The 113,766-nt window shown below is 62.6% G+C and carries 103 protein-coding genes and 1 pseudogene (2 of these 104 cut by a window edge); 56 read left to right on the top strand and 48 right to left on the bottom strand.

Going from position 1 to position 113,766, the window contains the following annotated elements; all coding sequences use genetic code 11:
• A protein-coding gene (locus tag E0D86_RS16610; protein WP_131651151.1) for an alpha/beta hydrolase crosses the window boundary here: on the top strand, positions 1-198 show its 3' end. Its footprint begins 729 nt before the window's first position; 198 of the gene's 927 nt are visible here — the last part of the coding sequence; the start codon falls outside the window, past its left edge; its stop codon occupies positions 196-198.
• Here E0D86_RS16610 and E0D86_RS16605 read toward each other — a convergent pair.
• Positions 195-1,145, bottom strand: a complete 951-nt coding sequence (locus E0D86_RS16605) for an alpha/beta fold hydrolase (protein ID WP_131651150.1) — start codon at positions 1,143-1,145, stop codon at positions 195-197. The genes E0D86_RS16610 and E0D86_RS16605 overlap by 4 nt on opposite strands.
• Positions 1,146-1,593: 448 nt before the next feature.
• On the opposite strand from E0D86_RS16605, the gene E0D86_RS16600 reads away from it, so the two are divergent.
• Positions 1,594-2,022, top strand: a complete 429-nt coding sequence (locus E0D86_RS16600; RefSeq protein ID WP_131651149.1) for a response regulator — start codon at positions 1,594-1,596, stop codon at positions 2,020-2,022.
• Between the two features lie 11 nt (positions 2,023-2,033).
• Positions 2,034-3,032: a sensor histidine kinase gene (locus tag E0D86_RS16595; protein WP_131651148.1), complete on the top strand. Its 999-nt coding sequence runs from the start codon at positions 2,034-2,036 to the stop codon at positions 3,030-3,032.
• A gap of 122 nt (positions 3,033-3,154) precedes the next feature.
• On the opposite strand, the gene E0D86_RS16590 is transcribed toward E0D86_RS16595, so the two are convergent.
• The 4 genes from E0D86_RS16590 to E0D86_RS21430 form a co-directional block, all read right to left on the bottom strand.
• Complete coding sequence (locus tag E0D86_RS16590) at positions 3,155-4,141, bottom strand: alpha/beta fold hydrolase (protein WP_371924089.1); 987 nt, start codon at positions 4,139-4,141, stop codon at positions 3,155-3,157.
• A gap of 239 nt (positions 4,142-4,380) precedes the next feature.
• Positions 4,381-4,809, bottom strand: coding sequence for a 3-isopropylmalate dehydratase (locus E0D86_RS16585; protein WP_131651146.1), 429 nt, complete (start codon positions 4,807-4,809; stop codon positions 4,381-4,383).
• Positions 4,810-4,926: 117 nt separating this feature from the next.
• Positions 4,927-5,148: a hypothetical protein gene (locus tag E0D86_RS16580; RefSeq protein ID WP_131651145.1), complete on the bottom strand. Its 222-nt coding sequence runs from the start codon at positions 5,146-5,148 to the stop codon at positions 4,927-4,929.
• A 50-nt stretch (positions 5,149-5,198) separates the two neighbouring features.
• Positions 5,199-5,348, bottom strand: a complete 150-nt coding sequence (locus tag E0D86_RS21430; protein WP_165914255.1) for a hypothetical protein — start codon at positions 5,346-5,348, stop codon at positions 5,199-5,201.
• A gap of 198 nt (positions 5,349-5,546) precedes the next feature.
• Here E0D86_RS21430 and E0D86_RS16575 point away from each other — a divergent pair, with 198 nt between their 5' ends.
• Together E0D86_RS16575 and E0D86_RS16570 are read left to right on the top strand one after the other, a co-directional pair.
• Positions 5,547-5,939: a hypothetical protein gene (locus tag E0D86_RS16575; RefSeq protein WP_131651144.1), complete on the top strand. Its 393-nt coding sequence runs from the start codon at positions 5,547-5,549 to the stop codon at positions 5,937-5,939.
• 141 nt (positions 5,940-6,080) lie between these two features.
• On the top strand, positions 6,081-7,346 hold the full coding sequence (locus E0D86_RS16570; RefSeq protein ID WP_131651143.1) for a DUF445 domain-containing protein: 1,266 nt from the start codon (positions 6,081-6,083) through the stop codon (positions 7,344-7,346).
• A 229-nt stretch (positions 7,347-7,575) separates the two neighbouring features.
• On the opposite strand, the gene E0D86_RS16565 is transcribed toward E0D86_RS16570, so the two are convergent.
• Positions 7,576-8,019 carry an HIT family protein gene (locus E0D86_RS16565; protein WP_131651267.1) on the bottom strand — a complete coding sequence of 148 codons (444 nt, stop codon included), beginning with the start codon at positions 8,017-8,019 and terminating at the stop codon, positions 7,576-7,578.
• 273 nt (positions 8,020-8,292) lie between these two features.
• A complete protein-coding gene (locus E0D86_RS16560) occupies positions 8,293-8,730 on the bottom strand; it encodes a DUF6306 domain-containing protein (protein WP_131651142.1) in 438 nt (145 codons plus the stop codon).
• 361 nt (positions 8,731-9,091) lie between these two features.
• On the opposite strand from E0D86_RS16560, the gene ccoN reads away from it, so the two are divergent.
• From ccoN to E0D86_RS16540, 4 genes are all read left to right on the top strand, one after another.
• Positions 9,092-10,540 carry a cytochrome-c oxidase, cbb3-type subunit I gene (gene ccoN / locus E0D86_RS16555; protein WP_131651141.1) on the top strand — a complete coding sequence of 483 codons (1,449 nt, stop codon included), beginning with the start codon at positions 9,092-9,094 and terminating at the stop codon, positions 10,538-10,540.
• Positions 10,541-10,543: 3 nt separating this feature from the next.
• The gene (locus tag E0D86_RS16550) at positions 10,544-10,759 is read left to right on the top strand and encodes a hypothetical protein (RefSeq protein WP_131651140.1); all 216 of its coding nucleotides are present in this window, start codon (positions 10,544-10,546) and stop codon (positions 10,757-10,759) included.
• Between the two features lie 81 nt (positions 10,760-10,840).
• Positions 10,841-11,536 carry an MOSC domain-containing protein gene (locus E0D86_RS16545; protein ID WP_131651139.1) on the top strand — a complete coding sequence of 232 codons (696 nt, stop codon included), beginning with the start codon at positions 10,841-10,843 and terminating at the stop codon, positions 11,534-11,536.
• A gap of 92 nt (positions 11,537-11,628) precedes the next feature.
• Complete coding sequence (locus tag E0D86_RS16540) at positions 11,629-12,876, top strand: M20/M25/M40 family metallo-hydrolase (RefSeq protein ID WP_131651138.1); 1,248 nt, start codon at positions 11,629-11,631, stop codon at positions 12,874-12,876.
• A 73-nt stretch (positions 12,877-12,949) separates the two neighbouring features.
• Here the strand turns inward: E0D86_RS16540 and E0D86_RS16535 are convergent, their stop codons facing one another.
• Positions 12,950-14,317 carry a GntP family permease gene (locus E0D86_RS16535; RefSeq protein ID WP_131651137.1) on the bottom strand — a complete coding sequence of 456 codons (1,368 nt, stop codon included), beginning with the start codon at positions 14,315-14,317 and terminating at the stop codon, positions 12,950-12,952.
• Between the two features lie 168 nt (positions 14,318-14,485).
• Between E0D86_RS16535 and E0D86_RS16530 the strand changes: the two genes are divergently transcribed.
• Positions 14,486-15,190: a glutathione S-transferase N-terminal domain-containing protein gene (locus tag E0D86_RS16530; RefSeq protein ID WP_131651136.1), complete on the top strand. Its 705-nt coding sequence runs from the start codon at positions 14,486-14,488 to the stop codon at positions 15,188-15,190.
• Positions 15,191-15,358: 168 nt separating this feature from the next.
• Here the strand turns inward: E0D86_RS16530 and E0D86_RS16525 are convergent, their stop codons facing one another.
• From E0D86_RS16525 to E0D86_RS16515, 3 genes are all read right to left on the bottom strand, one after another.
• On the bottom strand, positions 15,359-16,081 hold the full coding sequence (locus tag E0D86_RS16525; protein ID WP_131651135.1) for an anti-sigma factor domain-containing protein: 723 nt from the start codon (positions 16,079-16,081) through the stop codon (positions 15,359-15,361).
• Positions 16,078-16,695: a sigma-70 family RNA polymerase sigma factor gene (locus E0D86_RS16520; RefSeq protein ID WP_131651266.1), complete on the bottom strand. Its 618-nt coding sequence runs from the start codon at positions 16,693-16,695 to the stop codon at positions 16,078-16,080. The genes E0D86_RS16525 and E0D86_RS16520 overlap by 4 nt, the downstream gene beginning before the upstream one ends.
• Positions 16,696-16,756: 61 nt before the next feature.
• Positions 16,757-17,287, bottom strand: coding sequence for a DUF3455 domain-containing protein (locus E0D86_RS16515; RefSeq protein ID WP_131651134.1), 531 nt, complete (start codon positions 17,285-17,287; stop codon positions 16,757-16,759).
• 281 nt (positions 17,288-17,568) lie between these two features.
• Here E0D86_RS16515 and E0D86_RS16510 point away from each other — a divergent pair, with 281 nt between their 5' ends.
• Both E0D86_RS16510 and E0D86_RS16505 read left to right on the top strand, forming a co-directional pair.
• Positions 17,569-17,988 (top strand): YciI family protein, encoded by a 420-nt coding sequence (locus E0D86_RS16510; RefSeq protein ID WP_131651133.1) that lies wholly within the window; start codon positions 17,569-17,571, stop codon positions 17,986-17,988.
• A 19-nt stretch (positions 17,989-18,007) separates the two neighbouring features.
• On the top strand, positions 18,008-18,436 hold the full coding sequence (locus E0D86_RS16505) for a VOC family protein (RefSeq protein WP_131651132.1): 429 nt from the start codon (positions 18,008-18,010) through the stop codon (positions 18,434-18,436).
• Positions 18,437-18,459: 23 nt separating this feature from the next.
• Here the strand turns inward: E0D86_RS16505 and E0D86_RS16500 are convergent, their stop codons facing one another.
• Together E0D86_RS16500 and E0D86_RS16495 are read right to left on the bottom strand one after the other, a co-directional pair.
• On the bottom strand, positions 18,460-19,242 hold the full coding sequence (locus E0D86_RS16500) for a sulfite exporter TauE/SafE family protein (RefSeq protein WP_131651131.1): 783 nt from the start codon (positions 19,240-19,242) through the stop codon (positions 18,460-18,462).
• A gap of 136 nt (positions 19,243-19,378) precedes the next feature.
• Positions 19,379-20,692 carry a CitMHS family transporter gene (locus tag E0D86_RS16495; RefSeq protein ID WP_131651130.1) on the bottom strand — a complete coding sequence of 438 codons (1,314 nt, stop codon included), beginning with the start codon at positions 20,690-20,692 and terminating at the stop codon, positions 19,379-19,381.
• A 215-nt stretch (positions 20,693-20,907) separates the two neighbouring features.
• On the opposite strand from E0D86_RS16495, the gene E0D86_RS16490 reads away from it, so the two are divergent.
• The 3 genes from E0D86_RS16490 to E0D86_RS16480 all read left to right on the top strand — a co-directional run bounded on the left by E0D86_RS16490 (position 20,908) and on the right by E0D86_RS16480 (position 26,131).
• Positions 20,908-21,897: a ribonuclease Z gene (locus E0D86_RS16490; RefSeq protein ID WP_131651129.1), complete on the top strand. Its 990-nt coding sequence runs from the start codon at positions 20,908-20,910 to the stop codon at positions 21,895-21,897.
• 279 nt (positions 21,898-22,176) lie between these two features.
• The gene (locus E0D86_RS16485) at positions 22,177-24,546 is read left to right on the top strand and encodes a TonB-dependent siderophore receptor (protein ID WP_256681250.1); all 2,370 of its coding nucleotides are present in this window, start codon (positions 22,177-22,179) and stop codon (positions 24,544-24,546) included.
• Between the two features lie 166 nt (positions 24,547-24,712).
• Positions 24,713-26,131, top strand: a complete 1,419-nt coding sequence (locus E0D86_RS16480) for an FAD-dependent oxidoreductase (protein WP_131651127.1) — start codon at positions 24,713-24,715, stop codon at positions 26,129-26,131.
• A gap of 4 nt (positions 26,132-26,135) precedes the next feature.
• On the opposite strand, the gene E0D86_RS16475 is transcribed toward E0D86_RS16480, so the two are convergent.
• Both E0D86_RS16475 and E0D86_RS16470 read right to left on the bottom strand, forming a co-directional pair.
• A complete protein-coding gene (locus E0D86_RS16475) occupies positions 26,136-26,777 on the bottom strand; it encodes an acetoacetate decarboxylase family protein (RefSeq protein WP_131651126.1) in 642 nt (213 codons plus the stop codon).
• Positions 26,778-27,139: 362 nt separating this feature from the next.
• Positions 27,140-28,546 (bottom strand): PLP-dependent aminotransferase family protein, encoded by a 1,407-nt coding sequence (locus E0D86_RS16470; protein ID WP_131651125.1) that lies wholly within the window; start codon positions 28,544-28,546, stop codon positions 27,140-27,142.
• Positions 28,547-28,708: 162 nt separating this feature from the next.
• On the opposite strand from E0D86_RS16470, the gene E0D86_RS16465 reads away from it, so the two are divergent.
• The 3 genes from E0D86_RS16465 (at position 28,709) to E0D86_RS16455 (ending at position 32,541) form a co-directional block, all read left to right on the top strand.
• Positions 28,709-29,755, top strand: coding sequence for a TlpA disulfide reductase family protein (locus E0D86_RS16465; RefSeq protein ID WP_256681249.1), 1,047 nt, complete (start codon positions 28,709-28,711; stop codon positions 29,753-29,755).
• A gap of 160 nt (positions 29,756-29,915) precedes the next feature.
• Entirely contained in the window at positions 29,916-31,880 is a 1,965-nt protein-coding gene (locus E0D86_RS16460; protein ID WP_218568030.1) for a protein-disulfide reductase DsbD, read from the top strand.
• Positions 31,881-31,911: 31 nt separating this feature from the next.
• Entirely contained in the window at positions 31,912-32,541 is a 630-nt protein-coding gene (locus tag E0D86_RS16455) for an FMN-dependent NADH-azoreductase (RefSeq protein WP_131651123.1), read from the top strand.
• A gap of 165 nt (positions 32,542-32,706) precedes the next feature.
• On the opposite strand, the gene E0D86_RS16450 is transcribed toward E0D86_RS16455, so the two are convergent.
• The 3 genes from E0D86_RS16450 to E0D86_RS16440 form a co-directional block, all read right to left on the bottom strand.
• Entirely contained in the window at positions 32,707-33,180 is a 474-nt protein-coding gene (locus tag E0D86_RS16450) for a DUF2214 domain-containing protein (protein WP_131651122.1), read from the bottom strand.
• A 10-nt stretch (positions 33,181-33,190) separates the two neighbouring features.
• Positions 33,191-33,628 carry a DUF6152 family protein gene (locus E0D86_RS16445; protein ID WP_218568029.1) on the bottom strand — a complete coding sequence of 146 codons (438 nt, stop codon included), beginning with the start codon at positions 33,626-33,628 and terminating at the stop codon, positions 33,191-33,193.
• Positions 33,629-33,820: 192 nt separating this feature from the next.
• Positions 33,821-34,690, bottom strand: a complete 870-nt coding sequence (locus tag E0D86_RS16440; protein WP_131651121.1) for a LysR substrate-binding domain-containing protein — start codon at positions 34,688-34,690, stop codon at positions 33,821-33,823.
• 131 nt (positions 34,691-34,821) lie between these two features.
• Between E0D86_RS16440 and E0D86_RS16435 the strand changes: the two genes are divergently transcribed.
• A complete protein-coding gene (locus E0D86_RS16435; RefSeq protein ID WP_371924088.1) occupies positions 34,822-35,472 on the top strand; it encodes a DUF998 domain-containing protein in 651 nt (216 codons plus the stop codon).
• 226 nt (positions 35,473-35,698) lie between these two features.
• A complete protein-coding gene (locus E0D86_RS16430) occupies positions 35,699-36,028 on the top strand; it encodes a DHCW motif cupin fold protein (RefSeq protein WP_131651120.1) in 330 nt (109 codons plus the stop codon).
• Positions 36,029-36,109: 81 nt separating this feature from the next.
• Here the strand turns inward: E0D86_RS16430 and rarD are convergent, their stop codons facing one another.
• The 5 genes from rarD to fadD2 all read right to left on the bottom strand — a co-directional run bounded on the left by rarD (position 36,110) and on the right by fadD2 (position 46,973).
• Positions 36,110-37,000 carry an EamA family transporter RarD gene (rarD, locus tag E0D86_RS16425; RefSeq protein WP_131651119.1) on the bottom strand — a complete coding sequence of 297 codons (891 nt, stop codon included), beginning with the start codon at positions 36,998-37,000 and terminating at the stop codon, positions 36,110-36,112.
• A gap of 226 nt (positions 37,001-37,226) precedes the next feature.
• Positions 37,227-41,264 carry an ATP-dependent RNA helicase HrpA gene (gene hrpA / locus E0D86_RS16420; protein WP_131651118.1) on the bottom strand — a complete coding sequence of 1,346 codons (4,038 nt, stop codon included), beginning with the start codon at positions 41,262-41,264 and terminating at the stop codon, positions 37,227-37,229.
• A gap of 129 nt (positions 41,265-41,393) precedes the next feature.
• Entirely contained in the window at positions 41,394-42,998 is a 1,605-nt protein-coding gene (locus tag E0D86_RS16415) for a M28 family metallopeptidase (RefSeq protein ID WP_131651117.1), read from the bottom strand.
• A 390-nt stretch (positions 42,999-43,388) separates the two neighbouring features.
• Positions 43,389-45,077, bottom strand: a complete 1,689-nt coding sequence (fadD1, locus tag E0D86_RS16410) for a long-chain-fatty-acid--CoA ligase FadD1 (protein ID WP_131651116.1) — start codon at positions 45,075-45,077, stop codon at positions 43,389-43,391.
• A gap of 207 nt (positions 45,078-45,284) precedes the next feature.
• Positions 45,285-46,973 (bottom strand): long-chain-fatty-acid--CoA ligase FadD2, encoded by a 1,689-nt coding sequence (gene fadD2, locus E0D86_RS16405; protein WP_131651115.1) that lies wholly within the window; start codon positions 46,971-46,973, stop codon positions 45,285-45,287.
• Positions 46,974-47,313: 340 nt separating this feature from the next.
• On the opposite strand from fadD2, the gene E0D86_RS16400 reads away from it, so the two are divergent.
• Positions 47,314-47,784 (top strand): MaoC family dehydratase, encoded by a 471-nt coding sequence (locus tag E0D86_RS16400; protein ID WP_131651114.1) that lies wholly within the window; start codon positions 47,314-47,316, stop codon positions 47,782-47,784.
• Between the two features lie 473 nt (positions 47,785-48,257).
• Complete coding sequence (gene pulA, locus E0D86_RS16395; RefSeq protein ID WP_131651113.1) at positions 48,258-51,377, top strand: pullulanase-type alpha-1,6-glucosidase; 3,120 nt, start codon at positions 48,258-48,260, stop codon at positions 51,375-51,377.
• A 68-nt stretch (positions 51,378-51,445) separates the two neighbouring features.
• On the opposite strand, the gene ccoM is transcribed toward pulA, so the two are convergent.
• The 4 genes from ccoM to E0D86_RS16385 all read right to left on the bottom strand — a co-directional run bounded on the left by ccoM (position 51,446) and on the right by E0D86_RS16385 (position 52,843).
• A complete protein-coding gene (gene ccoM, locus E0D86_RS21780) occupies positions 51,446-51,556 on the bottom strand; it encodes a cytochrome c oxidase subunit CcoM (protein ID WP_305955872.1) in 111 nt (36 codons plus the stop codon).
• Positions 51,557-51,777: 221 nt separating this feature from the next.
• Entirely contained in the window at positions 51,778-51,939 is a 162-nt protein-coding gene (locus E0D86_RS21425) for a hypothetical protein (protein ID WP_165914254.1), read from the bottom strand.
• Entirely contained in the window at positions 51,936-52,523 is a 588-nt protein-coding gene (locus tag E0D86_RS16390; protein WP_131651262.1) for an alpha-ketoglutarate-dependent dioxygenase AlkB, read from the bottom strand. Before E0D86_RS16390 ends, E0D86_RS21425 begins: the two co-directional genes overlap by 4 nt.
• 23 nt (positions 52,524-52,546) lie before the next feature.
• Positions 52,547-52,843 carry an aspartate-semialdehyde dehydrogenase gene (locus tag E0D86_RS16385; RefSeq protein WP_131651112.1) on the bottom strand — a complete coding sequence of 99 codons (297 nt, stop codon included), beginning with the start codon at positions 52,841-52,843 and terminating at the stop codon, positions 52,547-52,549.
• Between the two features lie 182 nt (positions 52,844-53,025).
• Here E0D86_RS16385 and rapA point away from each other — a divergent pair, with 182 nt between their 5' ends.
• Positions 53,026-55,875, top strand: a complete 2,850-nt coding sequence (gene rapA / locus E0D86_RS16380) for an RNA polymerase-associated protein RapA (RefSeq protein ID WP_131651111.1) — start codon at positions 53,026-53,028, stop codon at positions 55,873-55,875.
• A gap of 264 nt (positions 55,876-56,139) precedes the next feature.
• On the opposite strand, the gene E0D86_RS21675 is transcribed toward rapA, so the two are convergent.
• Positions 56,140-60,897, bottom strand: a complete 4,758-nt coding sequence (locus E0D86_RS21675; protein WP_131651110.1) for a DEAD/DEAH box helicase — start codon at positions 60,895-60,897, stop codon at positions 56,140-56,142.
• A 391-nt stretch (positions 60,898-61,288) separates the two neighbouring features.
• Between E0D86_RS21675 and E0D86_RS16370 the strand changes: the two genes are divergently transcribed.
• From E0D86_RS16370 to E0D86_RS16345, 6 genes are all read left to right on the top strand, one after another.
• Positions 61,289-61,600, top strand: coding sequence for a hypothetical protein (locus E0D86_RS16370; RefSeq protein ID WP_131651109.1), 312 nt, complete (start codon positions 61,289-61,291; stop codon positions 61,598-61,600).
• Between the two features lie 14 nt (positions 61,601-61,614).
• On the top strand, positions 61,615-62,310 hold the full coding sequence (locus E0D86_RS16365; RefSeq protein WP_131651108.1) for an SDR family oxidoreductase: 696 nt from the start codon (positions 61,615-61,617) through the stop codon (positions 62,308-62,310).
• A gap of 301 nt (positions 62,311-62,611) precedes the next feature.
• Positions 62,612-63,907 (top strand): ergothioneine biosynthesis protein EgtB, encoded by a 1,296-nt coding sequence (egtB, locus tag E0D86_RS16360; RefSeq protein ID WP_131651107.1) that lies wholly within the window; start codon positions 62,612-62,614, stop codon positions 63,905-63,907.
• Between the two features lie 2 nt (positions 63,908-63,909).
• Positions 63,910-64,875 carry an L-histidine N(alpha)-methyltransferase gene (gene egtD, locus E0D86_RS16355; RefSeq protein WP_131651106.1) on the top strand — a complete coding sequence of 322 codons (966 nt, stop codon included), beginning with the start codon at positions 63,910-63,912 and terminating at the stop codon, positions 64,873-64,875.
• A gap of 32 nt (positions 64,876-64,907) precedes the next feature.
• Complete coding sequence (locus E0D86_RS16350; protein WP_256681254.1) at positions 64,908-66,629, top strand: S8/S53 family peptidase; 1,722 nt, start codon at positions 64,908-64,910, stop codon at positions 66,627-66,629.
• Between the two features lie 588 nt (positions 66,630-67,217).
• Positions 67,218-69,338 carry a glycoside hydrolase family 5 protein gene (locus tag E0D86_RS16345; protein WP_131651104.1) on the top strand — a complete coding sequence of 707 codons (2,121 nt, stop codon included), beginning with the start codon at positions 67,218-67,220 and terminating at the stop codon, positions 69,336-69,338.
• Between the two features lie 50 nt (positions 69,339-69,388).
• Here the strand turns inward: E0D86_RS16345 and E0D86_RS16340 are convergent, their stop codons facing one another.
• Positions 69,389-69,766, bottom strand: a complete 378-nt coding sequence (locus tag E0D86_RS16340; protein WP_131651103.1) for a transcriptional regulator — start codon at positions 69,764-69,766, stop codon at positions 69,389-69,391.
• A gap of 152 nt (positions 69,767-69,918) precedes the next feature.
• Between E0D86_RS16340 and E0D86_RS16335 the strand changes: the two genes are divergently transcribed.
• The gene (locus E0D86_RS16335; RefSeq protein WP_131651102.1) at positions 69,919-70,212 is read left to right on the top strand and encodes a hypothetical protein; all 294 of its coding nucleotides are present in this window, start codon (positions 69,919-69,921) and stop codon (positions 70,210-70,212) included.
• Positions 70,213-70,260: 48 nt separating this feature from the next.
• Here the strand turns inward: E0D86_RS16335 and E0D86_RS16330 are convergent, their stop codons facing one another.
• Positions 70,261-71,607, bottom strand: a complete 1,347-nt coding sequence (locus E0D86_RS16330) for a DEAD/DEAH box helicase (RefSeq protein WP_131651101.1) — start codon at positions 71,605-71,607, stop codon at positions 70,261-70,263.
• 215 nt (positions 71,608-71,822) lie between these two features.
• Entirely contained in the window at positions 71,823-72,152 is a 330-nt protein-coding gene (locus E0D86_RS16325) for a 3-phosphoglycerate kinase (RefSeq protein WP_131651100.1), read from the bottom strand.
• A gap of 64 nt (positions 72,153-72,216) precedes the next feature.
• Here E0D86_RS16325 and E0D86_RS16320 point away from each other — a divergent pair, with 64 nt between their 5' ends.
• Both E0D86_RS16320 and E0D86_RS16315 read left to right on the top strand, forming a co-directional pair.
• On the top strand, positions 72,217-73,161 hold the full coding sequence (locus E0D86_RS16320; RefSeq protein ID WP_131651099.1) for a LysR family transcriptional regulator: 945 nt from the start codon (positions 72,217-72,219) through the stop codon (positions 73,159-73,161).
• Positions 73,158-73,709: a peptidylprolyl isomerase gene (locus E0D86_RS16315; RefSeq protein ID WP_131651098.1), complete on the top strand. Its 552-nt coding sequence runs from the start codon at positions 73,158-73,160 to the stop codon at positions 73,707-73,709. Before E0D86_RS16320 ends, E0D86_RS16315 begins: the two co-directional genes overlap by 4 nt.
• 48 nt (positions 73,710-73,757) lie before the next feature.
• On the opposite strand, the gene E0D86_RS16310 is transcribed toward E0D86_RS16315, so the two are convergent.
• From E0D86_RS16310 to E0D86_RS16275, 8 genes are all read right to left on the bottom strand, one after another.
• Positions 73,758-74,654, bottom strand: a complete 897-nt coding sequence (locus tag E0D86_RS16310) for a CHAD domain-containing protein (RefSeq protein WP_131651097.1) — start codon at positions 74,652-74,654, stop codon at positions 73,758-73,760.
• Positions 74,655-74,706: 52 nt separating this feature from the next.
• Entirely contained in the window at positions 74,707-75,972 is a 1,266-nt protein-coding gene (locus E0D86_RS16305; RefSeq protein ID WP_131651096.1) for an Hsp70 family protein, read from the bottom strand.
• Between the two features lie 148 nt (positions 75,973-76,120).
• Positions 76,121-77,467, bottom strand: a complete 1,347-nt coding sequence (locus E0D86_RS16300) for an MFS transporter (protein ID WP_131651095.1) — start codon at positions 77,465-77,467, stop codon at positions 76,121-76,123.
• A gap of 125 nt (positions 77,468-77,592) precedes the next feature.
• On the bottom strand, positions 77,593-78,375 hold the full coding sequence (locus tag E0D86_RS16295) for a hydroxypyruvate isomerase family protein (RefSeq protein WP_131651094.1): 783 nt from the start codon (positions 78,373-78,375) through the stop codon (positions 77,593-77,595).
• A complete protein-coding gene (locus E0D86_RS16290; protein ID WP_131651093.1) occupies positions 78,372-79,259 on the bottom strand; it encodes an NAD(P)-dependent oxidoreductase in 888 nt (295 codons plus the stop codon). The genes E0D86_RS16295 and E0D86_RS16290 overlap by 4 nt, the downstream gene beginning before the upstream one ends.
• Before the next feature lie 54 nt (positions 79,260-79,313).
• Complete coding sequence (locus tag E0D86_RS16285) at positions 79,314-79,637, bottom strand: protealysin inhibitor emfourin (protein WP_131651092.1); 324 nt, start codon at positions 79,635-79,637, stop codon at positions 79,314-79,316.
• A 14-nt stretch (positions 79,638-79,651) separates the two neighbouring features.
• Positions 79,652-80,707 (bottom strand): M4 family metallopeptidase, encoded by a 1,056-nt coding sequence (locus E0D86_RS16280; protein WP_131651091.1) that lies wholly within the window; start codon positions 80,705-80,707, stop codon positions 79,652-79,654.
• 99 nt (positions 80,708-80,806) lie between these two features.
• Positions 80,807-81,124, bottom strand: coding sequence for a hypothetical protein (locus E0D86_RS16275; RefSeq protein WP_131651090.1), 318 nt, complete (start codon positions 81,122-81,124; stop codon positions 80,807-80,809).
• A gap of 210 nt (positions 81,125-81,334) precedes the next feature.
• On the opposite strand from E0D86_RS16275, the gene E0D86_RS16270 reads away from it, so the two are divergent.
• The 4 genes from E0D86_RS16270 (at position 81,335) to phnE (E0D86_RS16255) (ending at position 84,702) form a co-directional block, all read left to right on the top strand.
• Positions 81,335-82,186: a putative selenate ABC transporter substrate-binding protein gene (locus E0D86_RS16270; RefSeq protein WP_131651089.1), complete on the top strand. Its 852-nt coding sequence runs from the start codon at positions 81,335-81,337 to the stop codon at positions 82,184-82,186.
• Positions 82,187-82,250: 64 nt separating this feature from the next.
• Positions 82,251-83,111 (top strand): phosphonate ABC transporter ATP-binding protein, encoded by an 861-nt coding sequence (locus E0D86_RS16265; RefSeq protein WP_131651088.1) that lies wholly within the window; start codon positions 82,251-82,253, stop codon positions 83,109-83,111.
• The gene (phnE, locus tag E0D86_RS16260) at positions 83,105-83,938 is read left to right on the top strand and encodes a phosphonate ABC transporter, permease protein PhnE (RefSeq protein WP_131651087.1); all 834 of its coding nucleotides are present in this window, start codon (positions 83,105-83,107) and stop codon (positions 83,936-83,938) included. The genes E0D86_RS16265 and phnE (E0D86_RS16260) overlap by 7 nt, the downstream gene beginning before the upstream one ends.
• Positions 83,935-84,702: a phosphonate ABC transporter, permease protein PhnE gene (phnE, locus tag E0D86_RS16255; RefSeq protein ID WP_131651086.1), complete on the top strand. Its 768-nt coding sequence runs from the start codon at positions 83,935-83,937 to the stop codon at positions 84,700-84,702. Before phnE (E0D86_RS16260) ends, phnE (E0D86_RS16255) begins: the two co-directional genes overlap by 4 nt.
• 63 nt (positions 84,703-84,765) lie before the next feature.
• On the opposite strand, the gene E0D86_RS16250 is transcribed toward phnE (E0D86_RS16255), so the two are convergent.
• Positions 84,766-85,083 carry a DUF2288 domain-containing protein gene (locus E0D86_RS16250; RefSeq protein ID WP_131651085.1) on the bottom strand — a complete coding sequence of 106 codons (318 nt, stop codon included), beginning with the start codon at positions 85,081-85,083 and terminating at the stop codon, positions 84,766-84,768.
• 199 nt (positions 85,084-85,282) lie between these two features.
• Between E0D86_RS16250 and E0D86_RS16245 the strand changes: the two genes are divergently transcribed.
• The 7 genes from E0D86_RS16245 (at position 85,283) to E0D86_RS16215 (ending at position 93,071) form a co-directional block, all read left to right on the top strand.
• Entirely contained in the window at positions 85,283-86,401 is a 1,119-nt protein-coding gene (locus E0D86_RS16245; RefSeq protein WP_131651084.1) for a branched-chain amino acid ABC transporter substrate-binding protein, read from the top strand.
• Between the two features lie 255 nt (positions 86,402-86,656).
• Positions 86,657-87,580 carry a high-affinity branched-chain amino acid ABC transporter permease LivH gene (gene livH, locus E0D86_RS16240; protein WP_131651083.1) on the top strand — a complete coding sequence of 308 codons (924 nt, stop codon included), beginning with the start codon at positions 86,657-86,659 and terminating at the stop codon, positions 87,578-87,580.
• Entirely contained in the window at positions 87,577-88,833 is a 1,257-nt protein-coding gene (locus E0D86_RS16235) for a high-affinity branched-chain amino acid ABC transporter permease LivM (protein ID WP_131651082.1), read from the top strand. Before livH ends, E0D86_RS16235 begins: the two co-directional genes overlap by 4 nt.
• Positions 88,830-89,597 carry a high-affinity branched-chain amino acid ABC transporter ATP-binding protein LivG gene (livG, locus tag E0D86_RS16230; RefSeq protein ID WP_131651081.1) on the top strand — a complete coding sequence of 256 codons (768 nt, stop codon included), beginning with the start codon at positions 88,830-88,832 and terminating at the stop codon, positions 89,595-89,597. Before E0D86_RS16235 ends, livG begins: the two co-directional genes overlap by 4 nt.
• Positions 89,598-89,599: 2 nt before the next feature.
• Positions 89,600-90,301, top strand: coding sequence for an ABC transporter ATP-binding protein (locus tag E0D86_RS16225; RefSeq protein ID WP_131651080.1), 702 nt, complete (start codon positions 89,600-89,602; stop codon positions 90,299-90,301).
• A 337-nt stretch (positions 90,302-90,638) separates the two neighbouring features.
• A complete protein-coding gene (locus E0D86_RS16220) occupies positions 90,639-91,994 on the top strand; it encodes an 8-oxoguanine deaminase (protein ID WP_131651079.1) in 1,356 nt (451 codons plus the stop codon).
• A gap of 261 nt (positions 91,995-92,255) precedes the next feature.
• Entirely contained in the window at positions 92,256-93,071 is an 816-nt protein-coding gene (locus E0D86_RS16215; RefSeq protein ID WP_131651078.1) for an outer membrane protein OmpK, read from the top strand.
• Positions 93,072-93,146: 75 nt separating this feature from the next.
• Here E0D86_RS16215 and E0D86_RS16210 read toward each other — a convergent pair whose 3' ends face one another.
• From E0D86_RS16210 to E0D86_RS16175, 8 genes are all read right to left on the bottom strand, one after another.
• Positions 93,147-94,094, bottom strand: a complete 948-nt coding sequence (locus E0D86_RS16210) for a PDR/VanB family oxidoreductase (RefSeq protein ID WP_131651077.1) — start codon at positions 94,092-94,094, stop codon at positions 93,147-93,149.
• Entirely contained in the window at positions 94,091-95,527 is a 1,437-nt protein-coding gene (locus E0D86_RS16205; RefSeq protein WP_131651076.1) for an amidohydrolase family protein, read from the bottom strand. Before E0D86_RS16205 ends, E0D86_RS16210 begins: the two co-directional genes overlap by 4 nt.
• A 252-nt stretch (positions 95,528-95,779) precedes the next feature.
• Positions 95,780-96,508: an ABC transporter permease gene (locus E0D86_RS16200; RefSeq protein ID WP_177493064.1), complete on the bottom strand. Its 729-nt coding sequence runs from the start codon at positions 96,506-96,508 to the stop codon at positions 95,780-95,782.
• A gap of 85 nt (positions 96,509-96,593) precedes the next feature.
• A complete protein-coding gene (locus tag E0D86_RS16195; protein WP_131651074.1) occupies positions 96,594-97,433 on the bottom strand; it encodes an ABC transporter ATP-binding protein in 840 nt (279 codons plus the stop codon).
• On the bottom strand, positions 97,427-98,449 hold the full coding sequence (locus tag E0D86_RS16190) for an isopenicillin N synthase family oxygenase (RefSeq protein ID WP_131651073.1): 1,023 nt from the start codon (positions 98,447-98,449) through the stop codon (positions 97,427-97,429). The genes E0D86_RS16195 and E0D86_RS16190 overlap by 7 nt, the downstream gene beginning before the upstream one ends.
• Position 98,450: 1 nt before the next feature.
• A complete protein-coding gene (locus E0D86_RS16185) occupies positions 98,451-99,476 on the bottom strand; it encodes an ABC transporter substrate-binding protein (protein ID WP_131651072.1) in 1,026 nt (341 codons plus the stop codon).
• Positions 99,477-99,582: 106 nt separating this feature from the next.
• Positions 99,583-100,608: an aromatic ring-hydroxylating dioxygenase subunit alpha gene (locus E0D86_RS16180; RefSeq protein ID WP_131651071.1), complete on the bottom strand. Its 1,026-nt coding sequence runs from the start codon at positions 100,606-100,608 to the stop codon at positions 99,583-99,585.
• A 74-nt stretch (positions 100,609-100,682) separates the two neighbouring features.
• Complete coding sequence (locus tag E0D86_RS16175) at positions 100,683-101,705, bottom strand: ABC transporter substrate-binding protein (protein WP_131651070.1); 1,023 nt, start codon at positions 101,703-101,705, stop codon at positions 100,683-100,685.
• 703 nt (positions 101,706-102,408) lie between these two features.
• On the opposite strand from E0D86_RS16175, the pseudogene E0D86_RS21670 reads away from it, so the two are divergent.
• The 13 genes and pseudogenes from E0D86_RS21670 to E0D86_RS16110 all read left to right on the top strand — a co-directional run.
• Positions 102,409-102,525, top strand: a pseudogene (locus E0D86_RS21670) (hypothetical protein); the annotation flags it as partial.
• Between the two features lie 120 nt (positions 102,526-102,645).
• Complete coding sequence (locus E0D86_RS16165) at positions 102,646-103,347, top strand: TetR/AcrR family transcriptional regulator (RefSeq protein WP_131651068.1); 702 nt, start codon at positions 102,646-102,648, stop codon at positions 103,345-103,347.
• Between the two features lie 3 nt (positions 103,348-103,350).
• Entirely contained in the window at positions 103,351-104,280 is a 930-nt protein-coding gene (locus tag E0D86_RS16160) for a LysR family transcriptional regulator (RefSeq protein ID WP_131651067.1), read from the top strand.
• A gap of 114 nt (positions 104,281-104,394) precedes the next feature.
• Positions 104,395-105,351, top strand: coding sequence for an isopenicillin N synthase family oxygenase (locus E0D86_RS16155; RefSeq protein WP_131651066.1), 957 nt, complete (start codon positions 104,395-104,397; stop codon positions 105,349-105,351).
• A complete protein-coding gene (locus E0D86_RS16150) occupies positions 105,344-106,093 on the top strand; it encodes an alpha/beta fold hydrolase (protein WP_131651065.1) in 750 nt (249 codons plus the stop codon). The genes E0D86_RS16155 and E0D86_RS16150 overlap by 8 nt, the downstream gene beginning before the upstream one ends.
• 47 nt (positions 106,094-106,140) lie before the next feature.
• Positions 106,141-107,118, top strand: a complete 978-nt coding sequence (locus tag E0D86_RS16145; protein WP_131651064.1) for an ABC transporter substrate-binding protein — start codon at positions 106,141-106,143, stop codon at positions 107,116-107,118.
• A gap of 4 nt (positions 107,119-107,122) precedes the next feature.
• Positions 107,123-107,926, top strand: coding sequence for an ABC transporter ATP-binding protein (locus tag E0D86_RS16140; protein ID WP_131651063.1), 804 nt, complete (start codon positions 107,123-107,125; stop codon positions 107,924-107,926).
• Positions 107,913-108,713 (top strand): ABC transporter permease, encoded by an 801-nt coding sequence (locus tag E0D86_RS16135; RefSeq protein ID WP_131651261.1) that lies wholly within the window; start codon positions 107,913-107,915, stop codon positions 108,711-108,713. The genes E0D86_RS16140 and E0D86_RS16135 overlap by 14 nt, the downstream gene beginning before the upstream one ends.
• 126 nt (positions 108,714-108,839) lie before the next feature.
• On the top strand, positions 108,840-109,310 hold the full coding sequence (locus tag E0D86_RS16130) for a nucleoside deaminase (RefSeq protein WP_131651062.1): 471 nt from the start codon (positions 108,840-108,842) through the stop codon (positions 109,308-109,310).
• Between the two features lie 203 nt (positions 109,311-109,513).
• On the top strand, positions 109,514-111,064 hold the full coding sequence (locus tag E0D86_RS16125; RefSeq protein ID WP_131651061.1) for an ABC transporter ATP-binding protein: 1,551 nt from the start codon (positions 109,514-109,516) through the stop codon (positions 111,062-111,064).
• Positions 111,065-111,076: 12 nt separating this feature from the next.
• Positions 111,077-112,180, top strand: coding sequence for an ABC transporter permease (locus E0D86_RS16120; protein ID WP_131651060.1), 1,104 nt, complete (start codon positions 111,077-111,079; stop codon positions 112,178-112,180).
• Positions 112,181-112,239: 59 nt separating this feature from the next.
• Positions 112,240-113,166 (top strand): ABC transporter permease, encoded by a 927-nt coding sequence (locus E0D86_RS16115; protein WP_131651059.1) that lies wholly within the window; start codon positions 112,240-112,242, stop codon positions 113,164-113,166.
• A 184-nt stretch (positions 113,167-113,350) separates the two neighbouring features.
• Positions 113,351-113,766, top strand: partial view of a BMP family ABC transporter substrate-binding protein gene (locus E0D86_RS16110; RefSeq protein ID WP_131651058.1) — the 5' portion only. It continues 667 nt past the right edge of the window; only the first 416 of its 1,083 coding nucleotides appear in the window; the start codon lies at positions 113,351-113,353; its stop codon lies beyond the right edge, outside the window.

The raw sequence follows: 113,766 nt of genomic DNA, 5'->3' as shown, positions 1-113,766 counted from the left end.
GTGCCGGCACGCTTCAGCAAAGAACTCTATGACGCCGCTCAGCAGCCCAAACGCCTGCTGCTGATCGAGGGCGGCACCCACAACAACAGCATGCGGCTTGGCCGGCAGTCCTATCGCAGGGCGCTGGACGAGTTGCTCAGTGGCAGCGGCAATAAGCCAGGCGATACGGCGACGCGCGCACCAGGCGCGGCGGGCTAAAGCGCCGCGGCATCGTCAACCGGACGGTTGGCAACCAGCTCGACCGTGGCAGGTGCTTCAGGCGCAAGGGCTTCGAACAGCGGCCAGGGATTGTGGCCCGTGCCGATCCACTCCAGCGTCGATTGCCAGAAGCCGTCGCGGTGCCGCTCACGGAACAGATCGAAGTGCCCGACCTTCTGCATGCCCAACGCCTCCGGGCTGAGCTGGACGTGCTGCCTGTGGCTGTTGCGGTAGTAATCAAGGCCACGGCGAAGGGCCGGAGGGGTTCCGTACTCGTCGTCAGTCACGCTGACCGCCAGTATCGGCGCACGAATCGCCGCAAAGCGCTGCAGTACTTCGTCGCGCTCGTTTAATGGATAGCTGGCCTCCAACCGGGCCCGGCGAAACGCCCATTCGTGGGCGACACCCGCGGGCAGGTCTTCCAGCCAGCCCAGCCGCCGTCCGGGAAAATAACCGTACAGCGCGGTCACAGCTGGCATGAACAGATGCCATCTGGCGAACATCTGCCAGCGCTGCGCGGGAGCATAATCACGCCAGTAAGCATATTGCGCACCGACGCTGAGAAAGCGATCGACCTCGGTCGCGGCCCTGGCAAAACCCGGCATGAAGCCGCCAATACTGTGCCCCACCGCAACCAGCAGACCGTCCGGGTCGCGCTGGCGCATCCAGCGCACGGCCGCATCGAAATCGTAATCGCCCCAGTCGCGCCAGCGGATGCCTGCGCCGCGCAAATTCGTCGGCCGAGAACCACCGATGCCGCGGTAGTCATAGGTCAGCACTGTGTAGCCCTGCTCGCGCAGGAAGCCGGCGTACCGGGCGTAATAGCGCGCCAGCACGCCGGTCGCGCTACTGACGATCACCGAGCCGCGCGCCTCGCCCGGCGGTAGCCAGAGTTGCGCGGCGAGCTGATAACCATCGCGGCACGGCAGAAGGATGTGCTTGGGCATAGCTGATCGTCGCTCCGTGGGCCTCATGCAACCTTGCCCGCTCGGACGGATTTTGGCCAGCACAGCCGTAGAACCTGTTGGGACGACAGCCGCCTCTCACCGCACCGGCCGCTACAAGATGGCGAGATAGAGATTCTGGTGGGCTAAGCAAGGCGCTGCCCGGCCCACCATAGCAAGCAAAGCATGGCCTGGGCCTCAGGCACAGAACGCGGCTATAAAAGGCTGTCGAAGGACGCCGACGAACTTCCAAATCCGCGCACACGGCAAACATCACCAGCTAGCGAACCTTCACGGAACTGGTGCCATCATTCGCCCTCTAAGTGGCCACCATCGCACAGCCAGCGGTCACGTCCGGCGCGCTGTCGTTGCTACACTTCGCGCCCTGCCGTCTGCCAGTACATGAGGCCACAGGACGGTTGCACTCTCCTTCGATATCGAAAAGGAAGCCATGCGTATCCTGTTGGTTGAAGACGATCCCATTCTCGCGCTGATAGCCGCCTCAGCGTTGGAGGACGAGGGTCACCAGATTGTCGGTCCTGCCTATGACGACGAGCAAGCCATGGCCCTTGCCGAAACCCAGAGCGCCGACATTGCACTCGTCGATATCAACCTTGCAGGACATGATGAAGGCATATCGCTCGCCCGTAGCCTGCTGAAGCTGCACGGTATCGCCTCGGTGTTCGTCAGTGGTCAGCTCGAGGCGGCGCGCAGTAACGCCGATGCCGCGCTAGGCTTGTTGCGTAAGCCGTACGAGCCAGGCGACCTGGCGCTCAGCGTAAGCATCGCGCAGGCGATGCTCAATGGCGGCCCGGTGTTGCCGATACGCGTGCCGGCTTCACTGGAAATCTTTTCCCCTAGCCGCGCCAGCGATTGTTAAGGACCCGGAACATGAACCAAACGGACAGCATTGCGAGCGGGCAGATCGATGGCATGGGTGAGCGCGAGTTTCGCGAACTGGCGGACAACGCCCCTGTGATGATCTGGCGATCACGCACAGACAAGCTCTGCGACTGGTTCAACAAACCCTGGCAGGATTTTTCCGGCAAGACTCAAGAACAACTGTTCGGCTATGGCTGGACGGACGACGTCCATCCAGAGGATTTCGACCGCTGCGTGGCAACCTATACGAATGCCTTCGATGCCCGTGAGTCCTTCACCATGCCCTACCGGCTGCGCCGTAGCGATGGCGTTTACCGCTGGTTTCTGGACAACGGCGCGCCCTTCTTTCGCAATGGCGAATTCGCTGGTTATTTCGGCAGCTGTATCGATATCACCGAGCAGCGCGACCTTGAGGAGCACCAGCGGGTATTGCTGGCAGAGCTCAACCATCGGGTCAAAAACAACCTGCAGCTGATCATTTCCTTCCTGCAGTTATCCAAGAACCGCGCCCGCGGGGATGAAGCGAAGACCCTGCTACAGGGTGCGATCAGCCGCATTCACGGTGTCGGCGCGGTGCAGAACGAGTTGCACAAATACAGCAGCGGTACGGTGGACCTCGCCGAATACCTGCCCAATCTGGCACGCAATGTTTTGAGCATCGAGAGCGGCGAAAGCGCCACACTGGTGACCGAGGCGCAGACCGTTAAGGTCCCGTTCCAGACCGCTTCCAACCTCGGTCTGATCGTCAATGAGCTGATGATCAATGCCATCAAGCACGGCGGAGTGGATCGCGTGTTTCTCACCGTCAAGCAGACCGGGCCGGGAATGGCTGAAATCTGCGTCGCCGATCAAGGCCGTGGTTTCAGCGAAGAAGCCCTCGCCGACGACGTCCCACGCGGCGGAGCCAAGGGCATGGAGCTGATCGGGGCGCTGGCGCGAAGCTTCAAGGCGACCGTCACCCGGCGCAACCAGAACGGCGCGCAGGTCACCATCAGCTTTCCCTACTGAGCGCCGGGCGCGGGACGACAGCGTAGCGGTTACTCATTAAGGCAGTTGACCCAGGCACAGTTGCGATGGCCGCAACGTTCGCCAGTGCTGGCAGCACGACGCGCTGCCAGCGCAACAATCAATCAGCGCGCCCGGAGCCCATTCAGCAACGCCTTGTGAAACACCTGCGGCGCCTCGACCTGCGGTGAATGGCCAAGCTCGGGGAATGGGACCAGCGTGGCATCGGGAATCAGTGCGGCGGCCTGCCGGCCCAGCTCCGGGTAGTTGCCAAGGCCTTGCGCCACTTCCTCGGGCGCGCGGTTGGCGCCGGGTGCGGTGCGGTCCTTGCCACCAATGAGCAACAGCGTCGGCATGCTGATCTTCTCGAACTCATGGATGACCGGCTGGGTGAAGAGCATTTCTGACGTCTGCGCCTGGTTCCAGGCAACGATCTCCTTGCCCTCCCCGGCATACATGCCCGCCAGCATGTTCACCCAACGGTCGTACTCGGGCTTCCAGTTGCCGTTGTAGTAGAACTTCTTTTGATAGGCCCTGATCTTGTCGAAGTCGGTTTTCAGCTCGCCCTGGTACAGCTGATCGATCGGCGCGTAAGGCACGCCCTCGGCCTGCCAGTCTTCCAGGCCGATCGGATTGACCAGCACCAACTGCTCGACCATATTCGGATAGTTCAGCGCAAACCGCGCCGCCAGCATGCCGCCCATTGAGTGGCCGATGACGGTGGCCCGATCCACGTCCAGTGATTGCAGCAGCGCCTGGGTGTTATGCGCCAGCTGAGAGAAGCTGAACTGATAGCCCTGCGGTTTGCTGGAGCTGCAAAAGCCGATCTGGTCCGGCGCAATCACCCGGTAGCCATTTTGGGAAAGCACCGCGATGGTTTCTTGCCAAGTCGCGGCGCAAAAATTCTTGCCGTGTAGCAGCACAACGGTGCGGCCATTGGCCTTTCCCTCGGGCTCGACATCCATATAAGCCATGGACAGTGCCTTCTCCTGCGATGAGAACTCGTAGCGCTCGATGGGATGCGGATAGCTGAAGCCTTCCAGCTGCGGTCCATAGACCGGCCGTTGCTCGGCATGCAGCGAGGGGACCAGCGCGAGGCCGGCGGCAAACATCAACGAGGGCATGATTTTCTTCACGCATCGACTCCTTGTAGCGGCAACGTGCCGCGAGGTCATTGGGATTCGCTGGGAGCCGTGGCGACAGCAAAAGCTGGCCAGCAAAGGCTCAAGCACAACGGTTCTGACTAAATGGGAGTCCAGAAGCCGCGTAAGGGTCCGTCGAGGATACTGGACGATTATTTCACCATGTGAAACGCGGCAACCTGGACGTTTACCGCGTTGGCGAAGAGTCGCTATTTGGCCTCGACCTGCTGGATGTCGAAGCCAATACGATTGTCGGCACTGATGCGAAAGTGCAGCGTCTCGCCAGTCTCGACCCGCGCCGCCTTTTCGCGCAGCAGATTGCCTTTGCCACACAGAGTATCGTCCTCCGGATCGGACTCGATGCTGACGATGCGCATCCCCGCCGGCACCTGCAACCGCACCTGCTCGCCGACATGCACGCGCGCGGCGAGCTTGCGGTCTACCATCAGCGCCACGTAGCACCCGCCCCCACGCAGGCCGAAATCACGCGTCACCACCAGCTCACCCCCATTGGCGATGGGCGTCTGATAGCCGCGCAAGCGCTCTTGCGGCACCGGTTTGATGTCTTCTGGGTCAGCCTGCCAGGACGAACAGCCGGCCAGAGCCAGAAGGGGAACGAGGACAAGGAGCAAGCGCATACGGGTTTCTCCAGATAAGCGAAGCGGTGATGGTATGACAGGTTTGCTCGCTCGCCGTGCGCAAAAGATGCTGCGATCGCTATCTAGCAGGCCGTTGAGTCGTTCTTCAACGGTCTGCTAGCGGGTCGATATCGGATGGCTGCTACCGGGATAAGGCCGCTCTTCCTCGAGCCCTCCGTCGCGCCTGTAAACCTCGACCGAAGCCGTCTTGCCTGCCATGAACTGGTCCAGTTCGCTCAGCATTTCATCCTTGGTCAGGGTACGTAGCAACGTTTCCTGGGATTGCGGATCGGTCAGTTCCCATCCCATCGGGGTGGGGTTTACGTGATATTTGTCCATGGAACGCTCCTAGTAGCGAGCGCAGACTCAGCTGCGCTCGGAGGATCGGGTCAGCCGCGATCTTCGTCGCCGTCGATTTCACTGTCGTCGAAGTCCGGATCCTCGCCCGGCTCCTTCTCGCCGCTATCGGTCATGGTGACGTCCGGCGATTCCTCGGCGGGCATCTCGTGCTCGGAGTGATCCTGATGGTTCTGGTTCATGGCGACCTCGTTATATGGCCCGATGGGTTCTATCAATTGGAACCGTCCCAGCTGGAGGGCGTTCATCCGTGTGCTTGCCGGCGGTCGCTCATCACGCCGTGACAAAAAAGAATCCGCCGCCCCGCTCAACTTGCGATTGCAGCCGCCCAAGGACTCCACCACACTGCCTCGCAATCCCACCTGCACCGGAGCCGCTCCATGCCTGCCACCCATCAATACACGCGCGACAGCATTCTGGCCGACGCGAATGCCCTGAGCTGCACCATCTACCGCGCCCACGAATCGGACCCGGACGGCGAAGAGCAGGACATGGGCGATGCCCGCGTCATCATCACCGGCAACTTCGAGCCGCCGGCCGAGTGGGATGCCAAGGAGCGCGCCGACTACTTCGACGGCATGCCTGAAGACGCGTTCTTCACCGCCGTATTCGCCAGCGAAGCAGGCGCCGACTCCAAGGGCTACTTCACCGTCGAGGCGGATGATTACGCCGCCGTGACCGAGCAGGACGGTACGATTTCCATGTTCTATATCTGCGAGCGCCTGGCTGACGGCACCTACGTACTGCTACGCGAAGAAGACGACGAGGAATAAGCCGCTCCTTTCACCACGCGCAACAAGCGGGCTCATCGAACCCGCTCCCGCCCAAACGGGTCTGTGCTGTATGGGCAGACCCGTCGGCCCGCCGGCCGACACCGCCTCGTTTCATCATCCGCCGCCATCAAGAGGAATCGCATGAGCCCTCTGCACAGCCGCTGGCAATCACCGGTTGCACGCATGAAGCTGGTCGCTGGCCTGCTCCTGCTGCTCGCCGCCCTGCTCTACATCATCGCCACCGCCATGGAGCCACGTCATCCGGCCTGGGGCTACCTCGCCTCGTTCGCCGAAGCCGCGATGGTCGGTGCCATTGCCGACTGGTTCGCCGTCACCGCCCTGTTCCGTCACCCGCTCGGTCTGCCGATCCCGCACACGGCGATCATCCCGCGCAGCAAGGCGCGCATCGGGCAGAACCTGTCGACCTTCATCACCACCCATTTCCTGTCCACACCACTGGTACTGGCCAAGCTGGAAGCGCTGGATCTTGGCGGGCGGCTGGCCAATTGGCTGCGCCATCCGGACAACGCCGCTGCAGTCAGTCGGCAGCTCACCGGCATGGCACGTTTCGGCGTCGAATCCCTGCATGACGAGCGTGTGCAGGCGTTCGTCCAGGCCAAGCTGATCAACCGTGTGCGCAAGATCGACCTCGCACCGGTATGTGGACAGGTGCTGGAAATGCTCACCCGCCAAGGCAAACACCAGGCGATGCTCGACGAAGCGCTGATCAAGCTCGACGCGCTATTGCAGGACGACGACACCCGCGCGCTGGTCGCAGACGCCATCACCGCCGAGGTTCGAACCCTGCGTTACCTTGGTCTGGGCAAGGCCGTCGGTGGCTGGTCGGCGAATAAGTTCGTCGATGGGGTTTCGGCAGTGATCGCCGAGGTGGCGAACGATCCCGAGCATCCTTTGCGTGAGCGTTTCGACGAGCATGTCGGGGAATACATCGAGCGGCTCAAGCACGACCCTGACTATCGGTTAGAGATCGAACGCATCGTCGCTCAACTGCTGGAGCATCCCGCCACCACCGATTACATCCGGACGCTCTGGCAAGAGCTGACCGATTGGCTGGAGACCGATCTGGACAATCCGGACTCACGCATCGGCACGCGTATCGTCAAGCTGACCCAGGGCCTCGGCGACTCGCTGGCAGCAGATGCCACCATGCGCAGCTGGATCAACGAGCAGTTGATGGCGGCCGCACCGGCAATGCTCGAGCGCTATCGCGGCAAGATCGGCCATTACATTGCCCAGCGCGTGGAGAACTGGGAAAGCCGCGAATTGGTCGAGCAGATGGAGCAGAGCGTGGGCAAGGACCTGCAGTACATCCGCATCAACGGCACGCTGGTCGGTGGATTGGTCGGGCTGGTGCTGCATGCGCTGACACAGCTAGTGGCCGGCTAGGTGGCAGGCGGCGTTCCGCTTTAGCCCACCAACGCGGCTACCTATGGTGGGCTGAAGCCCACCCTACGACATTGGTCACGCATTGAGACCCTGATGGCTGCTATCTCTCGGTGGGCCGTAGGTGGGCCGTGCGGCGCTCCGCTTCAGCGCCGTAGGGTGGGCTTCAGCCCACCAAAGAAGATGCCTTGCCCGAAGTAGTAGGCCAAAGCGGAACGCCGCCTAGCCCACCCTACGCTCGCTGCGCCAACCGCTGCACAAGCCGTGTCTGCAATTTTTCCAGCGCTTCCGGTTCGGCCTTGCCCGCCGCATGAATACCCAAGCCCTCGCCCGCGTAGCGCGGAACGATATGCACGTGAATATGAAACACCGTCTGCCCCGCCGGCGCGCCATTGAACTGCGCCACCTGCACGCCATCGGGCTGCAATTCATCGACGATCGCACGGGTGAGCTTCTGCACCACCGCCATCACCTTGCCCAACGCCTCGGTATCCACATCGAGGATATTGCAGGCAGCGGAGCGCTTCGGAATCACCAACGTATGGCCAAAGGATTGCGGAAACAAATCGAGAAAGGCGAGTACGTCGTCATCCTCGTAGAGCTTGTAGCAAGGCGCATCGCCCCGAATGATCTGAGCGAAGATGTTCTGTGGGTCGTAGGGCGTGATCAGGGACACCGATTTTTCTCCAGGACGAATGGAAAGGCAGACCATATCGGTCAGAAAGTAGTAAACCGAATCGTGGCCGATGTCCGATAGCAAAGCCACGTCTACCTCGTGCGCAGAACATCTAGACTCTGAGCACCTTGCTGCGCAAAGCGCACCCTACAAAAGCATCTGCACCCGCCAAGTCTGTAGGGTGCGCGCCGCGCACCGCGAGCTCGAAATGGCTGGTGCGCCGCCGGAGCAGTACCGCCATGCTCATGCGCCTCGACAAAAAATGCGATACGCCTAACGCAACTCTTCCGCCTTGGCGGCATAGTCATCGCTGTTGATTTCATGGGTGCGGAGCACGGCTTCCAGCTCCTGACGAATCTGCGGATGCGTGACGTCCTGAAGCAGCGCCTCGAGTTTGCGAATCACCCATTTCTGCCCACGGTCGACCAGCGCCAGGCGCTCACCCAGATCGGCGATCGCCATGCATTTTTCGTAGAAGGCGCCGCGTTCGTGCCCCGGCTCGGCATCCAGCATCAGCAGGCAATCTCGTAATCGCCGGCAACTATCGGCTTCGCCACGATGCACCTGCGCCAGCACGCTGCGCTGCAGGTCTCCCTTGGCTTGCGCGAGGCTGGCATGGGCAACCTGTGCCCCGGCCCGCTCAGCGCTCAACAGCTCATCGAGCGCCTCGATCAGGCGCTCCCGCTCGATTCCTAACGATTCCACAGTCATCTTCTTCTTTTCCTTGTTTCGGTGATCAGCCTGCAGATGGCCGGAACCATGCTAGCCGCACGTCAACAGCGACCAACAATGAAAAATCCTGCCGTGACGGTGCAGTCTTTTTGCTTCGCCGCCGCTGACTTGTCTTTAAAACATCCGGGCCGGTTACATGATAAATAAAAATAAATGCATTTAACGTTCATTATTATTCCTTTGCCTAGACCAAACAGGAGGATCACACTGCCGGGCGTTCACCTTCAGCGTCGCATGGCGCCAGGCACGACTCGCAACGAGGCCCCCGCAGAGGAAGCCCATGAGGCGTAAAGGCTGAACGAAACCTTGCAAATCCTCCTTGCGTGCATCTGGAAATTTCATGTCCCGAGTGATTCCTGTCGGCTCGTCCGGCGAAACCTACAACTACCACATCGTTCGCCAGTTCACCTTGATGACCCTGATCTGGGGCATCCTCGGCATGGGCATGGGCGTGTTCATCGCGGCCCAACTGGTGTGGCCGCAACTGAATTTCGACCTGCCCTGGACCAGCTTCGGACGCATCCGTCCGTTGCACACCAATCTGGTGATTTTCGCTTTCGGTGGTAACGCGCTGTTCGCCACTTCCCTGTACGTCGTGCAGCGCACCAGCCGGGTACGCGTGATTTCCGACGGCGTGGCGAGCTTCGTGTTCTGGGGCTGGCAGACGGCGATCGTGGCGATGCTGATCAGCTACCCGCTGGGTTACACCACCTCCAAGGAATACGCGGAGATGGAATGGCCCATCGCCTTGCTGGTCACCTTCGTGTGGATCGCCTACACATGGCTGTTCTTCGGGACAATTGCCAAGCGCACGGTCAGCCATATCTACGTCGGCAACTGGTTCTACGGTGCGTTCATCGTCGTCACCGCGATGGTGCACATCGTCAATCACATGCTGGTGCCGGTGACGCTGCTCAAGTCCTATCCGATCTATTCGGGCGCCACCGATGCCATGGTGCAGTGGTGGTATGGGCACAGCGTGGTGGGCTTCATTCTCTCGGTGGGTTTCCTTGGGATGATGTATTACTTCGTACCCAAACAGGCGGAGCGGCCGATCTATTCCTACCGCCTGTCCATCGTGCACTTCTGGGCGATCATCAGCCTGTACATCTGGGCCGGCCCGCATCATCTGCACTACACCGCACTGCCGGACTGGGCGCAAAGCCTGGGCATGGTGATGTCGATCATCCTGCTGGCGCCGAGTTGGGGCGGCATGATCAACGGCATGATGACCCTCTCTGGCGCCTGGCATAAGCTGCGCACCGACCCGATCCTGCGCTTCCTCGTGGTGTCTCTGGCCTTCTACGGCATGTCCACTTTCGAAGGCCCGATGATGGCCATCAAGACCGTCAACGCGCTTTCTCATTACACCGACTGGACCATCGGCCACGTGCATGCCGGCGCCCTCGGCTGGGTAGCGATGATCAGCATCGGCACGCTCTACCACATGATTCCCAAGCTCTGGGGGCGGGAGCAGATGCACAGCGTCGGTCTGATCAACGCGCATTTCTGGCTAAGTACCATCGGCACGGTGCTTTACATCGCCTCGATGTGGGTCAACGGCATCACCCAGGGTCTGATGTGGCGTGCGATCAACGAAGACGGCACCCTCACCTATTCCTTCGTCGAAGCCTTAGAAGCCAGCCATCCCGGCTACGTGGTACGCATGATCGGCGGCGGACTGTTCGCCTTCGGCATGCTGCTGATGGCCTATAACACCTGGCGCACCGTGCGCGCGGGCGACAATGCCGTTCAGGCGCCGATTCCCAATCTGGTCACGGCGGGGTAAACCATGGCAATGCTGATCCTCTTCACCGTGATAGCGCTGCTTGGCGCGGCGCTGAGCCTGACGAATCTGTCCAGCCACGACGCGGAGCAGACTGCCCTGCTGCCCTTCGCCGACGATCCCGAAGCCGCCCGGCAATTGATGGCCGAAACCGGGCTGGTCTGCGACCGGGTGGTGCGTCCTGCCGAAGAACCAGAGCCGCCTTACATCTGGAAAGCCTGACAGACGCGGCGGTCAGCGACAGCGCTTCGGACGGCGGTTGAGGCACAATCGCTTCCTTCACGACGAGCGTCCGGAGCGCCAATGCAGCTGGCAAGGATCGAGCAATTACTGGTCGGCAAGGCCGCCCCCTACACCCGCTCCGGCACCCGCAGCGCCATCGCCAAGCACGCGGTCGCCGGCCCGGTCCCAGTGGGTTTCGAAGGGCTGGAAGGCGACGAGCAGGGCGACCGCAAGGTGCATGGCGGCGTGAACAAAGCCGTGCACCACTATGCCTACGAACACTACTCCCGCTGGCGCGAGCAGCTCGGTGCCCTACCGCTGCTGGAGCAACCAGGCGCCTTCGGCGAGAACATCAGTACCCGTGGGCTCAGCGAGGCGGACCTATGCCTCGGAGATGTCCTGCGCTGCGGCGAAGCACGGCTGGAAGTGGTGCAGACGCGCCAGCCCTGCTGGAAGCTAAATGATCGCTTCGGCATCCCGGACATGGCGCTGCGTGTGCAACAGAGCGGCATGACCGGCTGGTACTACAAAGTGCTCGAACCCGGCGCGCTCGAAGCCGGGCAGCTGCTCATCCTCGAACACCGCCCTTTCCCGCGCTGGTCGCTAACACGGGTACTGGAAGTGCTTTATCAGCGCACCCTGGACCAAACTGCCCTGCATGAACTGAACGAACTGCCATTAGTGCCGTCCTGGCGCAAGCTAGTGGAGCGCCGCCTGCAACAGCACACCGTGGAGGACTGGAGCAAGCGGCTGTACGGCTCGAATAGCGAAACCTGACAAAACCGGCTTTGCCGGCGTCTGGTTGGCGGAACATGCGCGCTTGCCGGGCCTCTCATCCTCGATAACCACAAAAATGAACGAGGCCCTCCATGCATGCTCGCCGCTCGTCCATCGCCGCCGCCTTCGCGCTCGGCTTGTTCGCTTTTCCCGCCCTCGCTGCCGAGCTCCAGCCCAGCGAGCTGCTCAAACAGGCCGAAACGGAGCAGGAGGCCTATCTCGACACTCTGAAAGCGCTGGTCGCGGTGGACACCGGCACCGGCCAGCAGCAGGGACTCGCCACGGTCAGCGAAATGCTGGTCGAGCGTCTGGAAGCGCTGGGCGCCGAGGTTACCACCACCCCGGCCACGCCATCGGCCGGCGACAACATCGTCGGTACGCTGAAAGGTATGGGCACGAAGGATTTCCTATTGATGGTCCACTACGACACGGTATTCGCCGAAGGCACCGCTGCCGAGCGCCCGTTCCGCATGGATGAACAGCGCGCGTATGGGCCAGGCGTCGCTGATGCCAAAGGCGGTGTCGCGATGATCTTGCATTCGCTGAAGTTGCTGAAGGAGCAGAACTTCGATGGCTTCGGGACGATCACCGTGCTGTTCAATCCCGACGAGGAAATGGGTTCGTCGGGCTCGAAGAAGATCATCGGCGAGCTCGCCCGCAAGCACGATTACGTCTTTTCCTACGAGCCGCCAGACAAGGACGCCGTGACCACCGCAACCAACGGTATCAACGCGGTGATGCTGGAGGTAAAAGGCAAATCCTCGCACGCTGGATCGGCACCCGAAGAGGGCCGCAACGCCGTCATGGAGCTCGCGCATCAACTGGTGCAGCTCAAGGATCTGGGCGATCCGGGCAAGGGCACCACGGTCAATTGGACGATGATCAAGGGCGGCGAGAAGCGCAACATCATTCCTGACAGCGCCGCCGCCGAGGCCGACATGCGCTATTCCGATCTGAGTGAGTACGACCGGGTTCTGGCCGATGCCCAGCGAATCATCAAAGACAAGCTGATTGAGGACACGACGGTCGAACTTCGCATCGATAAAGGCCGACCACCGCTGGCGAAGAACGCCGGCTCGGATCAATTAGCCGAGACGGCACAGAAGCTCTACGGTGAAATCGGCAAGACCATCGAACCCATCGCCATGCGTTTCGGCACCGATGCCGGCTACGCCTACGTGCCGGACAGCGACAAACCAGCCGTACTGGAAACCATGGGTGTAGTCGGTGCTGGTCTGCATTCGGACGAGGAATACCTGGAACTTGCCAGCATCGCGCCGCGCCTGTATCTGACGGTGGCGATGATCAAGACATTGTCCGGCGAGAACGAGTCCCGCTAGTCGGCAGCTCGAGCCACACCGGGATGTTGCCTGCCTCCGGTGTGGCTCGTTGCTACGAATCAGAGCGAAGCTTTCAGAGCAGCACCAGCCCCAACAGCCAGACCACGGCCATCCCCACCACGCCTTGAACCAGCGTCGCCATGGTTTGCGCGCGGTAGGCGGTCGATACCTTCATCCGACTGAACTGCGAGACGACCCAGAAGAAGCTGTCATTGGCATGGGACACGGTCATACCGCCCGCGCCGATGGCCATTACCGTGAGGACCCGGCCCATTTCGCTATCCAGACCGAGACTGCCGAGCAACGGCGCGACCATGGCTGATGTGGTGACCAGTGCGACGGTGGTGGAGCCCTGCGCAGTCTTCAGCGCGGCGGAAACGATGAAGGGCATGAACAGACCGATACCCAGCGCCGACAAACTTTGGCCCAGGTAATCGCCTAGCGGCGTGATTTTCAGCATTGCGCCAAAGGCACCACCAGCGCCGGTGATCAGCAGAATCGGCGCCGCGGAGACGATGCCAGCCGCAACCTGATCATGGAACTGCTGGCGCTTGTTCTCGCCCTTGAGCAACGTGCAGGCGAAGCCCAGGCCGATCAGCAAAGCGGCGACCGGCTGGCCGAGAAAGCCCAGTACAGAGAACACAACGCCCTCGCCCAGCGGTCTGCCCGGCAACGCGACGACCGAGCCGATACAGATCAGCGCGATGGGAATGAAGATAGGCGCGAAGGCTTGCCAGGCGCTGGGCAAGGTGCCATAGCGGGCTCGCAAGGTATCGAAATCCACATCCTCGGCGAGCAGCTCGCTAGGCGCTTCGTCCAGCAGCTCGCGATCATCCTGCTTGAGAAAGCGGTTGGCCCAGAGCATCCCGGCCAGCGCAGCTACTGCCGAGACCAGAAGACCGACGGCTATCACCAGCCCCAGCGAATCTTCCAATCCCAGGTTGCCTGCGGCTGCGATTGGACCCGGTGTCGGCGGCACGAAGGTGTGGGTGGCGTACAGGCCGGTGGCCAGCGCCACGCTCATCGCCACCACCGAGACCTTCATTCGCGCCGCCAGTGCATTTTTCAGCGAGTTGAGGATGACGTAGCCGGAATCACAGAACACCGGGATCGACACCAGATAGCCAATGATCGACAGCGTCAGGGTCGGGAAGCGTTCGCCCAGCAGCCGGATCACGCTTTCGGCCATGGTGATCGCCGCGCCGGAGCGTTCGAGGATGACGCCGATGATGGTGCCTAACGCAATGACAATACCGATATAACCGAGGATGCCGCCGAAGCCAGTCGCGACCGTTTTGAGGATTTCCGCAGTCGGGACTTGATAGGCGAAGCCGGCAAGAATTGCCGCTGCCAACAGTGCCAGAAAGGGATGCAGCTTCCAGCTCACCGTGGAATACACGATGAAGGCAATCAGCAACAACAAGATGAGGATCAGCACCATGGTCGAACGCCTCGTGTAATGGTTCCAGAATGCGACAGGCGCCGACACCTGCGCTGCGTTGAGCATAGTGCAGCTTGTCCGTGGCGCTCGGAGCCGTCGAGGCGGTCGACCAACTGCGCCAAAGGCTGGGCTATCCTCAACTGCTCATCGTATGGAGAGCATTCTCGCATGTCCGATCTATCCGCCTTCCCGATCACCCAGAAATGGCCAGCCAGCTACCCGGAACGCCTGCAGCTCTATTCGCTGCCCACGCCCAACGGGGTGAAGGCATCGATCATGCTGGAGGAGACCGGGCTGCCCTACGAGGCGCACCTGGTCAGCTTCGAGAGCAAGGATCAGCTATCGGAGGAATTCCTTTCACTGAACCCAAACAACAAGATCCCGGCGATTCTCGACCCGAACGGGCCGGACGGTAAGCCGCTGACGCTGTTCGAATCCGGGGCGATTCTGTTGTATCTGGCAGACAAGACGGGTCAGCTCATACCGGAGGACACGGCGGCCCGCTACGAGACGACTCAATGGCTGATGTTCCAAATGGGCGGCATCGGGCCAATGTTCGGGCAGCTCGGCTTCTTCCACAAATTCGCTGGTAAGGACTACGAGGACAAGCGCCCGCGCGACCGTTACCTCGCGGAAACCCAGCGCCTGCTAGGCGTGCTCGACAAGCGCCTGGAAGGCCGCGAGTGGCTCATGGGCGGCCGCTACAGCATCGCCGATATCGCCACCTTCCCCTGGGTGCGCAATCTGGTGGGCTTCTACGAAGCGCGCGAGCTGGTGGAGTTCGAGCGTTTCAGCAATGTGCAGCGCGTGCTGGATGCCTTTGTCGCGCGGCCTGCAGTGGCCAAAGGTCTGAACATTCCACCTCGCGGATGAAACGGACTTTCCGCCGAGCGCTCTGTGCTTATGACAGCAGCCCTATGCCGGGCGCCCCAACCCTCTCCCGGAGGGAGAGGGGGCAGGTATTTGTCGGATGTTGCTGCGAGTGGTTCTGGATGGGTTGCTGCAAGCAAGCCAGAGATTTTGCGCCGAGACGTGAAGGCCCTAGATCACCTTCGCCGCGCGCCCGATGAACTGGATCGGCCCGGTCGGTTTGCCGGTTGGCGAGCCAGTTGGTTGTTCGAGCGTGAGTTCGAACAGCTGATTGGGCTGCAGCGGCGGCAGCTCGTCGAGGCGAATCTTCACCGGCTCGCCGGGCTTGACCAATCCGAGCGAGACCGGCGCCTGCCAGCCTTCGGCCTTGGTCCAGAGCTGCAGCGCCTTGTCCGGCGGCAACTCGGTAACGCCGAGGGGGATCAGTTCGATTTCCCGCGATTGGTTGCTGGCCTGCATCACCCAGCCGGGGGCGAGGTTCTGCGGGGTCGCGAGCACCACCAGCCAGGTCGGCGATGAATCCGGCGCGGTGCGGGTGACCAGCAACGTGCCCAACACCAGCGTTGCGGCCATGCCAGCGGCAGCGAAGCCTCGCCAGAGCGATAGGCTGTCCCACCAGTGACGAATACGCGGCACCGGTGCAGTCTGTCGAGCGGATTCATCCAGGGTGCGTTGTATGCGAGTCCACAGGCGCGGCGAAGGCGTTTGCGGCTCAACCAGATCGGTCAGATGCAACAGGCGTGCTTCCCAATAATCCATGGCGGCTTGCAGTTCGGGCTCGACCGGTAAACGCCGCTCGACGTCCTCCCGCTGCGACGCAGGCAATGTGCCTATTACGTATTCGCCGGCCAGTTCGTGCAGGCGTTCCCCACTGTCGTTGAGTTCGGTATTCATCCGATGCACTCGCGAAGGGCGGTCAGGCTACGGCGGATCCAAGCCTTTACTGTGCCCAGCGGAGCACCCAGGCGCTGGGCGATTTCCTGATGAGAATAGCCGTCGACATAGGCGTGAAATACACAGTTGCGACGTACCGGCTCCAGTTGTTCGAGGCAGGCTTCAATCCGGCCGGGATTGACGCGCCAATCGAAGGCGTCAGTCTGTTCTTGCCAACCATCAATGGCCGCGTGGCTGGTTTCGCCGTCCTCGTCTGGGTCCAACTGCGTCTGCCGGGCATCGTTGCGCACGGCGTTGAGCGCGAGGTGGCGGGTCACGCTGAAGATCCAGCCACGGGCCGAGCCGCGCGTCTGGTCATACGTTGCCGCTTTATTCCAGATGCGGATGAAGGCGTCATGCACGATGTCCTCCGCCAGCGCGGCGTCTCGCACGATGCGCTGAACCACGCCGAGCAGGCGCGGGCTTTCTTGTTCATATAGTTTCTGTAATGCCGAGCGCTCACCGCGAGCACAGGCGCGCAGGGCCGCTTCGTAGTCGAACGGGGATGGGGACGCTGCTGACAATTGATCCGCCACTGGCTGATTGTAGTTGCCCCGGCGCGCAGGCCGGGGCATCTGTGAAGCATAGAGGCGTTTGACGCTCATATCGAGCGACTGGTGGCCCGCTGTGCTGGGCTCACTTGTTGGTCCAGAACAGGTAGTCGGCCTGATAATCCACGACCTGGCGCTCACCTTTGCTGGCTGCATCGCAGGTTGCCGCTGGCGCTACGCCGCCCTTGGTCGCTACGCGCTGAATATAGCTGATGCCCTTCATCGCGCCGTCGCCTTCGGCAGGATTGGCCTTGACCAACTGATACGGAATGTTGCCATCGCCAGCCGGAGCCACCGCAACCTGGGTTCCGGTTATCGACGATCCATCCGCCGCCTCCCAAGTGGCAGGCGGGCCGTAGTAGCTGCCCACCTGTTTGCCGCTGCGATCATTGAGCGCGGCCTTGGGGCCGATGAACACCCACTCCATTTTTTCGGGCATATCGGCTTTGGCTTGGCATTCGTAGGTGATCTTGCCGACGCCGCGGGTTTCCATGCTGACGGTGTGGCCATCCGGGACCTTGACGGCGTCGGGTACGTCCATTTTGGCGAAGGCATTGGCCGAACAGCCGAGCGCCAGGGAAAGTCCGGTCAGGCAAAGGATCTTTTTCGCGTCCATTTTGAATCTCCGATAGTGATGAAGTGGGCGGCAAATCTGGCCGCTACCTGTACTACCCGCGAGAAACCGAATCGGATGCAGACCTTGCAGAAATATTTTCGGAGTCTCCAACCAGCGCCCTAATCACCTGAAGGGTTAGGCGCCCGTTTATTGCAGTAGCAAAGAAAATTTCGTCATCGTGTCGATTCTCACCTCTCCCACTCGACCAATGATCAGAGCCAGCGGAAATTCGTGCAGATCCGTCTAGGCTGTTTTCTCCCATCCGATAAAGGAGTCAGACGATGCGATTCATGGTGATGATCAAGGCCAACCACGACACCGAAGCGGGTGTGATGCCCAGCGAGGAAGTGCTCGCGGCCATGGGCCAGTACAACGAAGAATTGGCCAGTGCCGGAGTACTGCTGGGTGGCGACGGCTTGCATCCGAGCAGCCGGGGCGCACGCGTGCGCTTCAGCGATGGGCAATGCTCGGTCGTCGATGGCCCGTTCGCCGAAACCCGCGAGCTGATCGCTGGCTACTGGATGTTCCAGACCGGCTCGCTGCAGGAAGCCGTCGACTGGGTAAAGCGCTGCCCCGCCTCAGCCGTTGGCGAATCGGAAATCGAGATCCGTCAGGTGTTCGAAGCCGAGGACTTCGGCGCTGAATTCACGCCCGAATTGCGCGAGCAGGAAGAACGCCTGCGCGCCCGGATTTCCCACTGATCGGAACAGGAGAATGACCATGAAGATAACCCCTTATCTAACCTTCGACGGCCAGGCACGCGACGCCTTTACGCTTTATCAACAAGTACTGGGCGGCACGCTGGAAATGATGACCTTCGCTCAGGCGCCCGAAGCCGAGCACTTTCCTGCCGAGCACCGCGAGCGAATCATGCACGTCTGTTTGAACCTGGGCGATTACCAGCTCATGGCATCCGACACCATGCCCGGCGATGCAGCCTGTGGTGGCGGCCCATACGAAGGCATCAAGGGTTGCTCGATATCCCTGCATCCCAAAAGCGTTGCCGAGTGCGAACGCCTGTTCAACGGGCTGGCCGAAGGCGGACAGGTCGTGATGCCGCTGGAGAAAACCTTCTGGGCCGAGCGCTTCGGCATGCTGACCGACCGCTTCGGCGTCTCCTGGATGGTCAATTGCGAACAGGCCGGATAGCGGACCATCCGGCCGAAGAAGGGTCAGATCAGCTTATAGCCGATGGCTGCCAGCATAACCGCCATGCAGGGACGCAGGACGGTATCCGGCACCTTGCCGGCCAGGTTGCTGCCCAGGTAAATCCCCGGCAACGAGCCCACCAGCAGATAGGCCAGGATGGTCCAATCCATATTCCCCATGCCGGCATGGCCCAGCCCTGCCACCAGCGTAAGTGGCACGGCATGGGCAATCTCGGTTCCGACCAGGCGGCGCGTGCTCAATAGCGGGTAGAGAAAGAACAGCGCCACGGTACCCAGCGCGCCGGCACCGATGGAGGTCAGCGTCACAATCGCACCGAGCACTCCACCAACCACCACGGTCAGCACGTTAAGCCCACGCGGCGAAAGCCGAGGCGTCGGCCCGGACAGACGAGCGGCGAATGCAAGCAGCCGCATTTTGAATAGCACCGCCAGCGCGGTGAGCACCAGAACGACGCCCAACGACTGTTTGATAATCGCGTTGAGCACTTCCGGATCGGAGTGCAACCCGCTCAGCACCCAGAGCGTCAGGCCCGCCGCCGGCACGCTACCAAGCGCCAGCCAGCCGGTGATGCTCCAATCGATGTTGCGATTCTTCTGATGCACCCAGACGCCACCGGCCTTGGTGATCGCCGCGTAAAGCAGGTCGGTACCCACGGCGGCAGCCGGGTTGACGCCAAACCACAGGAGAATAGGCGTCATCAACGAGCCACCGCCAACGCCTGTCATGCCAACGATGAACCCCACCAGCAGGCCGGCCACCACAAAGCCGATAACACCTAATTCCATCGTTCGCTTCCCGTTGAGGCCCGCCTGGGCCGTGTCAAAGGGAAGCAGCATAACGGCGAGTACTAGCAATCCTTAATATAAGTTTGTTCTTTTTTAGTAGCTAAACGATATAAGAAGATTGCTACGTCTCGGATCATCAGAAGAGACCAAGCATCCAAGCGGCGATGAACAGCAACAAGGAAAAGCCCCACATCCACCATAGCGAGTAGCGGATATGCCGGCCCAGATCCAGCCCGGCCAACCCCAGAGCTAACCAGAGTGCTGGCGAGAATGGGCTAATGAACGTACCGATGATGTTGCCAATGGTCATCGCGTAAACGACGCTGGCTGGCTCGACGCCGTGATTGGTCACCACTTCCAACGTGACCGGCAGCAGACCGAAGTAATAGGCGTCGGTGCTCAGCATCAGCTCCATCGGCAGACCAAATACACCGAGAACGATGTGCAGCTGCGACACCATCGAGGCAGGCAGCACCTGCACCAGATCCTGGGCGATGGACGTCAGCATACCGGTGCCGGTCAGCATCCCAAGCATCGAGCCCGCCGCGAGAATAATCATGCCCATGCTCAACGCCGCCGGCGCATGCGCCGCGATGCGCTGCATCTGTGTCTTGCCGCCTGGGTAGTTGATGAACAGCGCAAGCGACAGGCCGATCATGAAGATGTAGCCAGCCGGTAACACACCCGCGAACAGCGCAATCAACACCAGCAGGAACAGGCCTCCATTGACCCAGAGACGCCCGGGACGCTCCAACGCACGCTCTTCAGGGGTAGGTTCGTGAAGACCCGCATGGGTATCGACCAGCACGCCAACATCTGCCGGTACGTTGCCCGACGCGATGCGCCGCTGTTCACGCCAACCCAGCAAGGCGGCCAGTGCCACCAGCAACACCACGCCGATGCCCTGCACGGCAACAAGCGGCCGCCACAGCTCAGTCACTTCAATACCGGTCACCGCCGCCGCGCGGCCCAACGGGCCAGCCCAGGGCAGCATGTTGAAAATGCCAGCGCCGAGGGCCAGCAGCATGAGCATCAGGTACGGGCTCATCCGCAGCTGACGATACAGCGGCAGCAGCGCAGGAATGGTCAGCAGAAAGGTGGTCGCGCCGGCGCCGTCGAGGTGCGCCAGCATGCCGATCACAGCAGTGGCCATCGCCACGGCGATCACGTTGCCGCGAGTGATCTTCACCATGGCGCCGATGATCGGACGGAACAGCCCGGTATCCTGAAGCACGCCGAAAAAGGTGATGGCGAAGACGAACATGGCGGCGATGGATATCACACGCTCCAGACCGTCAGTGAAAAAACCGGAGATCGCCTCCGGTCCGAAGCCGGCCAGCAATGCGCCTACCAGCGGTACTACGATCAACGGCAGAATCGGCGCCATGCGCCCGACGAGCAGCAGTACTACCAAGCTGCCAATGGTCAACAGACCAATCAGAGTCAACAAGCCTAATCTCCTCTTTATTCTTATCCAGCTGAAACAGGTGAGCCGGGTAGGCTACGGAGCAAAGCTTTCAGCAACCTTTAACCCACCAAACGAAACGCTGGGGCACTGTGAGGAAATATGTCGGGCCTCGAGAATGGCGGTCGCCCGTGGATCTGCTTGCATTGATCAGGACGCTGAGTCACGAATCACAAACATTGCAGAACAGGAGCACAGGTGTGGATCTGCTATTTCTTGGTACCTCGTCCGGCACACCGACCAAGGCCCGCAATGTCAGCGGGCTGGCGTTGGTGGAAGACAGCGGAAAAGGTTGGTACCTGATCGACTGCGGCGAGGCCACTCAGCACCAGCTGCTGCGCACACCTTTGACCTTGCATGGCCTGCGCGCGGTTTTCATCACACATGTGCACGGCGATCACTGCTTTGGCCTGCCCGGTCTGCTCGCCAGCGCCGGCATGGCGCGCCGGCAGGAGCCGTTGGAAATCATCGCGCCCGCGGCAATCGAAGGCTGGATACGCGCTACGCTCGAAATGAGCCAGAGCCGCCTGCCCTATGAACTCCGCTTTCACGCCATCGAGACCTTCGAAGGCTGGCGCAACCCGCAGGTGCGCGTCGAAGCCATCGCCCTCTCCCATCGCGTGCCGAGCTGGGGCTACCGTTTCACCGAAGCGCGGCCCGACCCGCGCCTCGATGTTGAAAAGCTGGACCGCGACGGCATCCCTCGCAGCGCGCTCTGGGGGCAACTGGTGCGCGGCCATGACGTCGAATTCCAAGGCCGTTTTTTGCGCAGCGAGGATTATCTGCTGTCCACACGCCCGCCCCGCCGCGTCGTGATCGCCGGCGACAATGACCGCCCCGAGCTGCTGCGTGACGCCTGCCAGGACGCGCACGTGCTCGTTCACGAAGCCACCTACACCCAGCCCATCGCCGACGCGGGTAAAAACGATTTCGGCCACAGCACTGCGGCACAGGTTGCAACCTTTGCGCAGGCCGTCGGGTTACCCAACCTGGTGCTGACGCACTTCAGTGCGCGCTACCAGAACGCTCCGGGGCCAGGGTTATCGATGGACGATATACGAGCGGAGGCTGCTGGGTGCTATCAGGGAGCGCTGTTTTTGGCAAAAGACTTTCTGAGGTTAAGACTGGGGAAAGACGGGATGTTGGGCTTCGACAACAGGACAATCACCGATGAAGCCCAGGCGCTGTAGCGGGCTTACCGTCGCCGTGCCGAGCCGATCCGCAGCGCGTGCGCTACCAAGCTCGGTGATTGTGAAACCACATCAAACGCGATAAACACGCATTTAGCAACAACACACATCCGCGAATATTTCTCGTTTACAACCGTTCGATCCTTGCCTAGGCTTGCTGTCGGCGTCGTTCCCGCTGCTTCCATGCCGCACCGATGCCGCCTTCAAGCGCCGCTCATCATCGTCTGCAGCAGGCGATACGGCCGCGCTCGCACTCACGCATGCCAAGGACAGACCACGGTGAAACCTAGACTTATCCAATCCCTGACGCTTTCAGCATGGCTTGGTGCCTGTGCTGGGGCATATGCGGCTCCCATCGAGCTGGACGTGCCGGCACAGCCGCTTACCGATGCCCTGCAGCAATTCCAGGCCCAGAGCGGCGTGCAGGTGGTGTTCGGTGCCGACGCGCTCGCGGGTCGAACCTCTTCAGCCGTTCAAGGCGCGCTGGAGCCAGCCGAAGCACTGCGGCGTTTGCTGGCGGGGACGGGATACGAGGCCGAGCTACGAGACGGCACCGCAACGGTATCCAGCGCCGCCAGTGAAGAGGACGAATTGAATCTCGGGCAGATGAATATCGTCGCCGAACGCGCGCCGGTCGATGGCACCACCGAGGGCACCGGCTCCTACACCACCGGCGTGGTGAATTCCTCGACGAAGCTGCCCATGTCGCTGCGGGAGACACCGCAATCGGTCAGTGTGATCACTCGTCAGCAGATCGAAGACCAGGGGCTGAGCAACCTGCATGACGTGGTGCTGAGCACGCCCGGGCTGACCATCCAGCAGTCCGGTCCGGAGCGTCAGCGTTATCACGCGCGCGGCTTTCAGGTCGACAACATCATGTACGACGGGTTACCGATGAGCCTGTCGCGATTCTCGCAGGACGTCATCACCGCCCCAGACAGCGCCATGTTCGACCACATTGAAGTGGTTCGCGGGGCTACCGGGCTGATGCAGGGTGCCGGCAACCCGGCGGCGGCCATCAACATGATCCGAAAGCGCCCAACCTCCGATCCCTACGTGAGCATCGGCGCCAGCGCTGGCAGCTGGGATCGCTACCGCACCGAAGTGGACGCGTCCAATGCGCTCAACGAGACCGGCACCCTGCGCGGACGCTTCGTCACGGCGTACGAAGACAACGGCACCTATATCGATTACGGCGGCAGCGAACATGCCTTCGCCTACGGCATCGTCGAAGCGGACATTACCGACAGAACGCTGTTCACGCTTGGCGCGTCGTACCAGAACGACAACAAGGACTCGGACTGGGGCGGCCTGCCGACCGCACCGGATGGCAGCGACCTACACCTTTCCCGCTCGACCTACCTGGGCAATGACTGGGCCTATTGGGATACCAATACCCGGCATCTGTTCGCCGAGCTCGAGCACCGCTTCGACAACGACTGGAAGCTGCGCCTGGCCGGCAACAAGATGTGGGGCCGCATCAACATGCTCGGCTCATACTTCTGGTACAACGCCGACGAGCTCAACCAGGGCACGGGCGCCTATACCTATGTCAACGACTACGACAGCTACGACGGCAACCTTTCGGGCCCGTTCACGCTGTTCGGCCGGCGCCACGAATTAGTGGTGGGTGCCAGCACCCGAACCGAAATCTTCGACGGCCACGGCGGCTGGGGCGATACGGGCACGGACATCGACCCCGGCAACTGGGACAGCGGCGCGGTTCCCAAGCCGAGTTACGACATGGACCTCTGGAACCTGAAGTTCGAGGCGCAGCAGAAAGGCCTGTACAGCGCCACCCGCCTTAGCATCACCGACCCGCTGACAGTCATCCTCGGTGGGCGCCTGGACTGGTACGACTACGATGACGGCACCGACACCGGCAGCTACACAGTCACACGCAACGTCACACGCTACGCCGGCATCGTCTACGACCTCAACGAGACGTACTCCATCTACGCCAGCTACACCGACATCTTCAAGCCGCAAGACAGCCGCGACGTCAGCGGCAGCATCATCGAACCCATGACCGGCATCAACTACGAGATCGGCCTCAAGGGCGAGTACTTCGACGGCAGGCTCAACGCCTCGGCGGCGGTCTTCCGCATCCTGCAGGAAAATCGCGCCAGGCTCCTCGATGACCAGGCCAGCACGTGCCCCAGCTTTCCGGCCGTCAGCTGCTACGAGGCTGCCGGAGAAGTGGAAAGCAAGGGCATCGACCTGGAACTCGCCGGCTCGCTCACTGAGCGCTGGCAAGCGAGCGTCGGTTACACCTACGTCGAAGCCAAGTACCGCAAGGACGCCGACCCGACCAACGAAGGCGAGTTCTTCGATCCGAAACAGCCGCGCCACCTGTTCAAAGCCTCCACCGTCTACCACCTGCCGGGCACGCTCGAAAAATGGCGCATCGGCGGCAGCCTGAACAGCCAGAACAGTACCTACAGCGAGGCTTCGAGCTATCGCATCGATCAGGACGCCTACACCCTGGTCAACCTGATGCTGGGTTATCGCGTCAACGAGCACATCGATACGCGCCTGAACCTCAACAACCTGTTCGACAAGACCTACTACTCGAGCATCACCAACAACGCCAGCGTCGTCTACGGCGAACCACGCAACCTGATGTTCAGCGTGAACTGGACGCTCTGAGCCAACCGGTCCGCGAGCCGTCGAAAGACGGCTCAGCTGGTTCCGTCGAGCGTCGAAAGCGCTTCCGCTTCGGCATCTTCCACGGCGCGGGGGGTCACAAACAGACCCGACTCCGAGGAGCGCCGCCGATGCCCCGTCAACCCTCCCGCTGCGGCGCAACCGCCGGATGAAGCCCGACGTCGTCATCATCGGCGCCGGTATCGCCGGGTTGTCCGCGGCGGTCTGGCTGTCCGACGCAGGCCTGAAGGTAAGCGTCCTGGAGGCGTCCGACGTGCCCGGCGGGCGGGCTCGGAGCTGGGCCGATCCGGTAATGGGCGACAGCGTCGATATCGGCCCGCATATCCTGCTCAACAAATACGCCAACATGCGCACCCTGCTCCAGCGGCTGGGCACGGCGGATCAAGTACTGTGGCAGACCGAAGAGCTGCTGACCGTGTTCGATCGCGGCCGCTCGATGCACTTCAAGGTCGGCGGACTGCCGGCACCGCTGCACTACATCCGCAACCTACCGCGCATTTTGCCAAGCGTGCCCTTGCGTCATCTGCTGAGCAACACACGACTGGCCTGGCGCACCCAGCGCAGCAGCGGGCCGGAACTGATGCAACTGGACGATCGCAGCGGGCGTGAGCACCTGGAACGGTGCGGCGTCAGCGACTTCTTCATCGACTGGTTTTGGGCCTCGGCGGCCATCGCCGTCCTCGCAGTCCCGGTGGAACGCTGCTCGGCGGCATCGCTGATGCGCCTCCTTGCCCAGGCGCTCGGCCACAAAGACATCGCCTTCGGCATGCCCAAGGTCGGGCTAAGCGACCTCTATGCCTGGCCGGCGATCGAATTCATTCGTCGCCATGGCGGCGAGGTGCAGCTCGGCTGCGGGGTGGATGGATTTTTGCGCGAGCAAGGTCGAGTCACCGGCGTGCACTTGAGCAACGGCGCGGCGATCGAGGCACCGGCAGTGGTGCTAGCCGTGCAACCGACCGCCATCGCCCCGCTGCTGCCCGAAACTCATGCGCTGACGCAGACCGCGCGCCGCTTCCAGCCGAGCCCCTATATCAGTTGCTACCTCTGGTTCGACCGGCCGATCACCGCCTCGCGCTTCTGGGCCCGGCCGTGGAACCCGGAGGGCTTCAACACCGATTTCTACAACCTGACCAATATCCGCCCGGCGACCCGCGGCGGCGCGCTGATCGCCAGCAATATCATCTGGAGTCAGCGGGTAGAGCACCTGTCCGACGCGGCGATCATCGAGGCTACGCGACGCGAGATCGCCGAGTTCGCGCCCGAGGCGCAACGCGCGGCGCTGCTGTCGGCCTCGGTACACCGCATTCCCATGGCGATTCCGGCTGCCTTCCCCGGCACCGAAACGGCAAGGCCGAGCACGGCGGTGGAGCCGGGTTTGTGGCTTGCAGGTGATTGGGTCGATACGGGCTTGCCGTATTGTATGGAGAGCGCCACCCGAGCTGGCGCACTGGCGGCTGAAGCAGTACTTGCCGAGCGCGGCCTAGGTCGGTCACTCGCGTTACCGCCGCCCAAGCCGAGCGGCCTTGGTCGCTGGTTGAGAACAGGCGAAGCCGGAGAAGATTTCTGATCGTTCAGATGCCGAACGAGGCCTGCAGATCGCGCAGATACAGGCTGAAAAACGGCGCGCGGCCCTGCAGAAAGGCCAGCGGGCCGGTTGCGGAAAAATTCCACTCGGCGCGCCCGGTGACTATCCGTCCCCGGCCACGACAGCGGGTACGCAACAGCCCGCAATCGTTCTGCTGAATCACGAAACCACTGGCGCTCGGCTGCCCTGGCAAGCTCATGTTCGGCGCGAAGCGCACCGAGGCCACCGCCTGATCGTCGACGCTCAACTGCCCAGCGAAGCCACGCTCACCGGTACCCGGCTCGATGACGAAATCGCCCATTTGCTTGGGGATCGACCACAGCTCGTGGCCGCCAGCAACCGAGCGCTCCTCATCGACCCAGATATGCGTCACTGTACCGGCAGGCGCCAGCATGCCGTGCCCCCGCACCACTGCAGCCACCGCCAGCTCGTTGTAGGCCAACGTGCCGCCCGGCAGATAAGCCGCCCAGATGGTCAGCACCAGGGCGTTGTCACCCAAGGCGGCATAAGCCAACCCCCTCGGCGCGGGCGGTAGTTCCCGCGCCGGCACCCGCCAGGCCGACACGCAGGCGGTACCGGTCAGATGCCAGGGGGCTTCGGGATAAGTGGTTTCGTCGAGTCTGTCCATGTTTCATGGACGCCAAGTGGCGCAGTGGGTTCCGGTGGGCGAAGGGTCAGTCGTCCGAGACTGATGTGCTGCAGTGCTGGGCTGTAGTGCGACGCCTAGAACACCGACCGGGAGCCCACCAACTGCTGTTCCGGGCGCATCACCGCATGACGGGCTATTCGGCCAGGAGCTGCCTCTTTTGCGCGTCTGTATTGAACAACGTCAAACAAGTTGAGTGTACATACCCAGCTCGGCACTCCAGATGCCGCCCGACACACTGGTCATTCCGTTTCCCCTCGCTGTCGATGAGCCAGCACGGCCAGTCATTGGAACCGCCTCGCACAGGCCGAGCACCCTTCAACGGTATGGTTCCCCCCCCGTTTCTATATAAGCGCTTCAGTGAACCGAACCAGGCGGCTGCAGCAATCCTCGATGCCTTCGTCTGGAACGTTGGTGACGCCCAGCAGCAAGCCGCTTCGGGCCTGTGCGGCGTCGGCATACCAGATAGATAACGGTAAGGGCGCAAGCCCGACTGCCAGTGCCTGCTGGCTGATAGCAACGTCGTCCGCACCTTGAGGCAAGTGCACCAGCAAAGCTAACCCCGCCATCGCCTCGGCCGTGGCTGGAATGCTCAAGGCACGCTGGAGAGCAGCCAACCGGGCGGTATAGGTGCGCTTCATTCTGCGCAGATGGCGCAAGTAATGACCCTTGCGCATGAACTCTGCGAGCGCCCATTGGCTGGTGATCGACGCAGCGGGTGCCAGCGCAGCCGCTGTATCTGCGACCCGGTTTGCCAAGGATGTTGGCGCCACAACGAAACCCAGACGCAGGCCAGGGTTGATGGTCTTGCTGAAAGTGCCGATGTGAATGACCCGGCCTGAACGATCCTGCGAGGCAAGCGCTGGGGCCGCCCGACCGACAAGTTGAAGTTCGCTCAGGTAGTCATCTTCTATGATCCAGCTACCGTTCTTATCCGCCCATTCCAATAGGCGAAGACGCCGTGGCAGTGACAACGTCATTCCCAGAGGAGCCTGCTGCCCTGCGGTGACGACCGTCAGGGCCGCATTCGGCGCACGCCGGATACCTTCTTCGACGTCCAACCCATGTGCATCAACACTGACCGGTATTGATTCGATGCCCGCCATGGAAAGCGCCGTTCGCGTCATTGGATAGCCGGGATCTTCCATCCACGCCGTTTGCCCTCGCAAACCGAGCGCATGCAGGATCAGCCCAAGGCCACCGGAGTAGCCCGAGGTGATAACGACCTGCTCTGGCGCACAGATGATGCCTCGCGCCACTGCAAGATAGGCGGCAATTTCGGTTCGCAAACCGGGCTCTCCGCGAGGGTCCGGGTAGCTGACCGGTGCCATTGCGGCTTGGCGGGCCGCGCCCGCGGCAATGCGTGACCACATCTTGTAGGGAAAAACGTCCTGCGCGGGAATGCCGACCTGAAAGACCATGGGCGAATTGCTGAATGGATGTTGGTAGAAGTCCGGCAATGGCGAGCGCAGACTGCTGGCTTCAGTCGGTCGGACCGCAGGCAACGGTTGCGCGACAAAGGTACCCGCAGCGCCGCGGGAAACGATCAGCTGTTCGTCGATCAGTCGCTCATAAGCCGCCCGAACGGTGCCACGAGCAACGCCAAGCTGAACGCTGAGGTCTCGCCAGGACGGCAAGCGAGCACCCGCATATAGATGCCCCTCGCGGATCGATCTGCCGATGGCTCCAACGATTTGCTCAACCAGAGAACGCCCTGCTTTCCGGTTGAGTTCAATGCGCAAATCTTCCATGCAGCCCTCACTCACTCGCTTGTGTTGACGAAGGAGACGACATCAACCTCAGGCGCACCGATGGTACAGTCAGATTTGCTATTCATGGGCCTTTTTATTGGACCTTTAACCAATATGATGAAGCGCTAGAACCTCAAGCCCATCATGGTCAAGGAGCTCCCCTTGCAATCACCGTCTCTCCTCTCATTCATCAAGCAGTTCGCGGCCCTGCTCCTGCTCGGTAGCGCGCTCCACTTGGCTCACGCCGACGGCAGTCTGGACGATGAGGGTGAGCGGCGGGCACGCACCGCCGGCGCTTCGCTGATCGGACAGCCTGGGCCGGTTGCCGTGCTCGACACCATCGATGGAACAAAGATTGACCTAGCTGAGCTGTACGGGGAAAAGCCGGTTTATCTAAAATTCTGGGCCACATGGTGCGTGCCCTGCCGCCAGCAGATGCCCGGCTTCGAGCAGTTGCAACAGACGATGGGCGACAAGGTGCAGATCATCGCGGTAAACACGGGCTTCAGTGACGACATTGTCTCGATCCGCGCATACCGCAAGGAGCACCAGCTGACCATGCCGGTCGTGATCGATGACGGCAGCCTGGCGGCGGACCTCAACCTACGGGTGACGCCCCAGCATGTTGTGATTGGCCGAGATGGCCGGATATCCCATATCGGTCACCTTGATGACCAGGCTTTGCATGCCGCGCTGGAAAGTGCCGTATTAGAACAAACGACCTCCGCCAGCCGCTCGGAGAGCAATGCAACGCCCGAGACACCGCAGTTTGCCGTGGGCGACACCGTGACCGGCCTGAACATCGAAACTCTAGAGGGCAATCCAGTGAAGCTGGGCAAGGACGACAAGCCGCGCGCACTGGTGTTCTTCGCCCCTTGGTGCGAGTCCTATCTCGAGGAAAGCCGGCCCGAGACGTCCCAGGCTTGCCTACGGGTACGCAAGGATGTGGACAGCCTGATGGGCCAGGGCGACATGGAGTGGCTGGGTGTTTCTTCAGGGCTTTGGGTCTCGGCCAGCGACTTGCAAGATTACAAAAACACCACGCCTACCACCCTGCCGCTAGCGCTCGACGAGCAGAACGAACTCTTTCGCGCCTTCGCCATTCGGGACATTCCGACAGTGGTCCTTCTAGACGCGCATGGTCGTGTCGCCAATATCCTCAAACCGCAGGACAGCAATCTCGTAGAGGCAGTCAAGGCGCTGCATTGATCCGTTTCGCCCTGCGGTTACGGGAGGAGGCGCCATGACGCCACCTCCCTTTTATCCACTCGATACGTTCATCAGGAACCGCATGCCACTGCTATCGCTAAAAAGGCTCCTGCTCTGCTTTTGCCTGTGCGTTATCAATCTGCCCGGCTTGGCAGCAAAGATGCCCGGTCCTGATGATGTATTGATCGCGTCATCGCTGTTCGCTGCAACCGAAGCGCCGTCATCTGGATCGACCACGGCATTGGCGATCCTCATGGAGCCTCAGGGCGAGTGGCACGGCTACTGGAAGCAACCAGGCGATGTTGGCCTCCCGGCCACGTTCACCTGGCACCTACCGGACGGTGTAATGGTGAGCGACCCAGCCTATCCGTTGCCGCGGACGCTGCTGATTGAAGGTTTGATGAACCATGTCTACGAGCACCCCTACGCACTGCTTGTAGAGCTGACCCTCGACGGCGACTTGCCAGGCGGGACCGCATTGCCGATCCGTGTGGATATGCAATATCTGGCCTGTCGGTATGACGCCTGCGTCCCTGAGCGCGCATCATTGGAAACGACATTGCACGTAGGCGATGGTCACCAGTCGCCGGACGTTGCAGCCCGCTTCGCCAACTGGCGTCAGGCGCTGCCCAGGCCGCTGGCCGCGCAGGCCAGTTTTGACGTAGAGGGCGATCTCCTACGCCTGCGCGTGCCCCTCCCGGCCAGCGTACCGATCCAAAACCCCCATCTGTTTTCCGCAACCAAGGGGGCGATCGACGACGCCGCCCCTCAACACTTCGAGCGACGCGGCGATGATTTGTTTATTGAAACGCGCATAAGAGATGAAATATCCGATGCTTTCCTGGCCACGCTGAAACTGAGCGATAACCTTGGCTTGGATATAGACGCGAGACGCGGCGGCTCGGCGAGCGCGCCCGCCAGCACTTCCGAAAGCAGCTTGAGCATCACCCTGATTGCGCTGGCCGGAGCGATTGCCGGTGGGCTATTGCTGAATCTAATGCCGTGCGTCTTTCCTATCCTGAGCCTCAAAGCCATGAGCCTGGCGCGCTCTGGCACCAGCCCCGCTATAGCTCGTCGCGACGCAGTGGCCTACACCAGTGGTGTGGTGCTGGTTTGCGTCTTGATGGGAATTCTTCTGCTCGTTCTGCGTGCCGGTGGCGCCCAAGTTGGCTGGGCCTTCCAGTTGCAGAACGCCGGAGTGATTCTGACCCTGATGTTGCTCACCACGGCCATCGCTTTCAATTTGGCCGGGTTGTTCGAGCTGGCATCAATCGATGCCGGCACCAAACTAACCAGCAGAAGTGGCGCGGCTGGCGCGTTCTGGACTGGCGCGCTCGCCGCCTTTATCGCCACGCCTTGCTCCGGGCCTTTCATGGCAGCGGCCCTGGGCGCGGCGTTGGTATTACCGACAGCCGCAGCCTTGCTGGTATTCGCCGGGCTTGGCCTAGGCATCGCCTTGCCTTTTCTATTGATTGGATTCATCCCCGCGCTGCAGCGGCGCCTGCCCAGACCTGGTCCCTGGATGGCAACCCTTCGCCGCCTCCTCGCGGTGCCGATGTTCCTCACCGCGCTCGCCCTCCTGTGGGTACTCAGCCATCAGGTCCCGGCCAATGCGCTGGTCTCATCCCTGGGCTGCGCCATGCTGCTTGCACTCGGGCTCTGGCTGACCGGTCTGCGGCAGCAGAAACTTAAACGCAACGCCTGGTTACCCGCCTCTCTGGCATTGATTCTGGCGCTCGGCCTGGGCTGGGGCCAAGTATCAGGGCAAACCGCGCCGGCGTCGGACGTGCAGCGACGCGTATTCAACGAGCAGCAGCTAGCCCAATTACGCGCTGACAAGGTGCCGGTGTTTCTCTATTTCACCGCCGACTGGTGCATCATCTGCAAGGTGAACGAGCAAGTCGCCATCAACCGTGACGCGACCGCACAGGCTTTCGCCGCGGCCGGGGTTGTAGTGATGCGGGGCGACTGGACCAATGGCGATCCTGTCATCACCGCATTCCTCGAACGCCACGGCCGCTCAGGTGTTCCTTTGTACCTGTGGTACGGAGCGGGTGAACCCGAACCACGGCTGCTGCCCCAGATCCTCGGACCGGGCTCGCTGCTCGAACTGGTGCAACGGTAATTCTGACTATCGAAATACCAAGGAGTCGTTCATGGAGCAATTGCTCGTCATCAACACCAGTCCGCAGTGCAGCGCGTCGTACAGTCGGCAAGTGACTGAACGCTTCGTGCATCTCTGGCGCCTTCGGTACCCGAGCGGCGAGATCGTCTACCGGGAGCTAGGCAACCAGCCGATTCCACACGTCGATGAGCGCTGGGTTCAGGCCGCCTTCACCCCGCCCGAGGCTCGAAACCGTCAACAGAAAGACGCCTTAGCGCTCAGCGACGAGCTGGTGAGCGAGCTGAAGCAAGCCACCCAGCTTGTGATCGGCTGCCCAATGCACAACCTGTCGGTGCCCAGTACGCTGAAAGCCTACATCGACCAGATTATCCGCATGGGAATCACGACCCGCCTGGTACCTGGCACCCCCAACAGCCCTTATGCCGGCTTGCTACACGACAAGAAAGCCTACCTGCTGCTTGTGAGGGGCGGCCATGGTTATGAGGAAGGCGAAGCATACGCACACATGAACTTCCAAGAGCCCTACCTAACCGCAGTATTGGGCATGCTGGGCATCCACGACGTGACGACGGTCAGCCTGGAATACACAGCTATCGGCGGCGATCAGTTCGACGAAGCCGTCAAACGGGCCAATTCACATATCGATGCACTGTGTTGTTAACCGCATAGATTTTGCAGACAGATATAAGCCGCGTGGCAGCGAGCGAACTGCTGCTCTCGAGCGGGCCCATACGGACGGCAGATGAAAAACCTTCTGCTGGAATATTGATAGCGCTGGCAGAGTCGCTAATTGGTGACGCCGCTAACTGCCCGCGATATCCTCGTCTCAGACAAAGCCGATCCAGCGGCCAGCTATGAGGATCGAAAGCCAAAGAATGGCGGATGCGGCGGCCAGGGCGCGAACTCGGACAGTTGGCTGGCCGCCGCACAGTGCGGCATCAAAGTGTTCGCTGCGATGCTGGAGTGCAATGTTGCAGATCGCCAGCACTAGCAGCGCGGCCTTGCAGAGAAAGGCTGGGTTCTCTGCGTACTCCGCTGGCCTCACTGAGAACAACCAAAGCCCCGTTATCACCGCAAGTGCGGTGCCCGTTGCCGCTGCGCGTACTAGAAAGGGGCCAAGGACCGGCAGATCCCGTCCGTGCATTGAACGCAAAAGGAGCAAATCGAGCGGCAGGATCGCGCCTAGGAGTAGCCCTATCCCAAGGATGTGAGTTGCATTGACGACCAGATAGGCGATCCAGTATTCCTGCAGGAAGACGGCACCGGGCCAGCCGGCAACTGATTGCAGAAAGCCCATCATCGCCGTGTCGTCATTCCTTGATGCGTTCCGGATACATATCGTATTGCTTGCCGCCGACCGTAATGCGCACGGCTTTCATATGCGCTTCGTTCGGCTCTTTGGTGCGGTTGCCGAGTACGGTGATTTCATCTCCTACCTTGGCGGTATCGTCGGTGAAACCGGAACGTTGCGTCTGGTTCGGATTCCCCAGATCGACTTGCCATAAACGGCCGTCTTGAGCCTCTACGCGCAAGGCCGGATGAGGTGGCGCCATCGAAATCTCGGTAATCGTGCCCTTCAACTCCGACTGCTCTTCTTCCGCCCAGGCCCAACCGTGGTGAGCGAAGGCCTGCGTTGTAAACAGCACCATCGCAGTGACGCAAAGCATTAAGACCATACGATGCGCCGCATCGCGCGCCGTGAGGGCGGTTGCTCGGATGACGGTTCGGCTTTCGCTTGATACCGACATAAATCATGCTCCTTTGAGCGAATAAATAATTGAGAGTCGGCACATTGGCCCCAGTTCCCGGTTTTTACCGTAGAGCAACTGCCAGTCCTACGTTCCTGAACGTGATGTGTAGCAGCCTTTTTCGACGGCAGCTTTTTGGCCGAAACCGGACGGAGTTGCTGGCTAAAGCTCAGGGATGATTCCAGTTATGGCCTAGCCGGAAGCAGACTCTTCCATAAGCCAACGTTTGAAATTCGTCAGTGCAGAAGCGGCATGCGTACTCGGGCGAGTTACCAGGACGTAGCGTTCGCAGAGTTCTTCGAATGCCGGCCAAGGAGCTACAAGCCGGCCTCCAAGCAGCTCCTCCTCAACGTAGCAGTTAGGCACGAGCGCCATTCCTATGCCGGCTTTCGCCGCTTCGATCAGCAGCGCATAGCGATCATAGGTGGGGCCTGTCGAGTTGGAATCCAGTGGCAATTCAGCAAGCGTTGCATAACGAGCCCAACTATAGGGGCTCGCGAGCTTGTGAAGTAGCGGCATGCTTTCGGGTATTACGCTTGCAAGGCGAGGGTGACAGACGGCAACCATCGGTTCTACAAAGAGCGGCTGTACTCGCATTGTCTGCCAGACGGGATGGTCGTAGTTGATCGCAGCGTGCAAGCCACTTTGCTCAAGGGAAAAGGGCTGTGTGCGTTCGTGGAGATTCACTTTTATATCGGGGTAGCGCGCCTGGAATCGAGCCAGCCTGGGTATCAACCAACGACTGGCGAATGTGGGAATGACGCCAATTTCCAGCGAGGTACTGCCCCTAGCGTCCGCAACGAGCTGGCGGGTGTGCCGTTCGATATCGGCCAGTGCCGCACGAATGTGCGAAGCATAGTTGTCACCAGCAACTGACAACTCGACGCGATTGCCGATACGGTTGAACAGCCGCGTCCCGAGAAATTCTTCCAGTTTAGATATTTGCCGGCTGACAGCACCTTCGCTGAGCGAGAGCTCCTGTGCCGCTTTGGCAAAGCTCTGATGGCGCGCGGCTGCTTCCAGGGCAAGCATCATCGAGGTGCTTGGCAGACGTCTGCTCATGGATCCATCCGTGGTTTGAAGGGGCGACAGGATGACGCATGCGCAAGCTGCCTTGCAAAAAAATCGTTAACTCGAAAGCATCAGTGATCCCTAGCATGCAGGCACTTTACGAGATGGAGTTGGTAGTTGCCATGACAAGGGAAGGCCGCACCGTGAGTACCTTTGACCGAACTTTACTGTGCCTGGGGCTATTAATTCCCCTCTGGCTCTTTGCGGGCGTGGCGCTAACGTCGCTGAGCTATCCGGGCTACAGCCATATCGACCAGGCGATGAGCCAGTTAGGGGCAGTAGGAGCCCCCACCCACCCATTCTCCGCCTGGGTGAACAACTTCCCCCTAGGCGTGCTCTTCGTGCTTTTTGCTCTGGGTGTTGCTCGGAGGTTCGCGACATCGCGTCTAGCCCAGCTCAGCGCAGCGCTGATACTGATCCACGGTCTGGCAAGCTTTGCTACTGGGGTGTTCTCATGCGATCCAGGATGCGCACCTGCACAGCCCTCGCCGTCTCAGCAGGTTCATAACCTGGCAGGACTAGTCATGTTCCTCTCGCTGACGCTGGCGACCGCGCTTTGGGGGGCTCTTAGCAAGAGGCTGTTGTCATCGCCAGCGTTCGGATGGTTCTCGATACTCTGCGTGATCTTTGCTGTCGTGACTGTCGGCATGATGGCCAAAGCATTCGACGATGGACATGGATTTGGTTTGTATCAGCGGCTCAATTACACCGTATCCGTGGTTTGGGTCGCGGCACTGGCATGGATTGCCAATCGTGGTGAGTCGGCTTCGTGAGCGTCCGCTCCTGGCCGATAGCAGGCGGTCAGGGTCGCCTGGACGGACGCCGACAATGTACGGAGCCCCGACTTGCTCCGAACCGCTTGATTAGACCTCTTTCGAGTAGTCATGAGGCGCCCGTGGGCTGCACGTGGGTGTATTGGAGAAACAAGGCCGATCTGTATCTATTTGGCTTGGTGGCGTATCGGTAGGATTCGAACTTTACCCTTTTGGCAAGGCAACCATGGAACTCACTGACATCCTATTTGGCACTACCGACTGGTCGAAAATAGAACCCATTGCGCATCCGGGTGAGACCGGCACGGCGCTCTGGCGTACCTGCCAATTCGGTAATACGAGAGTTCGAATGGTTCACTACTCCCCTGGATACGTTGCCGATCATTGGTGCCGGAAGGGACACATTCTGCTATGTCTGGAAGGTCAACTGGAGACCGAACTCGATGATGGCCGTACATTCACTTTGAGCGCCGGCATGAGCTACCAAGTGGCCGACAACGCGGAGGCTCACCGGTCTTCAACCGCTACCGGCGCCAAGTTGTTCGTCGTGGATTGATACCTGAGAGCGAGTAGCAGCGTTTGGCCGATTTTGCCTATCGCGACCGGCCGCTCGGTCGAATCTGCCCCACCTAAACAGCTAACCCCTCCCCCTCCTCAACGCCCTCACTCCCTCCACCACCAGCACCGCAATTGCCGCCCAGATCGCGCCATAGGTCAGCCATTGGTCCGGTGCGATGCTTTCGCCAAGCAGTAGCGCCACGACAACCAGCAGCACCGGCTCGACGTAGCTGAGCAGGCCGAACAGGGCGAGGTTGAGGCGGGTGGCGATGATCATCAGGGCCAGTGCCAGGGCGCTGAGCGCGCCCAATCCGAAGATCAGCAGTTGCAGCCGTCGACTTGCGATGACCTGTTGCAGGGTGGCGCTATCGCCCAAGGCGAAGGTAGCGGCGACCGGCAGGCTGATGACCAGATCGAGCCACAGGCCGCCGAGGTTGGCAGTGCCGATCCGGCGACGCAGGATGAAGTAGCAGGGATAGCCGAGCGCGACCGCCAGCACCGGCCAGGACAGCGACGAGGCAAGCAGCAGTTCGTTACCAACGCCAACGGCCGCCAGTATGCAGGCCAGGCGCTGCAGGCGACTGATCGCCTCACCGAACACCAGCCGGCCGGTCAGCACGAGAGTCAGCGGCAGCAGGAAATAGCCCAGGGAGACGTCCAGCCCGTGGCCGTTGATGGGCGCCCACATGAACAGCCAGAGCTGTAACCCAACCAGCGCCGAAGACAGCGGCAGCGCGAGCCACAACCGCGGTTCTGCCGACAGGCGCGCAAGGATCTGGCGAACCTCGCCCCAGCGCCCGAAGCCGATCAGCAGTACCGCCAGGCAGGGCGCGGTAAGCAGGATGCGCCAGCCGTATATTTGCTGGCCATCCAGCGGTTCAAGCAGCGAGGTGTAGTAGTACAGCGTGGCGAAGAGCACCGACGCCCCAACCGAGCTGGCCACGCCCGGCAGACTGTTCCGGTTTTGCATAAACGTCTCAAATCTCGAAGTATCGGCGCCGCAGCCATAGGTTTATTGAGCTCCGCCACGAGCCGAAGCTGTGCGGGTCGCGACGAAACGAGAAACAGCCAGGGAGCAGCCGCTCCACTGAGGCCGGCTGGCTTCGCGCAGGGTTCGCTCTGCGCACCGCCAGGCCTCTTGCATGCGGTGCGCAGAGCGCACCCTACGTTGGGACCGCGCCGGAAGCGGCGTTGGCTTACGGCTCGACCTGGCTCCACTGTTTGCTCAGCCGCTTGTCCGAAGCCGGCATCTTCGTCCCGAGCTGCTGCGCCCAGAGCGATACGCGGTATTCCTCCAGCATCCAGCGGTACTGGCTCAGCTCCGGGTCGCGCTTGCCTTCCTGCTGGTGCTTCTTCAGCCGCGCCTGGTACTGCTCCCAGTACCCTGCAAGTTCGCCAGACCAGACGCGATCACGCTGCAGCTGCGCGCCGATCTTCTCGAAACGCTGCTCGATGGCCTTCAGATATCTCGGGTATTCCTTCAGCCATTCGGCGGGCGTTTCGCGGACGAAGCCTGCATAAACGAGGCTAGTGAGTTGCGCCTTGATATCGTTGAGCGCCACGGCCTGGGCCAGGTCGATCTTGCCCTTGAAGCGCTTCTGCAGGCCGTGCCAGAGCTTGAGGATATCCAGCACCAAGCGCGCCAGGCGCTCGGCGTGGCCGGTCCATTCGCCACGTTTTTTCTCGGCCAGCGCGGCCAGGGCGGCGCCTTCGCGCGGTAGCTGGGCTTCGCCGTCGAGGACGCAGCTGTCCAGGCTCGCCAGCAGGATGTCCTCAACCAGCGCATCGACCTTGCCCATGTCGCGATAGAGCAGGCCCAGCTCGGTCAGCCCCGGCAGCTTGTTGCGCAGATATTTCGCCGGCTCGGCCAATTGCTGCAGCAGCAGGCGCTGCAGGGCGCGGCGGTGCTGATAGTCGGCCTCGGCCTGGGTCGGGAAGCGCCCCTCTTTGACCACGCCACGCTCCTCCACCAGCGCCGGGTAGACGGTCATGGACAACCCGGCCATCTTCGCCTGGGTCTTCTCCGCCACCTGAGCAAAGCCCTTGGCCTCGACCGGCTTCTGCTCGGCCTTCTGCTGGGGCGGCGCCAGCGCGGCCTGGCTGGCCTCACTGAATCGCGCGGTAAGCTCGGCCAAGTCGCGGCCTTCACCGAGGAATTTGCCACCGGCATCGACCACTTCGATGTTCATCTTCAAATGGCTGTCGAGCCCGGTAGCCGCGTCGTGCCAGGCTTCTTCCGGCACGCGGGCGCCGGTCATGCGCAGCAGTTCACGGCCCAGCGCCTCGGGTAGCGAACCCTCGCCGAAGGTGATCTTCGCCAGCGCCGCGCCGACGAAATCCGGCACCGGCACGAAGTTCTTGCGTATCGCCTTGGGCAGGTTGCGCACCAGCGCCACGGCCTTGGCCTCGATCAGCCCCGGCACCAGCCAGTCCAGCCGCTCACGGCGCAGTTGCGGTAGCAGCGGCGCCGGCACGCGCAGGGTCACGCCGTCGCGCGGATGGTTGGGCTCGAAGTGGTACTCCAACGGCAATTGCAGCTCGCCGATGCGTAGGGTATCGGGATACTGCGCAGCGGTGACCTCGCGGGCCTCGCGAGCCAGCACGTCTTCCTCGCGCATGACCAGCAATTGCGGGTTCTTCTGGCTCTCGCGCTTGTACCAGTTCTCGAAGCTGGCGGTCTGGTAGATGTCGACGGGCAGCCGTGCATCGTAGTAGCCGAACAGGGTTTCCTCGTCCGCAAGAATGTCGCGCCGGCGGGCCTTGGCTTCCAGCTCGTCCATGCGCTCCAGCAGTTCGCGGTTGGCAGAAAGCGCACGGGATCGGCTGTTGATCTCGCCGCGCACCAGCGCCTCGCGGATGAAGAGTTCGCGCGCCGTGGGCGGATCGACCGGACCGTAATGCACCGGGCGCTTGCCCACCACGATCAGACCGTAGAGCGTGATCTGCTCGTAGGCCACCACCTGACCACGCTTCTTTTCCCAGTGCGGCTCGAAGTGGTTCTTCTTGATCAGGTGGCCGGCCAGCGGCTCGATCCACTCGGGCTCGATCTTCGCCACCATCCGGGCGAACAGCTTGGTGGTTTCCACCAGCTCGGCGGCCATGATCCAGTTGGGCTTCTTGCGCCCAATCACGCTGGATGGATGCACCCAGAAGCGCCGCTGGCGCGCGCCAAGGAAATCGCCCTCCTCGGTCTTGTGGCCGATCTGGCTGAGCAGGCCGGATAGGATCGCCTTGTGCACCGCGGCGTAGCCCTTGGCCTTCTGCGCGGTTTCGCTAGCCTCGGCCTGCTGGCGGAGGACCACGTTGACCTTGGTATCGGTGGTCGGCGTGATCTGCTCGGCTGCTTTTCGGCCCTTGGCGAGTGAAGGCACAACAGCTTCCGGGGCTTTGCTCGCGCCCAGCTTGAGCTCACGGGCGATCAGGGTGAGCTGGCGGTGAGCATCACGCCACTCGCGCAGCCGCAGGTAGTTGAGGAAGTTCTTCCGGCACCAGGTACGCAGCGGGTTGGAGCCCAGTTCCTGACGTTTCTCTTCGAAGCCGCGCCAGAGGTTGATCAGCGCGGCGAAATCCGAATCGGGGTCCTTCCACTGCGCGTGCGCCTGATCGGCCTGCTGCTGGCGATCAGCCGGGCGCTCGCGCACGTCCTGCACGGAAAGCGCACTGGCGACGATCAGCACTTCGGCCAAGCTGTCCTGCTGCGCGGCTTCCAGCAGCATGCGGCCCAGCCGCGGGTCGATGGGCAGGCGCGCCAGCTGGCGACCGAGCGGCGTCAGCTGGTTCTCACGGTTAACCGCCGAGAGTTCCTGCAACAGGTTGAAGCCGTCGCTGATGGCCTTGCCGTCCGGCGGCTCGATGAAGGGGAAGTCCTGAATGTCGCCCAGGCGCAGGTGCAGCATCTGCAGAATGACCGCGGCGAGGTTGGTACGCAGGATTTCCGGATCGGTGAATTCGGGGCGGGAAAGAAAATCTTCCTCGCTGTACAGGCGGATGCAGATGCCTGGTTCGACGCGTCCGCACCTGCCCTTGCGCTGGTTGGCGCTGGCTTGGGACACCGCCTCGATGGGCAGGCGCTGGACCTTGGCGCGGTAACTGTAGCGGCTGATACGCGCGGTGCCGGAGTCGATCACGTAGCGGATGCCCGGTACGGTGAGCGAGGTTTCCGCCACGTTGGTGGACAGCACGATCTTGCGCCCCGCTGCCGGGCGGAAAATCTTTTGCTGCTCGGCAGGCGTCAGCCGCGCATACAGCGGCAGCACTTCGGTCAGGCGCAGGTTGGCCTTGCGCAGCATCTCGGCGGCATCGCGAATCTCGCGCTCGCCGGGGAGGAACACCAGCACGTCGCCGGGGCGCTTGCCGATGCTTTTCTCATGGGCTTCGATTTCATCCAGCGCAGCGAGAATGCCCTGATCGACGGTCAGGTCGTCCTCGACGCGGTTGCCGTCTTCGTCGGTCTCCGCTGCCAATGGGTGATACCAGGTCTCTACCGGATAGGTACGCCCTGAAACCTCGATGATCGGCGCGTCATTGAAGTGCTTGCTGAAGCGCTCCAGGTCGATAGTCGCCGAGGTGATGATGACCTTCAGGTCCGGCCGGCGCGGCAGCAGCATCTTGAGAAAGCCCAGCAGGAAGTCGATGTTCAGCGACCGCTCATGGGCCTCATCGACGATGATGGTGTCGTACTTTTCCAGAAAGCGGTCGTGCTGGGTTTCAGCCAGCAGGATGCCGTCGGTCATCAGCTTGATCAGCGTGCTGTCGGTACTCTGGTCCTCGAAGCGCACCTGATAACCGACCAGCTCGCCTAGCGGCGTACCGATTTCCTCCGCCACGCGCGTGGCAACGCTGCGCGCGGCCAGACGCCGCGGCTGGGTATGGCCGATCAGCCCGTGCACGCCACGGCCGATTTCCAGGCAGATCTTCGGCAGCTGGGTGGTCTTGCCCGAACCGGTTTCGCCGGCGATCACCAGCACCTGATGCTTTTCCAGCGCGGCCTTGATCTCGTCGCGCTTGGCGGCGATAGGCAGGGCATCGTCGTAACGGATGGCCGGCACGCTCTGCCGCCGCGCCTCGACCTTGGCAGCCGAGGCCTGGAAGCGTTCGAGCCACTGCGCGAGCTTGCCCTCGTCTGGCTTTTTTCTCAGCTCATGCAACTGGCGGCGCAGGCGATGGCGGTCGGCGCTGAAGGCCTGATCGAGGTTCTGGTGCAGAGTGTCGAAAGCGGGCGTTGCGTCGGTCATGGACAGCCGTAAGCGATTTCGGGAGGACGGCGATTGTCGCAGATTTGGCCGGCTGGCCGTAGGCGGATCGGGAGCCGGATGACCGAACGGGTGGAACCGCGCCGACGAATCGGCGCGGTGATTACACGCTTACCTGATCCAGAGGCCCCAGCGAGACTTTTCCTGAACCTGCTGAATGCGCATGGTGCCTATGCTCTGCTCGGCCGCCGCGGCAATCTCGTCGTCAACCATCTTGGTCGACAGCGACAGCCAGCTGGTGGCGAAGGCCAGCGCATCGCCGTGCAGCTCCAGCGCCTCGGTGGAGATATTGCCGAGGTTGTCGCACTCGGTGTGGTAGCACGGATCGAACGACTGCCCCGCTGTACCGCCGTAACGCTGCGCCTGCTCCTGGCTCTTGATGTCTTCGGCGCCGGTGAACAGGCCACCAAAGGCGATGCCGTCGTCGAAGAACTGCGCATAGTCGGAACGGAAGTCGATTTCGGTGCCTTCGGACGGCTCGTTGCGCAGCTGGAAGTAGGAGCGGAACAGACGCTCGATCGCCGCCGAGCCGGGCGGACCCTGCAGGCCGAAGTCCGAGCCGTCACCGTCGTAGATGAAGTTGGCGTAGTTCGGCGAGCCGATCATGTCCACGTTCAGGTACGCCTTGATCCGCTGTTTCTCCTCGTCCGGCAGCTGATTGACGTAATAGGTCGAACCGACCAGCCCCGACTCTTCCGCGCCCCACCAGGCGAAGCGCACCTTGTTTAACGGATGCGCCTTGCCCATCAATACCGCCATTTCCAGCAAGGCGGCACTGCCCGAACCGTTATCGTTGACGCCGGCCCCTTCGAATACGGAGTCCAGATGCGCGCCGACCACGATGACGTTGTTACGGTTGCCCCGGCGGGTTTCGGCCAGCACGTTGTAGGTCTCGGTCTGCTCACGCACCACGTCGACGTTCATGCTCATCTGCAGGCCTTCGGTACCCGCCCAGGCGACACCGAGGTCGTAGGTCGAAAACAGGACCGGGATACCGCCTTGATAGTCCTCACCGAGCGTGGCAGCCATCAGCCCCTTGCGATCCTCGGTATCGCCCTGGTTGAAGATGATCGCGCCGGACGCGCCCGCAGCCGCAGCGTTGGTCGCCTTGTCGCCGAACGGGCAAGTGCCACGCTGCATCAATGCGATGGCGCCAGCCGGGAAGCCAGCGAAATCCGCCGCCTCGCAGCCGCTGGTCGAGGTATTGCCGGCGCCGAGCGACAGGTCCACCGCAACCACTGGCGCGGTGACGTTGCCCGGATCGGTCTGGTCGGCGTAGGTAAAGTCTTCTTCCCAGGTGTATTGCACCGGTTGCGGCGTGACGGCATTCAGCGAGCCGGGGCCTGCCGGGTAGAAGGCGAGGAACGGAAAGCTCTGCACCCTGACCTCATAACCAGCGCGCTCGAGGTGCGTGCGCACGTAATCCACCGAGGCCTGGTAACCGGGCTGACCGGAGGCCCGGTTGCCCTGATTCAGCGCGGCGATGTCCTGCAGGTTCTCCAGGTGCTTCATGATGTTGCTGGCCTGCATGCAGCGCGGCAGACCCAGCGGCGTGCCAACCAGCAGAGGGGACCGACACGCCCTGGAGTCGGGCTTGCCGGGTGACCATAACTCATCGAAATGTGCCGTTTCCGCGGAAGGCGCAGCCAGGGCTGAAGCGGAAGCGATTAGAGCGAGAGAAGCAACTACCCGACGTGCATTGTTTTTTTTCTGCATGGGTAACTCATCCTTGCAACGAGATTGATGGGCAGGCCGCGAAATGGCATGCGCCATCGTCCCCTTACGGCACGACCGACGTTGAAACCCGGCGTGCAGCGAATAGCAAGGCGAAGCCGCCCGCGCGATCGATCTACAGAAAACGATCTTGCAGCTTCAGCGTTACATAGCGAGGCAGGTTGGGGTCCAACGACCGGAAAGCGGGACGCGGCCATAGCGTCCTAGACTGGGGCAACCTCGTCTCGGTTCGAACTTTGCGCCAGACGGCAGCACCGCTTGTCGGGTTGATTGAACTCGAACCTGGGCGGCTCGGAACGGATGAGTTCGGATGAGCGTTGCGGATAAAGAAAAGCCCCGCCAAAGCGGGGCTTGATGTCCGGCGGAAATACTTTACTTCTTGCCGAGCTTGCGCAACTCCTCGTCACGCAATTCACGACGCAGAATCTTGCCGACGTTGGTGGTTGGCAGGCTGTCGCGGAACTCGACGGCCTTGGGCCGCTTGTAGCCAGTGACGTTGTCATGCATGTGCTGCATGACCTGCTCCTTGGTCAGGCTCTCGCCCGGTTTGACCACCACGAAGAGCTTGATCGCCTCACCAGACTTGTCGTCCGGAACCCCGATCGCAGCGCACTGCATCACGCCCGGCAGCGTTGCGAGCACGTCTTCGAGTTCGTTGGGATAGACGTTGAAGCCAGACACGAGAATCATGTCCTTCTTGCGATCGACGATCCGCAGATAGCCGTCTTCCTGAATGATGCCGATGTCGCCAGTCTTCAGCCAACCATCGGCGCTGAGAACTTCGTCGGTGGCTTCCTGGCGCTGCCAGTAGCCCTTCATCACCTGCGGCCCTTTCACGCACAGCTCGCCCGTCGCGCCGATCGGCAGTTCATTGCCTTCGTCGTCGATGACCTTGCACTGGGTGGAAGGCATCGGGATACCGATGGTGCCAATCTGGATACCGCCGAACGGGTTGACCGAGACCACCGGGCTGGTTTCGGTCATGCCGAAGCCTTCACAGATGGAGCAGCCAGTTACCTGTTGCCAGCGCTCGGCGGCTGCCTGTTGCAGCGCCATACCGCCGGAGAAGGTTGCCTTCAGCGAAGAGAAGTCCAGCTTGCGGAAGTCGTCGTTGTTGCACAGCGCGACGAACAGGGTGTTGAGCCCGACGAAGCCGCTGAAACGATACTTGCCCAGATCCTTGACGAATGCCGGCAGGTCACGCGGGTTGGTGATCAGCACGTTATGGGCGCCGATCAGCATCATCGTCATGCAGTGAAAGGTGAACGCGTAGATGTGATACAGCGGCAGAGGCGCAACCATGGTTTCACAGCCGACCCCCAGCTCCGTGCCCATCAAGCCGCGGCACTGCAGCATGTTGGCGACAATGTTGCGGTGGGTGAGCATCGCACCCTTGGCAACGCCGGTGGTACCGCCGGTGTACTGCAGCACGGCAATGTCGTCACCGGCAGGATTGAACTCTCGAACTGCCTTGGCACGGCCGAGGGCCATGGCGTCGTTGAATTTGACTGCCTTCGGCAGGTTGTAGGAGGGCACCATCTTTTTCACGTGTTTGATCACGGCATTGACCAGCAGGCGCTTGACCGTCGGCAGCATGTCACCGACTTCGGTGACGACGACGTGTCTGATGCCGGTCTTAGGCAGCACTTCTTCGGCCAGATGAGCCATGTTGGCCAGGCAGACCAATGCTTTGGCGCCGGAGTCATTGAACTGATGTTCCATTTCCCGCGCGGTATACAGCGGGTTGGTGTTGACCACGATCAGCCCGGCGCGCATGGCGCCGAATACCACGACGGGATACTGCAGCAGGTTGGGCAGCTGGACCGCGATCCGGTCGCCCGGTTGCAGATCGGTGTTGTGCTGAAGGTAGGCGGCAAATTCGCCGGATAGGGCGTACAGCTCACCGTAGGTCAGGGTCTTGCCGAGATTGCTGAAGGCCGGTTTGTCAGCGAAACGCTCACAGGACTGTTTCAGCACTGCCTGGATGTTCTGGAACTCATCGGGATTGATTTCGCTCTCGACCCCGACAGGATATTTATCCTTCCAGAAGTTATCGGTCATGACCCCACTCCTCAGCGACAGCTTCACTGCATATAGCAGCTGTTTTGTTGTGTTTTGTTAATTTTTGTACCCGGTTTTCCGGTCAAAAAGCGGGCCGAGGTTAGCAGCTTTGGCACAGGCCGAACAGTGGCCACAGCTGGTTAAAACGACACAAAGTGACTGATCACGAACGATCAGTCACTCACTATGTAGCACCAAGTCGTTACCTCAGGCTTGCTCGCGCAGCTCCCGGCGCAGGATCTTGCCAACCGGCGTCATCGGCAGCGCGTCGCGGAAGACCAGATGCCGGGGCACCTTGTAACCGGTGAAGTTTTCCCGGCAGTAGGCTTGCAGCTCTTCGACCGTCAGGCTGGTATCGCTGCGCACTACGAACAGCTTCACCGCCTCCCCTGACTTCTCGTCGGCGACGCCGATCGCGGCGCAGGCGGCCACCTTCGGATGCGCCATGACCACGTCTTCGATCTCGTTCGGATAGACGTTGAAACCGGAAACGATGATCAGATCTTTCTTGCGATCGACGATACGCACGAAACCATCAGGGTCGATCACAGCGATGTCGCCAGTCTTCAGCCAGCCCTGGTCGTCGAGCACTTCGGCGGTAGCTTCCGTTCGTTGCCAATAGCCTTTCATCACCTGCGGACCCTTAACGCAAAGCTCACCACGCTCACCTAGCGCAAGCTCGATGCCCTCGTCGTCGATCACCTTCAGCGCCGTGCCCGGTACTGGCAGGCCGACAGTGCCCAGCCGCGATTTGTCTCCGTGGGGGTTGGCGCAAACCACCGGCGACGTTTCGGTCAGGCCGTAGCCCTCGGTCACGGTGACGCCGGTCAGGCTCTTCCAGCGCTCGGCCACGGAAGATACCAGTGCGGTACCGCCGGAGTTGGTGCCTTTGAGCGAGGAAAAGTCGATCTTCTTGAATTCCGGATGCGACATGAGCGCGACGAACAAGGTGTTCAATCCGAGGAAGGCAGTGAACTGCCACTTCTGCAGCTCCTTGACGAAGCCGTCGATGTCGCGCGGATTGGTGATCAGCACGTTGTGGTTGCCCGTCACCATCATGCACATGCAATTCACCGTGAATGCATAGATGTGGTACAGCGGCAGCGGCGCGATCATCACTTCCTGCCCTTCCTTGATGATCGGGTGGCCGTCGGCGCCGAGCTGCTGCATGTTGGCATGTGCCTGACGCATGTTGGCGACCAGATTGCCGTGGGTGAGCATCGCGCCCTTGGCGACGCCAGTGGTACCGCCGGTGTATTGCAGCACCGCGACGTCATCGAGCGTCAGCGGAACCGGCTTCAGGCTGTGGCGGGCACCGTCGCGCAGCACATGCTTGAACGACACAGCCTGAGGCAGGCTGTAGACCGGCACCATCTTCTTCACATGCTTGACCGCGGCATTGACCAGCAGGCCTTTGAAGGAGGGCAGCATGTCGCCTATCCGCGCCTCGATAAGCACCTCGATGCTGGTATCAGGCAGCACCTCCTGCACCAGCTTGCCGAAGGTATTGAGATACACCAGCGCCCGCGCGCCGGAATCCTGGAACTGGTGACGCATCTCCCGGGCGGTGTACAGCGGGTTGGTGTTGACCACAATCAGTCCGGCACGCAGGGCACCGAAAACGGCGATCGGATACTGCAGGAGGTTGGGCATCTGCACCGCGATGCGGTCCCCTGGCTGCAGAACCGTATGATTCTGCAACCAGCCCGCAAAGGCCGCCGAGTAACGATCGAGGTCAGCGAAGGTGAGCGTGACGCCCATATTGCTGAATGCGGGGCGGTTCGCATGGGTCTTGCAGGAGCGCTCGAACACCTCCACCACCGAGCGGAACCCACCCATATCCATGTCATTGGGTACACCCGCGGGTCGTTTGTCATTCCAGAAATCAGGTTGCATTGTTATTGGCCTCGTTACCTGAGAGTGGGCTGCGGCGAAGTTAGCAGTTCGACCGCACAGCGCAACAGCGTTGCGTCGCGCAAATCACTGTTGTGAATCTTTCGTCACGGCAAGCCACGATTTCGAGGCGCACACGTCAGCTATACGTAATAGTGAAAGAAGAGGTACCGCGCCTCGCGGGAACCCATGAGTCATGCCGTGACTCTTGCCGTTGCTCTTGCCGGGACAAGACTGAGACATCTCACTAGAATGCAGCCGCATCGCAGCCGCAGCGCTTACGGTGCGGCGCATTCCCCAATCGTCGGACGGCTCCAGCCCCGACTGCGCCCGAGGAAACTTAATGACCACCATCAGCAACACGCCCTACTCCGCTCTGGAAGTCGGCCAGACCGCAAGCTTCGAGAAATCCGTCGAAGAGCGCGACATCCAGCTCTTCGCCGCCATGTCGGGCGACCGCAACCCCGTCCACCTCGACGCGGAATTCGCCGCCGGCACGCCGTTTAAGGAGCGCATCGCCCACGGTATGTTCAGCGGCGCGCTGATCAGCGCAGCGGTCGCCTGCACCCTGCCCGGCCCGGGCACCATCTATCTCGGCCAGACGATGAAATTCACCCGCCCGGTCAAGCTCGGCGACACCCTGACCGTGCGCCTGGAAATTCTCGAGAAACTGCCAAAGAACCGCGTGCGCATCGCCACCCGCGTGTTCAACCAGAACGATGAGCAGGTCGTGGATGGCGAAGCGGAAGTACTCGCGCCGCGCCGTGAAGAAACAGTGGAGCTGAAGGACCTGCCGCCAATCAACTTCGGTTGAGCCATTGAGCAAACTCGAAACAGGTGCGTTTGGACAGGCCTACGGCCTGAATTCGCCGCGAGGGCGCGCCTCCTACGAACAACGTCGGGCACTGAGCTTTCGTGGGAGGCCCGACCTCGGGGCGAACGGCTAAGTGAACGACGTTGGTCAAACTGCGGGCTTCCACACCTATTGCGCCGTATCCATCTTTTTCCAAAAGACGAGTCACCCGCCGGCCTCAATCAGCAACCCCACCCGGTTACCCCAAGCCCAACCAGTTGTAGGGTGGGCCGGGCGGCGTTCCGCTTCAGCCCACCGCAGCGAGGACCGGGCAACACCACCAACCAGACGTTCTCGGCATGGTGGGGCAAGCAGAAAGCTATTACGGCCCCAAGCTACGCCCCACGAGCAACCCCCACGGAGGATGCGCAGCGTCCACCGCGCGTCGACCATCCTGCGTGCGGTACAACAATAACAACACCGGGACCTCAACCATGCTCATACGCTCGATCGCTTATCGGCGCCTGGCGGCGCTCGTTCTCGGCGGCTTTTCGCTGGCCCTCCAGCCAGCATCGGCCGCACCGCTCGACCCTGGCCCCGATGAGGCCCTGCTGTATTACCAACGAGCCGACGGCGACTACGCCGGTTGGGGCCTGCATCTATGGAACACGGCCGCATGTAATGGCAGCCAGACGGAAACCGGCTGGGATCAACCTTTGCAAGCAGCCGGCACCGATCCGGAGCACGGCGCCTACTACCGTATCGCACTGACCGCCGACGCCAGCTGCCTGAACCTGATCATGCACAAAGGCGACGAAAAGGACCTGGGTGGCGGCGACCTGACCTGGCGCTTCGACGACTTGGGCCGTCGTGTCTTTACGCTCAGCGGCACCGCACAACTTTCCAGCACGCCCTTGAGCGGGCCCGAGGTCGCGATCAAGGGCGCGCGTGCGCACTGGCTCGATCCGTTCACGCTGGCGCTGGTCGACGGCGCGCCAGCGGCCAGCCGGCTCGAATTGCGTTATTCCACCGACGCCAGCATCCGCATCGACGGCGAGACACGCACGGTCAGCGGCGGCACCGCGCTCGCGCTGCGACCCGCAACCCTTCGCGAAGGGCTCAAACGTCAGCATCCGCATCTGGCCGAAGCGCAGGCCTTCCGCTTCGTGGCCGGCGCACAGGCGTTACGTCGCGCCGTCATGAGTCAGCTGGTGGTGGTCGCCTATGACGCGCAGCAACAGGTAATCGACGCCACGGAGGTACAGACGGCGGGCGTTCTCGATCAGCTATTCGCCTACAACGGCGACCTCGGCGCGCGAGTCGATGGGCGCGGCGTGTCGTTCAAACTCTGGGCACCGACGGCCCAGCGGGTCCGCCTGCATGCGTTCGACGCGTCCAAGCGCCTGCTGCCCGGCTACCCGAAGACCATGGATGAACGCCTCGGCGTGTGGAGCCTCGACGGCCCGCCGTCGCTGGATCGGCAGTATTACCAGTACGAAGTCACAGCCTATCGGCCAAGCACCGGCAAGATCGAGACGACACTGGTCAGCGATCCCTACGCCCTGAGCCTGTCGCTCAACAGCCAGTACGCCCAGGTCGTCGATCTGGACGCCAGCGACCTCAAGCCCGCCGGCTGGGACGCATTGCGCACACCGCATCCGGAACGCCCCGAAGCGAGCGTCATCTACGAAACGCATATCCGCGACTTCAGCGCCAGCGACACCAGTCTGCCGGCCGATCTGCGCGGCACCTACGGCGCCTTTACCCAGCCGGACAGCAACGGCATGCGCCACCTGCGCGATCTACGCAAGGCCGGGCTGACCCATGTGCAGCTGCTGCCAGCGTTCGACATCGCCACCGTTGACGAGGACCCCGCTCGCCGCGTCGACCTGGACGATCCATTCGCCAAGCTCTGCGAGCTGTCTTCCGGTGCCCGCCAGCGCTGGGCGCAATACTGCGGCGCGACGAGCATTCGCCAAGTGCTGCAAGGGTTCGATCCGGCCAGCGGACAGGCGCAATCGCTCTACAACGACCTGCGCGCGCTCGACAACTTCAATTGGGGCTACGACCCCTTCCACTTCACGGCGCCGGAAGGCAGCTACGCCAGCGACGCCGAAGGCGTGCAGCGCATCATCGAGTTCCGCCAGATGGTCCAGGCGCTAGCCGGTCAAGACCTCGCCACCGTAATGGACGTGGTCTACAACCACACCAACGCCTCTGGGCTGGCCGAGAAATCGGTGCTCGACAAGATCGTGCCCGGTTATTACCACCGTCGCGATCCATCCACCGGCGCCGTGGAAACATCGACCTGCTGCGAAAACACCGCCAGCGAACACCGCATGATGGCCAAGCTGATGACCGATTCGCTGGAGGTCTGGGCTCGCGACTACAAGGTCGCCGGCTTTCGCTTCGATCTGATGGGCCATCACCTGCGCAAGAATGTAGTGGACGCCTATCGAGCCGTCCGCCGGATCGACCGGGATACCTACTTCTACGGCGAAGGCTGGGATTTCGGCGAAGTGGCGGGCAATGCCCGTGGCGTCAACGCCACGCAGCTGAACATGGCCGGCACCGGCATCGGCACCTTCAACGATCGGCAGCGCGATGCGGTGCGCGGTGGAAGCCCCTTCGACGGTGGCGAGAGCATCCGCCGCAATCAGGGTTTCGCCAATGGCCTCTATGTCCGACCGAATGAGCTGTCCGGCGCTGGCGCGCAGGAAAAGGCGCAACTGCTGCACGCGGCGGACCTGATCCGCGTCGGCATCGCCGGCGGTCTGCGCGACTTCCAATTCATCAGCGCCGACGGCAGCCTGCGCAGCGGCGGAGAGATCGACTACAACGGACAACCCGCCGGCTACACACTCGACCCGCAGGAAACCATCAACTACGTCTCCAAGCACGACAACCAGACGCTATGGGACAACAACCAGTACAAGCTCCCGGCCAACCTCCCGGTTGCTGACCGCGTCCGCCTGCAACTGGTCGCATTGTCCGTGCCGCTGTTCAGCCAGGGGTTGCCCTTCATCCATCTCGGCTCGGACATCCTGCGCTCCAAATCCATGCAGCGTGACAGTTACGACTCGGGTGACTGGTTCAATACGGTGGATTTCAGCTACCAGGACAACAACTGGAACAAGGGCCTGCCGCGTGCTGACAAGGATGGCGACAACTGGCCACTGATCCGCCAGGTCATCGCCGACCCTCATGCCAGGCCGAGCGCAGTGAACATCGTCGCCGCCAAGCGTCGCTTTCTCGAATTGCTGACGATCCGCAGCGACAGCCCGCTGTTCCAGCTCGACAGCGCCCGCGAGGTGCAACGCCGCTTGCAATTCCACAACACGGGTCCGGAGCAGCAACCGGGCGTGATCGCCTTCAGCCTGGCCGATGGCCCGCGCGACGGCCGCGATCTCGACCGGCGCTATCAGTCTTTGATGGTGGTGCTCAACGCCTCGCCCGAGCGTGTTCGCTTGCCGGGCGGTAGCGGTTACCAGCTGCATCCGGTACTGCGAGCGTCGAGCGACCCGGTCGCGCGGCAGGCCAAAGTAACTTCCGACGAGTTTGAGGTACCACCGTTCACCAGCGCGGTGTTCGTGCAGCCCCAGCACCGCCGCTAATCACAGGCAATAAAAAAGGGCGACCTAAGTCGCCCAAATGCCTTGCGTGCTCTGTAATACCGGCCGGATCACCGCTTCTTTTGCGCGTCCCGCCAGATGAAAAACCCGAAACCGCCAAGGAAGGCGACCATCAGGCCGACCGTGACCACCCCTGCGAGCACCACATTATCGACGAACATGATTTCTTGCCTCCAAGGTGTTGCGCTGTCTGATGGCTGCATAGTCGCCTTCTCGCCCGAATAAAAAATTGACGGGAATCAATAGGCGCGAAGCCGGGCAAAACAGGCGCCGTACGAGCTGATCTGGATCAAGAAAAGGGGCGTATCGGAGGGAGATGCGGAAGGCGCCGTATCGAACGGTTGTAAAAAACTCTGCTGGAAGCTAGTTGTGGATAGCCCTATTAGCGCTTTTTCGGTTTGGTTTTGGCTTTCTTTTTCGGCTTGGCCAGGGGCAGCGCCTCTTCGAAGGCCTGGCGCATTTCGGCCAGGCGCTTTTCCTTGATGTCATGAATGCGCTTTTCACGTTCGGCGCTGAAGTCGATCAGCTTTACATCGTTGCTCATAAGACTGGCTCGCGGATGATCTGGCGGAATGTCAGGTTGAGGCGCGGTTCGGAAACCTTGCGCGTTCTGGCGATCTGGTGTTGCCAATAATGCTGCGTCGGACCGCTCATGACCAGCAGCGAACCATGTCCCAGATCGAGCGAATACTCGATGCGGCTGGTGCCTTTTCGACGAAAGTCGAAGCGCCGCGTCGCGCCCAGGTTGAGCGAAACCACCAACGGCTCCGGACCAAGCTCCGGTTCGTCATCGCTGTGCCAGCCCATGGCATCCTGTCCGTCGCGATACAGGTTGAGCAGCACGCCGTCCAGCCGTTGGCCGACCTGCCGCTGCACCCGCTCGCGGATGTCGGCCAGCAGCGGTGTCCATAACAACGGTTCATGAACCAGCCCCGAATAACGGTAGCCCACCCCGGTATCTCCATACCAGGCGACCAATCGCGGTACGGCGAAACTACGGCCGTAGAGTTTTATCCGGGGCTGCGACCAGGGCGTCTGCAGCATTAGCTCGTGCAGCCAGTGGTCGGCTATATCCACGCCGATCCATTGCGGCAGGTAGGCCAATTCAGCGTGCGGCAGGTCGATCATCGCGGCACCGGCTAAAGAACGTGTCAAACCTCGACATCCACCCAGAGCCCTTGGCGCGGCAACTCATCGAGGGCGTCCTGATCCTCTTCGGCGGTTTCGCCCTCGGCAAGCTCCTGGGCGGTATAGCCACGGCGCCGACGGCGGCGCTGTTCGTCGCGCAACATCTGCTCAGCTTCCTGCGGATGTCGGCGATCGAGCTCGACCGAGCTTTCATCGGCGCTCGGCTCTACCGGCGTAACCGGGGCGATGTCGGGGCGCGGCTTGACCACATCCTGTTGCGCGGTGACCTGAACGGTGCCTGGCGGAATGATTGGCAGCATTTTCGCTCTCTCCCTTAAGCAGCCCGAGATCAATCGGTTACCCGTGAGATGGGCCTGTACCGGTTGATCGGCTGAACCGCTGCCGACTTTAGCAGCAGGGCTACACTCCAGTGGGCATCTGTCGTCGCTCTCGCGACAGTGTTCCGTTACCATAGCGCGCTTTTTTCACAGCGGGAGGCAGCATGGCGCAGCAGTATCTACCGGGGCAACGCTGGATCAGCGACAGCGAAGCGGAACTCGGCCTTGGAACCATCCTCACGCAGGACGGGCGGATGCTCACCGTGCTCTACCCCGCGACCGGCGAAACCCGCCAGTACGCCGCGCGCAGTGCTCCGCTGACCCGCGTGCGCTTCGTCCCCGGCGATGAAGTCACGCACTTCGAAGGCTGGAAGATGACCGTGCGCGAAGTCGACGACGTCGACGGTTTGCTGGTCTATCACGGCCTGACCGCGCAGAACGAAGCCCGCACGCTGCCGGAAACCCAGCTGTCGAATTTCATCCAGTTCCGCCTCGCCAGCGATCGCCTGTTCGCCGGCCAGATCGACCCGCTGAACTGGTTCAAGCTGCGTTACCACACGCTGGAAAACCAGAGCAAACAGCTGACCTCCTCGCTGTGGGGCCTGGGTGGCGCGCGTGCACAACCCATCGCGCACCAGCTGCATATCGCCCGCGAAGTCGCCGACCGTATCGCGCCACGGGTACTTCTGGCCGATGAAGTGGGCCTGGGCAAAACCATCGAAGCCGGCTTGGTGATCCATCGCCAACTGCTCTCCGGCCGCGCCAACCGGGTACTCATCCTGGTGCCGGAAAACCTACAGCACCAGTGGCTGGTGGAGATGCGCCGCCGCTTCAATCTGCAGGTCGCGCTGTTCGATGACGAACGCTTCATCGAGAGCGATGCCAGCAACCCCTTCGAGGACACCCAGCTGGCGCTGGTGTCGCTGGAATGGCTGAAGGACGACGAGCGTGCTCAGGACGCCGCCTTCGCTGCCGGCTGGGACCTGCTGGTGGTGGACGAGGCGCATCACCTGGTCTGGCACCCGGAAAACGCCAGTGCCGAATACAAGCTGGTCGAGCAATTGGCCGAGGTCATTCCCGGCGTGCTGCTGCTGACCGCCACGCCGGAGCAACTGGGCCAAGAAAGCCACTTCGCCCGTCTGCGCCTGCTCGACCCGAACCGTTTCCATGATCTGGAAGCATTTCGCGCCGAAAGCGCCAGCTACCAGCCGGTCGCCGAAGCGGTGCAGGAACTGCTCGACGAAGGGCGGCTGTCCGAGCGCGCGCACCAGACGATTCATGAATTCCTCGGCGCCGAAGGCGAAGCCCTGCTCGCCGCCGCTACCGATGGAGACATCGAAGCCAGCAGCCGCCTGATCCGCGAACTGCTCGACCGCCACGGCACCGGGCGCCTGTTGTTCCGCAATACCCGCGCCGCCGTGCGTGGCTTCCCAGAGCGCCAGCTGCATCCTTATCCGCTGCCCTGCCCGGCCGAATATCTGGAGCTGCCACTGGGCGAGCACGCCGAGCTGTATCCGGAAGTCGCCTTCCAAAGCCAGCTGGACGAGCCCGAGGCGCAGAACCGCTGGTGGACCTTCGATCCGCGCGTCGAGTGGCTGATCGATACGCTGAAAATGCTGAAGAAATTCAAGGTGCTGGTCATCTGTGCCCACGCCGAGACCGCGCTGGATCTGGAAGACGCCCTGCGCGTGCGCTCCGGCATCCCGGCCACCGTGTTTCATGAAGGCATGAGCATCCTGGAGCGCGACCGTGCGGCCGCCTACTTCGCCGACGAAGAGTTCGGTGCGCAGGTGCTGATCTGTTCCGAGATTGGTAGTGAGGGTCGCAACTTCCAGTTCGCTCATCACCTGGTGCTGTTCGACCTGCCGGCGCACCCTGACCTGCTCGAACAGCGCATCGGCCGTCTCGACCGCATCGGCCAGGCGCACGTTATTCAGCTGCATGTGCCCTACCTGGAAACCAGCCCTCAGGAACGTCTATTCCAGTGGTATCACCAGGCGCTGAATGCCTTCCTCAATACCTGCCCAACCGGCAACGCCCTACAGCACCAGTTCGGCCCGCGCCTGCTGAGCCAGCTGGAAGAAGGCGACGATGACGAGTTTCAACAGCTTATCGACGAAGCGCGTGCCGAACGCGAACGCCTGGAAGCCGAACTGCATGCAGGTCGCGACCGCTTGCTGGAACTCAATTCCGGCGGCGGCGAACAAGGCGCCGCGCTGGTCGAAGCTATCGAGGAACAGGACGATCAGTTCGCGTTGCCGATCTATATGGAAGAGCTGTTCGACGCCTTCGGCATCGACAGCGAAGATCATTCCGAGAACGCCCTGATCCTGCGCCCCAGCGAGAAGATGCTGGACGCCAGCTTCCCGCTCGGCGACGACGAAGCCGTGACCATCACCTACGACCGCGAACAGGCCCTGGCTCGCGAGGATATGCAGTTCCTCACTTGGGAACACCCCATGGTGCAGGGCGGCATGGACCTGGTGCTGTCCGGCTCCATGGGCAACACCGCCGTGGCGCTGATCAAGAACAAGGCGCTCAAGCCTGGCACCGTGCTGCTGGAACTGCTGTTCGTCAGCGAAGTGGTGGCGCCGCGTGCATTGCAGCTGAACCGCTTCCTGCCGCCGTTGGCGTTGCGTTGTCTGCTGGATTCGAACGGCAACGACCTGGCACCGAAAGTGGCCTTCGAAACCCTTACCGACCAGTTGGAAAGCGTGCCGCGGGCCAGCGCCAACAAGTTCGTCCAAGCACAACGCGACGTGCTGTCGGCGCAGATATCCGGCGCCGAAGCCAAGATCGCCCCGCGTCACAGCGAGCGCGTAGCCGAAGCACAGCGCCGGTTGAAAGCCAACCTCGATGAAGAACTGGCGCGTATGACCGCCCTGCAAGCCGTCAACCCCAGCGTGCGTGACAGCGAAATCGACGCACTGCGCAAGCAGCGTGAAGAAGGTCTGGCCATGCTGGAGAAAGCAGCGCTGCGCCTGGAGGCGATACGCGTATTGGTTGCGGGGTGATTGTCGATGGTCTTGGGAGGCTCAGGTCTTGGGCGTTGGGCTGAAGGCCTGAGGCTGGAGGCTGGAGGCTGGAGGCTGAGAGGTTCAAGCCTCCAGCCTCCAGCTCACATCAGACCTTACCGCCTCACATTGTCTCCACCCCGCTTCGCCCCGAGGGCGGGCCTCCTACGAAAGCAACCGGTGCACACCGCGCCAAGTGGGAGGCGCGACCCGCGGCGAATGCAGACCGCAGGGCTGCGCTTTTAGCCAGAAGCCCAAATCTCACTAACGCCGCGCTACCGCCAGCAGTTGTCGTGCTTTGCGCTGATCCTCTTCGTCCAGTTCCGTCAGTAGTTCTGGCTTGCCGGCGATCAGCAATCCCAGCGGTACACCGTCGCGATAGAGGATGCGATTGCCTGCCACTGCCGGCACGCGCTCGCCCGGCAGCAGGGTACCGAGCTGATTCAGCGGATCGACCGCCGACACCGCTATCATCTCGCCCGTGAGCGGCCGCTTGCGTATCTCGCGCAGCAGGCCGACCGCCTCCAGCAAAGCGAACTGCTCTCCCGGTACGCCCGCGACGAAGCGCCCTCCGCGAATGTCGCCACGCGCTTCGAGCCGGTGGTAAACGCGCAACAACTCGCGCCAGGACGGCAGCCAGTCCGCTTCCCGATCCAGTAACCGCCAGAACACCACGCCGTAGCGGCGCAGCAGCGTCATGGCGATGTGTTCCAGCGCTTCGGGATCGAGCGCAGGCGAGCGCGACGTTGCGGTTTCGACCGGCGCCTTCGCACCCTTGCGGACCAGCGCCCAGCGTCCCGCATCGGCCATGCCACCGATGAAGGCACCGCCGCGACTCTGCCGGCCACTGCGTGAACGCTTAGCGGCGGGCGCCAGCAAGGCGCGCAGGCCGGCGAAGCTGTCGGCGTTGACCAGCCCGACCGCGACCAGCTCACCGAGCGCATTTTCCAGTTCGCTGCGCAGCAGATGCGCGTCCTGCTGCAGCTCATCGAAGAACAGCGCGCCCTGCCCTTGCAGCGTCTCGAAAACCCGCTGCGCCCGTGACGAAAGCTCTGGCTGCGGTGCGTCGCCAGCCAGCGCATACCAGGCCACGAGGTGTCGACGCGGCAACAGCACGATAGGTGTGCCACGCACCGGGCCGCTGCTGGCCTTGATCCCCCCGGCCAGGCGCGTCCAGACGATGCGCCCGGTTTGGCATAATTCGTCCAGCCAAGTGCGACCGTAGTCCTTCAACCGCGCAGGCAGCAGGTCGCTCTCCCAGGCCCCGGCGGCGGCCTGAAACCCTTCTAGTTGTTCGACCACCGTGCCGAGCGCGTCGCGGCCCTGCATCCGCGTCGCTTCGGACAGGTGCTGCCAGTCGAACAGAAAGCGCATGAAATCTGCGCGCTCCACCGGTTCAATCTCGCGGCGCAAGCGTTTGACTGTGTAACGGTGGATGCGCGCCAGCAGATGCCGCTCGCACCATTCGTCTTCGCTCGCGCCGGGTGTGAAGCGACCACGCAATACATACCCTTCGGATTCCAGACGGATCAGGGCCTGGGCGACGGCTGAGGCCGGCAAGGCCAATGGCTGAGCGATCAGCGAGACCGGCAAGGGGCCGAAACCGGTCAGCCGCGCGCGGATCAGCTCGACCAACGCCTCATCCTCGTTCGACTGTTGATCGAAGCCGGGCAGCGTCGCCAGCGCCGGCTCGCAACGTGCGTGGGGATAGATCGACCGCAACAGCGCCAAGCGTTCGATGGGCAGCCAGAGCGCACGATCCTGCGCGATCTGCATTCGCGTCGCGCGACCGCCACGGGCCAGTTCACCCAGCCAGCCAAGCCAATCCTGCTCGGCCGATGCCTCGCTCTCGGCTATACCGCCAAGGCCGACCAGTGCCTCATGCAGCTCATCCGGATTACGCGCGTGCGGCCAGGCTTGCTCGCGCACCGCTTCGATCGCAGCGGCATCCAGCGCGCCCAGATCGTCACTGGACTCGGGATCGGTCCAGCGTCGATTGAGCACCGCCTGGGTGCGGCGCTCTTCCAGCGGCGCGTCGTCGAGGAAGGCATAGGGACGCGCGCCCAGCACTTCCATAGCCAGCGGTGACGGCGCCGGCAGATTACGCGCGAGCAGCTCGACTTCACCCGCCTCGATGCGCCGCAACAGCGCCAGCCAACCTTCGCTGTCCATGGCGTCGTGCAGGCAGTCGTCCAGGGTCTGCGCCACCAGCGGGTGCTCGGGGATCTCGCGTTCGCCGACGATGTTTTCCAGGCATGCGACCTGATCGGGGAAGACTGTGGCGAGCAGGTCTTCGCTCTTCATTCGCTGTAACTGCGGCGCCACCTTACGTCCGCCGGCCATGCGTGGCAGCGCCAGCGCGGTGGTCGCGTTCCAGCGCCAGCGCACGCCGAACAGCGGTGCGTCGAGTAGCGCCTGGATCAGGACCGTCTCGGCGCTATTTGAATGGAGGTAGCGCCAGACATCGTCGAGGGGGAAGCTGTGGCTGGTGGACAGCGAAAAGATGATCGCATCCTCGGTCGCCGCCGCCTGCAGCTCGAAGTTGAAGGTGCGGCAGAAACGCTTGCGCAGGGCCAAGCCCCAGGCGCGGTTGATCCGGCTGCCGTAGGGCGAATGAATGACGAGTTGGGTGCCGCCTGATTCATCAAAGAAGCGTTCCATGATCAGCCGGTGTTGCGTTGGCAGCGCACCCAGTGCCGAGCGCGCGCGGGCCAGATATTCGACGATCTGTCGGGCGGCGGGGTCTGGTAGGCCGAGGGTGTCGGTTAGCCAGGCGATGGCGAAGGTCAGGTCCAGCGTGCGCATCGCCTCCCCCTCACCCCAGCCCTCTCCCGCAAGGGGAGAGGGAGACAAGCCTGCGGCCACCGGGCGCGACGGGAATGCTCCAGCCCTTGCACCAGACCTCAAGTCACTCGCATTCGATTCACCCCACTCGGATTCCCCCCTCGCCCCTTTGGAGAGAGGGCTGGAGTGACGGGCGTCGGTGTTCAGCCGATCATCAACCTCCCCAAGCGCTCCGGCCACTTCAGCCGCCAAGCCAACACCATCAACTTCATCACACTCGGACCGCCCCCTCGCCCCGTTGGGGAGAGGGTTGGGGTGAGGGGCAGCGGTATTCAGCCGATCATCAACCGCCCCTCGCGCTCCTGCCACTTCAGCCGCCAAGCCAACCCCATCAACTTCATCCCACTCGAACTGCCCCCTCGCCCCGTTGGGGAGAGGGTTGGGGTGAGGGGCGACGGTGTGCAGCCGATCCTCGATCTCCTGCCGCAACCTCGCCACCGCAGCCGATAATTCATCGCTACGCCCCGGCGCTTCGCCCAGCCAAAACGGGATGTTCGGCGGCAGGCCCTGGGCATCCTCGACCCGTACCCGGCCAGGTTCGATCTTGAGGATGCGGTAGGACGTGTTGCCCAACTGGAAGACGTCGCCGGCCAGGCTTTCCACCGCGAAGTCTTCGTTCACCGTACCGATGTTGAAGCCTTGAGGTTCGAGCAGCACCCCGTAGTCGGCGTTGTCCGCAATGGTGCCGCCTGACGTCAGCGCGGTCAGGCGCCCGCCGCGTCGGCCTCGCAGGCTGCGGCTGACCAGATCGCGATGTAGATAGGCGCCGCGTGCGCCGTGGCGGGTGGTGTAGCCCTCGGCGAGCATCTCCAGCAGCGCCTGATAGCTGGCCTCGCTCAAATCGGCGTAGGGCATGGCGCGGCGAATCAGCGCCAGCAGCGCATCCTCCTGCCATTCGCGGCACGACACCTCAGCGACGATCTGTTGCGCCACCACGTCCAGCGGCGCCACGGGAATCGTCAGCTTGTCCAGTTCGCCACGGCGCACGCTGTCGAGCAAGGCGGCGCATTCGATCAGGTCGTCGCGCGAACTGGCGAACAAGCGCCCCTTGGACACACCGCCAACCTGATGCCCGGCACGGCCGACACGTTGTAGAAACGCCGATATCGAGCGCGGCGAACCCAGCTGGCAGACCAGCTCGACGTCGCCGATATCGATGCCCAGCTCCAGCGAGGCGGTGGCCACCAACACCCGCAATTCGCCACGTTTGAGCCGCTGCTCGGCGCCCAGCCGCTGCTCGCGCGCCAGGCTGCCGTGATGGGCGGCGACCATGGCATTGCCGAGGCGCTCGCTCAGATGTCGCGCGGCGCGCTCGGCCATTCGCCGCGTGTTGACGAAGACCAGCGTCGTGCGATGTTCGCCGGCCAGCGCCGCGAGTCGGTCATACACCAGTTCCCACACGGCATTGCTCATCACCGCTTCCAGCGGCACCGGCGGCACCTCCAGCGCCAGGTCATGCGCGCGGCCATGGCCGATATCGACGACTTCACAGCGCCGCCCGACGCCGACCAGGAAGTCCGCCACCGCTGCGATGGGCTTCTGCGTGGCCGACAGCCCGACACGCACCAGCGGACGCTGGCACAGCGCTTCCAACCGCTCCAGCGACAACGCCAGATGGCTGCCACGCTTGTTGCCGGCGATGGCGTGGATCTCGTCGACGATCACGCTGCGCACGCCCGTCAGCATCTGCCGACCCGATTCGGAACCCAGCAGTACATAGAGCGACTCCGGCGTCGTCACCAGAATATGCGGCACACGCTTGCGCATCGCCGCCCGCTCGGCCTGCGGCGTATCGCCGGTGCGCACGGCGGTGCGGATCTGCAGCGCCGGCAGGCCGAAACGCTCCAGTTCGGCGGAGATGCCCAGCAGCGGTTGCTCGAGGTTCACCCGGATATCGTTGGACAGCGCCTTGAGCGGCGAGACGTAAAGCACGGCCGTTTCGTTCGCCAAGCCGCCCTCAGCCACGCTCTGCCGAACCAGTTGATCGATCGCGGCGAGAAACGCCGTCAACGTCTTGCCCGAGCCGGTGGGAGCGGCGATCAGCGTCGATTGACTGGAACGGATCAGGGGCCAAGCGGCAATTTGAGCCGGAGTCGGCGAAGGGAAGCTGCGGCCGAACCAGCCAGCTACCGCTGGATGGAACGCGGCGAGTGCGTCGTGCACGGGAGTCGGTTTCATACGAACGAATATGCTGCCGCCGTGGCGCAGCCACAAGGGCAGACGCTCGCAGCCCGTCGTTTACTCGGAAACAGCCGCTCGCCATAGGGTCTGTTGACGTTTCGTACGCGGCCGCGCCGGAGCCTGTTTTTGCGCGAGGCAAGGCACGAGGAGTGAAGCTTGGTCGTTCCAAATAAACGACGAGAAACGCCGAATCGCGCAAAAACAGGCCCGGCCCAAAGGGTTGCGCGGCAAATGGCGCCATGCGGCGTTGCGGGACTTGGCAAGGGAACAACCATTACCTGTGTCCCGCGCCTGGCCTGGTGCCATTTGGCGCAGCAACGCGGCTCGCGACGAAACGTCAACAGACCCTAGCGGTCAACTTGGAGACAGCCCGCCAATGGAGAGCACCATGAACACTCAACCCCTGACACTCGACGATGCGATGCAGCTGGTCACCGAAGCCTTTCTGCCGTGCGGCTGCGTGACCAGTGCTAACCCGGACGACGACAGTTTCGGTTTTACCGTGATGTCGAGCAGCGGTGCCGAGATGCTGCGCGTGCCCAGCGTGCCGCGTGACGAATACAGCAGCGCGCAGCGGCTCGGCAGCGTCATCGAGCAGGCGCGGCTCGACGTTGAAGACAAGGATCAGCGCCTCGAGCCCTGGACCATGCCGGTACTGGCCGACGACACCGGCATCCCGGAAACCCCACCAAACTATTGAGTCTGGAGGTGACTATGAGCGATCCGGTTCTGCTGATCACCGGTGCTTCATCCGGAATCGGCGCGGCCACTGCACGGCTCGCCGCTGAAGCCGGTTACCGCGTTGCGCTGGCGGCGCGTTCCGAGCACAAGCTCGCGGAACTGGTAAGCGAACTCGGCGGCTCGGAGCGCGCATTGGCGATCCGCTGTGATGTGAAGGAATACGCCGAGCAGCAGGCCATGGTGCGGCAGGTGCTGGAGCATTTCGGCCAGCTCGATGCGGTCTACGCCAACGCCGGAATACCCGGCAGCGAAGGCGGCTTCAGCGGCGCCGACCCTGAAGTCTGGCGCGAGATGCTGCTGACCAATGTCTACGGCGTCGGGCTGACCCTGCGCTGCAGCATCGAGGCGCTCAAGGCCAGTCGCGGCCACTTGCTGTTGACGGGCTCGGCCGCAGGACGCTTCGTCATACCCGGCTCGATGTACAGCGCCAGCAAATGGGCCGTGACCGGCATGGGCCTCAGCGTGCGCGAGGAATTGCGCGGCACTGGCGTGCGGGTCACGTTGATCGAGCCGGGCATGGTCGACACGCCGCTGTTCGACGAACCTCCGGCGTACGCGATGCAGCCGGACGACATTGGCCGAGCAGTGGTCTACGCGCTGTCGCAGCCGGCACACGTGGACGTCAACGAGATCCTTATCCGCCCTACTCCGCCGGTCGAAGAACGCTAAGGCCTGTTCCAAACGTTCTGAACGCGCAGGTCCGTAGGGCCGAATTTATTCGGCCGCACATTTTTGCGAAGGCCTAACAAGATCGGCACCACGGCTAGCGCAGCAAAGCGGTAACAGCCGTTAGCCGGACATCGTTCAGTACCTAACGCAATCGGGCTTTACATCACAGGCGAAGCGAAGCCATTGCAGCGCTCTCGCATCCGCATCGCAGAAACTTTTGCGCCTCGCTTCGGGTCGCTATAGAGGCGGTTTTCGGCCGCTCCCGGTCTCGAACTAGCCGGGCATAAACAAGGGGGACGCCATGGGCAACCTGGCAGAACGGCGAAACCAGCAACTGGCGCTCGCCGAACCAGATCACCTGCTGCAACGCTTCCGGCAGGTACGCGCCACCAGCGAAGCGATCTGCGCACCCTTGCAGATCGAGGATTACGTCATCCAGAGCATGCCCGACGTCAGCCCGCCGAAATGGCACTTGGCGCACGTCAGCTGGTTCTTCGAGGCGTTCGTGCTCAAGCCGTATCTGGCTGGCTACACACCGCTCGATCAGGCTTATGACCACCTGTTCAATTCCTATTACGAAACCCACGGCACGCCATTCCCACGGGCCCAGCGCGGGCTGATTTCACGGCCCGGCGTGGACGATGTCTATCGTTTCCGCCATTACGTCAATCAGGCGATGGGCGAGCTTCTGGCCAATCCACCCCAGCAGCATGACGCTGAAATCCTGCGCCGGGTCGAGCTGGGTCTCGAGCATGAACAGCAGCATCAGGAGCTGCTGCTGATGGACATCAAGCACATCCTGGCGCAAAACCCTTTGCACCCTGTTTACCGGAACGATCTGAAACCGGCACCGACACTGCATAACGACCGCCTGCGCTGGCACGACTATGGCGGCGGGGTGCGCCACATCGGCCACGACGGCAACGGTTTCGCCTTCGATTGTGAGACGCCGCGACATCGGCAGTTCATCGAAGATTTCCAGCTGGCCGATCGATTGGTGAGCAATCGCGAATACCTGTCGTTCATCGCCGACGGCGGTTACGCGCGCAGTGAACTCTGGCTGTCCGATGGCTGGGCACATATCCAACAGCACGGCTGGAACGCCCCGCTGTATTGGCACCGCGACGACGGCGCCTGGTACGAAATGACTCTTGGCGGGCTGCGGCCGCTGGATCTGGAGGCGCCGGTCTGCCACGTCGGTTTCTACGAGGCGGATGCCTACGCACGCTGGGCCGGCGCCCGGCTGCCCAGCGAAGCCGAGTGGGAGATCGCCGCTGGAGAACAGCCACTGCGCGGCAACTTCCTGGAGAACGATCATCTGCAGCCAGTCGCGGCGAGCGCCCCCCATGACGGGCCCGCGCAGTTGTTCGGAGATGTCTGGGAATGGACGGCCAGCGCTTACCGCCCCTACCCCGGCTTCCGCCCGCTGGAAGGCAGCCTGGGCGAGTACAACGGCAAATTCATGTCCGGCCAGATGGTGCTGCGCGGCGGTTGCTGCGCCACGCCGCAAAGCCATATCCGCGCCACCTACCGCAACTTTTTCCAGCCGGCCATGCGCTGGCAATTCGCCGGGCTGCGCCTGGCCAGGGAGCTATGACGATGGCGTTAGCCGTGCATTACCATGACCAGACCCAGCAACCTCACGAGGCCTCGCTGCGTGACGAAACGTTGGCCGCCTTCGCCGCCTCGCCGAAGCATATTTCGCCGAAGTTCTTCTACGACCGGCGCGGATCGGAGCTCTTCGAGCAGATATGCCTGCAGCCCGAGTACTACCTGACCCGTACCGAGGAACGAATTCTCGCCGATGCGGCGAACGATATCCGTGAGATCGCCGGACCGCAGACCGACCTGATCGAGCTGGGCAGCGGCGCCAGCCGCAAGGTGCGCCTGCTGCTCGAAGGGTTGCGGCCGGTCAGTTATCTGGGCATCGACATCTCGGAGCAGTTCCTACTGACCAGCACTCAGCGCCTGGCCGCCGACTATCCTTGGCTGGAAGTACATGCCGCCTGTGCCGACTTCTCCGATGAGCTGGCGCTGCCGGACGACTTCACCATCCATCACCCGCTGGTGTTCTTTCCCGGCTCCAGCATCGGTAATTTCACGCCGTTGCAAGCGCGCAAACTGCTTGGGCATCTGCACGATATCCTTCCGCCCAGGGGCGGTGTGCTGATTGGCGTTGACCTGGTCAAGGACCGCGACGTGCTCGAAGCGGCGTACAACGACCGTGCCCATGTCACGGCGGCGTTCAACCTCAACCTGTTGCGACGTATCCGAGAAGAACTGAACAGCGATATCGACCCGTCACGTTTCGCTCACCGCGCCTTCTTCAATGAAAATGACTCGCGAATCGAAATGCATCTGATCAGCCGTGAGGCGCAGGACGTGACCGTCGACGGCCAGCGGTTTCACTTCGATGCCGGCGAAAGCCTGCACACCGAGAATTCCTACAAGTACACGCTGGAGTCCTTCGCCAATCTCGCCAACAGTGCCGGCTTCGATTGCAGCGGTCAGTGGACCGACTCCGCTGAGCTGTTCAGCGTCCACTATCTGCAGCGTCGACAATGAAGGCAGCTCATCTCTGCGTATCGATCGGGCTTATGCTGGGCCTGCTGCACCCAAGCCTGGCGATGGCTGAATCGACTCCGCTGCGACTCAAGGATATGCAGCGTTGCGGCGATCTCTTCTCGGACGATCAGTTGACCTTCTGTCTGCGTGCGACCGGGCTCGATGACGGCGACGTCAGGCTGATGCTGCGCGGCAAACCGGTCCAAGCCACCCGTTCAGGCGACGGCAAGCTGCGGTTGTCACTGAGCAAGTCCGAGCATGAAAGCGGGCCGCTGTGGCTGGAACAGGGCGAGCGCCGCAGCAACCCGGTGTGGTTGACGATGAACGGGAGCCATGTGCTGGCAGCCGGCCCTGACGAAGTGACCAAGAACATGGACGGGCTGAACACCTATGTCGATTTGATCAGCCTGATCATCGAGGAAAACCTCAACGGCCTGGAGAAGTCGCAGCAACTGGCCAAGAAATACGGTGCCGAAGTGGTCGGCGCCATCGCACCGCTCAATATCTATCAATTGCGCCTGCCGGTAAAAAACCTGACCGAGCGAGACGCCATCGTGCTGCGCCTGGGTAACGAGGTGGGCGTAGATGCGGTGGTGATCGAGGAATCCGGCGCCGAGGAGCCGCTGGAGCAGGACAAGGAGCCCAAGCCGCGCCACAGTGAGTGGGTCGCCAATCGATTCTTGGACGCCGTCGACTATTACCAACACCGCGTGCCGTCCAAACAAGCCCCTGTCGAGACGCACCCTGTGCGAATCGGCATCGTCGAGCGCAACGTCGACTTCGACGCCCCCGAGTTCGCTCCTTATTTAGGCGATTGCGATCCACGAGAGCCGCGCACATGCGTGTATGCCAGGGACGCCGAGGCGCCGGACGAACATGGCACCACCGTCACCGGGATACTTGCGGCGCGCAGCATCGAACCCAGCGACAGCGGTTTTCTTAGCGCACTAGAGCCAGCCAGCGCCGGCTTCGAGGTAATCGTCGAGCGCAACTCCGATGCTGGCATAACCGCCAACGTCGCCGCATCGGTCAACCTGGTCGAGGACGGCGTGCGCGTATTGAATTGGAGCTGGGGCATCCACCGCATCGGCACGCGGGATGTAGAGGGCGAGGAAGTCGACTCGCTGATTCGTTCAGGCATCGCCATGAGCGGCTATGAGGAGTTGCTCGAAGAGTTCTTCCTCTGGTTGCGCCGTGAGCATCCCGACGTACTGGTGGTGAATTCCGCCGGCAACGGCTCGGCGCGCTCCAGTCTGGATGACTACCGCCTGCCGTCCTCATTCATCACCGAACAACTGTTGGTCGTTGGCGGCCACCAGCGCAACGACAAGCGCGACGTACCGGTGGAGCATCCCGAGTACGTCACCAAACGACCTTCATCGAACGTCGACATGCGCGTCGACATCACTGCCTCGGCCTGCACGCGCGCCGCAACGCTGGAACCCGGCAAGCGTGGCGAGGTGCATTGCGGCACTTCATACGCCACCCCGATGGTGACGGGCATCATCGCGACGATGCTCTCGATCAACCCGCATCTGGCGCCAGAGCAGGTGCGGGAACTGTTACGTCGCAGCGCACTGACCATCGGCCGAGACAGCGATTTCGAGCCGGTCGAAGCCGACGACCTGACCGCGCCGATTCTGCCTTCCGAGCGCAACTATCAGATGAACAATCAGGACATCGGTCGCTCGGCCCGTCTGGACATGCGCAAGGCGTTGGAGCTCACCGTCGACAGCCTGGATCAGGTGCGCTGACCTAGCGTGATCCGACGCCGCTTCGGCGAGTCAGCCGCCCTGGTCTGATTCGCCGTGCCTGCATCTCGGCTCTTCTAGCCGAGCTATCAATCTGCCATCTAACAGCGTTTATCTTTCAATGAACGAGCTAATTACGTTTCGCTTGTTAACCGCGTATGTGCTTTAGAAATATTCTGCAATGAACAGGTTGGCTACGTTTATGCGCTGACAAACTAACAAGCGAAACGGTAATTATCTAACCCAGCGCTAAGCCTGTTTCTCTAAGCAAAATAATTACTTATTAATCAACAGGTTGTGTTATTAGAAATTAGTAGCTTATTGATATCAAATAATATCAATATGAAACCACATAACTAAAACCAAGGTTTATGCCGAATTACCGGCGCCAAAATAATTTTACTGCCTGCCAATCCTTCTATATAAAGCCTATCCATTCAAAGCGAGCCAACGGTGTTGCCGTTTCGCTGCTTTGTTGTGAGTGGGTGGCGTCGTCGGCAGTGCTTCGTTTGTTGCATCCCCCAATGAATGCTTCCGCAATTTTTTAAAGGGCACGCGTGCCTTTTGTCGTATTAAGTTCCGGAGATATCAATGTCCCTCAAAGCAGTTTCAGGCGCACCCCGAGCAGTACTCGGCGCCTTCATGCTTACCGCGATGTTTGGCCTCACTACGGTGATCCAGGATGCCAACGCAGCAGCTACCTCGTCCGCTGCAAGCGCGACGAGGGCCGTCGCCACCGCGCAAGTCAACGACTTCACCAGTCCTGAATGGAACAAGGGGACCTGGCGCAAATCGGCGGGGTTTTCCATCCCGGCGACGACGGCTAACAAAGCCGCATTCAAGAAAGGCGCACAGGTAAAACTGGCGAACGGCGAGGTTCGCTCGGTGAAGGTCGTCTATTTTTCGGGCGCGCACATGAGCGTGATGCTGTCTGGCGCAACGCTCAACGTCGCGGCCACCGGTTACCCGAAAACCGTTTCGGCGCTGGGCTCGGATACAGGCGCGCCGGCAATCGCCGCACCGCAGCCGGCACCCTCGGCCAGTACGTCCAGCCATAGCAGCGCCATCAACAATTACACCAACAGCGATTGGCAGAATGGTGTGTGGCGCAAATCGGCGGGCTATTCGATTCCGGCGAACAGTGCTAACCGCTCTGCGTTCAAGGCCGGCGCTTCGGTGAAGCTGGCGGACGGACAGGTGCGCAAGATCAACGCCGTGTATGTATCCGGCAACAACATGAGCGTGATGCTTTCAGGCGCGACTTTGAGCGCCAAGCTCGGCCACCCAAACAAGTTGTTTTCTGTAGGCAGCACCGCTCCGGTTCCGGTTCCGGCTCCGGCCCCAACTCCGGCTGCGCCCAGCCAGCCCACCAAGCCGGCCGTAACCCCGCCGTCGAACAGCTCGCCCGCACCGCTGACGATTGCACTCAACTCCTTCAACGGTGGCGATTTCGTCAATGGCATCTATAACACCGGCAAGTTCGTAGGGATTTCCGTCAAGGCGACCGCCCAGAACAAGGCAGCCTTCCACAAGGGCGCGAAAGTCAGGCTTGCCGACGGGCAGGTGCGCACCATCAACCTGATCTATCAATCGGGCGGCAATATGACCGTGATGATGGACGGTGGCGCCATCAACGGGAAGGCCGTGGGTTACCCGCGAACCGTGTCGGTCAGCAGCACCGGTTTCAGCCAGGCAAGCCCGGGCACCGGAACTAACGCTCCAGCCAACAACGCGCCAGTGGCAAACCCCATCAACCTGGTCGGCATCAACCTGGCCGGTGCCGAGTTTGGTGCTGACGTCGCCTTGCCCGGTACATACCTAAAGCACTACATCTACCCGGGCGAAGCTGACTTCAAGCGCTACGCCGAACGCAACCTAAAGCTGGTACGTCTGCCATTTCGTTGGGAACGGATTCAACCGAGGCTCAACGGCGAGCTGAACAGCGTCGAGCTGGCACGTATGATGGCGACCCTTGACCATGCGAAGAAGTACAACATGCAGGTTGTCCTCGACATGCATAACTACTACCGCTACCACGGCAAGATGATCGGCTCCAAAGAAGTGCCTATCACTGCCTTTTCCGATGCCTGGCGCCGGATCGCACAAAAGGTCGCCAATCACCCCGCCGTCTACGGCTACGGGCTGATGAACGAGCCACATACCACAAACGGGAAATGGCCTGCCGCAGCCCTGGCCGCTGCGAAGAGCATCCGCACCATCGACTCGACCCGCTGGGTGGTGATCGCCGGAGACCGCTGGTCCAGCGCCTTCCACTGGCCGTCCTATAACACCCAACTGGTCAGCGACCCCTGGATGCGTGATTCGAAAAATAACTTGGTTTTCGAAGCCCACCTGTATTTCGACAAGGATTATTCGGGCTATTACACCAACAGGAAAGAGGTCTACGATCCAATGATCGGTGTCAACCGGGCCAAGCCTTTTGTCGAGTGGCTCAGCAAAAACAAGCTGCGTGGTTTCATCGGCGAGCATGGCGCCCCGGACTTCTCACCCTCGGCAATCGTGGCGACCGACAACCTGCTGAAGTATCTCAATCAGCACTGCATCCCAAGCACCTACTGGGCTGCCGGTCCATGGTGGGGCGACTACGCACTGTCGCTGGACGTGAAAAGTGGCAAGCCACGTCCGCAGCTGCCCGTACTGCAGAAGCACGCGGCGAACAAATCCTGCGGGACCATCGGTCCACTGTTCTAACCGGTCTGTATGGCTAACTCTGCGCCCCGCCTTAGCGGGGCGTATTTTTTTCAGCCTGTCGCCAAGGCGTCGAAGATCTCCGGCGTTAGCGCTGCCTCGCCTTTGTCATCCAGGCGCTGGCGGTACGCAGTGCCCGCAGTGTCGCCTTCGAGCATTTCAAGTAGCCGTGAACCCCGCTCGGTCAAGACGAAATTCTCACCATTACCACCCTGCTCTTCCGGGCGCGTCACCAGAAACCCCCCTTCGAACAGCAGGCTCTCGTAGTTCTGCGCTTCAGCCTTGAGCGAATCGAGATTAGGCAGTGGCTGGCCGGCATCCTCCATGGCAATCGCATGCTCATCGGCGTATTGACGCGGTGCGAAGGCCTCGTTGCCAGGCTTTTGCGCTTCGCGCAGCAGACGCAGCATCAGATCCCAGTCATAGGTCATGTCGTTCTCCTGTTGCACCGCGTCAGAACGCGGCTCTTGCTAATACGGACCGTGCCGGCTGCGGCATGGTTCGATCATCAGCACAACGGGAAAGGCTGAACCAAAGCGCTCGCATGGCATCCACCGAACAGGTCTTAAAGGAGCGCACCACCATGAAATATCTGATGATCCCCCTCGCTGCCGCCCTGCTGGCCAGCCAGCCGGCACTGGCCGAATGCACCACGGACCAGATAAACGCCAAGGCCCGGCAGCTGGCCGAACGCGTCAATCAGCTAACCGAAAGCGACCCCGAGCGTGCTGCCGAGATCAACGAGCAATTGCGGGAGATGGAGGTCAAGCAGACCGCCGACCAGCTGGGCGACGAATGCCAGGCCTATGACAAGCGCCTGCAGCACGTCGAGCAAGCGGAGAAAAAAGCTGATATCGCACCAGCGGAGAAGCGCTGACGGACACGAATGACCGGGGCTGCGACGCCCCGGTGTGTAGCGAAGACCTTATTCGGCGGCGGGCTTCTTGCGGCGCAGCGGCGCCATGCCGTCCTGACTGACGACCTGCGAGGCCGGCGCTTCGCGTTTGGCGTTCTTCGGTCGCTTGGCCGTTGGCTTTGATGCCACTTTGGTCTTCTTGTCGGTGGCCTTCTTCTTGTCGTCCTTTTTCTTCTTGGTGCCGGCGGCCTTACCCGATGCCTTGAGGTTCTTCGGGCCCATGTAGCCGCCCTTCAACCCTTTGATGACGCGATGCTCGAAACGCTGCTTGAGGTAGCGTTCGATACTCGACATCAAGTTCCAGTCGTTATGGCAGATCAGCGAGATCGCCAGGCCGTCGGCGCCGGCGCGCCCGGTACGTCCGATGCGGTGAACGTACTCATCACCCGAGCGCGGCATGTCGAAGTTGATCACCAGATCCAGACCTTCGATATCCAGACCGCGCGCCGCCACGTCGGTGGCTACCAGAACCTTCACGCCACCTTCCTTGACGCGGTCGATGGCCAGCTTGCGCTCCTTCTGATCCTTGTCCCCGTGCAGCACGTAAGCCTTGACGCCCTCGGCCACCAGCCGTCCGTAAAGACGGTCGGCCTGCACGCGGGTATTGGTGAAGATCACGGCCTTCTTGTAGGTCTCGTTGGCCAGCAGCCAGTGCACCAGCTTCTCTTTATGCTCGATGCTCTCGGCGGTGATGATCTGCTGACGGGTGCCCTCGTTCAGCTCGCTGACGCGGTTGAGCTGAAGGTGCAGCGGATCGCGCAACACACTTGCCGCCATCTCGCGCAAGGCGGCGCCGCCGCTGGTGGCGGAGAACAGCAGCGTCTGCTGACGCTTGGCACATTCGCCGACCAGCCTCTGTACGTCGTCGGCGAAGCCCATGTCGAGCATGCGGTCGGCTTCATCGAGGATCAGCAGTTCGACGTCCTTGAGGATCAGCGTGCCGGCATTGAGATGCTCGATCATCCGTCCCGGCGTGCCGATGAGGATGTCCGGGACCTTGCGCAGGATCGCCGCCTGGACCTTGAAGTCCTCGCCACCGGTGATCATCGCCGACTTGATGAAGGTGAACTGCGAGAAGCGCTCGACTTCCTTGAGGGTCTGCTGGGCCAGCTCGCGGGTCGGCAGCAGGATCAGCGCGCGCACGTCGGTGCGCACCACCGCATCGCCGATCAGCCGGTTGAGCATCGGCAGCACGAACGCCGCCGTCTTGCCGCTGCCGGTCTGCGCCGTTACCCGCAGGTCGCGCCCTTCCAGCGCCGGGGGAATGGCCGCCACCTGCACCGGCGTCGGCTCGACGAATTTGAGTTCGGCGACCGCCTTGAGCAGGCGTTCATGCAGGGCGAATTGGTCAAACAAGGGGGATACCTCAAGGTCGAAAAACGTCGCATAGATTAACGCGTCCGGCCGGTGGAGAGGCGGCTTTATCAGCGCGACGATCGACCGGATCGTTGATCGAACCCGAGGCGGGCGGATCGACAGTGCGGACGCGACTAACAATTGAACATTAGCGACGCGCTAAGCCGAGCCTTGGAAGCCGGCCACCGCGTCCCGATCGGCTCACCGCGCGAACCTCACTGCGGCTCGCAGGTCAGCTTGATACGCAGCCGGATCACATCGCGCTTGAACTTGGCGGTCAGCGGCTTGCGCTCGCCAGCGTCGAGCGTGGTGCGGCGGGTGCGTGGTACTTCCGGGCCGTTGCGGAACACCGCTGAGCAGCTCACCGGGCGTTCGCCGAAGTTCTGCAACAGCAGACCGGCCATGTCCCGGTCGATGGTTTCGGTGGTAGCCAGCACTTCGGCGCCATTGAGCTCTTGCTCCAGTTCCACCGGATAGCTGACGGCCAGGGCGCTCAGTGGGATGATTGCGAGCGAAGCGAGCGCGGCGAAGCGTATTTTTTCCATTTTATGCGGGCTCCTCGTGAAGGCGTGCCAGCGTACCAGACAGACGCGACAGGAAAACAATGGAATGAAAGTGCCACGCGTAACCCTCGATCAATGGCGAACCCTGCAGGCGGTGATCGATCACGGCGGCTTTGCCCAGGCGGCGGAGATGCTGCATCGCTCGCAATCGTCGGTCAGCTATACCGTGGCGCGCATGCAGGAGCAGCTCGGCGTTCCGCTGTTGCGCATCGATGGTCGCAAGGCAGTGCTCACCGATGCAGGCGAAGTGCTGCTGCGCCGCTCGCGGCAACTGGTGGTCCAGGCCGGGCAGCTCGAAGAACTGGCCCATCACATGGAACAGGGCTGGGAAGCCGAAGTACGCCTGGTGGTGGACGCCGCCTACCCCAACGCCAAGCTGATCCGCGCGTTGACGGCTTTCATGCCGCAGAGCCAGGGCTGCCGGGTGCGTTTACGCGAAGAAGTCCTGTCGGGCGTTGAAGATGTGCTCAGGGACGGCACTGCGGATCTGGCAATTACCAGCCTGGACATTACCGGCTACCTCGGAGCGGAGCTGAGCACTGTCGAGTTCATCGCCGTCGCCCATGCCGACCATTCGCTGCACCAGCTGCAGCGCAAGCTAAGCGTGCAGGACCTGCAGAATCAGATGCAGGTCGTGGTGCGCGACTCCGGCCAACGTCAGCCGCGAGACGCCGGCTGGCTGGGCGCCGAGCAGCGCTGGACGGTCGGCAGCCTGGCCACCTCGGTCGCCTTCGTCAGCAGCGGGCTGGGTTTCGCCTGGCTGCCGCGTCACATGATCGACCGCGAACTGGCCGAAGGCGTGCTCAAGCCGCTGCCGTTGATCCAAGGAAGCATTCGCCGCCCGTTGTTCCATCTCTACACTAACCCGGACAAACCGCTCGGCCCGGCAACGCAGATTCTCATCGACCTGATCAAGACGTACGATGCGCAAACTCAACCTGCCGATGGCCGGCCGGCCCAAGCTTCCACCCTCAACAGGACTACACCATGAAACGACTCGTACTCGCCGCCTGCTCGCTGCTGCTCGCCGGAAACCTCCTGGCGGCAGACAACCCACGCGTGCTGCTGAACACCAGCATGGGCGAAATCGAAATCGAGCTTGAAGCCGAGAAGGCGCCGATCAGCGTGAAGAATTTCCTCGGCTATGTGGAAAGCGGCTTCTACGATGGCACCGTGTTCCACCGCGTGATCCCTGGCTTTATGATCCAGGGCGGCGGTTTCAACGAAGGCCTGGGCCAGAAGAAGACCGGCGAGCCGATCAAGAACGAAGCCGACAATGGCCTGCACAACGTTCGCGGAACCTTGGCGATGGCCCGCACACAGAACGTCAACTCGGCCACCAGCCAGTTCTTCATCAACCACCGCGACAATGACTTCCTCGACCACGGCGGCCGCGATTTCGGCTATGCGGTGTTTGCCAAGGTGGTGCGCGGAATGGATGTGGTCGACCAGATCGCCCAGGTGCCAACCGGCAACCGCAGCATGATGCAGAACGTCCCGCTGCAGCCGGTGACGATCGTTTCCGCGAAGAAGCTGTAACCCGATCACCTCAGTTGGCGTACGGTCTTATGACCGTGCGCCAGACAGTCAGACCTCGGCCGTTTCCCAGTAGCGCTGCCAGCGCGCCACCAGATCCCGAGGCGCCTCCAGATAGATCTCATTACCCAGCGCCAACGCTTCGCGCTGCATTTCGCCGCGCCGTTGCACGATCACGCGATCGAGCCGCTCACGCAACGACTGGTCGCCGAATAGCGGCGGCTGGGCCTGCATCAGCTGCTGCATCATCGCCAGGTCATGATCGTCGCCGAGCAGATCGGCCAGTCGCTTGAGCGAGTCGCTGCGCAGCTGCATCAGCGTCGGCCAGCTAGGCGTCAGCAGCCGCGTCTGATACCAGTGATCTTTGACCCGTTTGCGCCATTCATGTAACTGCTCGTCGCTCGGTTCGAGTCTGACCTTGGCCAGCTCGGCACAACCGTCGGCATAGGTGCGCTCCACCCCGGCGGCCAACAGCTCGAAACCCTCGGCGCTTAATGGCCAGCTGTCGATACAGGCGCTGGCATTGCTCAGTTCATTGATCGCCTGGGCAATACGGGCATCGAGGTTAGTGGCATCGCCTTCGCCCTGCCTGGCTCTTGCCTGCAGGCGCCGACGGATCTGTTTGAAGCCCGCCTCGGCGAACAATTTGGGGAACCGTGCGCTCAGCAGATCCCAGCTTTCCAGCATGGCGGTGGCGTCGCGAGATTCGGCCAGCGCACGGCCAAGATCGCGCAGGCGCTGATTCTCGCGCTTGAATTCAGCACCCAAGGGCTTTCGCACCAATCGCAGCAACGCGCGCAATTCCTTGAAGCGCTTGCGCGCCTGATGCACACCCTCGGCTCGCTCGGCAGCCGGCACGCTCAGTGCCTCGATGGCTTTGTCGATGCGCTGTCGAGCGACCTTGCGCACCTCGGCGACAGGGTCTTGCGGACGAAGTTTGTAACCCATGAAAACTCCCCAACAGGCCCGCGAGACATGCCGGACAGGCGCTCACGGGAAATCAACCGTAGCGTTTCTTCGCTTCGATGGCCAAGCCGCTACCGATACTGCCGAAGCGGTTGCCTTCCACATGACGGGCGCTTGGCAGCAGTGCGGCGATGCTCTGGCGCAAGGCCGGAATCGCGCTGGAACCGCCGGTGAAGAACACCGTATCGATGTCGTCGTGCTTGAGCCCGGCGCTTGCCAGCAATTGACTGACGTTGCCGCGGATTCGTTCGAGCAACGGGTCGATGGCCGTTTCGAAGCCGTCGCGGGTCAGGCTCGCCTGCAATCCCGCTTCGATCCGCGCGAAGTCGATGAGATAGCGGTCCTGCTCGGTCAGCTCGATCTTGCCCTGCTCCACCTGCATCGCCAGCCAGTGGCCAGCGCGTTGCTCGATGAGGCTGAACAGCCGGTCGATCCCGGTGGGGTCGACGATGTCGTAGCGCATGCTCTGCAGCGCGCGCAGCGATGCAGGCGCATAGACCGCGTTGATGGTATGCCAGGTGGCGAGGTTGAGATGGGTGCTGGTGGGCATCGGCGCGTCGCTTTTCATCCGGCTGCCATAGCCGAACAACGGCATCACGCCCTGCAGGCTGAGCTGCTTGTCGAAATCGGTGCCGCCGATGTGTACGCCCGAGGTGGCGAGAATGTCGCTCTGACGGTCATCGATCTGGCGCCGCTCCGGCGACAGCCGCACCAGGGAAAAGTCGGAAGTACCGCCGCCGATGTCGACGATCAGCACGCGCTCTTCTTGCTCGATGCGCGACTCGTAGTCGAAGGCTGCTGCGATGGGTTCGTACTGGAACGAGACGTCCTTGAAACCGATCTTCTTCGCCGCTGCAGCCAGGGTGTCGGAAGCTTCCTTGTCTGCCTGCGGGTCGTCGTCGACGAAGAACACCGGGCGACCCAGCACCACCTCGTCGAACGCTCGACCGGCACTGGTTTCGGCGCGCTGTTTGAGCGTCCCGAGGAACAGGCCGAGGATGTCCTTGAACGGCATGGCACTGCCCAGCACCGTGGTTTCGCTCTTCAGCAGCTTGGAGCCCAGCAGGCTCTTGAGCGAGCGCATCAACCGCCCTTCGTAGCCCTCCAGGTATTCGGCCAGGGCCAGCCGGCCATACACCGGACGGCGTTCTTCGATGTTGAAGAAGACGACTGAAGGCAGGGTGTGCTGATCGTCCTCGAGCACGATCAGCGGCTCGCTGGCGGGACGCCACCAGCCGACGGTCGAGTTGGAGGTGCCGAAATCGATGCCGCAGGCGCGGGCGGGAGACGAGGTGTGCATGTGCGGTCCGGACTGCCAAAAACGGCCGCGCAGTTTATGCGAGCCTGCCGGCAATTGCTGGCCAATCGTCGCCCAGTCGGCAAGCAAGTCAGCAGGCGTCAATCGGTGCCGTCGACAGTACCCTGCGGCACTGTCGACGGCGAGGCGATTAGGCCAGAGCGGCCTCGGCGTCGCTGGCGGACTGAGTCATGCCATCGGTCATGCGTTTGGCGTCATGGCAGAACGTCCGCGAGGCCTGGAACAGAAACACCATGGTCAGCAGCAAGGAGGCCGGGATCAGGTACATCGCACCGTGCAGGCCCTCGGCACGGAACACTTCGCTCATCTCGCTGGCCCCTGCGGCGAGCATCGCCGACTCGGCAAAGTGATCGGACAACAGCCCCACCACCACCGTACCCATGCCACCGCCAAGCAGATAAAGCCCCGCGAAGAACAGCGCCATGGCAGTGGCGCGCAAACGTGGCTCGACCACGTCTTGAATCGCGGTGTAGACGCAGGTGTAGAAGTTGTAGGAGAACAGCCAGCCGATGCTGAAAATCGCGACGAACACGCCGACCTCGATGCGCCCGGCGAGTAGCGCGTAACCGGTGGCGAACGTGGCGATGACCATGCTCACCGCCGCGAAGATCAGCCGGCCACGGGCGAAACGCTGATGGATCTGGTCGGCCACCCAGCCGCCAAAGGTCAACCCAATCAAGCCGGTCAGGCCGACGATCACACCGGTGGCAATCGATGCCTCAACCAGCGGCACCGCGTGATAACGCATCAACAACGGCACCATGAAGGCGTTACAGGCGTAGGTCGCGAAGTTGAACGCCAGGCCGGCCAGCACCAGCCACCAGAAGGTACGGATCGCCAACACCTTGCGCACGGGCTGTTGCACGCGCTCCTGGGACACCTTCACCGTCTCGGCGGCGCCACGCTGCGGCTCCTTGACGAAGAAGATGAACACCGCCAGCACTAATCCAGGCACGGCAGCGATGAAGAACGGCGCGCGCCAGCTGCCGAAATACTCGACCATCGAGCCGATGGTGAAAAACGCCAGCAGCAACCCAAGCGGAAGGCCGAGCATGAAGATTCCCATGGCACGAGCGCGCTTGTGTGCCGGGAACAGATCGCCGATCAGCGAGTTGGCCGCCGGCGCGTAGCTGGCCTCGCCGATGCCGATGCCCATGCGGATCAGCAGGAAACTCCAGAAATTCCAAGCGAAGCCGTTGACGGCAGTCAGCCCGCTCCAAGCGGTCAGCCCCCAGCCCATGATCTTGCGGCGCGAGCCGATGTCGGCCATACGCCCCAGCGGCACCCCGGCTATCGCATAAACGATGGTGAAGGCAGTGCCGATCAGGCCGAGCTGGAAGTCGTTGAGGCTCCACTCCAGACGAATCGGCTCGGCGATGATGGCGGGAATGGTGCGGTCGAAGAAGTTGAACAGGTTGGCCAGAAACAGCAGAAACAGGACACGCCAGGCGTTCGCGGCTTGGTTGGTTGGCTGCATGACGTCGCTCTCGATTTATTGTTATAGGCCGACCATGGTGTCAATCGGCTCTCCCGCGAATGACTCTAGAGCTCCTTCACGCTTCTGTCTGTCAACATCATTCCCGCTTATGCCGGGCGATGGCATCAATGCTGCCGCCACTCCGCCAACCAGCCCAGGCCTGCTGCGGTGTCCTGCCCATCGGGCCGATACTCCGCTGCCAGCCAACCGTCGTAACCCGTCCCACGCAGCGCTTCGATCAGACTCGCGAATGCCACCTCGCCGCTACCCGGTGCGCCGCGCCCGGGGCAGTCGGCGAACTGCACATGGCCGATGCGCGGACCCAGAAGCCTGATCCCGGCGGGGATATCGAGCCCTTGTCGCGCCATGTGGTACAGGTCCAGCTGCGCTTGGCAGTTGGGGTGATCAACGCGCTCCAGCAAGGCGTGCAGATGCTCAGGGGTATTGATCAGGAAACCCGGCATATCCAGCGGGTTGATCGCCTCGCACACCACGCGCACACCGAGCAACGCGAAGGCTTCGGCACTCTTGCGCAGATTCTGAACCAGCGTTTCCAACGCCTGCTCGCGCGTGACGCCCTCGGCCAGCCGCCCCGGCAACACGTTGACGCGCGCCGGTCGCGCCATCGCCGCGTAGGTCAGGGCTTCCTGCAGAGCCGCATCGAAGTCCTGCTGACCCGCCGGGGCCGCGGCCAGACCGGCGCCTCCCTGCATGAAATCGCCGGCTGGCAGGTTGATCAGCACCAACGGCAAGCCGGCACGCTCGAGCACCTCCTTGAGGTGGATCGCCGGCAGTTCGTAGGGAAACTGAATCTCCACGCCATCGAAACCGGCAACACACGCCGCCATGATGCGTTCGGCCAGCGGCAGCTCGTTGAACAGCATGGACAGGTTGGCGGCGATTTTCATTGGCTCTGCTCCCGGTACATCCGCACCAGGGTCGCCGGGTCCTGCTCGAGATGACCCTGACTGCCATGCAGGCGCATCAGCTGCGCGGCCAGCCCGGTCATTGGCGTGGCGCTGCCCTCTTCGCGGGAAAGCTGGACGGCGGTGTCGAGGTCCTTGAGCAGGGTGCGCACGTGCCATTTGATCGGCTCGAACTCACTGCTGGCCATCTGCGGGGCGAGAATCTGCAGCGGCTTGGAGTCGGCGAAACCGCCGGCCAGTGCCGGCGCGATCAGACTCGCATCGACACCGGAACGCTCGGCCAGCGCCACGACTTCGGCGATGACCAGCGCATTGCAAGCGACGATCATTTGGTTGCAGGCCTTGGTCACCTGCCCCGCACCGACCCCGCCCATGCGCGTCAGTCGCTGCCCCAGCTGCATCAGGATCGGTCGGACCCGCTCGACGTCCTCGTCACGCCCGCCAGCCATGATCGCCAGGCTGCCCGCCTCGGCGCCAGCGGTGCCGCCAGATACCGGCGCATCGACCCAGCGCATGCCGCCACGCGACTCCAGCTCGGCGGCCATGGCGCGCGTGGCCGCCGGTTCCAGGCTGGAATGATCGACCAGCACTTGCCCCGCTCGCGCCCCTTCAACGATGCCACCCGCGCCGAACACCACCTCGCGCACGACAGAGGTATCGGCCAGACACAGCAACACCACATCAGCAGCCGCGCAGAGCTCGGCCGGCGTGCTCACCTGCCGCGCACCGGCTTCGACGAGGGGCGCGCATTTATCCGGCGAGCGGTTCCATACCGTTAGCGGATAACCGGCGGCAATCAGCCGGCGGCACATACGCAGACCCATCAGGCCGATGCCGGCAAAGGCGATGGAAGGCAGTTCGGACATGGTTTGGCTCCTCGATAAAGAGCGACGATTCTAGCCCGGGCGGCCAAGCCGCGCTCAGAGCACCTCACCCTTGTCCCAGAGCCGCACCAACTCACCGGGTGCCCGCTCCTCCGGCACCTGGATCACCATTTCGTCGTCGTTATCATGCTGCCTGAAGCGCAATTCGATCTGGTAATAGCGGCGGTCGCCTTGCCCGCTGGGAGAAGTCGCCAACGGCAGGCAACCTTCGAGGACGGAGCAGATTTGCTGGCGCTGCTGCTCGTTACAACTGGCGAAGTCGATTTCGCGTGGACGGCTGAGCGCCTGTATCGCGGCAAAGCCGCCTTGCCGCGACAGGCGAATGGTCGCGTCCGAATCCAATGCCGGTAACTGTTTCATGCACGTCTCCTCAATCAGGGATTCACGCCCACAGCCGCCCAAGCCTGCGCGACAGCCCGCTCTTCGTTACCGCCCGCGCCGAAACGAACGGTCGCGTTGTACACGGTCAACTGGGCAAATGCGGAAAAATCCGCGTCGTTGGCCAGGCGGCGATCACACAGCGTGTCGTACCAGATGCGTCCGGCCTTCTCCCAGGCGTAGCCACCCAGGGCGGTCGCGGCCAGATAAAACGCGCGGTTGGGGATGCCGGAGTTCAGATGCACGCCGCCGTTGTCGTCACGGGTGTCGATGAAATCATTCATGTGCCCAGGCTGCGGATCCTTGCCCAGCAAAGGATCGTCATAGGCGCTGCCGGGATTGGCCATCGAGCGCAGCGCCGAGCCTTGCACACGATCGGTCAGCAGCTCGGCACCGATCAGCCAGTCGGCCTGATCCGCCGTCTGCTTCAGGCTGAACTGTCGTACCAGCACGCCAAACACATCCGAAACCGATTCGTTCAGCGCGCCCGACTGATTGAAGTACACCAGCCCCGCCTCGCTTTCGGTCACGCCATGGGCTAGCTCATGAGCCACTACATCCAGCGAGAAGGTGAAGCGATTGAAGATTTCGCCATCGCCATCCCCGAACACCATCTGCGCGCCATTCCAGAAGGCGTTCTCGTAATCCACGCCGTAGTGCACCGTGCCGATCAACGGAAAGCCGTGGTTGTCGATCGAGTCCCGGCCAAACACCTTCCAGAAGAATTCATGGGTCGTGCCGAGCGCATCGTAGGCCTCGTCCACCGCCGCATCGGCGACCGGCGGCTGGCCTTCGATTCGCGCGAGCACACCAGGCAGCACCATCTGTTGCTGGGCATCGTGAACGCTGCGCCGCGGCTCGCCTGGCCGGCCACGCTCGGGCAATACGCTGGCCATCGGCTGGCGATTGGGCGGCCCCGGATTGGGCAACAGGTTGCGCACGTGAGCCAGCGTCCCCAGCGCTCGATCACGCTGGCGCTGCGAGCCGTTGTCGACGATGCGCCTGAGGATATAGGGCGGGATGAAGCCGTGGTGCGAGCTCCGAACGAACATGCAAAACCCCCTTTAATACGACACGAACGCAGGCTGCATCCGTGCATATCTGATCAGGCCCTGTCCGCTACGTTTCGTTGCCTGGATATTTTCTTGAGTCTAGCCGTCGTTCGCCGGCTCCGACGACATCACGACGGCCTCGTTCTCAAGCGCACGGATCGCTTCATCCAATTGTTGAATGCACAGATCGATCGCCATCTGCCGCAGGGCATCCGGCCACTGGTGATCGGTGAGCGGCTCGACCAGATCGAGCAAGCCGGAATGGCCGACGAGCATCCCGTGCCTGACCTTGAGCGTCTGGCCTTCGCTGACCAGCGTCACCGGATCACGCGCGATAATCGTCGCACCGGTCGCTAGGAGTTCGTCGATGTGTTTGCGAAGAGAGTGAAGCGTACGTTTGTCTCGTTGCTGTTCCATAGCAATAAGCCATCATCCGAGGAGGGCGCGGATTCTAGTGCAACGGAGAACTGAATCACAAAATTTCCTTAGCCAGACAGTCGCGATGCTTACAGCCGGCGCGAGCGACCAGGCTCGTCGCAGCCAGCCAACTGCCAGACACTTGCCCCTGCGCATCGGTCTAGTTCTATAATCCGCGCGCTTTTTCCGCTATTGAACCGGAGAACCACAATGTTGAAGCGCTCCCTGGCAGCCGTCGCCGGCCTTGCCATTTCCCTGTCTTTTGCCACCTCACATGCCGCCGAAACCCTTCGTGTATCGGCGATCCCCGATGAAGCACCGACCGAGCTGATTCGCAAGTTCGAGCCGCTGGGCCAATACCTCGAAAAACGGCTGGGCATGCCGGTGAAGTTCACCCCGGTGTCCGATTACGCCGCCGTGGTCGAATCCCTGGCTGCCGACCGCCTCGACCTGGCCTGGCTTGGCGGGTTCACCTTCGTCCAGACCCGCCTTAAGACCGGCGATGCGATTCCTCTGGTGCAGCGTGAGCAGGACGAGAAATTCACCAGCAAATTCATCACCGCCGATCCCGAAGTGAAAACCCTGCAGGATCTCAAGGGCAAGACGTTCGCCTTCGGCTCCGTGTCGTCGACGTCCGGCAGCCTGATGCCGCGCTATTTCATGATCAAGGACGGCATCGATCCCGAGCAGTTCTTCAAGCGCATCGCCTTCTCCGGCGCACATGATGCCACCGCCGCCTGGGTCGAGGCGGGCAAGGCCGATGCCGGCGTGCTCAACGCCTCGGTCTGGGACAAGCTGGTCGCCGCTGGAAAGGTCGATACCGACAAGGTCCGCGTGATCTCCACGACGCCGCCTTACTACGACTACAACTGGACGGTGCGCGGCAACCTCGATCCAGAGCTGGTCGAAAAGATCAAGACCGCATTCCTCGAACTCGATCCGGCGAATCCGGAGCACAAGAAAATTCTCGACCTGCAGGCTGCCAGCCGCTTCATCGAGACCCGCCCGGAAAACTACAAGGGCATCGAGGAAGCAGCGCGCGCCGCTGGCCTGCTGAAGTGAGCCTTGCCGGCCGTTCTGCAACGGCCCTGTGGGCGTTTGGAGAGCGGCAAGCAGGCAGGTCGGAATGAGCCATTCAACATCGAGTTCGGCGCTGCTGACGACATGCACGAGCAGCGCCGAGCCTGTCCTGACGCTATCGGGCGCGAGCTATCGACACGCCAACGGCCATGTCGCGCTGCGTGATCTCGATCTGCAGATCGTCAAAGGCGAGCGAATTGCCCTCATCGGACCTTCCGGTGCGGGCAAAACCACGTTGCTGCGTCTGCTCGCGACTCATCTACCGCCAAGTACTGGCCGGCTGGAGCTGCTCGGATGCCGGCCTTGGTCGCTGTCGACTAGCGCCCGGCAGGGACTCCGCGCCCGTATCGGACTGATTCACCAGGCACCACCGTTGCCGCCGCGTCAGCGCGTCATCACCTCGGTGCTAGCCGGTCGCCTGGGGCAATGGTCGCTGGGGCGCAGCCTGCTCAGCCTGGTCTATCCGCTGGACAAGGAAGGCGCGGCACAGGCATTGGCTCAACTGGATCTGGCCGACAAACTCTACGAGCGCTGCGATCAGCTTTCCGGCGGCCAGCTGCAGCGCGTCGGCATCGCCCGCGCGCTGTATCAGAGCCCGACGCTCATCCTCGCCGACGAGCCCGTCTCGGCGATGGACCCGGTGCTCGCCGCATACTCGCTGAATGTGCTCAACAGCGAAGCCACGCGCCGCCAGGCAACTTTGGTCGCCAGCTTGCACGCGGTAGAGCTGGCGCTTGAGCACTTCCCGCGTGTTATCGGCGTGCGTGCGGGACGCATCCTGTTCGACAAGGCCTCGACGGACGTGACGCCAGCCGAGCTCGAGGCGCTCTATGCCAACGAGCAGCTGGGCAATGAACAAGCGCCTCTGTCCTTGCCCGGCCAGCCGTTGCACGTTCCACGATGCTGAACCCTGCCATCGCACAGCGCGACCCAGCCGCCGGGCCGCGTCTGCTGGTGACTCTGTTGGCTCTGGCCTTGCTGTGGCCGGGCCTGTCGCTGAGCGAGCTGGACCTCAGCGTGCTATTCGACGGCAGCAACGCCGACACCATGGCGGTATTCCTTTCCGGCTTCTGGCCGCCGGCGCACGACGAAGATTTCCTGCTCCTGTTGTGGCAAGCCACGTGGGAGACGCTCGCCATCGCAACCGCTGGCATGACGTTGGCGCTGGTCGTGGCGCTGCCGTGCGCCATCCTGGCCACACGCGCCTTGTCGATCTCGGCCATCAGCCGCGGCGGGCGGCCGCACTGGTGGGCGCAGTCACTGCGCTGGCCGGTGCGTGGTCTGCTGATCGTGCTGCGCAGCGTGCCGGAGATCGTCTGGGCACTGCTATTCGTCCGCGCGGTGGGCCTCGGCCCGACCGCCGGGGTACTGGCCATAGCCATCACCTATGCCGGCATGCTCGGCAAGGTCTATGCGGAAATCTTCGAATCAGTCGATCCGCTGCCCACGCGTGCGCTGCTCGGCGGCGGGGGTTCGCGACTGCAGGCCTTCGCCTATGGCGTGCTGCCACAAGCGGCGGGTGAAATGCTCTCCTACACCGTGTACCGCTGGGAATGTGCGATTCGCGCTTCGGTGGTCATGGGCTTCGTCGGTGCCGGCGGGTTGGGCCAGCAGTTGGATCTGTCGATGCGCATGTTCGCCGGGGGTGAAGTGGCCAGCATGCTGCTGACCTTCCTGGCCCTGGTGCTGATGGCGGACCTGATCAGCCAACTGTTGCGCCGGAGGTTCGTGTGAGGGCGCTATCGCGCTATGCCTTGCCGCTGTTGCTGATCGCGGCGGTGATCGGCTCGTTCGTCTTTCTGCAGCTCGAAGCCAGTGCACTGTTCAGCCGCGACGGCCTGGGACAGATGGCCGAGTATGCGTCGGGCTTCCTCGAACCGGATTTGTCAGGTACACATCTGCGCGCGATTAGCTACGCCGCGATGGAAACCCTTGCGATGTCGGCGATCGGCACGCTGTTGGCCGCAATACTCGGCTTGGCATTGGCGTTACCAGCGTCTGGACGTTTCGGGTTGCTCGGCAAGGGCCTCTCCAGACTGCTACTCAACGCATTGCGGGCCATTCCCGAGCTGGTATGGGCGGCGCTGATGGTACTGGCGGCTGGCCTGGGGCCGAATGCCGGCACTCTGGCCCTGGCGCTGCACACCGCTGGCGTATTGGGACGGCTATTCGCCGAAGCCCTGGAAAACACCCCGAGCGCTCCCGCCGAGGCGTTGCGGCTTTCAGGCAGCGATCGCATCAGCGCCTTCTGCTACGGCACTTTGCCCGTCCTGTGGCCGCAACTAATCGCCTACAGCCTGTATCGCTGGGAAAACAACATCCGCATGGCCAGCGTGCTCGGCTTCGTCGGCGCCGGCGGCCTGGGGCAGATGCTTTACATGAGCCTCAGCCTGTTCCAGCAAGCCCAGGCGTCAACGGTCATCCTGGCGATGCTGCTGATGGTGCTGGCCGTGGACGCATTGAGCGGCTGGGCGAGGATGCGCTGGGTGCGTGGCTAGGCGTTTGGCCGGCGCCGGAGCAGGCTCCGGCGCGTTCCCAGCGAAACGAGAACAGGCTCCGGATCAGTGCAGGCTGGGCTTCGCCGCCCTTTCCTGCACCAGCACCCAGGGCGCAACGACCACAGCCCATAGTGGCGGATCCCGCTCCAGCCAATCCTGCGCCTGCTCGGCCTCAAGCTTGGCGATATGGCCTGAAGCCAGCCATGCAGTCACCTTTTCCTGGTCGTCCTGCGCCACGGCCTGCGCGGCCTCGATCAGGTCGAAGTCGCTGGCGACGCGCAACAGAGCGCCCCGAGCGAAAAAAGGCTGCAATTCCTGCCACGAGATCGACGCGGTTTCGCCCAGCAGCTTGGCATAGAGAGTGCTTGGTACTTCGCTCATGAGACTCACCCGTTTCGAAAGGGCGCAATGATAGCGCCCGGGTAAATCTCATCAAACGAGATCGAATTCCTGACTGTGCAAATAGGTGCTGACGCTTCTACACTGTGCCGGTACAGTTGCCGTACCGTTTGGGGACGTTTGCCCCTTAACGACACTGCAGCCAGCAGGATTCAAACAATAATATGCAAGTGGAGCGCAAATGATGACCAAGCAGCGTCTGTCCAAACTTTTCATGGCTATCGCTTTGACGGGAGCCGCGAGCTACACGCTTGCCGCCGACACTATCAAGATCGGTTTGGCCGGTCCGGTCACGGGGGCCGTCGCGCAGTACGGGGACATGCAATTCATCGGTGCCCAGATGGCCATCGAGCAGATCAACAAGAAGGGCGGCGTCAACGGGCAACAACTGGAAGGCGTCGTGTATGACGACGCCTGCGACCCGAAGCAGGCGGTTGCGGTAGCCAACAAGATCGTCAATGACGAAATCAGTTTCGTGGTCGGCCACCTGTGCTCCAGCTCGACCCAGCCGGCCTCGGATATTTACGAAGACGAAGGCATTCTGATGATTACCGCGGCCTCGACCAGCCCGGACATCACCTCGCGCGGTTACGAACTGATCTTCCGCACCATTGGCCTGGACAGCCTGCAGGGCCCGACCGCCGGTAATTACATCGCCGACCACGTCAAGCCGCAGAACGTTGCGGTCATCCACGACAAACAGCAGTACGGCGAGGGCATCGCCACCGCAGTCAAGCAGACGCTAGAAGAGAAAGGCGTCAAGGTCAGCGTGTTCGAAGGCATCAATGCCGGAGACAAGGATTTCTCCTCGATGATCTCCAAGCTCAAGCAGGCCGGTGTCGACTTCGTCTATTACGGCGGCTACCACCCGGAGCTGGGCCTGCTGTTGCGTCAGTCCAAGGAAAAAGGCCTGAACGTGCGCTACATGGGGCCTGAAGGCGTCGGCAACTCCGAAATTTCGGCAATCGCCGGTGCAGCCTCCGAAGGCATGCTGGTCACCCTACCGAAATCCTTCGACCAGGATCCTCGCAACCAGGAACTGGTCGAAGCCTTCAAGGCCAAGAAGCAGGACCCGAGCGGCCCGTTCGTGTTCCCCGCTTACGCCGCAGTCCAGGTTATTGCCGAGGGTATCGAGAAAGCTGGCAGCACCGACACCGACAAGGTGGCCGAAGCGCTGCGCAGCAACACTTTCGATACTCCGACCGGCAACCTCTCGTTTGACGAGAAGGGAGACCTCAAGGACTTCAACTTCGTGGTTTACGAATGGCACCAGGACGGCACCAAGACCGAAGCCAAGTGAGCCAGTAACCACCAACCGAAGCCCACGGCACCCGCTGTGGGCTTTGTTTTAGCTGATCGGGGCTGACTCGGCCACAAGCACAGGGCCGCCCCAGCAACATCCTTAACCAAGCGAGCAGCCTGCAGAGCTGGCCCGCGTCGAACAGGTAGGTGCGTGATCCGCACTGAGCCCTTGGCGCTGCATTCTCCATGCAGCGTGTTCGAAGCAGGCCTGCATTGGTAGCGAGCACGGACGCAGGATGTTCAGGAGAATGTAATGCCTGAGCTTTACCACTACTTCCAACAACTGATCAACGGCCTGACCGTTGGCAGCACCTATGCCTTGATAGCCATTGGCTACACCATGGTTTACGGCATCATCGGCATGATCAACTTCGCTCATGGCGAGGTATACATGATCGGCTCCTACGTGACCTTCATCGCCATCGTCGGGCTTACGATGATGGGGCTCGATGCGCTACCAATTCTGATGATCGGTGCATTCGCCGCCGCCATGATCGTCACCAGCGCCTACGGGTACAGCATCGAACGGGTCGCCTACCGACCGCTTCGAGGCAGTAACCGTCTGATTCCGCTGATTTCCGCGATCGGCATGTCGATCTTCCTGCAGAACGTCGTCCTGCTGTCCCAGGACTCGAAGGACAAGGCGATTCCTAACCTGATGCCTGGCAATTTCATCTTCGGTGAAAGCGCCATGAACGGTGTGGTCGTTTCCTACATGCAGATATTGATCTTCGTGGTCACTATCCTCGCCATGCTGGGCCTGACGCTGTTCATTTCACGCTCGCGTCTGGGTCGCGCCTGCCGCGCCTGTGCCGAAGACCTGAAAATGGCCAACCTGCTGGGTATCAACACCAACAGCATCATTGCCCTGACCTTCGTCATCGGCGCAGCGCTAGCAGCGGTCGCAGCCGTACTGATCAGCATGCAGTACGGGGTAATCAACCCGCATATCGGCTTCCTGGCCGGCATCAAGGCCTTCACCGCCGCGGTACTTGGCGGCATCGGCAGCATCCCCGGCGCCATGCTCGGCGGCCTGGTATTGGGAGTGGCCGAGGCCTTCGGCGCCGATATCTTCGGCGACCAGTACAAGGACGTGGTGGCCTTCACGCTGCTGATCCTCGTCCTGCTGTTCCGCCCCACCGGCATCCTCGGTCGTCCGGAGGTGGAAAAGGTATGACTCTGCATCTGCGTACTGCCTTTTTCAGTGCCCTGCTGGTCATCGCCGTCGCGGTGCCGGTATTCGGCCTGAAGCTCACCACGGTGGGTATCAAGGTCGAGGTCCATGGCGCCGAAGCTTCCACCTTCTGGATCATCGCCGCCTGCGCCGTGGCCATGTTTTTCTGGCAGCTGGTTCGCACCCGTCTGGCAGCGGGATGGGCGGCCAGCCCCAGCCTGCCGACCATACCCGCCGGCGCCGGCAACTTCTTCACCCTACCCTCGACTCAGCGTTACATCATCATCGGCCTGGTGCTGGTGGCGCTCGCTTGGCCATTCTTTGGCTCGCGCGGTGCGGTGGATATCGCCACGCTGATCCTGATCTACGTAATGCTCGGCCTGGGCCTGAACATCGTGGTGGGTCTGGCCGGTCTGCTCGATCTGGGTTATGTCGGGTTCTATGCCGTCGGTGCCTACACCTACGCGCTGCTCTCGCACTACTACGGCTTCGGGTTCTGGCTCAGCCTGCCGATCGCCGGCGCCATGGCGGCGTTGTTCGGCTTTCTGCTGGGCTTTCCGGTGCTGCGGCTGCGGGGCGATTACCTGGCGATCGTGACCCTGGGCTTCGGCGAAATCATCCGGCTGTTGCTGCGCAACATGACCGAGCTGACCGGTGGACCAAACGGTATCAGCGGCATCGACAAACCGACGCTGTTCGGCCTGTCGTTCGACCGGCGCGCCGCCGAGGGTATGCAAACCTTTCACGAGTTTTTCGGGGTGGATTACGCTTCGATCAACAAGGTGATCTTCCTCTATCTGATCGCCCTGCTGCTGGTCCTGCTGACGCTCTTCGTGATCAATCGCCTGCTGCGCATGCCGATCGGCCGGGCCTGGGAAGCACTGCGCGAGGATGAAATCGCCTGCCGCGCGCTGGGCATGAACCCCACGGTGATCAAGCTCTCCGCGTTCACCATCGGCGCGACGTTCGCCGGTTTTGCCGGCAGCTTCTTCGCCGCACGCCAAGGCCTGGTGTCACCGGAGTCGTTCACCTTCATCGAATCGGCCATCATCCTCGCCATCGTGGTACTCGGCGGCATGGGCTCTCAGCTGGGAGTGATTCTCGCCGCTATCGTGATGATCCTGTTACCCGAGCTCATGCGTGAGTTCAGCGAATACCGCATGCTGATGTTCGGCGCCATGATGGTGCTGATGATGATCTGGCGTCCGCAGGGGCTTCTGCCCATGCAACGTCCAAACCTGGAGCTGAAGCGATGAGCCGCCCGATTCTTGAAGTAAGCGGCCTGACCATGCGCTTCGGCGGCCTGCTGGCCGTCAACGGGGTGGGCCTGACCGTACACGATAAGCAAGTGGTCTCGATGATCGGCCCCAACGGTGCGGGCAAGACCACCGTCTTCAACTGCCTGACCGGCTTCTATCAGCCGACCTCAGGCGAGATCCTACTGGACGGCGAAGCGATCCAGGGCCTGCCCGGCCACAAGATCGCACGCAAGGGCGTGGTTCGCACCTTCCAGAACGTCCGGCTGTTCAAGGACATGACCGCGGTGGAAAACCTGCTGGTCGCCCAGCATCGCCACCTCAACACCGGCTTCATCTCCGGTTTGTTGAAGACCAAGGCGTTTCGCGAGAGCGAGCACGAAGCGATGGATTTCGCCGCGCACTGGCTCGAGCAGGTCAACCTGACGGATATCGCCAACCGCCCAGCCGGCACGCTCGCCTATGGTCAGCAACGCCGCCTGGAAATCGCCCGCTGCATGATGACGCGCCCGCGCATCCTCATGCTCGACGAGCCGGCGGCTGGCCTCAACCCAAGGGAAACCGAGGACCTCAAGGCGCTGATCGGCATGCTGCGCGACACCCATGGCGTGACGGTGTTGCTCATCGAGCACGACATGAAGCTGGTCATGAGCATTTCCGACCATATCGTCGTGATCAACCAGGGCTGCCCGCTGGCAGATGGCACTCCGGAGCAGATTCGCGACAATCCGGACGTGATCAAAGCCTATCTGGGGGAGGCGTAACCATGCTGTATTTCGAAAACGTCTCGACCTGCTACGGCAAGATCCAGGCGCTGCATAACGTCGACGTCGAGGTCCGCAAGGGCGAAATCGTCACGCTGATCGGCGCCAACGGCGCAGGCAAATCCACACTGCTGATGACCCTCTGCGGTACGCCGATGGCCTCCGAAGGCAGCATCCGCTTCGAGGGCGAAGAACTGGTCGGAAAACAGACCTGCGACATCATGCGCAAGGACATCGCCGTGGTACCTGAAGGACGGCGCATCTTTGCCCGCCTGACCGTGGAGGAAAACCTCGCCATGGGAGGATTTTTCACCAACAAGGGCGACTTCCAGGAGCAGTTGGACAAAGCGCTGCAGTTGTTCCCGCGGCTGAAGGAACGCTACCAGCAACGCGGCGGCACCATGTCCGGCGGCGAGCAGCAGATGCTCGCCATCGCCCGCGCATTGATGAGCAAGCCCAAGCTACTGCTGCTCGACGAGCCGTCGCTGGGCCTGGCGCCGATCATCATCCAGCAGATCTTCGAGATCATCGAGCAACTGCGCGAGGATGGCGTGACCGTCTTCCTGGTCGAGCAGAACGCCAACCAGGCGCTCAAGCTGGCCGACCGTGGCTACGTGCTGGAGAACGGTCGCATCGTCATGCAAGGCAGCGGTGAAGAGCTGCTGAGCAACCCCAAGGTCCGCGACGCTTACCTGGGCGGTTGATCGGAGAGCGGAGAAAGCGTGTGCTTTGTAGGTCTGAAGGCCGCGCTCAGCTTTGCGAGCTGTTGACGAACCCCACCACTTCGGTGGGGTTTCGTTTTTCAGGGCGGACATTCTCCAAGCAAATCAGCTGGCAACGCGCTCGGCGTTACCGATGTTCGGTCGTAGGGGAACGCGCATTCCGGGTGACAACCCAACCGCAAGCCACTATCGTGTGTCCGGGCCTCGCGCCCAAGGGGCGTCCCAACTAGGCGTCCCCGACTAGGCGCCCCCCTGGATCAGCAGACAGGGCATAACTGAGCTGGCTTTTCTGAACCCATCATTTCAGGAGGAGCCGGCAATGGCCGCTACCCGCATCTGGATCAAGAACCCTCTCGCCATCTTCACCGCCAACGATCAGGACGCCGCCGGCGGGCTGGTCATCGAAAATGGCGTCATCACCGAACTGCTTGCCGCCGGCCAGACGCCCGCCGCGCCAGTTGACAGCACTTTCGACTCCCGCGAGCATGTGGTGCTGCCGGGGCTGATCAACACCCATCACCACTTCTATCAGACACTCACCCGCGCCTGGGGTCCGGTGGTCAACCAGCCGCTGTTTCCCTGGCTGAAAACGCTCTATCCGGTCTGGGCACGACTGACGCCGGAAAAGCTCGAACTGGCGAGCAAGGTCGCATTGGCCGAATTGCTGTTGTCGGGTTGCACCACCGCCGCCGATCACCACTATCTGTTTCCCGACGGGCTGGAAGAAGCCATCGACGTACAAGTCCAGGCCGTACGCGAACTGGGTATGCGCGCCATGCTGACGCGCGGTTCGATGAGCCTGGGCGAAGCTGATGGCGGGCTGCCACCGCAACAGACAGTGCAGGAAGCTGAGGTGATCCTGGCCGACAGCGAACGGCTGATCGGGCGCTACCACGAGCGCGGCGACGGCGCGCAGATCCAGATCGCCCTGGCGCCCTGCTCACCCTTCTCGGTGACCCCGGAGATCATGCGCGCCAGCGCCGCCATGGCCGAGCGCCTGGACGTTCGCCTGCACACCCATCTGGCGGAAACCCTCGATGAAGAAGACTTCTGCCTTGAGCGCTTCGGCCTGCGCACCGTGGATTATCTGGACAGCGTCGGCTGGCTGTCCGACCGCACCTGGCTGGCCCACGGCATCCACTTCAACGCCGATGAAATCGCCCGCCTCGGCCAGGCCGGTACCGGCATCTGTCACTGCCCGAGTTCCAATATGCGCCTGGCTTCGGGCATCTGCCCGACTTTGGAACTGGAAGCCGCTGGCGCGCCGATTGGCCTGGGCGTGGACGGCTCGGCCTCCAACGACGCATCCAACATGATGCTCGAAGCGCGCCAGGCGCTGTATCTGCAGCGCCTGCGCTACGGCGCCGAGAGGATCACCCCTGAGCTGGCATTGGGCTGGGCCACCCGCGGCTCGGCGCGGCTGCTGGGCCGCGACGACATTGGTGAGCTGGCTGTGGGAAAACAGGCCGATCTCGCGATGTTCAAGCTAAACGAGCTGCGCTTCTCCGGCAGCCACGACCCGCTGTCTGCGCTGTTGCTCTGCGGCGCCGATCGTGCCGACCGCGTGATGATCGGCGGTCGCTGGCAAGTGGTTGACGGGCAGATCGAAGGCCTCGATGTGGCAGGACTGATCGCCGATCACCGCCAGGCCGCCGCGCAACTGATCAGCGGCTGATCATCGAGCCGATTCGGCTGCCACACCGGCGTGCAGCACACCGCAGCGGTGCGCCAGGTTGAGGCAGCCTGATCGATTGGTCAGCTTGCGTACTGCTCGCGGCCTCTCGACATATGCCAGCTACCTATAAAACACGATTAAATTTAACTACTTATATCTAAATGAAGACCTCCTTGAAAGCTGGCCCGCCGCTTGCTAAGGCATCAATGCCTGACCGTTCGGCCAACTTAAGCCAGCGGATCTACCCTCAAGGAGAGATTGATGAAAGCAAGCCTCACCCTGGCCGGCCTCGCCGCTGGCCTGCTGTTCGCCAGCCAGTCCATGGCTTCCCCTATGCTTTGGCAGAACAACAGCCTCACCTACCTCTACGGCAAGGACTTCAAAGTCGATGCTGGCGAAATACAGCAGACGATCACCTTCGAACATGCCAGTGGCTGGACCTGGGGGGACATGTTCCTGTTCGTCGACAACAAGTGGTACAACGGCCTGTCCGGCGGCGAAGGCCATACCTACTACGGCGAGTTCAGCCCACGTCTGTCGTTCGGCAAGATCAGCGGAACCGACCTGTCCTTCGGGCCGATCAAGGATGTGCTGCTCGCGTTCACCTATGAACGCGGCGAAAGCCAGGATGACGGTACTCCCAACCAGAACTATCTGTTCGGACCCGCCGTCGACCTGAGCATCCCCGGCTTTGATCGGTTCAACGTCAATCTCTACTACCGTAAGCCCGACGGCACCACCGGCAAGCCTTCCGGCCAGTGGCAGGTAACCCCGACCTGGGCAATGACCATTCCCGTGGGCAAGTCCGACATTCTCTTCGACGGTTACATCGACTGGGTAGTGAACGATAAGAGCAACAGCAACACCGAGCTGAAGAAGAATTTCCACTTCAACCCGCAGATCAAGTACGACCTGGGCAAGGCACTGGATTACACGCCAGGCAAGCTCTATGTCGGTATCGAATATGACTACTGGTCGAACAAATACGGCATCGAGGACGGCGGCTTCGTCAGCGAAAACTTTGTAGGCCCAACCGACCAGAACACCTTCAGCGCCATCGTCAAGGCTCACTTCTGATCGCCTGCGCCGCCCGATTCCATGGGCGGCGCTGCATCGCTGGAGCGCCACTGTCCTTAAATGTCGGCGCTCGTCTCAGCAGTCCAATACCAGCCGCGCACCTGAACAGCCCGAGACACAGGGCAAGATCCAATTGCCAGAGGCTTTGCGATCAGCATCCAGGTAGTCATCGCAATGCGACGGTACGCCGTCGAGCACCCGGGTCAGGCAGCAACCGCATATTCCCATGCCACACGAAAGCGGAATCTCGACCCCGGCACGAGCTGCGGCCGCAACAACCGATTCGCCCGCTCCAACCTGCACCTGCCTGCCACTGGCAGACAACACCAGTTCAAAGCTCCCTGCTGGGGTCGGCTCTTTAGTGGCCTGAAAATGCTCCTGGTGCAGCGCCGACTCCGGCCAACCTTCAGCTAATGCACGCTCGCGCACCTGTTGCATGAAGCCCGCAGGACCGCAGCAATACAGACCGGCCTTCGTGGCGTGTTCTGACAGCAATTCGGTTAGGCGATCCTGCAGCGCAGCACGGTCCAGACCCACATGCAGAAACACGTCCGCTTGCCCTTCGAGCTCCCGGTGAAAAGCCAGCCCTGATTGCTCGCGTGCGAAACAATGCAGCCGGACCGGCCTGCCGGTCTCGCGACAGCTGCGGTACATCGCCAGCAAGGGCGTGATACCGATGCCGCCCGCAATCAGCATGACCGCGTCCGAGCCATCATCAAGGGCGAACAGATTACGCGGCGCGCCGACCCGCAGTATCTGGCCCAGGCGAAGTGCCTCGTGCAGCCAGCGGGAGCCACCACGCGATTCAGGCTCGCGCTTGACGGCGAGATACAGATGACCATCGGCCGGCCGGCTGACTAACGAATACTGCCTTACCAGCCCATCCGGCAGACGCAGATCGACATGGGCACCAGGCAACCAGTCGAAGGGCAGCGGCGCGCCATCCTCCACCGCCAGCTCAACGCCAAGAATGTCGCGTGCTTCTTCACGCAGGGCGCGCACGCGCATATCGAACCAGCTCACACCAGTGGCTCCGCGCGCTGCATCAGCCGCGTCATGGCTTCGCGCGCGCTCCGTCCCAGTTCAGCCATGTCGAGGTCCGGGATGACATCGTCTTCGACCACCCGCCGACCACCCACCAGCAGCGCCTGTAAATGGGCGCGACCGCCGCTGGCGATGGGACCGATGGCCGGATCGTGCAGCCCGAAATAGCGCGGGTCGTCGAGTCGGTAGATGGCCAGGTCCGCAGCCTGACCGACCTGCAGCGTACCGATGGCGTCAAGGCCCAGCACCTTGGCACCGCCGGCGGTACCCCAGCGCAGCACGTCCTCGATGCTGGCGGCATCGGCGCCGCCTTCGAAGGTGCCGCCGTCATAGCGCGGCTGCGCACGTTCGCCTTTCCGGGCACGCTGCAACAGCCAGGCGGCGTGCGCTTCGGACTGCATGTCGGCGGCCTCGTTGGACGCGGCGCCATCGACGCCCAGCGACACGGTCACACCCGCCGCTTCCAGCGCAGGCAGGTCGGCGATGCCGCTTCCGAGCCGGCCGTTGCTCTGTGGACAACTGGCGATACCGGTACCCGTCTCGCCGAGCAGCCGGATTTCCTCGGGCAACAACTTGACCAGATGCGCGAACCAGACGTCCGACCCGACCCAGCCTTGCTCGACGCAGAATTGCACCGGAGTCATGCCGAACTTGGCGCGCGCCGCGTCGAGATAGTCGACGGTCTCGGACAGGTGGCTGTGCAGGCGAATGCCCATACGGCGCGCCACGTCTGCGGTCAGGCGCAACTCTTCAGGCGTGGTCGAATGCAATGTCGTGGTCGGCGCCATGACCACCCGGCGCCAGGCATCGGCAGCCGGGTCGTGGTACGCCGCGACCAGGCGCTCCACATCGGCGAGGTAGTTATCGATGCGCTCAGGACGCAGTGCCTGTGGCAAGTCGGCTTCGAGCTGACGGGTTTGCGTCGCGCCGCCACGACAGAGCACGAAACGCACCCCCAAGGCCTCGGCCTCCTCGAACAGGATCGCCGCACTGTCGAACAGCATGCCGGGGTAATACAGGTAGTGGTGGTCGGCTACCGTGCCGCAGCCCGAACGCACCAGCTCGACCAGCCCGACGCGGGCGGCCAGACGGAAGCTGTCTTCGTCGAAGGCACCGCGGAAACGATAAGGCGTGGCGGCTAGCCAGGGCGTCAGCGTCTGATTGAGTCCCTGGGGCTCGCCCTTGAGCAATGACTGGAACAGGTGGTGATGAGTATTGACCCAGGCCGGATAGACCACGCAGTCGCGCGCATTGATGACCTGCTCCCCCGGCTGTGGTTCGAGTTGCCCAAGCACCGCGATGCGTCCCTCGACGATACGGATATCAGGCCCGGCGTGACGTGCTGCATCACCTGCCAGGCCGGTGAGAATGGCGCTGGCGTTGCGGATTAGCCAGTTGGTGTTGGTTTTCATAGGTCCAGAATCCTGTAGACAGTCGATCGCGACGGCAAGCGGTCCCGCGATGCATGAAAGGTAGGGTGGCCGGGCGGTCTGATGGCAGTGATGGGCTGAGGCCCACCCTACTCCGAGCCAACCGAGGGCCGCGATGCAATCCGGCGTGACCTGCGGATGGATAATCGAGGCGAGCTCAGATCCGGCAGTAGGGTGGGCTTTAGCCCACCGGCGTTTTGATGTTTGCGGTGGGCCCGACGGCTCGTGGCTGCGTTACCCCTGCTCGCTCTCGTGCCAGTGCCCAAGGCTGTAGCGCGCCAGCGCGGCCATCAGGCTGAACAGCAGTACGCCGGTCATGGCGATGAGAAGGAGCGCGGCGAACAGGCGCGGAATATTCAACTGAAAGCCGGCCTGCAGAATCTGATAGGCCAATCCCGCCCCGGTACCGCCAGTACCGGCCACGAACTCTGCGACCACCGCGCCGATTAACGCCAGCCCCGAGGCGATGCGCAGGCCGCCAAAGAAATACGGCAAGGCGCTGGGAATGCGCAAGCGCACCAGGGTCTGCCAGCGGCTCGCGCGGTTCAGCCGGAACAGATTGAGCAGGCCTGGATTGACGCTGCGCAGGCCCAGCACGGTGTTGGAAATGATCGGGAAGATCGCCACCAGCGTCGCGCAAATGGTCAAGGCCAGCGTGGTATTGCTCACCCAGATGATGATCAGCGGCGCGATCGCCACGACTGGCGTGACCTGCAGCAGAATCGCGTAGGGGAACAGGCTGGCTTCGATCACTCGGCTCTGCACGAACAGAAACGCGGCGATCACGCCGAGCACCACTGCGAGCGCGAACGACAGGAAGGTAATCTTCAGCGTCACCATCAGCGCGCCGAGCAGTATCGGGCCATCGCTAATCAGCGTTCGGCCGATATCCTGGGGCGTCGGCACCAGATACGTCGGGACCTTCAGCGCGACGCAGAGGAATTGCCAGCCGCCGAGCAGCACCAGGCCGACCAGCAAGGGTGCCGCGATGCGCTGAAAGCGCGGATCGGCCAACAGGGGTTGGGGGCGCTTGTCCATGGTGATCACCTCAGTGGCCGGCATCGGCGTTGGCTTCGACGAGCAACCGGGACAGTTGCGCGCATTGTTCGATGAAGGCGGGGCTGGTGCGGAACGCCTCGTCGCGCACGTCCGGTCCCTCGATGGCCACGTCGGCCAGCACCCGGCCCGGGCGTGCGCCCATCACCACCACCCGCGAGGAGAGAAACACCGCCTCGTAGATGCTGTGGGTGACGAACACCACGGTCAGGTCGCGGTCCCGCCAGAGGTCGCGCAGATCGCTGTCCAGCCGGTTGCGGGTGAACTCGTCGAGCGCACCGAAAGGCTCGTCCATCAGCAGCAGGTTCGGTTGCGTAGCCAGCGCACGCGCGATGGACGCACGCATCTGCATGCCCCCCGAAAGCTCGCGAGGGTAAACCTCGCCAAACGTCCCGAGGCCCACCAACTCCAGCGCTGCCTGAACGCGCGCGTTGCCCTCGGCTTTCGGTACGCCGGCCAGATCCAGCGGCAACCGGGCGTTGTCGGCAACCTTGGCCCAGGGCATCAGCGTCGCCTCCTGGAACACCATGGCCATGCGCTGATCGGTCTGGGTCGCGTTGAGGTCACCCTTGCCCCACCAGCGCACATGCCCGGCCGACGGTGCTTCGAGCCCGGCGAACATTTTCAGCAGCGTGCTCTTGCCGCAGCCGGACGGGCCCAGCAACGAGACGAATTCGCCGCGGCCGATGGCCAGTTTCAGTCGCTGCAACGCATGCGTGCCATTGGGGTAGGTCTTCTCGACCTGATTGGCCAGCAGCACTGGAACCGCCTCGTTGGCGGGCGCACCGGGCGCAGGACGAGCCGTGTCGACGGCTATTGAATGCATCAGCATGGTTGAGTGCTCCGGTCGGGTCCGTGCACGGCCGGGAGATCGGCCGCCGGTGTGGAGATCTGCATGGATTGGTCCAGCTTGGCGCGGATGTAGGCACCCGCCTCCACTGGCGCGTAGCGCGGTGGCTGTTTGGCACTGCAGCAGCTCGGCAGGCAGGCCACTTCGGTGCCTGCTGCTGGCCCAGTGAAGGCCACCAGCGACAGCCGCCGGGTCGAGCCGGTCAGCGTGCGTGGCGGGTTGACAACCCGGTGCAGCGTCGAACGCCAGCGGTCATTGGTCCAGCGTGCCATCAGGTCACCAACGTTGATCACGAAGGCATCGGCCGGCGCGTTGACATCACGCCACTGCCCGTCGAGGCCGCACACTTGCAGGCCGCCCGGCGCCTGGTCGGGGCGCAAGATGGTCAGCCCGCCGTAGTCATGGTGCGCGCCGTAGCGCAGCTGGCCCTCGCGCGGCGCCTCGGGCTGGTCGGGGTAATTGACGAAGCGCAGCGCCAATGAGGGTTCGCGATGACTCGCCTCGAAATAATCGTCCGGAAGCTCCAGGGCCAGTGCCGACAGCTGCATCAGGCGCTGACACAACAGGTACATCGCATCGAACCAGGCATTGACCGACTCGCCCAGCGTCGGCGGCTCGGTCGGCCAGATGTTCGGCAAGCCCTGCCCGGCCCGCTCGCGCTGCAGCGAGGCGAAAACCAATGCCTCGCACAAATCGGGTGGCGTTTCGCCGGCGAGCGTTGCGGCTACGCTCTCGATGCCAAGAGGCAGGTAGCCACGGCCCTTGGTCTGTTCCGGCGGGTTCCAGACCAGCTTGTCGGCGAACGATTGGGCGAAGAAATGCTCGGCCTCGCTGTACATGCGCTCGACCAAGGCGGGGTCGACGCCGTGGTTGACGATGCTGGCGAAACCGAAGGTTTCGAACGCTGCGCCGAACCGACGCGCTACATCATGGCGTGCCGCCGCATCGCCGGTCAGGAACGGGCCAAGGTCGATGACTGGAATGCTGTCCTGGCTCATCTCAGGGCTCCTGCTTGGCCACGGCCGCAGCCGGATTGGCGAATTCCAGGGTATAGGCCTGCTGGTAATCGAGATCGGATCGGTACACGCCCGCGGCGCTCATGGTCTCGAAGAAGCCCTGCCAGCGGGCGTCACTCATCGCCCCGGGACCGTCGGTCACGGCATCGCCGCTATCGATCAATCCGCGCTCGCGCATCTGTTTCATCTTGAAGTGGAACAGCTCCTCGCCATGCTCAGGATTGGCCGCGAGGATCGCCTGCATCGCCGGGCTATAGTCGCCGGTCGCGCATTCGCGCCACCCCTTGCGGCTGGCATCGACGAAGCGGGCAACGGCGTCGCGGTGCTCATCGAGATACGCCTGCGTGGCGAAGGCGGTGGTGGCATAGTTTTCGTAACCGTAGTCGGCCAGCAGGATCGACACCGGCGGCTTGTCCAACGCCTTGCCGAGCAAGTGCGCATCCTCGGTGATGTAGCCCTGTTGCACCGCCTTGGGATTGGCCAGGAAAGGCACCGAGGAATAGGCGTAGGGGCGCAGTTGGCTATCACTGAAGCCGTAACGTTGCTTGAGGAATTGCCAGAACTCGGCCTGCGAAAATTTGGCGACCATGATCGGCCGGCTCTTGAGGTCCTCGAGCGTCTCGACGCCTTGGTCGGCATGGGCGACCAGCGTCTGCGGGTCCTTCTGCAGAAAGGCGGCGACGGTGCGCGCTGGGATGCCCTGCTGAACCATGTTCAAGGTGGTGAAGCTCGAGCCCATGCCCATCTGCAGGTCACCGGTGGCCACCTGCAAAGGAATGTTGCGGTCCGGCCCGCCGGGCACCAACTCGACGGCCAACCCGGCCTGGTCGTACAGCCCGGTGGCCTGGGCCTGGTAGAAGCCGCACATTTCGGCCTGCGGCAACCAGTTGAGGCCGAAACGAAGGGGTTCGGCGGCGTTCGCCGATGCGGCCAGCAGACCCAGCGGCAGGGCCAGAGTGGTCAATACCCGGTGCAGGGGTCGTGAAATCGAAGTCGTAGTGGCGTTCATGCACGGTCTCCATGGCTTATGCAGGTCCGCCGCGTCATTGCGGCGAATCCGTTCCCGCGGGCTGCCTCGTCTGCGCGAGCTGTCCGCGGGGCATTACGGGTCGAACTCAGGCAGTCATGAATACTTCGTTCTCGCCGTGCGCCTCGAGCAGCGCCAGTAGCTGTTTGCGGATCACCAGGCCCGGCTTGTCCGATGGCATGTGCAGCTCCACCCGACGACGGGTATCGACACAGGCGTCGTAGTCGGTGGCTTCGAGGATGTCGCGATCCTCGGCTGTGATGGCTGCATCCCAGTCAATCAGCTCCTGCGTCGAGCATTGCTCTTCGCTGTCGTTGCGATAGAGCCACTGGACGAGCATCAGCCGACCGTCGTCGATCGGCGTGGCGCAGTTGTAAATGATGTGGTGAATGCCGCTCTCCGGGTACATGCAGCCGAAGCGCCGCGAGAACGGCAGGTAGTAGCGGTTGATCAGGTGGCGATTGGTGATCGGTTCGGAGCTCCCGGTGATCCGGAAGCTCGCCTCGGGGTTGCGGATCGGCACCAGCGTTTCAGCCTCGAAGCCATAATCGGTCTCGCGGAACTCGTAGCTCGACGGTTTCGGCTGGTCGAACAGGCCGAAGTTGGCCTTGTGCACAAAGGAGAAGTGCGAGTTGTCGAACGAGTTCTCCATCACCCGAACCGGGCTGGTTTTCCACTCCTCGTAGAACTGGAAGATGCGTCGGTAGCCGGGTGCGCCGTCCTCGGGAAATTCCGGGATCGGCTGCAGCGGGTCATCCAGCGCGACCCAGACGTAGCCGTAGCGGTCCTGGCAGTGAAAGGACTCGACCTTGGCGCCAGGCGGAATCATGCCTTCGGGATTCTGCGGGATTTTCACGCAGGTCCCGCTGCAGTCGTACTCCCAGCCGTGATATCCGCAGGCGATGTTGCCCGCTTCGCTGACGAAGCCCTTGGACAGTTTGGCAGTGCGATGGCAGCAGCGGTCGCGCATGGCAACCGGCGTGCCGTCGGGCTTCTGCCACAGCACCAGCTGTTCGCCGAGCAGTGTGAATGGCTGCGGACCTTCGGCGAGCTTCGAGGTGGGCATCAGGGCGTACCAGAAGCGACGCAGCACAGGCTGTTGGGTAACTAACATAGTGTTTTCCTCATCAGGTCTTGCGCGGCCCGGCGATCAGGCGCCGAGCTCGAAAATGAATGGCCGGGTACGCGTTACGGCAGTACCTTCTGCGCGCCGTTGGCGAAGCGCAGGTCGTAGCCCTTTTTGAAGTCCATGGATTCGCCGAGCAGGCCGGCCTCGACCATGTAGTCGCGGGTCTTCTGCCAACGCGCGTCGGTCATCACGCCGATACCGCCGGTGGCCGCATCGCCGCCCGTGACGAGCTGAAATTCCTTCATGCGCTCGAGGCCCCAGGCGATATGCGCATCCGTCATGTTGGGGTTGTCCTGCTTGATCAGCGCATTGCCCGGCGCCGGGTCGGCGAGATAGCTCTTCCAGCCCTCCATGGTGGCGTCATAAAAGCGTTGCAGCACATCGGGCCGCGACTCGATGAGGTCGTTGCGGGTCACCAGGGTCGAGCCATAGGGCGGATAACCGTGGTCGGCGAACAGGTAGAAGTTGGCGTCCACCCCCTGTTGGCGCGCCTGGAACAGCTCGGAACTGGCGTAGGCCTGCTGCGCGGTGTTCGGATCGGCGAAAAAGGGCTGCAGGTTGAAGGTATAAGGTCGCGTCTGACTGTCGTTCAGCCCGTACTTGGCCTTGAGCCAGGGCCACCAGGACGTCTGTCCGGAGGTTGCGACCAGAATGGTCTTGTCCTTCAGGCCGTCGAGGCCCTTGACGTCACCATGGGTGAGCAACCCTTGCGGGTCGGCTTGAAAGCATGCGCCGATAGCCACCACCGGCAGGCCCTGCTCAACGCTTTTGAGTATCTGGAAATCGTAGCCGACGATCACATCGGCCTTGCGCGCCACCAGCAACTGCATGCCGTTGACCTGCGGACCGCCCATCTTCACGGTCACGTCCAGGCCGTGCTTCTCGTAGATGCCCTCGGCCACAGCCTGGTAGAAGCCACCATGTTCGGCCTGGGCATACCAAGAGGTGAGCAGTGTCAGCTTATCGTTGGCCTGTGCCGAGGCGGCAGCCAAGGCAGTGCCGAGCAGCGTCATGGGCAGCAGCGCCCGGCGAACCAACTTGCACAATCTGGACGCAGGACGTCCTGGTTCCATCGTTTTCATAGGGATAACTCCATCGGCAAGGCACGGTGATGCCGCCGGCTGCCAGAGGCAGCCAGCAGGCGAACGAAGCACAGGAAAGCGAGGCGATAGCATCCGGCCTATCGGCACCGGACGGCTGCAGCAAGGAACGAGCGACGCGACATTGCGCATGGCGGTTGACCTCTCTCCTGTCGAGCCCTTGAGGGGCGAGAACAAGCACCCCGTGCAAAACAGGGCGTGCGGCCATAAGGGCCGCAAGAGCAATGTCCCACGTCGTCGGAAGATTCGATCGACGCTAACCGCTTCTACTCGCTGAGTGACGTAGCACGAGCTGTGCCAGCTTTTGCCGAGACCGGGACGAGGAGCAGGCGAGCCGATGCGAATCGCTCTAACTGACGCATCGGACAGCTTTTTTCACTTGGCATGCGGGTGCAACGGCGAGCTCGGCTCGACATACCGCACCGCCTCGCCCACCGCGACAAAAACGGGCAAGCGCGAACCAGCCGGACCATTTTGGTGCAGACAAGCGCTTCGCCTGGACTCATAGCGCAGGTTCAACCATGCCGCAGCGCATGAAGGGAACATCGCCAAATCCGTGCAGCCGCCGCGTAGCCGGTCGCTGCGCACGCGGACAAACCTAAGCGACTGGACAGCTTCTTGCAGTAGGCGAAGACAAGACAGGCGACAAAGCCCGCAATTTTCCCGTGCGCGTCGAGATTACTGCATGCAAGAAAACGCCGAGTCCGACCTGATCTATGGCCTGGACGACCGCCCCGCTCCAACCCCGGCCATCTTCGCCGCCCGGCAGCACATCCTCGCCAGCTTCGCCGGCATCGTTACCCGCTGGCGGCGATCCTACTGCTGCACGAGCGGAGCGAACCCGCCATCGTCGCCAGCACGCAGCGGGCTTGAACCCATGCGGTGGCGTACGGACGTCAACGCGCTCTTCGGATAAGGGACTATGAACAAGAACGAAGCACCGCAGCCGCTGTACACCGCCACGGGCAAACCCGCCGGCCGCATCCGCCAGCAGAACGAGGAAACCATCCTCGCCGCGGCGGCGGAAGAATTCGCCCGCTACGGCTTCAAGGGCACCAGCATGAACGCCATCGCCACCCGCGCCGGGCTGCCCAAGGCGAACCTGCACTACTACTTCAATAGCAAGCTGGGGCTGTACGTCGAGGTAATGCGACACATCCTGGAACTCTGGGATACCGCCTTCGACGACCTCACCGTCGATGACGATCCGGCCATTGCATTGGCCGACTACATCCGCATCAAGATGGAGTTCTCCCGCCGCCACCCACAGGCCTCGAAGATCTTCGCCATGGAAGTCATCAGCGGCTGCGAATGCCTGTCCGAGCATTTCAACCAGGACTACCGCAACTGGTTCCGCGGCCGCGCGGCGGTGTTCGAGGCCTGGATTGCGGCAGGCAAGATGGACCCGGTCGACCCGATGCACTTGATATTCCTCATCTGGGCCGGTACCCAGCATTACGCCGACTTCTCCGACCAGATCCTGCGCATCAACGGCAAGCGCATGACCAAAAACGATTTCGCTAACGCGACCGACAACCTCGTGCGGGTCATCCTCAAGGGTTGCGGGCTGGCGCTTCCAGTAACGACAGTTCAAACCACCGGCGCGCGGGCTCGACGGACCTAGGCCATGCATATTCACGCCCGTGCGCTGAAGTATTTCGACATGATCCGCCGCTGTGGCTCCATTCGTGAAGCGGCGCGGCGGCTGCACGTCGCCTCTTCGGCGGTCAATCGTCAGCTGTTGCAACTGGAAGAGGAAATCGGCTCGCCGTTGTTCGAGCGCCTGCCCGGCGGGCTGCGGCTGACCGCGGCTGGCGAGATATTCTCGCTGCATGTGATCACCGTTCTGCAGGACGAGCACCGTATGGTCAGCGAGCTGGACGCACTCAAGGGATTGCGCCGCGGCGAGCTGTCCATCGTCTCGGTGGAAGGTCTGAACAGCAGTTTCCTGCCGATGGTTCTGCAACAGCTGCTGACCCGCTATCCGATGCTGCGGGTCACCGTGCGCTCGGCTGGCTCCGAGGAGGCCGCGCGCGCGGTGGCCGGCGGCGATGCGGATGTCGCCCTGGGTTATGCCGTGGAACGCAGCGAGTCATTGCGCCAGTACGCCGTCGGGCGTTTCGTCCTGGGTGCGATCATGCCGCCGGAGCATCCGCTGGCGGCGCAGGCAAGTGTCAGCTTCGCCGAATGCGCACGCTATCCGTTGATCCTGCCGGGGCCGGAATTGTCGATCCGCCGTCATCTGCAGCCTTTTTTACTCAACCCGAAAAAGCCGCTGACCGTGCTCCTAGAAAGTGCATCGGTGGACCTGGCCAAGCGCCTGGCGATGCGCGGCATGGGCCTGGCATTCCAGACCCGCCTCGGCATCGAAGAGGAACTGGCTGCCGGACAGCTGCAGCTGGTGCCGCTGAAAGCCAAGCAGCCCGTGGTTTCCGAGCTGGGCGTCTACGTGCGCAGCGGTCGATCGTTGCCGGCTGCGCTGGATGCCTTCATCCGCCTGGTGGAGGACCAACTGGCGCAGCGCGTGGCCGCCGAAACGCACCTGTACGAAGCATGAGGCGCACCCTTTCGGGCCGATGCCGTTTCGGCATCGGCCCGGCACAAAATCAGCGCTATCGAGAGCAGCAAGCGCCTCCCTAGGATGGTTTCACACCCCCACAGGAGGAGCCCGATGCGCCCCGCCCCCAACTTGCCATTGATCGACATCGGCGACCTGCGCCACGACGACCCCGCCGCCCACCAGAAGATTGCGCAGCAGCTTCGCGACGCCTGCCAGCGCTGCGGCTTCTTCTACATCCACAACCATGGCATCGACGCTGAACTGATCGCCGCCGTGCAGCAGCAGGCCGAACGCTTCTTCGCCCTGCCAAGCGCGGCGAAGCTGGCGCTGGACAAGGCGCTGTCCGGCTGTAACCGGGGCTACGAGCCGCTGCGCGGCCAGACGCTGGAAGCCGGCAGCCCGCCCGATCTGAAGGAAGGCTTCTACATCGGCAACGAGGTAGCCGAAGACGATCCCCGCACGCTGGCCGGCAAGTTCAACCAGGGGCCGAACCAGTGGCCGCTGGAGCTACCCGAGTTCCGCGCCGTCATGGAGCGCTACTTCCAGGCCGTCAACCAAGTGTGCGAGCGGCTGATGGGCGCGCTGGCACTGTCCCTGGAGCTGCCCGCCGATCACTTCGATCCATTGCTCAAGGATGCCGCCGCCACCCTGCGCCTGCTGCATTATCCGCCCCAGCCAGCACAGTCCGCGCCCGGCGAGAAAGGCTGCGGTGCGCACACCGACTTCGGCGCCCTGACGCTGCTGCTGCAGGATGATGCCGGCGGGCTGCAGGTGCAGGCCGTCGACAGCGGCGAGTGGATCGACGCGCCGCCCATCGAAGGCACCTATGTGGTCAACCTGGGCGATCTGATTAGCCGCTGGACGAACGATCGCTACCGCTCCAACCGCCACCGGGTGATCAACCGCTCCGGGCGCGAACGCTATTCGGTGCCCTTCTTCTACACCGGCAATCTGGATCTGACGGTGGAATGCCTGCCCGTCTGCCTGGCACCGGGAGAGGCGCCACGCTACCCCGCCGTGACCGTGGAAGAACACCTGCGCGAAATGTACCGGAGGACCTATGGCTGACATCGTTCTCATCCACGGCGCCTGGGCTGGCAGCTGGGTCTGGGATTCGCTGCTCGATGGTTTGCACAGCGCCGGGCACAAGCACCACGCGGTCGACCTGCCGGGCAACGGCAGCGATGCCACGCCGCTCGCCGAGGTCTCGCTCGAACGCTACGTCGAGCACGTCGGCGCGCTGATCGAGACCCTGGACGGGCCCGTGCACCTGGTCGGCCATTCCGGCGGCGGAGTTACCGCCACCGCGTTGGCCGAGCGCTATGCCGAGCGCATCGCAGGCGTCGCCTACGTCGCCGGCATGATGCTGCCCAGCGGCATGCGCTTCGCCGAGTTGTGCGCTGAACTGAGCCGAGACTTTCCCGAAGTCAGCGGCATCGGCCCGTACCTGCAACCCGCCGTGGGCGGCAGCCGGGTGCCCGGCGACGCCGCCTGCGCAGTGTTTTTTCACGACGCACCAGCATCGGCCGCCGTGCGTGCAGCCCGCCGCCTGACGGTGCAACCCGACGGTGGACGCGATATCGCCGCGCACTGGACGGCCGGACGCTTCGGCCGTTTGCCGCGCCTGTATCTGGAGGCGGCGCAGGATCGCTCGGTACTGCCGCTGGTGCAGCAGCGCATGCAGCAACTGGTGCCCGGCGCCGAGCGCACGGTGCTCGATTGCGGCCACGCGCCGCAACTGGCTGCGCCGGAAGCGCTGCTCGCCGCCCTGCTGGATTTCTTCGCCCACCACCCAAACCCCGTTCTCTGACGCGTTTATTGCATGGCCCTCACCAGCCAATTTCAAGGAGTTTCCCCATGTTCAAGAAAACCCTGATCGCCAGCGCCCTGCTGGCCCTGTTCAGCCAATCCGTCCTGGCCGCCGACAAGGTGCGCTGGCTCAACGACTGGCTGCCAGCCGGCGACAAGGCGGCGATCTACCTCGGCGTCGAGCAAGGGCTGTTCGCCGCCGAAGGCATCGAGGTGGAAATTTCCAGCGCCCGCGGCGGCAGCGACGTGGTAACCAAGCTGGCCACCAATAGCGCCGACTTCGGTTCCGCCGGCCTGGCCTCACTGCTGCAGGCCAAGGCCCAGGGCGAGGTGCCGGTGGTGGCGGTCGCGCCGATCTACAACAAGCAGCCGGACGCCTTCTTCACCACCGAAGGCTCGGGCATAAACGCCTTCAAGGACATCGTCGGCAAGACCGTGGCCACCCCGACGTTCTCGGCCTCTAACGTGGTCTGGCCGCTGTTGCTGGAGCGTAACGGTATCGACCCGAGCAGCGTCAGGCTGCTCAAAGTCGATCCCGGCGCGCTGGCGCCAATGCTCGCCACCGGCAAGGTCGACGCCACCATCAACTGGCTGACCGTCGCCCCCGGTTTCGTCCGCGCCCTCGGCGAAGCGGACAAGACGCTGAATACCATTCCCTGGTCCGAATACGGCTTCGAAGGCTACGGCTTGTCGCTGGTGGCGTCGCAGCGTTTCGTGCAGAACAACCCCGAAGTGGCGAAGAAATTCGTCAAGGCCTACCAGCAGGCCCAGGCGAACGCCATCGCCGACCCGGCCGCGGCGGCGGCTGCGCTGAAGAAGATGGTTTCCGAGGTCGACGAGCAGCAGGCCGAGGAACAATTCGCCGCCTCGGTGCCGCTGATGCAGAACGAGATCAGCGCCGCCGAAGGCAGCGGCTTCGATGCCAAGCGCCTGGCCACGACCTGGGAATGGGTCGCCAGGGCTCAGGGCACGGCGGTCGACAGCCTTGATCCGGCCAGCGCAATCGACTCCAGCCTCAGCGAGTGATGCCATGAGCACCGCAACCCTGGACGCCACATCGCGCCCCAACATCAGCTTCGACCGGGTCAGCCAGGTCTTCACCTCATCCGACGGCAGCGAAGTGGTGGCGCTGGACAACGCCAGCTTCGACATCGGTCGCCACGAGTTCATCGCGGTGCTCGGCCCGTCGGGCTGCGGCAAATCCACGCTGCTGCGCATCCTCGCCGGACTGGTCAGGCCGACCCACGGCCAGGTCAGCATCTATGGCAGCCCGGTGGATGGTCCCCGCGACGAGGTCGGCATCGTCTTCCAGAAGCCGACGCTGCTGCCCTGGCTGAACATCCGCGACAACCTGACTTTCCCCATGCGCCACAAGTACGGCCGCGTCACTGCGCAGGAAATCATCCGCGCCGAGGAGCTGCTGGAGCTGGTGGGGCTCAAGGAGTTCGGCGGCAAGCGCCCGGACGAGCTGTCCGGCGGCATGCAGCAGCGTGCGGCGATCGCCCGTGCGCTGTTGCACGACCCGGAAATTCTGCTGATGGACGAGCCGTTCTCGGCCCTCGACGCCCTGACCCGCGACGAGCTCAGCCTGGAACTGCTGAACATCTGGAGCAGCCGCCCGAAGACGGTGCTGTTCATCACCCACTCGATTCCCGAAGCGCTGCTGCTGGCCGACCGCATCCTGGTGATGTCGGCGCGCCCCGGTCGCGTGCAGGAAATCATCGACGTCGATCTGCCGCGCCCGCGGTCCATGGAAACCCTGACGGAGCCACGCTTCAATGAGCTCGCCAACCATATCCGCCGCCAAGTCTTCTCGCGCCATGCCGACCATTAATAAGCTCAAGGCGCTGAAATTCCGGGCCGGGGCCGAGCGGTTCGCGCCCTGGCTCGCGCTGCTCGTTCTGCTGCTCGTATGGGAAGCGGCCTGCCGCCTGCTGAAGCTGCCCAGCTTCGTGCTGCCCTCGCCCAGCGCCATCCTCGCCGCAACGCACAAGGTCGGCCTCGCCGCCTGGGCCGAGCATATCTTCGCCACGCTACGGGTAACGCTGATGGGCTACGGCCTGTCGATCCTGATCGGCATCCCGCTGGCGATCGCCCTGGCGTCTTCGCGAGTGTTGTCGCGCACGCTGTATCCGCTGCTGGTGATCGTGCAGTCCACGCCGATCGTCGCGGTAGCGCCGATCATCGTGGTGGTGATGGGCGCCGGCGACCTGCCGCGGGTGTTCATTACCTTCCTCATCGCGTTTTTCCCCATCGTGGTGTCCTGCGTCACCGGCCTCTTGGCGACGCCCGAGGAACTGGTGGAACTGTCGCGCTCGCTAGGCGCTTCCAAGGCCCGCGAGTACCGCAACATCCGCCTGCCCTACGCTATCCCGCACCTGTTCTCGGCGCTGCGCATCTCCATCACCCTGGCGGTGATCGGCGCGGTGGTGGCCGAGTTCGTCGCCGCGGAGAAGGGCCTGGGCTACTTCATCAACTTCTCCACCTCGATGTTCCAGGTGCCGCAGGCCTTCGCCGCGCTGATGATGCTGGTAGTGATCAGCCTGGTGCTGTTCCACCTGATCGGCCTGCTGCAGAAGCTGTGCTTCCCCTGGAGCCTGCCCAAGGCGCAGCAGTCATGAGCGTAATGCGGACCGGCGCTGCTCCTGTAGGGGCGAACTTGTTCGCCCGCATTGGCGGCCCATGGGCGAATGAATTCGCCCCTACAAAAACGGTTCACCTATGACATTGCCAACGATGAGACGCCCATGAACGAACAAGACCTCACCCTGCTGCGCAAGAGCTTCGACGTGGCCCGCCGCGCGCTGGAAAACGGCACCCATCCCTTCGGCGCGATCCTCGTCGGGCCGGACGGCGAAGTGCTGCTGGAACAGGGCAACGCCTACATGCCCGACCACGACATGACCGGCCACGCCGAGCGGGTGCTGATGACCCGCGCCTCGACCCGCTACACGCCGGAATTCCTCTCGCGCTGCACGATGTACACCTCTGCCGAACCCTGCGCCATGTGCGCCGGTGCCGCGTATTGGGCCGGGCTGGGCCGGGTCGTCTACGGCCTGTCCGAACGCAGCCTGAAGGCCATCACCGGCAATCATCCGGAGAACCCCACGCTGGATTTGCCTTGCCGCATCGTCTTCGAAGCCGGCCAGCGCCAGGTCGAAGTAATAGGGCCGCTGCTGGAAGAGGAAGCCGCCGCGCTGCATGAGGGCATCTGGTAGCTCACAAGAAGCCTCGCCAGAGCACCTTAGGGGTGCGCAGCCTTCCCCCCCGGGCCGCCCATGCACCACTTAGCAGCACAGCGGCGCGCAGGGTAGCGCAAGCCCCGCGCTGCAAGCTCAGCCGGCGGCGCTGCGAGCGAATTCCTGACCTTATGGCCAGATTTTTGCTACCTGCCTGGCAACGTCCCGATGAGCGATGACCCATGCCCACACCTTTGCCTCATACGCGGCTCGCGCTGCGTGGCATCACCAAACGCTACCCCGGAACTGTCGCCAACGATGGCATCGACCTGACCATCGCGCCCGGCGAAATTCATGCACTGCTCGGCGAGAACGGTGCAGGCAAAAGCACGCTGATGAAGATCATCTTCGGCGTGGTTCAGCCCGATGCCGGCCGCATCGTCTGGGAAGGGCAACCGGTGGTCATGCGCGACCCGGCCCAGGCGCGCGAACGCGGCATCGGCATGGTGTTCCAGCATTTCTCACTGTTCGAGACGCTGTCCGTGGCAGAAAATATCGCCCTGGCGCTGGGCGTGGGCGCCGGCACGCCAAAGCAGCTGGAGCCACGCATCCGCGAGGTCTCTCAGCGCTACGGCATGCCACTGGAGCCGCAGCGCCTGGTGCACAGCCTGTCTATCGGCGAGCGCCAGCGGGTGGAGATCGTGCGCTGCCTGATGCAGGACATCCGCCTGTTGATCCTCGACGAGCCCACCTCGGTGCTGACCCCGCAGGAAGCCGACGAGTTGTTCGTGGTGCTGCAGCGTCTGGCTGCCGAGGGCTGCAGCGTCCTGTTCATCAGCCACAAGCTGAACGAAGTGCGCGCCCTCTGCCAGAAGGCCACGGTGCTGCGCGCGGGCAAGGTTTCCGGTACCTGCGTGCCGAGCCAGTGCAGCGACCTGGATCTGGCACGGCTGATGGTGGGTGACGCCGAGGGTCTGGAAGCGAAGTACCGCAAGGCCGAAGGCCGTGCGCCCTTTCTGCAGGTGGAAGGATTGTCCTGGCGAAATGCCGACCCCTTTGGCGTTTCGCTCGATAACCTGAGCCTGGAAGTGCGCGCCGGCGAGATTGTCGGCATCGCCGGGGTCGCCGGCAACGGTCAGGACGAACTGCTCGCGCTGCTGTCCGGCGAGCGCACCCTGCATGGGCGCGATGCCGAACGCATCCGCTTTCTTGGCGAGCCGGCGGCACACCTGCGCCCGGACGCGCGTCGCCGCCACGGGTTGGCGTTCGTGCCCGCCGAACGTCTTGGCCATGGCGCCGTGCCCGGCATGAGCCTGGCCGACAACGGCCTGCTCACCGCCTTCCAGCAGCGGGGCATGCTTCGCCACGGGCTGATCCAGCGCACGCGCGTTCAGGAATTCGCGACAAAGGTGATCCAACACTTCGCGGTGAAGACGCCGGACACTCAGACGCCGGCGGCGAGCCTCTCCGGCGGCAACCTGCAGAAATTCATTCTCGGCCGCGAAATCCTCCAGCAGCCCCGGCTGCTAGTGGCGGCGCATCCGACCTGGGGCGTGGACGTCGGCGCTGCGGCAGCCATCCACCGCGCGCTGATCGAACTGCGCGATGCGGGCGCGGCGATCTTAGTGATTTCCGAGGACCTGGACGAGCTGTTCCAGATCAGCGACCGCCTCGCCGCGCTCTGCGATGGCCGACTTTCGCCACAACACCGGACCGAAGCCTGCGCCCCCAGCGATGTCGGCCGCTGGATGGCCGGCCAGTTCGACCAACCCTCCCTGTCCACCGCTGCCTGACGAGCCTTCGCCATGCTGTTCACACTGCAACCACGCGGGGCCGAATCCCGCGCCATGCTCTGGCTCTCGCCAGTGCTCGCCGCGCTGCTGACACTGGTCAGCGGCGCCCTGCTCTTCGCCCTGCTCGGCCATCCGCCGCTGCAGACGCTGAAGGTGCTGCTGATCGACCCGGTCAGCGATCTCTACGGGCTCTCCGAGCTGATGGTCAAGGCCTTGCCGATCCTGCTCTGCGCCCTGGGGCTGGCGGTGGTCTACCGCGCCCGCATCTGGAATATCGGTGCCGAGGGTCAGCTGCTGATCGGCGCGCTGGCCGGCAGTGCGCTGGCGGTCAACATCATCGACTGGGATTCCCGCCTGGCACTGCTGTTGACGCTCGGCGCGGGCATTCTTGGCGGGGCCGCCTGGGGCGGACTCTGCGCCTGGCTGAAGACTGCCTTCAACGCCAACGAAATCCTCACCAGCATCATGCTCAACTACATCGCGCTGAACCTGCTGCTGTTCGCGGTGCACGGTCCGCTGAAGGACCCGGACGGCTTCAACTTCCCCGAGTCGGCGATGTTCGGCGATGCCTCCCGCCTGCCGGAGCTGATCGACGGCCTGCGCGTGCACGCCGGTTTCTGGTTCGCGCTGCTGGCACTGGTGGCCGTCTGGGTGCTGTTGCAACGGAGCTTTCTGGGTTTCCAGATCAAGGTGCTTGGCCTGGATCGCAGGGCCGCCGGCCTCGTCGGTTTCCGCGAACGTCGGCTGATCTGGCTCGCGTTGCTGATCAGTGGTGGCCTGGCCGGGCTCGCTGGCGTGGCGGAAGTCACCGGACCCATCGGTCAGCTGGTGCCGCAGGTATCGCCGGGCTATGGCTACGCGGCGATCACCGTGGCCTTCCTCGGTCGCCTCAACCCGATCGGCATCGTCTTCGCCAGCCTGCTGATGGCGCTGCTCTATCTCGGCGGCGAGAACGCCCAGATGGCCGCCAACCTGCCGCAGTCCATCACCCAGCTGTTCCAGGGCATGGTGCTGTTCTTCCTGCTGGCCTGCGACGTGCTGATTCATTATCGACCGCGCTTCGCGTGGAGCTGGAAGCGGAAAGCTGGAAGCTTGAAGTCGGTGACGCAGCCATGACCTCCACTTCCGCTTTTTCTGCCAGCTTCCAGCTTCTGGCTTCCAGCTAAGGACTTCCCATGGACATCGACCTGCTGACCAACATTTTCTACGCCATGATCCGCACCGGCACACCGCTGCTGCTGGTCGCGCTCGGCGAGCTGGTCTGCGAGAAGACCGGCGTACTCAACCTCGGCCAGGAAGGCATGATGCTGTTCGGCGCGGTGATCGGTTTCATCGTCGCCTACGCCACTGGCAATCTCTGGCTGGGCGTGCTGCTTGCCTGCCTGGCCGGGGTACTGCTTTCGCTGCTGTTCGCCTTCGTCGCCCTCGGCCTGGCGGCCAATCAGGTGGCCACTGGCCTGGCGCTGACCATCTTCGGCGTGGGCCTGTCGTCCTTCGTCGGCGCCACCTGGGTCGGCAAGCCGCTGGCCGGATTCGAGCCCGTCGCCATCCCACTGCTGGCCGATATCCCGCTGATCGGACGCATGCTGTTCGCTCAGGATCTGCTGGTCTATCTGTCGTTCTCGCTGTTCGCGGGGATCGCCTGGGTGCTGCTGAAAAGCCGCATCGGCCTGATCATCCAGGCGGTCGGCGAGAACCCTGATGCGGCCAGCGCCATGGGCCTGCCGGTGTTGCGAGTACGCACCCTGGCGGTGATGTTCGGCGGCGCCATGGCCGGCCTCGCCGGCGGCTACCTGTCGCTGGCCTATACCCCGATGTGGGCGGAAAACATGACCGCCGGACGCGGCTGGATCGCCCTGGCGCTGGTGGTATTCGCCAGCTGGCGGGTCGGTCGGGTGCTGCTCGGCGCCTATCTGTTCGGGCTCGCCAGCATTCTGCACCTGGTGGTCCAGGGCATTGGCCTGGCGATCCCCGGCAACCTGCTGGCGATGCTGCCCTACGTCGCGACGATCCTGGTGCTGGTGCTGCTGTCGCGCGATGCCATTCGCACCCGGCTGTTCGCGCCGGTGTCGCTGGGCCAGCCATGGAAAGCCGGGCATTGAACGCACTGCCGCAGGGCATTCACAGCGAGATGCGCACCAGTTGCGCACCCGCTGCGACAGGCAAACGGCCGGCGTTCCCAGGTTTAACGCGACCTTCGAGGGGAACTGTCCATTTGGTCAGCTTTTTGCACTTGGCAACGGTAGCCATACGGCTTTTCGCATCACGACAACAGGAGCGTCACCCATGCAAGCCAAGATAAGAAAAAACCTGCTACGTACCCTCGCCGCAGCCATCGGGCTGAGCACAGCCTTCTGCGCCTCGGCGGCCGATCCGCTGAAGGTCGGTTTCGTCTACATCGGCCCGATCGGCGACCATGGCTGGACCTACCAGCACGAGCAGGGCCGCAAGTATCTGGAAGAGAAGCTCGGCGACAAGGTTCAGACCAGCTTCGTCGAGAACGTAGCCGAAGGCGCCGACTCCGAACGGGTGATCCGCAACATGGCTAAGGGCGGCTATGACCTGGTCTTCACCACCTCCTTTGGCTACATGAACCCCACGGTCAAGGTCGCCAAGCAATTTCCCGACGTCACCTTCGAGCACGCCACCGGCTACAAGCAGGCCGACAACGTCGGCACCTACCTGACCCGTTCCTACGAGGG

It is taken from the genome of Pseudomonas sp. IC_126, from assembly GCF_004331835.1.
Classification (GTDB): Bacteria; Pseudomonadota; Gammaproteobacteria; order Pseudomonadales; family Pseudomonadaceae; genus Stutzerimonas.
This window is presented reverse-complemented; position numbering and strand designations above follow the sequence as displayed.

Excerpts from the sequence above, each read along its gene's own strand:
- E0D86_RS16605 (WP_131651150.1), bottom strand. The coding sequence starts at position 1,145 with ATGCCCAAGCACATCCTTCTGCCGTGCCGCGATGGTTATCAGCTCGCC.
- E0D86_RS16600 (WP_131651149.1), top strand. The coding sequence starts at position 1,594 with ATGCGTATCCTGTTGGTTGAAGACGATCCCATTCTCGCGCTGATAGCC.
- E0D86_RS16595 (WP_131651148.1), top strand. The coding sequence starts at position 2,034 with ATGAACCAAACGGACAGCATTGCGAGCGGGCAGATCGATGGCATGGGT.
- E0D86_RS16590 (WP_371924089.1), bottom strand. The coding sequence starts at position 4,141 with ATGTTTGCCGCCGGCCTCGCGCTGGTCCCCTCGCTGCATGCCGAGCAA.
- E0D86_RS16585 (WP_131651146.1), bottom strand. The coding sequence starts at position 4,809 with ATGCGCTTGCTCCTTGTCCTCGTTCCCCTTCTGGCTCTGGCCGGCTGT.
- E0D86_RS16580 (WP_131651145.1), bottom strand. The coding sequence starts at position 5,148 with ATGGACAAATATCACGTAAACCCCACCCCGATGGGATGGGAACTGACC.
- E0D86_RS21430 (WP_165914255.1), bottom strand. The coding sequence starts at position 5,348 with ATGAACCAGAACCATCAGGATCACTCCGAGCACGAGATGCCCGCCGAG.
- E0D86_RS16575 (WP_131651144.1), top strand. The coding sequence starts at position 5,547 with ATGCCTGCCACCCATCAATACACGCGCGACAGCATTCTGGCCGACGCG.
- E0D86_RS16570 (WP_131651143.1), top strand. The coding sequence starts at position 6,081 with ATGAGCCCTCTGCACAGCCGCTGGCAATCACCGGTTGCACGCATGAAG.
- E0D86_RS16560 (WP_131651142.1), bottom strand. The coding sequence starts at position 8,730 with ATGACTGTGGAATCGTTAGGAATCGAGCGGGAGCGCCTGATCGAGGCG.
- ccoN (WP_131651141.1), top strand. The coding sequence starts at position 9,092 with ATGTCCCGAGTGATTCCTGTCGGCTCGTCCGGCGAAACCTACAACTAC.
- E0D86_RS16550 (WP_131651140.1), top strand. The coding sequence starts at position 10,544 with ATGGCAATGCTGATCCTCTTCACCGTGATAGCGCTGCTTGGCGCGGCG.
- E0D86_RS16545 (WP_131651139.1), top strand. The coding sequence starts at position 10,841 with ATGCAGCTGGCAAGGATCGAGCAATTACTGGTCGGCAAGGCCGCCCCC.
- E0D86_RS16540 (WP_131651138.1), top strand. The coding sequence starts at position 11,629 with ATGCATGCTCGCCGCTCGTCCATCGCCGCCGCCTTCGCGCTCGGCTTG.
- E0D86_RS16535 (WP_131651137.1), bottom strand. The coding sequence starts at position 14,317 with ATGGTGCTGATCCTCATCTTGTTGTTGCTGATTGCCTTCATCGTGTAT.
- E0D86_RS16530 (WP_131651136.1), top strand. The coding sequence starts at position 14,486 with ATGTCCGATCTATCCGCCTTCCCGATCACCCAGAAATGGCCAGCCAGC.
- E0D86_RS16525 (WP_131651135.1), bottom strand. The coding sequence starts at position 16,081 with ATGAATACCGAACTCAACGACAGTGGGGAACGCCTGCACGAACTGGCC.
- E0D86_RS16520 (WP_131651266.1), bottom strand. The coding sequence starts at position 16,695 with ATGCCCCGGCCTGCGCGCCGGGGCAACTACAATCAGCCAGTGGCGGAT.
- E0D86_RS16515 (WP_131651134.1), bottom strand. The coding sequence starts at position 17,287 with ATGGACGCGAAAAAGATCCTTTGCCTGACCGGACTTTCCCTGGCGCTC.
- E0D86_RS16510 (WP_131651133.1), top strand. The coding sequence starts at position 17,569 with ATGCGATTCATGGTGATGATCAAGGCCAACCACGACACCGAAGCGGGT.
- E0D86_RS16505 (WP_131651132.1), top strand. The coding sequence starts at position 18,008 with ATGAAGATAACCCCTTATCTAACCTTCGACGGCCAGGCACGCGACGCC.
- E0D86_RS16500 (WP_131651131.1), bottom strand. The coding sequence starts at position 19,242 with ATGGAATTAGGTGTTATCGGCTTTGTGGTGGCCGGCCTGCTGGTGGGG.
- E0D86_RS16480 (WP_131651127.1), top strand. The coding sequence starts at position 24,713 with ATGAAGCCCGACGTCGTCATCATCGGCGCCGGTATCGCCGGGTTGTCC.
- E0D86_RS16475 (WP_131651126.1), bottom strand. The coding sequence starts at position 26,777 with ATGGACAGACTCGACGAAACCACTTATCCCGAAGCCCCCTGGCATCTG.
- E0D86_RS16470 (WP_131651125.1), bottom strand. The coding sequence starts at position 28,546 with ATGGAAGATTTGCGCATTGAACTCAACCGGAAAGCAGGGCGTTCTCTG.
- E0D86_RS16460 (WP_218568030.1), top strand. The coding sequence starts at position 29,916 with ATGCCCGGTCCTGATGATGTATTGATCGCGTCATCGCTGTTCGCTGCA.
- E0D86_RS16455 (WP_131651123.1), top strand. The coding sequence starts at position 31,912 with ATGGAGCAATTGCTCGTCATCAACACCAGTCCGCAGTGCAGCGCGTCG.
- E0D86_RS16450 (WP_131651122.1), bottom strand. The coding sequence starts at position 33,180 with ATGATGGGCTTTCTGCAATCAGTTGCCGGCTGGCCCGGTGCCGTCTTC.
- E0D86_RS16445 (WP_218568029.1), bottom strand. The coding sequence starts at position 33,628 with ATGTCGGTATCAAGCGAAAGCCGAACCGTCATCCGAGCAACCGCCCTC.
- E0D86_RS16440 (WP_131651121.1), bottom strand. The coding sequence starts at position 34,690 with ATGAGCAGACGTCTGCCAAGCACCTCGATGATGCTTGCCCTGGAAGCA.
- E0D86_RS16435 (WP_371924088.1), top strand. The coding sequence starts at position 34,822 with ATGACAAGGGAAGGCCGCACCGTGAGTACCTTTGACCGAACTTTACTG.
- E0D86_RS16430 (WP_131651120.1), top strand. The coding sequence starts at position 35,699 with ATGGAACTCACTGACATCCTATTTGGCACTACCGACTGGTCGAAAATA.
- rarD (WP_131651119.1), bottom strand. The coding sequence starts at position 37,000 with ATGCAAAACCGGAACAGTCTGCCGGGCGTGGCCAGCTCGGTTGGGGCG.
- hrpA (WP_131651118.1), bottom strand. The coding sequence starts at position 41,264 with ATGACCGACGCAACGCCCGCTTTCGACACTCTGCACCAGAACCTCGAT.
- E0D86_RS16415 (WP_131651117.1), bottom strand. The coding sequence starts at position 42,998 with ATGCAGAAAAAAAACAATGCACGTCGGGTAGTTGCTTCTCTCGCTCTA.
- fadD1 (WP_131651116.1), bottom strand. The coding sequence starts at position 45,077 with ATGACCGATAACTTCTGGAAGGATAAATATCCTGTCGGGGTCGAGAGC.
- fadD2 (WP_131651115.1), bottom strand. The coding sequence starts at position 46,973 with ATGCAACCTGATTTCTGGAATGACAAACGACCCGCGGGTGTACCCAAT.
- E0D86_RS16400 (WP_131651114.1), top strand. The coding sequence starts at position 47,314 with ATGACCACCATCAGCAACACGCCCTACTCCGCTCTGGAAGTCGGCCAG.
- pulA (WP_131651113.1), top strand. The coding sequence starts at position 48,258 with ATGCTCATACGCTCGATCGCTTATCGGCGCCTGGCGGCGCTCGTTCTC.
- ccoM (WP_305955872.1), bottom strand. The coding sequence starts at position 51,556 with ATGTTCGTCGATAATGTGGTGCTCGCAGGGGTGGTCACGGTCGGCCTG.
- E0D86_RS21425 (WP_165914254.1), bottom strand. The coding sequence starts at position 51,939 with ATGAGCAACGATGTAAAGCTGATCGACTTCAGCGCCGAACGTGAAAAG.
- E0D86_RS16390 (WP_131651262.1), bottom strand. The coding sequence starts at position 52,523 with ATGATCGACCTGCCGCACGCTGAATTGGCCTACCTGCCGCAATGGATC.
- E0D86_RS16385 (WP_131651112.1), bottom strand. The coding sequence starts at position 52,843 with ATGCTGCCAATCATTCCGCCAGGCACCGTTCAGGTCACCGCGCAACAG.
- rapA (WP_131651111.1), top strand. The coding sequence starts at position 53,026 with ATGGCGCAGCAGTATCTACCGGGGCAACGCTGGATCAGCGACAGCGAA.
- E0D86_RS21675 (WP_131651110.1), bottom strand. The coding sequence starts at position 60,897 with ATGAAACCGACTCCCGTGCACGACGCACTCGCCGCGTTCCATCCAGCG.
- E0D86_RS16370 (WP_131651109.1), top strand. The coding sequence starts at position 61,289 with ATGAACACTCAACCCCTGACACTCGACGATGCGATGCAGCTGGTCACC.
- E0D86_RS16365 (WP_131651108.1), top strand. The coding sequence starts at position 61,615 with ATGAGCGATCCGGTTCTGCTGATCACCGGTGCTTCATCCGGAATCGGC.
- egtB (WP_131651107.1), top strand. The coding sequence starts at position 62,612 with ATGGGCAACCTGGCAGAACGGCGAAACCAGCAACTGGCGCTCGCCGAA.
- egtD (WP_131651106.1), top strand. The coding sequence starts at position 63,910 with ATGGCGTTAGCCGTGCATTACCATGACCAGACCCAGCAACCTCACGAG.
- E0D86_RS16350 (WP_256681254.1), top strand. The coding sequence starts at position 64,908 with ATGCTGGGCCTGCTGCACCCAAGCCTGGCGATGGCTGAATCGACTCCG.
- E0D86_RS16345 (WP_131651104.1), top strand. The coding sequence starts at position 67,218 with ATGTCCCTCAAAGCAGTTTCAGGCGCACCCCGAGCAGTACTCGGCGCC.
- E0D86_RS16340 (WP_131651103.1), bottom strand. The coding sequence starts at position 69,766 with ATGACCTATGACTGGGATCTGATGCTGCGTCTGCTGCGCGAAGCGCAA.
- E0D86_RS16335 (WP_131651102.1), top strand. The coding sequence starts at position 69,919 with ATGAAATATCTGATGATCCCCCTCGCTGCCGCCCTGCTGGCCAGCCAG.
- E0D86_RS16325 (WP_131651100.1), bottom strand. The coding sequence starts at position 72,152 with ATGGAAAAAATACGCTTCGCCGCGCTCGCTTCGCTCGCAATCATCCCA.
- E0D86_RS16320 (WP_131651099.1), top strand. The coding sequence starts at position 72,217 with ATGAAAGTGCCACGCGTAACCCTCGATCAATGGCGAACCCTGCAGGCG.
- E0D86_RS16315 (WP_131651098.1), top strand. The coding sequence starts at position 73,158 with ATGAAACGACTCGTACTCGCCGCCTGCTCGCTGCTGCTCGCCGGAAAC.
- E0D86_RS16310 (WP_131651097.1), bottom strand. The coding sequence starts at position 74,654 with ATGGGTTACAAACTTCGTCCGCAAGACCCTGTCGCCGAGGTGCGCAAG.
- E0D86_RS16305 (WP_131651096.1), bottom strand. The coding sequence starts at position 75,972 with ATGCACACCTCGTCTCCCGCCCGCGCCTGCGGCATCGATTTCGGCACC.
- E0D86_RS16300 (WP_131651095.1), bottom strand. The coding sequence starts at position 77,467 with ATGCAGCCAACCAACCAAGCCGCGAACGCCTGGCGTGTCCTGTTTCTG.
- E0D86_RS16295 (WP_131651094.1), bottom strand. The coding sequence starts at position 78,375 with ATGAAAATCGCCGCCAACCTGTCCATGCTGTTCAACGAGCTGCCGCTG.
- E0D86_RS16290 (WP_131651093.1), bottom strand. The coding sequence starts at position 79,259 with ATGTCCGAACTGCCTTCCATCGCCTTTGCCGGCATCGGCCTGATGGGT.
- E0D86_RS16285 (WP_131651092.1), bottom strand. The coding sequence starts at position 79,637 with ATGAAACAGTTACCGGCATTGGATTCGGACGCGACCATTCGCCTGTCG.
- E0D86_RS16280 (WP_131651091.1), bottom strand. The coding sequence starts at position 80,707 with ATGTTCGTTCGGAGCTCGCACCACGGCTTCATCCCGCCCTATATCCTC.
- E0D86_RS16275 (WP_131651090.1), bottom strand. The coding sequence starts at position 81,124 with ATGGAACAGCAACGAGACAAACGTACGCTTCACTCTCTTCGCAAACAC.
- E0D86_RS16270 (WP_131651089.1), top strand. The coding sequence starts at position 81,335 with ATGTTGAAGCGCTCCCTGGCAGCCGTCGCCGGCCTTGCCATTTCCCTG.
- E0D86_RS16265 (WP_131651088.1), top strand. The coding sequence starts at position 82,251 with ATGAGCCATTCAACATCGAGTTCGGCGCTGCTGACGACATGCACGAGC.
- phnE (WP_131651087.1), top strand. The coding sequence starts at position 83,105 with ATGCTGAACCCTGCCATCGCACAGCGCGACCCAGCCGCCGGGCCGCGT.
- E0D86_RS16250 (WP_131651085.1), bottom strand. The coding sequence starts at position 85,083 with ATGAGCGAAGTACCAAGCACTCTCTATGCCAAGCTGCTGGGCGAAACC.
- E0D86_RS16245 (WP_131651084.1), top strand. The coding sequence starts at position 85,283 with ATGATGACCAAGCAGCGTCTGTCCAAACTTTTCATGGCTATCGCTTTG.
- livH (WP_131651083.1), top strand. The coding sequence starts at position 86,657 with ATGCCTGAGCTTTACCACTACTTCCAACAACTGATCAACGGCCTGACC.
- E0D86_RS16235 (WP_131651082.1), top strand. The coding sequence starts at position 87,577 with ATGACTCTGCATCTGCGTACTGCCTTTTTCAGTGCCCTGCTGGTCATC.
- livG (WP_131651081.1), top strand. The coding sequence starts at position 88,830 with ATGAGCCGCCCGATTCTTGAAGTAAGCGGCCTGACCATGCGCTTCGGC.
- E0D86_RS16225 (WP_131651080.1), top strand. The coding sequence starts at position 89,600 with ATGCTGTATTTCGAAAACGTCTCGACCTGCTACGGCAAGATCCAGGCG.
- E0D86_RS16220 (WP_131651079.1), top strand. The coding sequence starts at position 90,639 with ATGGCCGCTACCCGCATCTGGATCAAGAACCCTCTCGCCATCTTCACC.
- E0D86_RS16215 (WP_131651078.1), top strand. The coding sequence starts at position 92,256 with ATGAAAGCAAGCCTCACCCTGGCCGGCCTCGCCGCTGGCCTGCTGTTC.
- E0D86_RS16205 (WP_131651076.1), bottom strand. The coding sequence starts at position 95,527 with ATGAAAACCAACACCAACTGGCTAATCCGCAACGCCAGCGCCATTCTC.
- E0D86_RS16195 (WP_131651074.1), bottom strand. The coding sequence starts at position 97,433 with ATGCTGATGCATTCAATAGCCGTCGACACGGCTCGTCCTGCGCCCGGT.
- E0D86_RS16190 (WP_131651073.1), bottom strand. The coding sequence starts at position 98,449 with ATGAGCCAGGACAGCATTCCAGTCATCGACCTTGGCCCGTTCCTGACC.
- E0D86_RS16185 (WP_131651072.1), bottom strand. The coding sequence starts at position 99,476 with ATGAACGCCACTACGACTTCGATTTCACGACCCCTGCACCGGGTATTG.
- E0D86_RS16180 (WP_131651071.1), bottom strand. The coding sequence starts at position 100,608 with ATGTTAGTTACCCAACAGCCTGTGCTGCGTCGCTTCTGGTACGCCCTG.
- E0D86_RS16175 (WP_131651070.1), bottom strand. The coding sequence starts at position 101,705 with ATGAAAACGATGGAACCAGGACGTCCTGCGTCCAGATTGTGCAAGTTG.
- E0D86_RS16165 (WP_131651068.1), top strand. The coding sequence starts at position 102,646 with ATGAACAAGAACGAAGCACCGCAGCCGCTGTACACCGCCACGGGCAAA.
- E0D86_RS16160 (WP_131651067.1), top strand. The coding sequence starts at position 103,351 with ATGCATATTCACGCCCGTGCGCTGAAGTATTTCGACATGATCCGCCGC.
- E0D86_RS16155 (WP_131651066.1), top strand. The coding sequence starts at position 104,395 with ATGCGCCCCGCCCCCAACTTGCCATTGATCGACATCGGCGACCTGCGC.
- E0D86_RS16150 (WP_131651065.1), top strand. The coding sequence starts at position 105,344 with ATGGCTGACATCGTTCTCATCCACGGCGCCTGGGCTGGCAGCTGGGTC.
- E0D86_RS16145 (WP_131651064.1), top strand. The coding sequence starts at position 106,141 with ATGTTCAAGAAAACCCTGATCGCCAGCGCCCTGCTGGCCCTGTTCAGC.
- E0D86_RS16140 (WP_131651063.1), top strand. The coding sequence starts at position 107,123 with ATGAGCACCGCAACCCTGGACGCCACATCGCGCCCCAACATCAGCTTC.
- E0D86_RS16135 (WP_131651261.1), top strand. The coding sequence starts at position 107,913 with ATGCCGACCATTAATAAGCTCAAGGCGCTGAAATTCCGGGCCGGGGCC.
- E0D86_RS16130 (WP_131651062.1), top strand. The coding sequence starts at position 108,840 with ATGAACGAACAAGACCTCACCCTGCTGCGCAAGAGCTTCGACGTGGCC.
- E0D86_RS16125 (WP_131651061.1), top strand. The coding sequence starts at position 109,514 with ATGCCCACACCTTTGCCTCATACGCGGCTCGCGCTGCGTGGCATCACC.
- E0D86_RS16120 (WP_131651060.1), top strand. The coding sequence starts at position 111,077 with ATGCTGTTCACACTGCAACCACGCGGGGCCGAATCCCGCGCCATGCTC.
- E0D86_RS16115 (WP_131651059.1), top strand. The coding sequence starts at position 112,240 with ATGGACATCGACCTGCTGACCAACATTTTCTACGCCATGATCCGCACC.